Genomic DNA, 112,332 nt, shown 5'->3' on the forward strand with positions numbered 1-112,332 from the left:
TCACCACCCAGCTCAACCACGAACGCGTCATGCTCGGCCCCGCCGGTCGCGTGGGCGGACTCTACGATCGGTTGTCCGCCTGGGCCCGTTCCCGGGACCTGCTCGGCGAGCCCGACGTGCGGCGCGCGCTCGGCGAGATCCATGCGACGTTCCGGCTCAACGAACTGCTCAACTGGCAGGTCGCCGCGAGCCGATCCGAGGCAGTCGACATCGCGGACGCGTCGGCCACCAAAGTGTTCGCCACCGAACGTATCCAGCGCGCGGGCCGGCTCGCGGAGGAGATCGTCGGCCGATTCGGGGACCCGGGCGACCCGGCGACCGCGGATCTGCTGCGCTGGCTCGACATGCAGGTCAAGCGGAACCTGGTGATCACCTTCGGCGGCGGTGTCAACGAGGTGATGCGCGAGCTGATCGCGACGGCGGGCCTGGCCATGCCCAGGGTTCCGCGGTGAAGGAGGACGTGTCGATGAGCACCGGCGTGCCGGATCCCCACGACGAGATCCGCGCGGCCGCCGAACGCATCCGCGCGGACGGCCCCTCCAAACCCCGCGCGGGCCGGGACCCGGTGAACCTGCCGCTGATTCGCAACTGGCTCGAGGCGATCGGCGACGAGAACCCGATCTACACGGACGACGCCGCCGCGATCGCGGCCGGCCACGACGGCGCCGTCGCGCCACCGGCGATGGCACAGGTGTGGACCATGCGGGGCCTCGGCGCCAAGCGCGAGGAGGACGATCCGCTCCGCCGGATGACGGAGATGCTCGACGAGGCGGGCTACACGTCGGTCGTCGCCACGAACTGCGACCAGGTCTACCACCGCTATCTGCGCCACGGGGAGGAGGTGACGATCGAGTCCACCCTCGAGGATCTCGCCGGACCGAAGAAGACCGGCCTCGGCGAGGGCTGGTTCTTCACCACCCGCAGCGTGTGGAAGGTCGGCGACGAGGTGGTCGCCGAAATGCTCTTCCGCATCCTGAAATTCGCGCCCCCCTCCCGCGCTACCGACCGAATGTCACATTCCGTCGGTTCGATCGAACCGATGTCACATTCGGCCCCCACGGTTCCGGAGGATCTCGACCCCGGTCGCATGCTGCGGCCGTCCGCGTCGCAGGACACCCGGTTCTTCTGGGACGGTGTCGCCGCGCACGAACTACGGATCCAGCGGCGCCCCGACGGCACGCTGCAACACCCACCCGTGCCGGCCCTGTGGCTCGACAAGGACGAGACGACGGAATACGTCGTCGCGTCCGGCCGGGGCACCGTCTTCAGCTACGTGGTGCACCACGCGCCGAAGGTGCCGGGCCGGACGGTGCCGTTCGTCGTCGCCCTCGTCGAACTCGCCGAGGGCGTCCGGATGCTCGGCGAACTGCGTGGCGTGGACCCCGGCGACGTGCGCGTCGGGATGCCCGTCGAGGCGGTCTTTCTCGATTTCCCGGGCGACGACGACACCGGCGGTGCCCCCTGGACCCTGTACGCCTGGCAGCCGAGCGAGGAGCGCGAATGAACGTGGCAACGGTCGGACAAACCCTGCCGCCGTTGACGATCCGGGCCGACCCGACATTCGTCGTCTCGACTGCGTTGGCCACCAGGGACTTCCAAGATGTGCACCACGACCGCGACAAGGCACAGCAGCGCGGATCGAACGACATCTTCGTCAACATCCTCACCGATACCGGACTGGTGCAGCGGTACATCACCGACTGGGCGGGCCCGCGCGCGGTGCTGAAATCGATCTCGTTGCGGCTGGGGGTGCCCTGGTACGCGTACGACTCGCTCACGCTGACCGGAACCGTCGCCGCCGTCGAGGACGACGGGCGCCTCACCGTCGACGTCGTCGGAAAGAACGGTCTGGGCGATCACGTCACCGCGAAGGCCGTCCTCGTGATCGGAGCCTCCGCATGAGCGAACTGTCCCGTCGTGCTGCCGTCGTCGGCATCGGTGCCACCGACTTCTCCAAGGACTCCGGCCGCAGCGAACTGCGCCTGGCCGCGGAGGCGGTGCGGGCGGCGCTGGCCGACGCCGGACTGCGCCCTGCCGACGTCGACGGCCTGACCTCCTTCACGATGGACACCAACACCGAGATCGCCGTCGCCCGTGCGGTGGGCATCCCGAGCCTGAAATTCTTCTCCCGCGTCCACTACGGCGGCGGCGCGGCCTGTGCCACCGTGCAGCAGGCGGCCATGGCCGTCGCCACGGGGGTCGCGGAGGTCGTGGTGGTGTACCGGGCGTTCAACGAACGCTCCGGTGCGCGGTACGGCCAGGTCGACACCGCGCTGTCCAGACAGGTCAATTCCTCCGGCACCGACTACGCCTTCTCCTATCCGCACGGTCTGAGTACTCCGGCGTCGTTCGTGGCGATGGCGGCCCGGCGCTACATGCACGTCACCGGCACCACCAGTGCGGACTTCGGGCAGGTCGCCGTCGCCGCGCGCAGGCACGCCGCGACGAACCCGCAGGCCTTCTTCCACGGCAAGCCGATCACCCTCGAGGATCACCAGAATTCGCGGTGGATCGCGGAACCGCTGCACCTGCTCGACTGCTGTCAGGAGTCCGACGGTGGTGTCGCACTCGTCGTCACCACCACCGAACGGGCCCGGGACCTGCCGCAGCCGCCGGCCGTGGTGGCGGCCGCCGCGCAGGGCAGCGGACCGGACCAGTACATCATGGCCAGCTACTACCGGGACGGGCTGACGGGGCTGCCCGAGATGGGTGTCGTCGGCCGCCAGTTGTGGGAACAGTCCGGCTTGAGCCCGCAGGACGTACAGACGGCCGTGCTCTACGACCACTTCACCCCGTACGTGCTCATGCAGCTCGAGGAACTCGGCTTCTGCGCGCCCGGCGAGGCGAAGGACTTCGTCGCCGACGGCGCGATCGAGCTCGGCGGCCGGCTGCCGCTCAACACCCACGGCGGCCAGCTCGGTGAGGCGTACATCCACGGGATGAACGGCATCGCCGAGGGGGTGCGTCAGCTCCGCGGCACCTCCGTCAATCAGGTCCCCGACGTGGAGAACGTACTGGTCACCGCGGGCACCGGGGTGCCGACGTCGGGACTGGTGCTGACGCGGGGCTGAGGGCGGTGACTCCTGACCGGACCCGGAAGGATCCAGCGGGACATCACGGCCGGGAATCGAGCGGGACGGTATAAGTAGGACATGAATTCCGCCTCACACTCAGGCCGCGGCGACGCGGGCCGCGACGCCGACTGGGACGGCCCGGCACCGTCCATGGCGCCGGCGGACCTGCTGCACGACCCGCCGGTCACCCAGCGCGGGGCGCGCCGCCGTGCCGAGCTGATCGCAGCGGCGCGGGTCGTCTTCGAACGGTCCGGATTCCTCGACAGCAAGCTCACCGACATCACGCGTGAGGCCAAGTGCTCGACGGGGTCCTTCTACACCTACTTCAACAACAAGGAGGAGGTGTTCGCAGCCGTCCTCCAGGAGGCGCAGGAGGACATGCTGCACCCGGGGATGGGCCGGGTCGCCGGGACCGACGATCCCTACGCGGTGCTCGAGGCCAGCAACCGGGCGTACCTCGAGGCGTACCGGCGCAACGCCCGTCTGATGGTGCTGCTCGAGCAGGTTGCCAGCATCGATCCGCGGTTCCGGGAGTTGCGGCGCCGGCGCGGTGAGACCTTCATCCGCCGCAATGCGCGCAGCATCGCGGACCTGCAGAAGCGGGGCATCGCCGATCCGGAGATCGATCCGATGCTCGCCTCGCGTGCGCTGTCGGGCATGGTCAGCCGCCTGGCCTACTCGACGCTCGCACTGGGCGACGGCGACGGTGTGGATTTCGACGTGCTGGTGTCCACATTGACGCGACTGTGGGCGAACGCCCTGCGGATTCCGGAGCGAGCCGCCGCAACTACTTGAACTTGAAGTCTGATTCAACTAAACAGGGGGGACCATCCCGCGACGAGAGGAACGCCCCGTGCACGTCGAAGACAAGGTTGCCGTTGTCACCGGAGCCGGGAACGGAATCGGCGCGGCACTTGCTGCCCGGCTTGTAGCCGCGGGAGCACGGGTGCTCGTCGCCGACCTCGACGGCGACGCCGCGCGCCGGGTGGCCCGCGAACTCGATCCGGAGGATGCCGGTCTGGCCGTGGGCGTCGGTGCCGACGTCTCCGATCCCGACCGCATCCGCGAGATCGTCGATCGCGCCGAGACCGACCTCGGTCCCGTGGCGCTGTACTTCGCCAATGCCGGGATCGCGGGCGGAGCGGGACTCGAAGCCGACGAAGCCGCCTGGGATCGGGCGCTCGATGTGAATCTGCGCGCGCACGTGCGTGCCGCGCAGCTGATGGTGCCGCGGTGGCTCGAGCGTGGGGAGGGCTACTTCGTGAGCACCGCCTCCGCCGCGGGACTGCTCACCCAGATCGGGTCGGCGACCTACTCGGCCACCAAGCACGCCGCCGTCGGATTCGCCGAGTGGTTGTCGGTCACTTACGGCGGCAGGGGAATTGGTGTCAGTTGTGTGTGCCCCATGGGGGTGAACACCCAGTTGCTGCACGAGGGTGAGACCGCCGGCGACAGCCTGGGCGCGGCGGCCACACGGGCCGTCACCTCCGCGGGCGCGGTCCTCGAACCGGCCGACGTCGCGGAAGTGGTACTCGCGGGTGTCGAGGCCGAGCAGTTCCTGATCCTGCCGCACCCCGAGGTCCTCGACATGTACCGGATGAAGGGGGCCGACTACGACCGCTGGCTCGCCGGAATGCGGCGCTACCAGGAACGTTTGCTGGCCGGAATCTGACGGACCGGGAAAACCGCTCGAAACCTGTCGGAGGTCTGTAGCACACTGGGGCGCACATCCGACGACGGGGAGGACTCATGGCCGACGCCATAGTCGCCGAGGGGTTGATCAAGAGGTACGGACAGGTCACAGCCCTCGACGGAATCGATCTGCGAGTCCCGGAAGGGACGGTGACGGCGCTGCTCGGGCCCAACGGTGCCGGCAAGACGACCACGGTGCGGGTGCTCACCACCCTGCTCGTGCCGGACGAGGGCCGGGCCACCGTAGCGGGACTCGACGTCGTCGCCGATGCGCGCGCTCTGCGTTCGCGCATCGGCGCCTCGGGCCAGTATGCCGCGGTCGACGAATACCTGACCGGCTTCGAGAATCTCGAAATGGTCGGGCGCCTCTACCATCTGGGCATCAAACGCAGCCGTGAACGAGCCCGTGAACTGCTCGAGCAATTCGACCTGATCGAAGCCGGGGACCGTCCGGTCAAGGGTTACTCCGGCGGCATGCGCCGCCGCCTCGACCTCGCCGGTGCGCTCGTGGCACGACCACCGGTGCTGTTCCTGGACGAACCCACCACGGGTCTGGATCCGCGGGCCCGGCTCCAGCTGTGGGAGGTCATCGACCACCTCGTCGCCCAGGGAACGACGCTGCTGCTCACCACGCAGTACATGGAGGAGGCGGAGCGGCTCGCGGACCGGATCGCAGTCATCGACCGGGGCGTCGTGATCGCCCGCGGCACCGCCGACGAACTCAAGAGCCTCGTCGGTGGGGAACGCATCGAGCTGGGAATCGCCGACGCCGCGACGATCCCGGTGGTACGCCGCGAACTCGACGATCTCGCCGTCGGCGAGATCCAGGTCGACACGGGCTCCGGTCGCGTCACCGTGCCGGTCAGCGACACCGGCTCGACCGGCAGCGGCACCGAAGCGCTGGCCACGGCGCTCGGCCGGCTCTCCGTGGCCGGGGTCCGGGTCACCGATGTGGCACTGCGCAAACCGACGCTGGACGACGTGTTCCTCGCCCTGACCGGGCACGAGGCGGACGAGAAGATCGAGGAGGCGGTGGGATGAACGCGGCTCAGATGATGGTGTCGGACGGCGTCACCATCGCCAAGCGCAATGTCATCAAGATCAAGCGGGTGCCCGACCTGATCGTCTTCACGATGCTCTCGCCGATCATGTTCGTGTTGCTGTTCGCTTACGTGTTCGGCAGCGCGATCCAGGTTCCGGGGATGTCCTACCGCGAGTTCCTCATCGCCGGCATCTTCACCCAGACGGTGATCTTCGGCGCCACCTGGACCGGTCTCGGCATGGTCGAGGACCTGCAGAAGGGCATCATCGACCGGTTCCGCTCGCTGCCCATGGCACCGTCGGCGGTGCTGGTGGGCCGCACCTCCACCGACGTACTCATCAACGTGCTCAGCCTGGTGGTCATGTCGCTGACGGGCCTGCTCGTCGGGTGGCGGATCCACTCGTCGTTCGGGGAGGCCCTCGCCGGATACGCGTTGCTGTTGCTGTTCGCCTACGCGTTGTCCTGGGTGATGGCGGTGGTGGGGATGTGGATCCGCACCCCGGAGGTGTTCAACAACGCGAGTTTCATGGTGATCTTCCCGCTGTCGTTCGTCGCCAACACCTTCGTCGACATCTCCTCGCTGCCACCGGTGCTGCAGACGATCGCGGAATGGAACCCGGTGTCGGCGCTGACGCAGGCTGTGCGGGAGCTGTTCGGCAACACCAATCCGATGATGCCCGTCTCGGATGCGTGGCCGTTGCAGAACCCGATCCTCGCGTCGCTGCTGTGGACGGCCGCCATGCTGATCGTGTTCGTGCCCTTCGCGATCCGTCGCTACCAGAAGGCCGTCAGCCGCTGAGGGACCTTGGACCGGAGACTCAGGTCCCCGGTCGGCGCCGGATGTCCCAAGGAGCCGGAGCGAGGCCGGTCCGCGTGGGATAGTGGGCCTGCCGAGCCAGGACAGGGAAGCAGGCCGACATGGACGAAGCGACCGGGAGAGACCGATGAGCGGGCCGGTGATCGACCCGCGTCGCTACGATGCGGTGATCTTCGACCTCGACGGAGTGGTCACCGACACCGCAGCGGTACACGCCGCGGCCTGGGCGCAACTGTTCGACCGGTATCTCGCACAGCGTCCCGACCACGACGGTGAGAACCACCGTGAGTTCACCGACGAGGACTACCGCAAATTCGTCGACGGCAAGCCGCGTGTCGACGGCGTCGCGGACTTCCTGGCCTCGCGCGGGATCACGTTGCCGTGGGGGAATCCCGACGACGGCCCGGATGTGGAGACCGTGTGTGGCCTCGGTGCCCGCAAGGACGAGATGTTCCGGGAGCGCATCCATCGCGACGGTGTCCCGGTGTTCGAGTCCAGTGTCGAGCTCGTGCGCCGGGTGCAGGAGGCCGGACTCGACACCGCGGTCGTCACCTCGAGCCGCAACTGCGCCCTCGTGCTCGAATCCGCCGGGCTCGCCGATCTGTTCGGCGTCCGGGTCGACGGCGTGGTCTCCGACGAACTGGGGCTGCCCGGCAAGCCCGACCCGGCAGCCATGCTCGAGGCCGCACACCGGCTCGGAGTCCGGCCGGCCCGGTCCGTCGTCGTCGAGGACGCGGAGGCGGGCGTCGCCGCGGGCCGACGCGGGGGATTCGGGCTCGTCGTCGGCGTGGACCGCGTCCACCATCGCGAGGAACTGCAGCGCCGGGGCGCCGACGTGGTGGTCGAGGACCTTGCCGAGCTGGTGGTGCGCACCGGTGACCGCCGGATGTCCCAGATTCCGGATGGTCTGGCGTCGTTCCAGCAGCTGACTGCACTCCTCGGCAAACGTCGGCCGGCAGTCTTCCTCGACTTCGACGGCACGCTCTCCGAGATCGTGAACGATCCCGCGGCTGCCGCGCTGGTCGACGGCGTGTCGGCGGTGCTGTCTGCCCTCGCGAGCGAATGCACCGTGGCCGTCGTCTCCGGACGGGACCTCGCCGATGTGCAGACCCGGGTCGGACTGCCGGGTCTGTGGTACGCGGGAAGTCATGGCTTCGAACTGACCGGACCCGACGGGCAGCACCGGCAGCACGATGCGGCGATGGCCGCCGTGCCCAGCCTCGAACGGGCCGCCGTCGCGCTGCAGGAACGGCTCGACGACGTGCCGGGTGTCGTGATCGAGCACAAGCGGTTCACCGTGGCCGTGCACTACCGCAACGTCCCCCCGGACCGGGCCGACGGGCTCGTCGCCGCGGTGCGCGAGATCGCCGCCGAGGACCGTCTCCGTGTCACGACCGGCCGCAAGGTCGTCGAGCTCCGCCCCGATGTCGACTGGGACAAGGGCCGAGCCCTCGAATGGGTGCTCGAGCACGTGCGCGACGACGACAACCCGATCCCGGTCTACATCGGTGACGACATCTCGGACGAGGACGCGTTCGACGCGCTTGCCGGCACCGGACTCGGAATCGTGGTGCGCCACACCGAGGACGGTGACCGCCGGTCGGCAGCGCAGTTCTCGCTGGACGGTCCCGAACAGGTCCGCCGGCTGCTGCAGCAGCTCGCCGAACTCTGGGGCGAGAACCAGGAGGTCGGTCCGCGCCACGACGCCTGGACGCTGTACTTCGAGGGTTACGATCCGCCGGCCGAGAAGCTGCGCGAGGCCGTGTGCACCGTCGGCAACGGGTACTTCGCCACCCGTGGCTGCGCCCCCGAATCCCGGGCCGGTGCCGTGCACTATCCCGGCACGTACGCCGCCGGGATATTCAACCGCCTGACGGACGAGGTGGCGGGTCGCACCATCGACAACGAGAGCATGGTGAACCTGCCGAACTGGCTGCCGGTCACCTTCCGCATCGACGGCGGACAGTGGTTCGACATCGACGCCGTCGACGTGCGGGAGTACTGCCAGTACCTCGATCTGCGCCGGGCCGTGCTCACCCGACGGTTGCGTTTCCGCGACGCTGCGGGCCGCACCACGACGGTCGTGCAGCGACGGTTCGTCGCGATGCACCAGCCGCACGTGTGCGGCCTCGAGACGACGATCGTCCCGGAGGACTGGACGGGACGGCTCGAGATCCGGTCGGAAATCGACGGCGCGGTCCGCAACACCCTCGTCGAACGCTACCGCCACCTGGACGGCAACCACCTGCGGCTGCTGCACACCGCCCGGCTGTCCGAGGACTCGGTGTGTATGACGGTGCTGACCAACCAGTCCCGGATTCCCGTCGCCGTTGCTGCCCGCAGCACCCTGTGGCGTGACGGCGAACGCGTGCCTGCCGAGTACACCCTTCTCGATTCGGGCGGACGGGTCGGACACGTCATCGCGCTCGACGTGGCGGCTCGCCAGCCCGTGACCCTGGAGAAGATGGCGACCCTGTTCACCGGGCGTGACCTTGCGATGTCCGAGCCGTCGGAGGAGGCGGCACGCAGGCTGGCCCGCACGGGGCGCTTCGAGGAAACACTCGAGGGACATGTGCTCGCCTGGGTGCACCTGTGGGACCGGGTGGACATCTTCCTGGGTGGCGACGGCGAAGGCCTGCGCATCGTGCGGTTGCACCTGCTGCAGATGTTGCAGACACTGTCGCCGAACACCGCCGAGCTCGACGTCGGTGTTCCGGCGCGGGGCCTGCACGGTGAGGCGTATCGCGGGCACATCTTCTGGGACGAGCTGTTCGTGCTGCCGGTGCTGAACCTGCGGTTGCCGGGACTGACCCGCTCCCTTCTGCGCTACCGGTACCGCCGGCTGGACGAGGCCCGCCGCGCGGCGCGGGAGGCGGGGCACGTCGGTGCGATGTACCCGTGGCAGTCGGGCAGCGACGGGCGTGAGGAGAGCCAGCAGGTACACCTCAACCCGAAGTCGGGCCGGTGGAATCCCGACGCCAGCTGGCGCCAGCATCACATCGGGGTCGCGGTCGCACACAACGTGTGGCAGTACTACCAGGTGACAGGGGACCTCGGGTTCCTCGCGGACTACGGTGCCGAGATGCTGGTGGAGATCGCCCGGTTCTTCGTCGACATCGCCACCTACGACCACGCCCGCGATCGATACGTCATCCGGGGCGTCATCGGCCCCGACGAGTTCCATTCCGGTTACCCGGACGCGCCGTTCGACGGGATCGACAACAACGCCTACACCAACGTCATGGCGGTGTGGGTGATCCTGCGGGCTCTCGATGCGCTGGAGATCATCCCGCTGCGGATGCGCACCGAACTGGTCGACACCCTCGGCCTGACCGCTCGCGAGACGGCGCGCTGGGAGGATGTCAGCCGCCGCATGTTCGTGCCCTTCCACGATCAGGTCATCAGCCAGTTCGAAGGCTACGGGGACCTCGCCGAACTCGACTGGGAGGGATACCGGCGCCGGCACGGCGACATCCAGCGTCTGGACCGGCTCCTCGAGGCCGAGGGTGACGACGTCAACCGCTACCGCGCTTCCAAGCAGGCCGACGTGCTCATGCTGTTCTACCTGCTGTCGGCGGACGAACTGCGGGAGTTGTTCGAGCGGCTCGGCTACGAGCTGACGGGTGAGACCATCCCGCGGACGATCGACTACTACATGGCACGGACGTCACACGGATCGACGCTGAGCGCGGTCGTCCACTCGTGGGTGCTGGCGCGGGCCCACCGCGGTCAGGCCATGGAATTCTTCGACCGCGTGCTGGCCTCCGACATCGCCGACATCCAGGGTGGCACCACGTCGGAGGGGATCCATCTCGCGGCCATGGCCGGCAGCGTCGACCTGCTGCAGCGTTGCTTCTCCGGTCTCGAGGTGCGCGGTGACCGCCTGGTCTTCGGCCCGCAGTGGCCGGAGGAACTCGGAGTGCTCGCATTCCCGATCTTCTATCGGGGACACCACCTGCAGGTGCGGATCTCCGGCCGTCAGGTCGAGGTCAGTGCGGGGGCGGGCATCCAGCGGCCGATCGAGATCGAGTGCCGGGGCCGGGTCGAACGCCTGCATCCGGGCGACACGGTCCGGATGCTGTGACGGTCCGGCAACCGGTCAGAGCGGGCTCTCGAGCCACGAGTAGTCGACCCCCACCCAGCCGCCGGCCAGGCTGAGGGTGCCGAGCAGCCACAGGGTCATGATCACGATCGCGCCGGTCGTGAGCGCCCCCGCGCCCCGCACCACCAGCGACTGCTGCCCGAACCAGTGCATGAACCGGTCGTAGCGGCCCCGCGCGAAGTGCAGCAGACGGTGTGCCCAGGCGAACTCCGAGGCCAGGATCCCGAGGCCGGCGAAGACGATGAGCCAACCCGGGCCGGGGTAGGGGATGGCCACGATGCCGGCCAGGAACACCAGTGTTCCGAAAGTCCCGACGGTGATGCGGTATGTCAGGTTCAGCGAGGGACGCCTTTCGATGCGCCGACGCCAGCGGAGCCACCGCTGCTTCAGTCGGCGCAACGATGATGCCGGGGTCCGGGTCTCGGCCCGGCCGGGCGCAACCGCGTGCCCACTCCGTCCTTCACTCACGATCTACCGAGCCTGCTTCTCGTCATACCAGGGTTGCCGTGCACGGCAGGGTCGACCTTCAGTCTACCGGTGACCGGCGGTCACGGCGGGGCCCGGGAACGCGGACCTGCACGTCGCGGGCCGTTGCGCCGGCCGGTCAGGCTGCCGCGACGTCCGTCGGAACGCGCCCGCCGGCGGTGAGCCGGTCCAGGTAGGCGGTGAAGACGGCGCCGAGGGCCACCGCGGTGTCGATCGTGTCGAGTCCGTGTATCGCCCCGATGAAGCACTCGTAGACGAGGGCGGCCGCCTGCGACGGGAACAACCCGCCCTCGTCGGCGGTGAGCACCCGCACCGCGTCGTCCACGCTGCTCGCCACCGTGCCGGCCACCGACCCGTGCAGCGGCACGTCGGCCGCCGCAGCGACCAGGGCGTCCGCGAGCGCGGAGGAGGGGAACGCCACCGCGGTCGGCGCGATCACCCGACGGAACATCGTTACGTTCGCCATGTCGAACCTCCCGTGGAATCTCCCGAGCCGTTCGGTCGAGTGGTACCCGTACGGGCACGCTGTACACAGTGCCGGAGGGGTCCGACAAGTTCGGTTGCCGACGAGTCATGCCGCCAGGGCACGCCGGGCGGCGGCACGTCCGGCCCGCATGAACTCCGGCCAGTCCCGGGTGCCGAGGAACTGCCGGTAGAAGCCGACGCCCCGCACCTTCGCGTACGGAACCGGCTCGACCATCGTGACGTCGGAGGCCGCGCGCAGCCGCGCCAGGTTCTCCCGTGCCAGCTCGACCTGCTGGGACGTACGGACCTGAGAGGCGATGTAGAGGATGCTCGCGCGACGTTCGGCCCACCCGGTGGCGTCCTCGCCTTCGAAGCCGGGCGGATAGAAGCCGTTCACGCCGAGGGTTGCCTCGCACGGCTGTTCGAGGTCGAGCAGCGGGTGGACGGGGAAGATGTCGACGATCCCGCCGTCGCACCAGTGGAACCCTCCGAGCTCCACGGGGGCGACGAACAGGGGCAACGCGACCGCCATGTGCACGGCCCGCGCCACCGGCAGGTCGGGATACGTTCGCGGCCCGAGGTACTCGATGCGGTTCTGCTCGATGTTCCAGATCGGCGCGTAGGCGGGCACGGGCATCGCGGCGAGCGTCATGTCGCCGAGCAGACGCCGGTACGTGGCCTCGAGCGCATCGCCGCGCAGGATGCCGGCGAAGCCGCGGCCCACGGTCGGTGCGATGGTGAGGAGCCGTCGCCAGTCGACGTCGACATAGTCCGCGGGGTCGAGCGCGAGGGTGAATGCCGCGACCTCGTCGGCGGGGACGCCCGCTGCGATCGGGAAGCCGAACAGCGCGGAACCGGAGCACACCGAGACGACCGACGGCCGGATCCCGCCTTCCTCCAGGGCGCGGGCCACTCCGACCAGCGATGCGAGCGCTCCGCTGCCCCCGGTCGCGGCCAGCGCGATCCGATCGCCCTCCCGGATCCGGACCCGGAAGGGCTCGAACGGGGGAAACGGATGCAGTTCCCGGTCCAGCGTGCCCGACGGGCGCTGCAGGGCTGCCCGCGCGACGTCGACGAGGAATCCGGTGTCGGTGCGCACGCCTTCGACCACGTCCCGGCCGCGGGCGAGAACATCGAAGTACTGGCGCACCCGGAAGATGTCGAGAGCGGTGTCGAGCATGCCTCGACTGTGCGCGCGAGCCGCGGCGCGGACCAGGGTCCTCGGACCCGAATCCGAGCCGACGTGGGCGCGGTGCGGCGGATCACCGACGCGGCGGCAGCTACCGGCCGGGGACGTGGCCCGGCGAGGTCGCGGCACGGAGCTGATAGCGGCGCTCGGCGTAGTCCAGGTCGTCGCGCCACAGCCGGGTGGCCGTGCGCTGCATGAGGGGGCGGAGGGCGGCGGCGACGCGCCGGGTGGCGATGCCGAACCCGGGGCGCGGGGAATCTGCGACGACGGCCTCGACGATCGCGGTGCGGGGACGTCCGTCCGGGCCGGTGCCCCGCGGGGTCGCGTGGGTCTCGACCACGCTGCCGACGCCTTCGCCCGAGACGATGCGCATGACGACGGTGCGCGGTTCGGGGCTGGTGAACTCGGCACGGACCGGAACCCCGATCCGGCCGGCGACCCGGAAGGTGACGTCGACGAGGAATCGGTCCTCTCCGTCAGGGCTGCCGTGGGTGGAGGGTGCCTCGACCACCTCGAGTCGGGCGAACGAGTACGGATGGAACCAGGCGCCGTGCCACGGGTCGAGGCGGTTGGCGACGATGTCGTCGGGCTCGCACACCCCGACGAGGGTGGCGACGGCTGCGATGCGGGACTCGGCGGTCGGACGTTCGGGGACGACGGGAAGTTCGGTCGGTGTCTCGCCGCCGACGTGGTCGAGCCGGACCCATACGAGCACCCCGTCGTCGTGACTGGGGAAGGGTTTCCAGCCGTACGCGCCCGCAGCGTCGATGCGCAGACCGTGCCAACGGCAGATCAGCGCACCGCAGTCCACTGCCGCCAGCGACATCGGCGCGCCGAGGTGAGGGCACGCGCCGGGTCCGACGATCACCTGATCGCCGTCGCGCCAGGCGACGAGCTCGACATCGGCGACGGTGATGCCGAAGGGACGTTCCGTACCGATGTCCCGACTGGCGGCCACGACGTACCAGTTGCCGGAGGGCCGGCGCTGCGAGCGGTCGAGGATGGCGTTGATCAGTTCGGGCCGGGCGCCCCGGTAGGTGGGCGCCTGTGCGGCCCAGCGGTCCGGATCCATGGGCTGGACGGGCCACGTGGCGGGCCAGCGACGGTACAGCGGATCGAGCACGCTCATGCGGGACGCCTTTCCAGGGCGGCGAGACGGCGCAGGACCGTCGAGCGGCCCCGGGTGGGAACCGTGTACAGGTCGTGGCCGGCGATGTTCCATTGGGCGAGAAGGGAATTGGCGGCCTCCCACCCCGTGGTGGCCGCACGTTCCATGAGGGCGACCGGCAGGTCGATCCGGATGCCGTCGCCGGCGAGCATCAGCCGCTCGTGCGGGGTGCGGACGGTCGGCCGCTGCGCGAAATCGCCCACCCCGAACAGGGGGCAGTCCTGGCGCCACAGCGTGCGTTCCTCGACGACGCGGGCGGCGGCCGTCTCCGGATAGATCGCGTGCAGGCGCGCGAGCACCTGTGCCTGCACATCCTCGGGCGAACTCGATTGGCCGACTCCGTCGCCCGTGGCGGCGTACGCGTGCAGCTCCACGACCGAACCGCCCGTGCGTGCGGCCCAGGCGCGGGCCTCCTCCTCGTAGCGCTCGAGCACGCTGATGTTGTCGAGCGGGCGCAGGCCGCCGGTGCCGAGGAATGCCGGGCGGTCCGTGGCGACGGGACGGTCCAGCCAGAGCCGCTGCACCAGGAACGGGGGAGCGGACCGCAAGTGCTGCACCTGCGAGCGCCATCCGGAATCGCCGAGGTCGGGCGAGGCGTCGACGAGGGCGCGCAATCCGGCCACGTCGAGGGCGAGGACGATGCCGTCGGCGTCGGTGCTGCCGCCGGTGTCGTCGTGGATGCGGAAGGTGCGGGTGCCGCCGGGTTCGATGCCGGTCACCGCGGTGGCGGTCCGGATGCGCGCGCCGTGGCCCTCGAGGTACCGGCCCAGCGGTCCCCACAGGGCGGTGTCGAAATTGCCGGTGGCGACGTCGAACAGCAGGCCCTCCGCGGAGCCGAGGAAGTAGATGTGGAACATCGTGGCCAGCTCGGCCGCCGACATTCCGGCCGGGGGAGCGAAGAAGCTGCGCGAGAACACCTCGAACGCCAGGTGATTGGCTGCCTCCGGAAAGCGGATGCGCTGCAGGAACGTCTGGGCGTCGACGCCGTCGAGCCGGTCGTAGATCTCCGGCACGGACACGGTCGCGAGCGGAGCCGCGGCCCGCACGTCGATGCGCACCAGATCCTGCAGCCGGAACGTGGGGCTGCGCAGCGCGAACACCAGAGCGTTCCACGGTGGGGTGTTGGGAATTCCGCGAAAGGTGTCGCGCCGGCCCGCGCCGTCGACGAGCGGATAGTCGTCGACTGCCGTCAGCCGCTGCAGATGGGGGTCGGTCCGTCGCAACAACCGGCGCAGGTTGTAGTACTGCCGGAAGAAGGCGTGGAACCCGCGATTCATGGCGAGCCCGGTGCCGTCGTCGAGACGCTCACGCCACCCGCCGACCCGCCCGCCCAGGTACGCCTCGCGTTCGAGTACCTCGACTTCCACCCCGCGCTCGGCGAGCGCGGTGGCGGCTGTCAGTCCTGCGATGCCGGCGCCGACGACCACCACGCGGGGCCGCTGCGGCAGATGCCCGGTGTCGGGCGCACCCCTGACGGCGGGGTGGTGGGCGATCCGTGGGTCGCTGCCGACGGCACCGTTCATGTAATTGCCTCCTGCGGCGCCGGTGTGGGACCGGCCGTCGTGGTCGAACAGTGGCGAGCCCGAGCCTACCGCGACGATGTCCGTTGCGGCGGTCGACGAGGTCAGCCGCGGAGGCGTGCCGCGTGCGACGCGGCAGCTTCGAGGTGCTTGTCCGCCGTGCTCAAATCCAGGTGGGCGTCGCTGAGGCTGTCGATGACCTCCCGCAGGTTGGCTTCGCCGGTGTCGTCGTCCGGCGCCGGCTCCACCAGGTCGAACGCGTCGGCGAGGGAACGCACCCGCCGGTCCAGGGCCTGCAGATCCGTGCGCAGTTCGGCGACCTGCCGGAGGAGATCGTTCATCGTGCCCCCTCTCCGTGCGGCCGGTGATCGTCCGGGCGCGAACATGCCGCCGCACGCTCACGGTAAGCCGGACCCGGCGGCGTTCGCGGCGGAACGGGCACTCGGTTCACGGCGCGGGGACCGGGCCGGACCGGTCGGCATCCTGGGTACGGAAGGCTCAGGCGGGCAGGGGCGCGAGGGCATAGACTCGGCTGAGCGCATCCGGAGTCGAACCATACGACACCGGGGCCGCTGGATCGGCTGAAATCTCGGCAGGCGCGCACTTCTCCGGGAGCGCAGCCGGGTGGGAGAAGCGTGAACAGACACTCTGCTCTGGCCCTTCCGGTTTTGCTCTGTGTCGCCGGTTGCACGGACGGCGGCGGACCGCAGAGTCCCTCGTCGCCGCCCGCGACCGTCCCGGCGGCCGCCGCGTGCGACGTCGCCGAGAGCGCCGGACACCGCTACGTCTCCTCCGTCGGTCGCAACGGCCGCTACTTCGAGGATCAGCACGGTGACCCGATTTCGATCCGCGGGGACTCGCCGTGGTCCGGCATGGCGGACTGGTCGCCCGAGCAGGCCGAGCTGTACTTCGCGAATCGAGCGGCGCACGGGTTCGACGCCGCCATCATCTCCGCGATCGCCGTCCCCGACAACGGCGGGCCGAACGAGAACGGAGCCACCTTCGACGGCATCGCGCCGTTCGTCGACGGCGACATCACCGCATGGAACGAGCCGTACTGGGAACGCGTCGACGAGTACGCCCGAATCGCTTGCCGGTACGGAAACACGTTGTTCCTGTACCCGATCGACGGATGGAACCTCTCCAGCGTGTTCGCCTCGGCAACCCCCGAACAGGCGGAGGTCTACGGCCGGATGATCGCACAGCGATACGCGCGGTTCCCGAACATCGTGTGGCTGACCGGTGGTGACTATGCGCCCGACACGGACGATCCCGCCGCCGGTGCCGAATCCGACCGGGTCCTGCGCGCCGTGCTCGAAGGGATCAGGGCGGCCGGCTCCGACAGGCCGTTCTCGATACAACTCGGGCCCCAGAAATCGCTCTCCACGGACAACCCGTTCTGGGAACCACTGGTGGACTGGAACTTCGTCTACACCTACCTGCCGACCTACGAGGCGGTGCTGGACGGGTACGAGCGACCGGCAGGCATCCGGGATCCACGTCCTGCCGTGTTCGCCGAGGGCAACTACGAGGGCGAGAACAACCAGCCCGAGACCGCCCCGACGACCGACGAGACGCTTCGCCGCCAAGCCCTCTGGGCGTTGACATCCGGCTCCCCGGGGGAATTCCGTGGCTCCGACGACTGGGAGTTCCGGGACGGCTGGGAAGCGCGCCTCGATACCCCCGCCGTCACCCAGCTCCGAGCCATCCGGGACCTGTGGGCGTCGTGGGCGTGGTGGCAGTTGGTGCCGGACGTCGACGAGCCGTTCGTCCTCGACGGGCGCGGGACCCGCTCGACGGACGACGAGATGGTGGACGTCCTGGACAACGACTACGTCACCGCTGCACGTACGCCGGACGGCTCCCTCGCCGTCGTCTATGTGCCGACGGAGCGGACGATCCGGCTCGCGCTCCCCCTGATCCCGCAGGGAGCGCGCTACGCCTGGATCGATCCCGCCGATGCCGCGGCGCCCTCGTTGCCGGCGCAGGTGGACCGGGACGGAAACGTGTCCACGCCGGGATCGAACGCCGGGGGTGCCGGAGATTGGCTGCTGGTGATCACCGGCTGATGCGGGCACCGGGGTGGGTGCTTCCGGTGGGCTGCCGGGACTGCCCGAACCGTCGGTAATGCCGGATATGCGGCACGTTTGCCTCTTCCGGACCCGGGTAAGCGGGGGGCGTACGGCTGGTGGAGATCGACGACCATCGGCGACCGCCGGTGACACGGCGGGACGGCCCGGCACACCCAGGACCGCACAGAAGTGCCGGCCGTAATTCCCGATCCCCTCGGAAGGACAACACTGATGACGTACAGCGGATACCCGGACCCGGGTGGACGGAGCACCGACCCGCTCACCGAGCAACCCTTCACCTCCCCGGACGGGCCGATACCGGAGCCCCGGCACCGTCTCGACGAGTATCGGACGGCACCCGGCGAACCGGACGATGCCTCGTCGGCGCAGGTCGCACAGGAACAGGCCGGCCGGGTCGCCGGTCGAGCCGCGGACGCAGGCCGGGATGTGGCCGGAACGGCCGGCGATCAGGCCACCCGGGTGAAGAACGAAGCGACTGCGCAGGCCCAGGACGTGCTGCGGCGCACCCGGGACGAGCTGACCGACCAGGCCGCTCGACAGCAGAAGAAGGTCGCCGAGGGGTTGCGCACGCTCGGAGCACAGTTCGGCTCGATGGCGCGTGACTCGGAGCAACCCGGCATGGCCGGCGACCTCGTCCGCCAGGCGGCCGATCGAGCGGACACCGTCGCCTCCTGGCTCGAGCAGCGAGAGCCGGGTGGAGTCCTGCACGAGGTCAGCGGTTTCGCTCGGCGCCGGCCGGGGGCCTTCATCGCCCTCGCTGCGGGAGCGGGATTCGTCCTGGGCCGGCTCGGTCGCGGACTGAAGGACGCGGACTCCGGATCTGATTCCGCGACAAGGGATTCCTCCGCTTCGTACTCGCCGGCGCCCCATTCTGCGGTGCCACAGCCTCCAGGGGTCGCGCACCCCGGCTTCACCGCCGCCGATCCCGGCGCCGGCGGGCCCGCCGGATACGCGTACCCGGCACAGGGACCCGGCACGTCGGTGCCCGGAACGTATCCTGCGGGACCCGCGACGGGCGCGCCGATGCCCGGCGGCTACTCGGCGCCGGGGACAGGCACCCCGCCGCCCGGCGGATACGCACCGCCGCACCCCGGTGGTGAGGTGCGGCCGTGACTCTTCCTCCCACAGACCACAATCGAGCCGGCGACCAGCGCTCCCTGGGCGAGTTGCTGGCCGATGTCAGCGGTGACCTGTCCACTCTGATGCGGCAGGAGCTGGCACTGGCGAAGGCCGAGGCGACCCAGACCGCGACCCGTGCCCGCAAGGGCGCCGGCATGCTTGCCGGCGCCGCGGTGGCGGCGCACTTCGTGCTGCTGTTCCTGTCCATCGCCGCATGGTGGGCGCTGGGCAACGCGATCGGCCGCGGCTGGTCGGCGCTCGTCGTGACCGTCGTATGGGCGGTGGTCGCGACGCTGCTGGCCGTGCTGGGACGCTCGGAGATGGCTCGCGCCAAGGGACTTCCCCGCACCACCGAAACCCTTTCCCAGATGCCCGGAGCACTTGCCCCTCATCCTCAGGAGAAGCGATGACGAACACCGATGATCCGGATCGGATCCGCGCCGAAATAGACCGTACGCGACGCAGCCTCAGCGCCGACGTCGACACTCTCGCCGATCGGGCGCGGCCCTCGACGATCGCCCGGCGCAAGGTCGGCGGGATCGGCGGCTCTCTGTCCCGGATGCGGGACAGGGTCATGGGCACGGCGCAGGACGCGACGTCGCAGTTGTCGGACACCGGCCGTTCGGCCGTGTCGTCGGCGACCGACGCGGCACGCGGCGTGCCCGCCACCGCGCAGCAGCAGGCGCAGGGCAATCCCCTGGCAGTCGGGCTGATCGCGTTCGGCGCCGGTCTGGTGGCCGCCGCGCTGGTGCCCGCCAGCCGGTCCGAGCAGCAGGCCGCCGTCGCGCTGAAGGAGACCGCGGAGCCCGCATTGCAGGAAGCCGCCGGCGCCGCCCAGGAAACCGCTCAGCGGCTCACGCAGCCCGCCCAGGAGGCGGCGTACGCTGTCGCCGCCACGGCTCGGGATGCGGCGACGACTGTCGCCGAGGAAGGTGCCGACGCTGCGCGCGCGGTGCAGGGCGACGCACGCGACGCCGCACACACCGTCCGCGACCAGCGCTGAGCCGGCCTGGAAACGTCCCGCCCTCGCCGAGGGCGGGACGTTCTCGGTTCGGACCGACGTGTCGTCGTCGCGAGGAAGAACGCGATCCGGCTGTGCCGAGTCCTCGACGCCCCTGACGAGTCCGGTCCCCGTGAGGTCAGATCATGACGGCGGCGATGGCGACAGCCACCAGAACGGATACCGCGATCGCGAGTCCGAGCAGCGCCGAACCGGTGACGGCCACCGTCATGGCTGCCGCTACCGCGCAGGCGACGCCCGCCGTGCCGGACGTGTGCCGTAGACGCGAGCAGGACTCGCCGGCATCGTCGTTATTGGTCGGTAACCTGTGCCGACCTTCGAATGTATGGATCACTGATGTACCCCCTGCCGTACCACAATGTGATCGCTCTCACATTATGCACTGATTTGTATCGCATCACAAAACGATGTCGCCAGTCGAACGCGTATCGCGTTCGTTGCGCGTCTCCCGGGTTCGTGCACCCGGGGTGTGGATTCCGTCCGAGCGGGGTATCGGATACGGAGTCGGCAGGAAAGGAGACGGGCGTATGGAGACGGAACGGCAGGGCAACGACGAACCGCTGGTCGCGCATCCCATGATGGCTTTCGTGCTGGACGGCATGCTGATACTGGCGGTGGCAGTGGTGGGGATGTGGATGTTCGGTTCGCTGCTGTGGGCAGTACTCGGTGGGATCTTCTGTGCGGCCACACACCTGTTGTGCAGGGCGACCGGGCACTGCGGCGCGGCCCCGACCGTTACGCAGGCGGAATCGCGGACATCGATCCCGGTGGCGGCAAGTGCCCCGGCCGAGGTCGCCCAGGCGGCTTGACGCTCTCGGCGCCGCACCCCGGCGACTGCTCCGCCGGTTCTGTGCCGGCAGCCGAGGCCGGCAGCCGAGTCCGAGTTCCACGGTCTCCGGTACAGACGCCACATCCGTTCCTGTCGACCGTCACGGACGACACCGATATGAACGTCGCGACGCCTTCGCCTCCCGGCCGGTGACGCCGTACCGAGATCACGCCCTGTGACCGGCGGGTCTACCGGACGGCGGCACGCGCCGAGGCGAGACCGGCCGCGAATCCGGTGACGACGGCCGCGTCCGGCAGCAGCACCGCGGACGACCAGGGGATCTGCGTGAGCGCTGCCTCTGCGGACGGGAATCGGGCACCGAGCAGACCGCCCACGAGGGCGGCGACCGTGTCGGTGTCCCCGCCGAGCGCGACGGCGGCGAGCATGGCGTCGACCGGCGACCGCACCGTGACGATGCAGTGCAGCACGGCGGCGACGGTGTCGTACGGTTCGAGCGAGACACCCGACGGTGCGGCACTCCAGCGGTCCGCCGCGACCGCGGCGAGGAGGTCCTCGAGAAGACGGCTACCACCGAATTCCCCGGTCGCGATGCGCGCCTCGTCGCGAGCTGCCTCGAGCAACCGCTGCGCGTCCGCGCCTTCCAGCGACCACGAGGCGCACGCCGAGATCACCGCTGCCGCGCACTGCGCGTCCGGTGACGGATGCGTCACCCGGGACAGATTCAGGGTGAGTGCGCGCCGGCGATCCGGGTCGTCGACCGGAACCGCCCAACCGGCCGGAAGAGCCCGCATCGCAGCACCGTTCGTGTCGCCACCGGCCTCGGGACGCCGGCCCGATTCGCGGAAGGTCCGGATCGCGGCCAGTGTGGAGGGCCCCAGGCCCGGGACGGTCTCGGCGCGCTCGCTGAGCAGACGCAGGAACATCGAGCCCGGATCCTCGTTCGCGGCCGTTGTCAGCACCTCGGCCACGAGGAGGGTGAGCGCCGTGTCGTCCGACGTCGCACCCCGGGGCCAGCCGGGCCGGACGGGCAGGGTTGCCGCCGTCCCGAGGTCGATGTCCGCCGCGGCCGCGCCCTCCCAGGGGACGCCGAACGCGTCGCCGCAGGCGTACGTGGTCAGCGCGGCCGCGATCCGGTCGCGGTAGGAGGTTGCGCCGAGTTCGTCCGTCACCGGTGCCGGTCCCTCTCCCTGGGCCAGATGTTCCGCACGTTACCGGAGGGCGCCCGCAGCCGGCCGGACACGGAACCGCTTCCGTGCGACGTTGCCCCGGCTTATCGTGGGTGTGCGGATCTCGTATGGGAGGACCCATGACCGAACCGGCGTTCGAGGGGTTGCAGGGCGCGGATGGATCGCGCCGGTTCGAGGGACTGCGCGCGATGTTCGTCAACTGCACCCTCAAACGGTCGCCCGAGACCAGCAATACGCAGGGTCTGATCGATCGCAGTGTGGCGCTGATGGAACGGGAAGGCGTCACGGTGGACCAGATCCGGGCCGTCGACCACGACATCGCGACGGGCGTGTACCCCGACATGACGGAGCACGGGTGGCCGAGCGACGAATGGCCACAGTTGTTCGAGCGGATCCTCGCCGCGCACATCCTCGTCGTCGCCGGGCCCATCTGGCTGGGTGACAACTCGTCGGTCACCAAGAAGGTCGTCGAACGTCTCTACGGCTGTTCGTCGCTGCTCAACGAGCACGGCCAGTACGCGTACTACGGACGCGCGGGCGGTTGCCTGATCACCGGCAACGAGGACGGCGTCAAGCACTGCGCGATGAACATCCTCTACAGCCTCCAGCACCTCGGATACGTGATCCCGCCGCAGGCCGACGCCGGCTGGATCGGGGAGGCCGGTCCGGGCCCGTCGTACCTCGATCCGGGGTCGGGCGGTCCGGAGAACGACTTCACCAACCGCAACACCACGTTCATGACCTACAACCTCATGCACACCGCCGCGCTGCTCGTGCAGGCCGGTGGATTCCCCGTGGGTGGCAACCAACGCTCGCTGTGGGATGCCGGTTGCCATCCCTCCTTCGAGAATCCCGAGCACCGGTGAGATCGGCGCGGATCCGTGGCCGTGCGGACGTGCGGTGCGCGGTCCTCCTGCTCGCTGTGTTCGGCGCCGCGGCCTGCGGGACGTCGGACGAGGGTCCCTACGATGCCGAGCCGGCGTCGGAACCGGCGGTGACCACGACCGGAGAGTCGACGGTGGTCACCACGGCGAACGGTCCCCTCGGGGAGATGCTCTTCGACCGGACGGACCAGGCGATCTACATCTTCGACCGGGAGGTGGGCACGGTCCCCGACTGCTACGGCGACTGCGCCGTGGCGTGGCCGCCGGTGCTCACCGTCGGCGCCCCCGTCGCGGCCGGCGACGCCGACCAGGGGCTGCTGGGAACCACGGCGCGCACCGACGGGACCACCCAGGTCACGTACGCCGGGCATCCGCTGTACTTCTATGCCGACGAGGACCCCGGGCAGGTGCTGTGTCACCGGGTCGAGGAATTCGGCGGACTGTGGCTGGCGATCGACGAGGCCGGCGTGCCACTCCCGTGACCCGAGGCCTTCATCGGCTGCCGTGACGGTGCGGGGCCCGAGTCCGGGAGATCGGGCACCGCTACGTCAGCGGTGGAATCAGAATCTCGCCCGGTTCCCTGTCGGGCCGCAACCCCTTCCAGCTGGGGTGCCGGAGACTGTCGCCGGTGAACTCCCGGTACTCGACGTCACCGACCAGCACGGGTTCGGCCCACCGGGCGGCCCGGACGACGGGCGCCGGCGGCGTGACGTCGAACGGATAGGTGGGCCGCTCGAGTTCGTCGAGCCGCTCCCACAGCGCCCGTCGCCCGGCAGTGGTGAAGCCCGTGCCGAGGTTGCCGATGTGGACGAGACGACCGTCGTCGTCGTGGGCGCCGAGGACGAGGGATCCGAAGGTGACGCGGTGCGGCCCGGTGCCCGGCAGCCACCCGGCGACGACGACCTCCGTGTTCTTGCGCAGCGCCGTCTTGATCCATGCCGGGGACCGGCGCCCCGGCTGATAGGTCGAGTCGGTCCGCTTGCAGACGATGCCTTCGAGACCGTGGTCGCGGGCGAGGTCGAGCAGAATCTTCGTGTCGGTGCCGACCCAGTGCGGTGGGGTGCGGACCAGAGGACCGGACATCGACAGGTCGATCAGCCGACGGCGGCGTTCGAGGTACGGCAACCCGGTCGTCGGTGCGCCGTCGAGCGCGAGCAGGTCGAACGCGTAGAACTCCACGGGTGTGGTCCGGATCAGCGCGGCCGTCGGTTTCGCCACGTGGATGCGGCTCTGCAGCCGGGGGAACGACGGCGCCCCGGTCCGCGGGTCGGGCGCGACGATCTCCCCGTCGACGACCATCGGACGGCCGCGAGCCAGCGCCGACAGCGCGATCGTCAGTTCCGGGTAGATCCCGGAGACGTCCCTGCCGTTGCGGCTGAAGAGCCGGCACCGCTCGCCGTCGCACACCGTCACCGTGCGTGCACCGTCCCACTTCATCTCCACCGCCCATCCGGTGCCGATCGGCGGCCGGCCGGCGGCGGCGAGCATCGGGGCGGGGACCGCGGAGCGAGAGGCGGGCATGGAGGGAATTATCCGGTCTCCCGTGCCGGGCCGCATGGTAACGAATCGGAATAGCCCTGCGCCGGAAAGAATTACACCGTTGTATTCCGACGACCTTCGTCGCTGTGGTGCGGGCTGTCGTCGGCTCGGGCCGGGCTGCCGCTCCTCGCTCGTCTTGACGGCACTCCCGGCGAGTGGCTACCGTCACATGTATCCACTCAGCGGACATGCGTTCGCAATACGAACACACGGATAGAGGATCGGTTATGCACGACCGCCCCACCGGCACCGACGAGCGCCAGGCGCGGCGCGCCGCGTTCGGCAGTTTCGTCGGCGCAGTCATCGACTGGTACGACTTCATCCTTTACGGCCTGGTGGCCGCGCTCGTCTTCAACAAGGAGTTCTTCCCGAACGTCAGCCCGGCCATCGGCACCCTCGCCGCGTTCGCGACTTTCGGTGTCGGCTTCCTCTTCCGGCCACTCGGCGGAGTGGTCTTCGGTCACTTCGGTGACCGCCTCGGCCGCAAGCGGATGCTCGTTCTCACCATCGTGATCATGGGAAGCGCCACCGCCCTGATCGGTCTGCTGCCGACCTTCGCGTCGATCGGGTGGTGGGCGCCGGTCCTGCTCGTCGCGCTCCGGGCCGTGCAAGGATTCGCGGTCGGCGGCGAATGGGGTGGTGCCGCTCTGATGGCGGTGGAGAGTGCTCCGCCGAAGAAGAAGGCTCTTTACAGCAGCGGGGTTCAGGTCGGCTATTCGGTCGGCCTGATTCTGGCCACCGGATTCGTCATGCTGATGAGCAGCGTCACGACCGACGAGGCGTTCGCCCAATGGGGGTGGCGGGTCCCGTTCGTCGCCAGCATCGTGCTCGTCGCCTTCGGCCTGTGGGTCCGCTCGAGCGTGGAGGAGAGCCAGGAGTTCACCGAGACGGTCGAGGAGATCGAAGCGGAGCTCGGCGAACGCAGCCGCAAGCGCATCCCTCTCCTGGAAGCACTGACCAAGCATCCGAAGGCGTTTCTGCAGATCATCGGTTTGCGCTTCGTCGAGCTGTTCTCGATGTACATCGTCACGACGTTCGCACTGAGCTACTCCACCAACGAACTCGGCATGGAACGTAGCTTCATGCTCAACGTAGGGCTGCTCGTCGGCGCCCTCGGAATGGTGACGATCCCGGCGTTCGCATGGTTGTCCGACCGGTACGGACGTCGCCGGGTGTACATGCTCGGTTCCGCGCTCGGTGCCGTCTGTGCGTTCCCGTTCTTCGCGATGCTCGAGGACGGCTCGATGATCGGAACGGTCGTCTTCGCGGTGCTGTTGGTCAACATCGCCCACGACATGGTCGTCAGCGTGCAGCAACCGTTGTTCACCGAGATGTTCGGCGCGGAGTACCGCTACAGCGGCGCCGGGGTCGGCTACCAGGTCGCCAGCGCGGTCGGGGGTGGTTTCACCCCGTTCATTGCGGCTGCCCTGGTCACCGTCTCCGGCGGGTCGTGGCATCTGGTGGCGGTCTACCTCGCGGGCGGATGCGTGATCTCGGGGCTCATCGCGTGGCGGCTCGGACACGACCATCGCGACGCCGGCCGGACCGCTCCGGCGTCACGGACATCCGGTGCCGTGACGATGCACTGAAGCGCGGATCGGCCGGAGACGACGGCGAGCGAGGGCCACTGGCGGCGTCTCCGCGTGGAGCAGCCGGCAGTGGGTCGACGGACAGTTCTCTCCCTCTCCCCGCCGCTCGGGATCGGACGGTCGAGAATGTGGAATCGCCTGCTGCAAGGTAACTTTCGAACCACGGTGGCTGTGATCGGGTGCATCCGCCTCGTCGAGCGGGGTGCGGCCCGGCCGGGGAGGCGGCGCCGGTACCGCGCACGGCTCAAGGTCCGCTGATCGCGAGATCGGCGCCGATCAGCCGGGCCGCGTCCTGCAATCGGGGGACCACTCGTGACTCGACGTCGTCGCCGGGATGCGCAGTGTTCTGCAGGGAGGAGTTGAGCGCGGCGACGATCCGGCCGGTTCGGTCCCGGATGGGCACGGCGACGCCGCGAATCCCCACTTCCAGTTCGTCCTCGGACAGTGCCCATCCCCGCTCGGCCGTGGCCCGGATCTCGGCGCACAGCCGGTCCGGGTCCACCAGGGTCCGGTCGGTGAACGCCCGCAGTTCCGTCGTCTCGAGGTAGCGGTCGAGCTCCTCGTCGGTGAGTCCGGCCAGTAGGACCCGGCCGTGCGAGGTCGCGTACGCGGGGAAGCGCATGCCGACCGAGATCGCGATGCGCACGATCCGCGGCGAACGGACTCGCGCGACGTACAGTGCGTCCGCTCCGTCGAGCACGGTGACCGAGACGGTCTCCTCGAGCTCGGCGGCGAGTTTCGCCAGGTGCGGTTCGGCCAGCTGCGGAAGGGCCAGCCCGGACAGGTAGGAGAAGCCGAACCGTAGGACCCGCGGGGTCAACATGAAGCGACGGCCTTGCTGGCGGAGGAACCCGCGATCGACGAGGGTCAACAGGATTCGTCGCGCGGTCGATCGAGTGATCCCGACAGCTCGGGCCACTTCACTGAGAGTGCGCTCGCGGTGCTGTTCGTCGAAGCACTCGAGTACCGCGAGCCCCCGATCCAGAGACTCGAGAAAATACCGTTCACCCGCGGCCGCTCCCATGGGCCAATCCTAGGCACGAGCGGACTGTGCCCCTCGGGTGCCGCCGCCCACCTCGAGGCCCCGGAAGCGCGCCGACGCTCTGGCCCGGCCACCTCGCCCTGCCGCGTGAGAACCCCGAGCCTGGATTCAGGACAGCCAAACCTTATAGACTGCCGCGGTGTCACCACGTTCCACCGAGCTCGTCGACTGTCCGACGGTTCCGTTCGTCCGACACCTCGCCGAGCACGGCGAACGGACCGCACTCGTCTGCGACGGCGCCGAGATCACCTATTGCGACCTGGCCGAGCGGGTCGCCGACGTCGCCGACCGCCTCGGCACGACCCGGCGTCTCGTGCTCGTCGTCGGCGCCAACACCGTCGACGCGATTGTCGCCTACCTGGCGGCGCTGTCCGCCGGCCATCCCGTGCTGCTCGTGCCCGGCGACCGGCCCGATGCCCTCGCCGCGACGATCGAGGCGTACCGTCCCGACGTCGTCGTCGAGGACGGCCGCCTGAACGAACGCGCCGAGGACACCAGCCACGACCTGCACCCCGACCTGGCGCTGCTGCTCAGCACCTCCGGCTCGACCGGCTCGCCCAAGCTCGTCCGCCTGTCGCAGCACAATGTGCAGGCCAACGCCGAGGCCATTGCCGACTACCTCGACATCCGCGACACCGACCGCACGATCACCACGCTGCCGATGCACTACTGCTACGGCCTGTCGGTGCTGCACAGCTACCTGTTGCGGGGCGCCGGCATCGTGCTCACCGACCGGTCCGTCGCCGACCGCGGATTCTGGGACCTCGTGCACCGGCACCGGGTCAGCGCACTCGCCGGCGTGCCGTACACCTTCGATCTGCTCGACCGCGCTGGGTTCGCGGACATGGACCTGCCCCATCTGCGCTACGTCACCCAGGCCGGCGGTCGTCTCGATCCCGACCGCGTCAGCCGCTATGTCGGCCTCGGCCACCGCCGCGGGTGGCAATTCTTCGTGATGTACGGGCAGACCGAGGCCACCGCCCGCATGGCCTACCTGCCTCCGCACCTCGCCGCGGAGCACCCCGACACGATCGGCGTCCCCGTCCCCGGCGGCGCCTTCCGCATCGACCCCGTGCCCGAGGCCGGCGACGGTGCCGGCGAACTCGTCTACACCGGGCCCAACGTCATGCTCGGCTATGCCACCGACCCGGAGGATCTGGCCCTCGGGCGCACCGTCGACGAACTGCGCACCGGTGATCTCGCCGTCCGCACCGACGCCGGGTTGTACCGGATCGTCGGCCGCCGATCGCGCTTCGCGAAGCTGTTCGGTCTTCGCATCGATCTGCAACGCATCGAATCCGTCCTCGCGCGCCACGAACTCGTCGCGTGCTGCGCCGGCGGCGACGACGAACTGATCGTCGCCGCCGAGTCCGCCGACGCCGCGCACGTGCGGGCGGTCGCGGCGCGCGCGAGCGGGCTGCCCGAGTCCGCGGTGCGGGTGTGCGTCGTGGCCGAGATGCCCCGCACCCCGAACGGCAAACCGGACTACCGCGCTGTCGCCGCCCTCGGCGCCACCCCGGAACCGCCGCGGCCGGCGCCTGCATCGCGGACCGCCGACCTACGGCAGCTACGGGAGCTCTACGCGGACGTACTCTGCAGCGACGACGTCACCGACGACAGCACGTTCGTCGGCCTCGGGGGCGACTCGCTGTCGTACGTGCGCATGTCGGTGCGGCTCGAGCGGCTGCTCGGCCACCTGCCCGCGGACTGGCCGACGACGCCGCTGCGCGAGCTGAGCCCGTCGTCGCGCCGGACACCGCGAGGCTGGCGGACCGTCGAGACCAACGTGCTCATCCGTGCCGTGGCGATCGTGCTCATCGTCGGCTCGCACCTGCACCTGTTCGCCCTCGTCGGGGGAGCACACGTGCTGCTCGCAGCCGCGGGCTACAACTACGCGCGGTTCCAGCTGCCCAAGCCCCGTGTCGAACGGCTGCGCACCACCCTCCTCAGTGTCGCGCGGATCGCCGCGCCCGCCGTCGCGTGGATCGGGGCGGTGCACGTGATCACCGGCGAGTACCGCTGGTCGAGTGTGCTGCTGCTCAACGGGGTCTTCGGGCCGCCCGCCTGGACGAGGGAGTGGCGGTACTGGTTCGTCGAGGCACTGGTGTACGCGCTGGTCGCGGTGGCTCTGCTGCTCGCCGTGCCGTGGTTCGACCGACGCGAGCGACGATTCCCGTTCGCGTTCCCGCTCGGACTGGTGGGTCTGGGGCTGCTGACCCGGTACGAGGTGCTCGGGCCGGACATGCCGACCAGTCAGATCCTCGCCTCGTACGTGGTGTTCTGGCTCTTTCCGTTGGGCTGGGCGGCAGCCCGGGCCGACACGGTGTGGCAACGGCTGGTGGTGTCCGCGGTGGCGGTCGCGACCGTGCCGGGATTCTTCCACGCCGAACCCGAGCGCACCGCGCTCGTGATCGGTGGGCTGCTCCTGTTGATCTGGGTGCCACGAACGTGGTGGCCCGCGCTGCTGGTGCGGCCGGCCGAGGTGCTCGCCGCCTCGTCGCTCTACATCTACCTGACCCACTTCACGGTCTATCCGCAGCTGCGGGACATCGACCCGTGGCTCGCGTTCGCGGCGTCACTCGTCGTGGGTGTGGCGTACTGGCAGCTGTGGGTGCGGCTGGGACAGCTGTGGGGCCGCTTCGGCAGGAGATCCGTCGTCGCGATGCTCGCGCGGTCCGGTGCTACCCGCGCGCGTGAGGACGCGCGCGGGTAGCACCGGTGGGCGCGGATACCGGCCGGCTTCTCGTCAGGGCAGCAGCCGGTCGATGAAACTGTTGCTGAAGATCCGGTGCGGGTCGAGGCGGTTGTACACCGCTCGTGCGGAGTCCCAGTTCTCGTCCGCGGGCACGCCCTCGCGGTAGGTGTCGGGCAGGACCTGCTCGACGATCCGCTGGTCCGTGTAGGGCAGCTCGGGACCGAACGCCCAGCCCTTGGACCATTCGGGCCGGAACGTGGAGTCGTCGTTGTCGTAGTGTCCGCGCATCCACTGCTCCATCTCGCGGTAGAACGCGAACATCCCGGGTGTGCCGGGCACCCCGAGCACGTTGAGCCAGATCGCGGTGTCCCATTCGGGGTGGTCGGGTCGCGGGCGGGTCGCGGAGATGGTCGGCGGCCCGGCGGACGGGACCTGCACGTCGTCGGGCCGGTCGAGGCCGCAGCATCGGATCTCGACGGGGCCGTTGAGCGGGTACTGCCCCAGTGCCCGGTAGTGCTCGATGCGCTGATGGAACCACTGCGTGAAGTCGTGGATCACGTTCGCGATGTTGGCTCGATTGGTGAGGACCGCGCCGCCACCCTCCGTGAGCCGCAGGGTGGTGGCCTTGATGTAGAACTGAAGATCCTTCGACCAGCCCCAGATGTCGCTCGAGTTCGTGGCGGCGAGACCGGCGACGGTGGTGTTGTAGTAGACCTGGCCGAAGGCCGGCGCGACGGCCGGATTCCCGGCGGTCATCTGCCCGAGCACGTCGGTGACCGGCTCGGGGACGTTGTCCGAGAACGGGTAATTGTAGGGGCCGAACACCTCGCGGGACGTGGCCGGCCGTTCGGGTGCGAGGGACCACACCTTCATCCACGGCTTGTCGGTGAAGGGGTACCAGATCGCCTCCGCACGCCCGGAAGCACGGACGAAGCTCTCGAAGGTGCGTCCGGCGGCGCCGGCGGGGGCGAAGAGTTCGCGCCAGTCGATGTCGGTGTAGCTCTGGCACCGCATCCGCGTGTTCGGCCCGGCTTGCAGGGTGACCGAGGTGACGAACGTGCGGCCCAGGTGCGTGAGCAGTGCGGTGCTGTCGGCGTCCGCGCGCGTGACGGTGCGCAGCGCGTACTCGCTCCCGTTCCACGCCACCACGGTCAGTTCCGTGACGAGGTTGCTCAGCGAGCCGAAGGTGTTCCCCGGCACGCGCGCTTCACCGTCGGCGGGCAACGCGGCGCCGTGGGCGTTGACGGCCAGGGAGCCGGCGATGGACAGCACGCCGGGCGCGGGGAGATTGGCCCAGCCGAGGCCGTTCGCCTGCAGTGCCGTGGTGATCGCGTCGAGCGTCGCGCCCGCACCGGCCGTGACGGTGGCAGGTGCCGATCCGGGATTCACCGACACCCCGTTCAGGTGCACCATCGTGTCCGCCAGGATCACCTTCTCGATCGGTGCGCCGTTGACGATGGTCAGCGGCGTCCACCCGTGCATCGCACCGCGTGGCCGGATGGTGTAGCCGTGGGCGTGGGCCCAGTTCGCGAGGCGGACGACGTCCTCGGGCCTGCGCGGGGCGCAGGTCCAGATCGCGTCCAGCATGATCTCCTTGGACCAGTTCTGGTAGGCCTGCTGGTACAGGGCGATGCCGTCGGGGAAGGCGGCCGGGGTGGGCAGCGTGGCGCCGGACGAGCCGGCCGGCACGGCATGGACCGGGGTCCAGCCGCCGAGCGCGGTGGCCGCGAGGGCGCCCGCGCCGGCTGCGAGGAAACCGCGGCGGGACAGGCGCAGGGGTTCGGTGCGAATCGTCATGGATGCGCTGCTTTCTCACCGTCCCGTGCCGGAACGGTGCTGAGGGAGGACGGGGTCAGGCGATGGTGAGGACGACGTCGGTGAGGGCGGGCGCGAGGTCACGCTCGACCACCGCGGCTGCCGCGAGCACGCGGTCGCCGGTCCGCCAGGCGCGCACCCTCAGTGTCTCGCCGGGGAAGACGACGCCGGCGAATCGAGCCTTGAATCCCCGCACGGCCGCGGCATCCCCGGCGAGGGCCGTATCCGTGATCGTCTTGCAGACGATCCCGAAGGTGCACAGTCCGTGCAGGATCGGGGCGGGAAGTCCGGCGGCTGTCGCGAACTCCGGGTCCGAGTGCAGCGGGTTGCGGTCGCCGCACAGCCGGTACAGCAGGGCCTGCTGCGGCAGCGTCGCGACGTCCACCTCGAAATCGGGTGCCCGGTCCGGAAGTTCGACGGACTCGGACGGTCCGCGTTCACCGCCGAAACCGCCCTCGCCGCGGGCGAAGATGGACGAGCGGGCCGTCCACAGCGGAGTGCCGGCCGGATCCGTGGTCGTCGACTCCTGGACGATGACCGCGGCCTTGCCCTTGTCCCACACCTCGGCGATCCGGGTCACTGTGCGGCCCTTGCCTTCCGGCGGGATGGGAGCGTGCACCGTCACCTCCTGGCCGCCGTGCACCACCTTCGCCAGGTCGATCTCGACACCGGGGAACGACACCTTCGGTGGCTCGGTCGCGTGGAACGTCGCCGCGACGGTGGCGAAGGTGGGCAGGACCTGCGGGTCGTCGTCGCGCAGGTAGCGCAGCTCACCGAGGTCGGTGGGACGGGCTCCGGCCCCGAGACCGAGGTGATAGAGCTGGACGTCGCTGCTGCTCCAGGTGAATTCCTGGACGGGCAGTTCGGCGCCGAGCGCGACGGCGGGATCGATGGGCACGGGTGAGCCTTTCTGTTCGGCGGACGGAGAGCGGCGCGGCCGGGTGCGGTTCAGTGTTGTTCGACGGTCTCAGAGACCTCCGGCGCCGCCGACTGCTCCGGCCGGGCGAGCGCATCGAGGACCGCGAGGTAGGCGAAGGTCATGGCCGGGCCGATCGTGGCGCCGGGTCCGGCGTAGGTGTGGCCCATGACGGGGCCGCTGGCATTGCCGACCGCGTAGAGTCCCTCGATCACGGACCCGTCCTCGCGCAGGACCCGGGCGTCGGCGTCGGTGCGCAGGCCGCCTTTGGTGCCGAGATCACCGGGCACCACCTTGATCGCGTAGAAGGGGGCCTTGTCGATGGCGCCGAGACTCGGGTTGGGCTTGTTGCGCGGGTCGCCGTAGTAGTGGTCGTAGCCCGATTCCCCGCGTCCGAAGTCCTCGTCCCGGCCCGCCCGGGCGAAGCCGTTGAAGCGTTCCACCGTCGCGGTGAGGGCGTCTGCCGGCACCCCGATCTTCTCGGCGAGCTCGGTGATCGAGCCGGCGCGGACGACGACACCCGCCTTCAGCCACCGCTTGGGGAAGGGGCTGCGGGGCGTGATGCCGGCGAAGGTGTAGCGATTGCGGTAGCGCTGGTCGAGGATCATCCAGCACGGAATGTTCTCGCCCGGTCCGTCGCCCCGGCCGTGGCGACCGCCGTACATGGCGTGCACCGCCTCGACGTACGGGGCGGATTCGTTGACGAAGCGCCGGCCCGCCGCATTGACCATCATCGAGCCCGGCAGACTGCGCTCGGACAGGGCGAACCACGGGCCGCCGGTGAGCGGAAACGACGGGCCCCACCAGGCGTCGTCCATGAAATCGACGGCGGCGCCGAGAGACTGGCCTGCGCGGATGCCGTCTCCGGTGTTGGCCTTCGCGCCGACGGTCCATTCGGTGCCGATCGGGGCGCGTTGGTACTGCCTCCGCATCTGCTCGTTGTGCTCGAAGCCGCCGGAGGCGATCACCACGCCGCGACGCGCCCGGATGGTGCGCTGCTGTCCGTCCGACTCGACCCGCACACCGCTTACCACCCCGTCCTCGACGACGAGGTCCGTCAGGGCGGTGTTCAGCAGCAGCGGCACTCCGGCGTCGCGCAGACCCGTGCGGAGTCCGGCCATGAGCGCCTGGCCACGGACCAGCAGGTGCTTCCTGCGTGCCCGCGCCCACAGGTACCGCACGCCGACCTTCGCGGCGCGAACCGGTCCGCGGGGATTGCGCACGAGCAGGTTGAGCCACTTGTAGTCGGCCTGGGTGATGACGAAGTTGGGTGGGCCCTCGACGTAGTCGGGTTCGAGCAGGGCGAGATCGTCGCCGAGTCGCTTGCCGTCGAACGGTTTCGGCTCGACGGACCGCCCACCGAGCCTGCCGCCGGGGGCCTCGGGGTAGTAGTCGGAGTAGCCCGGCACCCATTGCAGTTCCAAGGCGCTGTGTTCCAGGACGAAGGACAGCATCTCGGGACCGCGGTCGATGTAGGTGTCGATCTTGTCGGCGGGCACGACGTCGCCGATGATGCTGTGCAGGTAGGTGCGGGCCGCATCCGGGGTGTCGGTGACGCCGGCCGCCTCGAGGACCTCGTTGTTCGGAATCCACACGCCGCCGCCCGAGCGGGCACTCGAACCGCCGTAGTGCGGTGCCTTCTCGACCAGGACGACGCTCGCGCCCTGGTGCGCGGCGGTCAGCGCGGCGGTCATTCCGCCGGCACCGCTGCCGACGACGACGATGTCGTATTCCTGCTTGATCATGTAGAACACGTTATAGAATGATGGCGCGGTGAGTCCATCCCTTCTGCCAGGAAGATCACCCGCACACCACGCGCCGAACGGAAACAGGTTGCAGAACATGCCGGTCGCCGGTGAACAGGAAGGAACCGCAATGCTGCCGACGCAACTGCGCACCCGGCTGGCGGACGAGCTCGAGGCCGCCGAGCGCGACCGTACCCCGATCGACCCGCTCGTGGCCCGGCACTCCGACATCGACGTCGTCGACGCCTACGAGATCCAGCTGATCAACATCCGTCGTCGCCTCGCGGCCGGTGCTCGCGTGGTCGGCCACAAGGTCGGGCTGTCGTCCCTGGCCATGCAGCAGATGATGGGTGTGGACGAGCCCGACTACGGTCATCTGCTCGACGACATGCAGGTCTTCGAGGACCGGCCCGTCGACACCGCGCGGTACTGCTTCCCGCGGGTGGAGGTCGAGGTGGCCTTCGTGCTCGGCAAGGACCTGCCCGGGGCGGACTGCACCGAGAACGACGTCCTCGATGCCACCGTCGCGTTCGCGCCGTCCGTCGAACTGATCGACAGCCGGATCAAGGACTGGAAGATCGGCCTCGCGGACACCATCGCCGACAACGCCTCGTCCGCCGGCTGGGTGCTCGGCACGCAGCGGGTCGCGCCGTCCGACATCGACATCAAAGGCATCGACGCGGTGCTCACCCGCAACGGCGAGCGGATCGCCGAGGGACGCAGCGACGCGGTGCTCGGCAATCCCGTCACCGCCGTCGCGTGGCTCGCTCGCAAGGTCGACAGTTTCGGAGTGCGGCTGAAGGCGGGCGACATCGTCCTGCCCGGTTCGTGCACGCGGGCCGTCGATGCGCGCCCCGGCGACGAGTTCCACGCCGAATTCGCGGGACTGGGCTCCGTCTCGCTCACGTTCTCGTGACCACCCGGTCCCGACTGCAAGGAGAAACCATGGCCAAGGCACGTGTCGCGATCGTCGGCTCGGGCAACATCAGCACCGACCTGCTCTACAAGCTGCAACGCTCGGAGGTGCTCGAGCCGCGCTGGATGATCGGTATCGACCCGGCGAGCGAGGGACTCGCCCGCGCCCGCACGCTCGGCCTGGAGACGTCCGCCGAAGGGATCGACTGGCTGCTCGCGCAGCCGGAGAAGCCGGACCTGGTGTTCGAGGCGACGTCGGCATACGTGCACCGCGAGGCCGCACCGAGGTACGAGGCGGCCGGCATCCGGGCGATCGATCTCACCCCCGCGGCCGTCGGACCGGCCGTCGTGCCGCCCGCGAACCTCGGTGCGCACCTGGACGTGCCCAACGTCAACATGATCACGTGCGGCGGCCAGGCAACCATCCCGATCGTGCACGCCGTCTCCCGCGTCGTGGACGTGCCCTACGCCGAGATCGTGGCGTCGGTGGCGTCGGTGTCCGCCGGGCCGGGCACCCGCGCCAACATCGACGAGTTCACCAAGACCACCAGCCGGGGCATCGAGACCATCGGCGGTGCGCGCAAAGGCAAGGCGATCATCATCCTCAACCCCGCGGACCCGCCGATGATCATGCGCGACACCATCTTCTGTGCCATCCCCGAGGACGCCGACCGGGACGCCATCGCCGAATCCATCCACCGCGTCGTCGCCGACGTGCAGCAGTACGTGCCCGGCTACCGGCTGCTCAACGAACCGCAGTTCGACGATCCGACCGTCGTGTCCGGCGGGCACGCCACTGTCACCACCTTCGTCGAGGTCGAGGGCGCCGGCGACTTCCTGCCGCCGTACGCCGGCAACCTCGACATCATGACCGCGGCCGCCACCAAGGTGGGCGAGGAGATCGCCCGCGCACTCCTCTCGGCGGACGCCCTCCCTTCCAACACCTCCGTGAAGGCGTGAATCCGATGACCGCTACCGACCGCCGCGACGACATCTTCTTCGAACCGTCGTGGGACATCCGCGTGACCGACACGTCGCTGCGCGACGGCTCCCACCACAAGCGTCACCAGTTCGACCGGGAGGAAGTGCGTGCCGTCGTCGCCGCCCTCGACCTCTCGGGCGTCCCCGTCATCGAGGTCACCCACGGCGACGGCCTCGGCGGCTCCTCGTTCAACTACGGGTTCTCGAAGGTGCCCGAGCAGGAACTGATCAAGATCGCCGTCGACACCGCGCAGCACGCGAAGATCGCATTTCTCATGCTCCCCGGCGTCGGTATCAAGGAGGACATCGTCGAGGCGCAGGACAACGGCGCGTCGATCTGCCGCATCGCCACGCACTGCACCGAGGCCGACGTGTCCGTACAGCACTTCGGGCTGGCCCGCGAGCGCGGACTCGAGACCGTGGGCTTCCTGATGATGGCGCACACCGTCACCCCGGAGAAGCTCGCCGAGCAGGCCCGGATCATGGCCGACGCCGGCTGCCAGTGCGTGTACGTCGTGGACTCCGCCGGCGCGCTCGTTCTCGAACAGGTCACCGAGCGGGTCGAGGCGCTCGTCGCCGAACTGGGGTCGGACGCGCAGGTCGGCTTCCACGGCCACGAGAATCTCGGCCTGGGCGTGGCGAACTCGATCGCGGCGGTCCGGGCCGGCGCCAAACAGATCGACGGATCGGCGCGCCGCTTCGGGGCCGGAGCCGGCAACACGCCCGTCGAAGCGTTCGTCGGGGTGTGCGACAAGGTGGGGATCAAGACCGGCATCGACTTCTTCGCGATCGCCGACGCCGCGGAGGACGTCGTGCGCCCGGTGATGCCCGCCGAATGCCTCCTCGACCGTCAGGCCCTGATGATGGGCTACGCGGGGGTGTACTCGAGCTTCCTGCGTCACGCCGAGCGCCAGGCCGAGCGGTACGGGGTCTCGGCTGCGGAACTGTTGGTGCGGGCCGGCAAGCGCAAGCTCATCGGCGGCCAGGAGGACCAGCTGATCGACATCGCCCTCGAACTCCAGCGCGAACAACAGTCCGCCTGACCGTTTGCCTGCCCGACTGACCGACTGACCGACCGAATGTCACATCGCGTCGATCCGATCGACGCGATGTGACATTCGGCCACGGGGGCGTGTGGGTGCCGCTACGGCCGACTGCGCCCGAACCGGGCCGTTCCGGACTCCACGTCGACGCTCAGCCATCCGGGCTCGCCGCCGGTGGCGTCCTCCCGGTCCATCAGTGAGGTCTGTCGCTGTTCGAATTCGAATCGCCGCGACCCATCGAACACCGCACCGACCTCCTCGAACCCCGTTGCCGCCACCGGCCGTGTGCGACCGTCCCCGCTGCGCCGGAGCAGGCGGCGACCCGTCAGACGGCTCCACAACACCTCCACCACGGCCGCGCCCACCAGCAGGCAGGCCAGTCCCGGAATCGTCATCGCGAACAGCGCGCCCATCGTTCCAGGGTATCGAGCCCCGGAATGCAGCAACGATTCCAGGAACGCTCAGCGACGAGGTGTTGTGGGACTTCTGCCGCTTGCAGAACAGGTCGATCCACATGAACACGGCAGAGGCGGCCCGCTTCCTCGCCGACGCTACCCGACCGGTTCGATGTCCGGGAGTTTCCAGGTCTTGTCGAACCACGGCTCCAACGGCCCGTAGAGGCGGAACGCCGCGAACCAACTCTTGCCGGGCAGGGTCTGGACCCAGTTGTGACCGTCGGTGGGCTGTTCGGGCCCGAAGTGGACGTCGACGGAGCCGTCCTCGTTGGTGGTCACGTCCGCGTCCTGGCTGGTCACCGACGGCCACTGCTGATCGGTCTGCAGCATCGACCGGGTCTGGGTGTCGTAGACCAGCACCGACCAGAAGTTGTTCACCGGAACCTTCGGGGGCACACGCAACCGGTAGCTCCGGCCACCGTCGAACGGCGCGCCGGTGGCATCGACGAACGCGAGGGCGTACTGCGACCCGGTCCCGACCGTCTTCTGCTCCCACGACGGGCTCGTGCTCCCGTACAAGAAGTAGAGCTGGGTGGCGGCGTCGAGCAGCAGGACCCCGTCCTCCGTGCACGAATAGCCGCCGAGGAAGCCGGAGCGCCAGGCGCTGCCGGGGTAGTAGTACGCCTCCGGTTGGCGGAACCGGTAGGTCAGTGCGCGGGCGGTCGCATCCCCGACCGTGGCGGCTTCGGTCAGGATGGCGCGCATCCGCTCGTCCGGGGCGAACGGCCTACCCCGGCGGATCCCGATCGAGGCGAACATTCCCAGGGTGAGCGGGTCGGCCGAGTCCGGCGGTTCGGACTGCACCACCTCGTCGAGCATCTCCCAGAACCGGAAGTCGGCCGGGGCGACGGCGCACATCGGCTCGGCCGAGACGTTCACGAACCGCGTCGACGGGGGATCGGCGGCCTGCGACAGCGGATGAATCCGGGTGTGCGCCTCGACCATCTCCACCGCCGGGCGCGGATCCCCGTGTTCGTCCCGGAAACCCCGCCAGCCCACCCACAACCCGACGGTGCGTGACCGCACCACCAGGTCACCGTCCGGCACCTGCCCGGCGTACCCGGGCGGCACGAACAGGTAGCGGCCGCCGCGGCCCTGATCCGGTCCGGTGATGCCCACGTCGACCACCCCCCGCCACCAGGAGTCGATTGCGGCGCCGTACACCTTCGGGGGTACCTCGACGACGACGGGCCCGTCGCGCAGGTCGAGCCAGGCGTAGTGGTACGAGGTGCTGGTGTTGTAGGCCAGGCCGATGAACCGCGGATGGGCCAGGTCCGCCCACATCACCAGCGTCGAGTTCGCCGGCCCCCACTGCAGCAGCGCCTGCCGCATCGCCGCGACGGCGACCGGGGCCAGTCCCAGCAGGTAGGCCTGGACCGCCCGCTGGAAGTCCAGGTTGTCGAACAGCGTCCGGGTCGTCGCGTCGTCGGGGAACCCGTCGAAGAACCGCAGGGTGCCCAACCGGGTCCGGACCTCGTCCGGCGTCGCGATCCCGGGTGGAATCGGTGTGGTGTTCGCATGCGAGGTCATCGATATTCTCCTGTGTAGATAGCGCTTTCGAGATTCTCCGTCGCCGGCCAGACCGCGCACGTCACCCAGTGGGGATGGGTCATTCCTGTCCTCACTGCCTGCCGGCTCGACGAGAAGACACGTGACGACGTCGTACCCCGTCACGGACTCGAGGTCGCCGGAGGTCCATCGGAAACTGCAACTCGACCTGCTCGGCCCGCGGGCTCCGCACGCACCGCCGCGATCGCCGCCGGAAGTCCGATTTTCGTCATCGATACCTCCAACAGTCGCTCGTTGTGCTTTCAGCGCCCGCCACTCGCCCGACTGGTCCAGGATTGTCCGTAGCAGAACCAGAACGAGCCCCGTGGTTGGGACGATATGTCCTGGGGGAGCTTGGTGACAGGGTCCAATGGCCCCCTCCGGATCTCTCCGCGTGCCTGGCGCAGCGGAGAAGATCCGGAGCAAGGGGCGACGGGCTGATCGCTTACGGCTTCACAAGTCCTGTTCGGTAGGCGACGACGACCAGTTGCGCGCGGTCGCGAGCCCCGAGTTTCACCATGGCGTGGCTGACGTGGGTTCGGGCGGTGGCCGGGCTGAGGCAGAGTTCGGCGCCGATTTCCTTGTTGCTCATACCCATACCTACGAGCGTCAGAACCTCGCGTTCCCGGTCGGTGAGAACCTCGAGCCGATGATCGGCGGCCTTGTCGGCGGTGCGCTGGGCGGTGAACTGGGCGATGAGGCGGCGCGTGATGCGCGGCGCGAGCAGAGCTTCTCCGGCGGCGATCACGCGGATACCGTGCAGGAGCTCGGCGGGGCCGGCGTCCTTGAGCAGGAAGCCGCTGGCGCCGGCCTGCAAGCCTTCGAAGACGTAGGCATCGGTGTCGTAGGTGGTCAGGATGAGGATGCGTACGTGCTGGAGCCCGGCGGTGGTGGCGATCTGCCGGGTGGCCTCGATCCCGTCCATCTTCGGCATCCGGATATCCATGAGGACGACATCCGGGCGCACGGCTCGGGCCTGCTCCACGGCCTCGGCGCCGGTTGCGGCTTCCCCGACTACCGTGATGCCGTCCTCGACCTCGAGCAGGATCCTGAAACCGGATCGCACGAGATGCTCGTCGTCGACGAGCAGCACCTTGATGGGAGCGTCGGGGCCGGATGCGCCCGTCACCGCATTCATACGTTCACCGTTCCGGTCGGGGCCAAGGGCAGCCGGGCGGTGACGGCGAAGCCACCGCCGGGGAGCGGACCGGCGTCGAAGTCTCCGCCCAGCAGGTGGCAACGCTCGCGCATCCCCACGATCCCGTGGCCGCGTGTGTCCGTGCCGGCCAACCTGTCGTCGGCACGGTCGGCTGCCCCCTCGGTGTCCCCACCCGTGCGCGGGCCGTCGTTCGTCACACGGACTTCCACCGCGTCGGGGCCGTAGTTCAGTACGACCGCGACCCGGGTCGGGCCCACATGGCGGATCACATTGGTGATCGACTCCTGCAGGATCCGGTACACGGCGCTGCCGACCGCGCCGGGTACGGGCGGAGGGGGCGAGATCGTTTCCAACTCGACGTCGAGCCCGGCTTCGCGCGCCCTGGCGGTGAGTTCGCCGACCTGCCCCAGACCCGGGGGTGGAAGGCGGTCGTCGTGGTCGTCGCGAAGGACTCCGAGGATGGCCCGCATCTCCTGCAGTGCCCGGGAACTGGTTTGCTCGATGATCTCGAGCGTTCGGCGCGCTTGTTCGGGTCGCTTGTCCAGCACGTGCGCGGTGACACCGGATTGGACGTTGATGACGGCGATGGCGTGCGCGACGGTGTCGTGGACCTCACGCGCGATCCTGAGCCGTTCCTCGTCGACCCGGGCGCGTGCTTCGTCCTCACGGGAGCGTTCTGCCAGTTCGGCGCGCTCGAGCGCTTCCTCCGCGATGACTCTCCTCGAGCGGACGCTCTCCCCGAGGGCGGCACTCATGCCCGCGGCGCCGATCCGGAAGTACACCCAGCCGACCGCGGCCGGGGGTTCGATGTCGGCCGCGGCGGTCAGCCACACCGCGGACAGTGCTGCAATGCCCACCCCGGCCGTCACCAGCGAGCGACGTCCGTCGCCGTAGGCGGTGAGGGTGTAGAGGGCCACGAACAAACCCAGCCATCCCGGGCCGTCCGGGAAATCGAGCGCGTAGTACACCATGCTGGCGAGCGCGGTCACGACGAACACTGCGACGGGCCGGCGGCGGCGCCAGAACAGGACTGCGCCACCGGCGATCAACAACAGATAGCCGAGATTTCCGAGGTCGGACAGCGGACGCAGCACTGCCTCGGGTTCCCCGCTGTTGCGGACGACGGTTCCCTGGACCTGCATCACCGCGATGAATACCGCCAGCAGCGCATCCTGCGCCCAGGCGGGCGGGCGGAACAACGTGACGCGCTCCTGCATGGCGTGATCATATGGCTCCGGGTCGGGGAGACAACTCCTCCGAACTGCGCAGTCGCCTACGTCGAGGAGCGTGATTACGCGCGAGCGACTTACGTCGAACTGCGTATCCGCCGCCGCCCGCCGCCCGAGGACACCGCGCTGCCGAGACGCGACGATCGAGTGTGTCCGCTCGACGCCGCAGGCCTCCCGGAGGGCGGCCGGAGCCGTCGCTCGACCGAAAGGAACCGCAATGACTGTCCTCGACTTGCTTGCCGCACCGGCGATGACACCGGTCCCCGTTCTCGCCGCCGGTTACGAAGTCGGCGTCGGACGAACCGTGCCCACAGCGGCAGCCGTACTGGGCTTGATCAGCGCCGTCGCCGGTGGGCTGGCTCTGGCCCGATACCGCCGGCCCGGCACCGGACGGGCCCGGGCGATCGTGGCCGTGGTGCTGGGGTCGCTCAGCGTGATCGCCGGTGGGTTGCACGGGGTCAACTCCGCCGGGGGTCTCGGCACCGGCAACGGGCTCGCCGGTGCCGTCGTCGCCGTGGCGCTGGGGCTGATCGGCACGATCCTCGGTGGGCTGGCTCTGGCCCGCTCTCGTCGCCGATCCGGCCATGACTCCGGTCCCGTGCCCGCGTCGTGAACTCGGCCCTTCCGTCCGCCGCCACGGGGTGCTGCGAGGCGACCGGCGCTGCCGACGGCCGGTAGCGCGGTGGTTACCCTCGATTGATGACTGCATTCCCGGAGTCCACGCCGAGCACGAACCCGGCGATCGCCGGATTCGAAAGCACGTTTGCCGACGAGCTGGGTGCTCTGGCGGTGCCGTGGCAGGGCGTTCATGCTCCCGACCCGCAGTTGCTGGTGCTCAACGAGCAGCTCGCCGCGTCGCTGCGATGGGACGTGGCGGTGCTGCGGAGCGAGGTCGGGGTCGGGGTGCTGTCCGGATCGACGACACCGGCCGGGGCCACACCGGTGGCGATGGCGTATGCGGGACATCAGTTCGGCGGGTATACACCATTGCTCGGGGACGGCCGGGCGTTGCTGCTCGGCGAAGTGGTGGGCAGTGACGGTCGGCGGATGGATCTGCACCTGAAGGGTTCGGGGCCCACGCCGTTCTCCCGAGGCGGTGACGGCTTCGCGGTCCTCGGCCCGATGCTGCGCGAATACCTGGTCAGCGAGGCCATGCATGCCCTCGGTATTCCCACGACGCGCGCGCTGTCGGTGGTCGCGACGGGGCGTCGTGTGCGCCGAGACGGCGCCGAGCCCGGTGCCGTGCTCGCCCGGGTCGCGGCCAGTCACCTGCGGGTCGGCACCTTCGAACTCGCGGCCCGACAGGAGGGAGTCCTGCAGCGGCTGGCCGACTACGCGATCGCCCGCCACTACCCGGAGACGGCCGAGCTGCCGGCGACAGGTGCGGGCAGTCGCTACCTGGCATTCTTCGAAGCGGTGGTCGAGGCACAGGCAGCACTGGTGGCGCAGTGGACGCTCATCGGTTTCGTGCACGGGGTGATGAACACCGACAACACGACCATTTCGGGACAGACCATCGACTACGGTCCGTGCGCCTTCCTCGATGCGTTCGACCCGACGGCGGTGTTCAGTTCGATCGATCACAGCGGCCGTTATGCGTTCGGCCACCAGCCCGCTGTCCTGAAGTGGAACCTGGCCCGCTTCGCGGAAACGCTGCTGCCGCTGATCGACTCCACACCGGAGAACGCGATTGCGGCGGTGTCGGCAGTCCTCGACACCTTCGAGGAGCGATACGAGGGCCACTACGCGGCCGGGATGGCGGCCAAGCTCGGGGCGTCCGGCATGCTCCTCGACCGTGCGCTCGTCGACGACCTGCTGAGGCTGATGGCCGAACACGGCGCCGACTGGACGGGCAGCTTCCGTGCGCTCGCGGACGAGCTGCGCGGACATTCGGCGCCGCTGCACGCCCTGGTCCCGCGCGAGCGCATCGGGCCCTGGGTGCAACGCTGGCGTGGCACGCTGACCACGCAGGGGCGCGGGGCGGCGGCGGCCGCGGAGGCGATGGACCGGGTGAACCCGCTGTACATCCCGCGCAATCATCAGGTCGATGCCGCCTTGCGTGCCGCGACCGACGGTGAGTTCGCCGCGTTCGAGAAGCTGCTCGAGGTCGTCACACATCCGTTCGACCGCCGCGACGAGTGGACCGACTACACCACACCCGCCCCGCCGTCGTTCAACGCGACGTTCCGAACCTTCTGCGGCACATGACGTCCCGAGTACACGCCGCTGGGCGCGGCCGTGTTCGGGTCGGGGGACTCCCTCGCCGGTGATGCGCCGACGGGAACGACGGCGGTGTCGTCGTTCCCGTCCGCTCAGTTCGTGGTGTCGCCGACCTGGCGGAGGCACCGCGGAGGACACGGACCCAGGGCGGCTTCAGCCGTCCCGCCCGACGCCGCGGTCGGGTGCGCTCATGTCCCCGGTACCGGGTATGCCCTCGGCGAGCGCGTAGCGCAGGTACACGGTGCCCGTCGGGCCGGCGACCGGCGGTGCGAGGAGGGTGAGGTTGGTCGGCACCGCGCCGGCCTCGAACACCTTCTTCCCGACGCCGAGCACGATCGGGTGCACCCACAGGTCGAGCCGGTCGAAGAGTTTCTCGCGCAGCAGGGTCTGGACCAGATCCAGACTCCCGACAACCTTGACGTGCTCGTGCCGGTCCCGGATCTCGCGCACCGCGGCGACCAGATCCGGGCCGAGCTGCGTGGATCCGGCCCAGGAGAGGTCGGGCCGGCCGCGGGAGGCCACGTACTTCGGGACGCGGTTGAAGAGCGTGGCAATCTCGTGGTCCTCTCCGCTGTCCTGGTGCGGCCAGTAGGCGGCGAAGATGTCGTAGGTCCGGCGGCCGAGCAGCAGGGCGTCGGTGCCTTCGTAGGCGGCCCCGATCTGCGCGCCGGTGACCTCGTCGAGCAGCGGTGCCTGCCAGCCGCCGAACGGGAACCCTTCCGGGTCTTCGTCGGGGCCGCCGGGTGCCTGTCCGACGAGGTCGAGGGTGGTGAACAGTTCGATGTCGATCAGGCCCATGGCTCAGCTCCCGGTGAGATGGTGTGTCTCGGTCGTAAAGGTAGACCCGCGGGCGTGGGCGGATTCATCGCTCGCCACGGCGCCCAGTGTGTCGACCGGCTGAGGCTGCCCCATGGGCCGGATACCTCGGCAATGGTTCGAGCGCCGCGGTGCGAATCGTCGGGAACTGCGTCGGAACGGTCGTCGACGGTAATGCCCACGCGGTCGGCCGGGGGACCGGTGGGGGCATCCGTCAGGGCGCGCCACGGACACTCGGGCGGAGTCGTCGCTGCACGTGCTGTGGCAGGTCGATGCCCGCAGCACACGCCCGACACGGGGCAGCTATCGGACGAGTCGGACCTCGGCCAGAGGAGCGTCCGGGAAGGTCTTGTCGGTTCCGCCGGGCATGAACCCGTGATCCGTTCTGGGGACGAAGTCGTGGGTCGGGGATAGGCGTCTGCCGACTCGGCGGAGGGGAGCGCCGTGGTGTGGCGGCTGCGGTGCTCGGTCGATCCGTTGCAGGACGGAGCGTCGAGTTCCCGGTTTGTGGGCAGCGGGACAGGGGGGCGTGCAACGGGCCGGTCCGAGGTGACGAATGGGCTGGCCCTGTGGAGGTATTCGCGTACGAACAGGTGTGCCCCGAATTTCACTGGAACGATGTTGTATCGAAAACGCAGACGTTCTAGAATCGGGGCATGTCCACGGTCGAGCACGACTCGACGGCCGGCGGCTCCGGAACCCGCCGGTACCGCTCTTCGCTGCGCCGGAGGCAGGCAGCCCAGACACGGGCGGTCGTCCTCGAGGCCGCCACCCGGTTGTTCGCCGAGCGCGGCTGGGTCGGCACCGGGATGAGGGATGTCGCGCGGGCCGCGGGGGTGTCCGTCGAAACCGTGTACGCGACGTTCGGATCCAAGGCGGATCTGCTGAAGTGGGCGCTGGAGGTAGCCGTCGTCGGTGACGATGCGCCGGTGCCGTTGGCCGCCCGGCCCGTCTACACGGCGATCGGTGCCGGGCGCACGACCGGCGAGCGCATCGAGATCACCGTACGCATGGTTGGCCTGATCAACGCGCGCCTCCATCGCCTGGCCGCGGCACTGCGCCAGGGGGCGACGGTCGATCCCACGCTCGCCGCGGTGGGCGCCGACCTGGAGGCGCAGCGCAGGCGCTCGATCACCGACGTTGCCGGCGTGATTCTGGGCCGCCGTCCTGATCCCGGTCAGGTCGACGAACTGTGGGTCCAGACCGGCGACCAGGTCTACGCCCTCTTCATCGAGGGATGCGGCTGGAGTCGGGTCCGCTACGAGGCGTGGCTCATCGACCGCATCGAAGAAATTCTCGACCGCCCGGGGTGAGACTCGGGCGCTGTTGTCTGGAGTAGGTCATGACAACCGACACTCTGCCCCCTGCCGACACGCGGATCATGCGTATCGTGCACAGCGCGCTGCGCCGCGATCTGGCGCGCGCCGCCCAGGTGCTGCGGACCGAGCCTGCGCCCGAACGGACCCAGCGGGTCGCCCTGGCCGATCATCTGGTGTGGATGATGCAGTTCCTGCACCTGCACCACAGCGGTGAGGATCAGGGACTGTGGCCCCTGGTCCGCGCCGTGAACCCGGCCGCCGAGGCCCTGCTCGACGCGATGGACGCCGACCATGCGCGGATCGGTCCAGAGATCGAACGGGTGACCGCCGCGGCGGCCGACTACCGTGCCGATCCCGCAGCCCGGGAAGATCTGCTGCGTGCCCTCACCGCACTCGAACAGGTGCTGCTGCCGCATCTCCAGCGCGAAGAGGACGAGATGATGCCGGTCGTCGCACGGACCCTGACCCGTGATCAATGGGACGAGGTGGAGCAGCGGGTGTTCATCGCCTCGAAGACGAAGCGGGAGTTGGGGATCGAAGCGCACTGGGTGGTCGACGGGGTCGATCGGGACGACTACGCCGTCGCCGTCGGCAAGGTCGGTCCCGCCACCCGGTTCCTGCTGCTGCATGCGTTCGCGCGACCGTATCGGCGGGCATGCGCCGCTCGGTGGGGCGCCGACGTCGATGTGGGCCCGCGGCTGCACCGGCCGCCCCGCACCGACGGGTCGGTGGAACTGTGGATCGACGCCCCGGCCCGGCAGCTGTGCGACGCGGTCGCCGACGTCACACGCATCGGCGAGCGCAGTCCCGAGTGCCGCAGCTGCGAGTGGCTGCCGGGGCGGCCGCCGGGGACAGTGGGGGCCCGCTTCCGCGGACGCAACCGCGCCCACCACATGCGCTGGTCCCGGGTCTGCGAGGTGATCGCCGCCGATCCCGGCGAGCGGTTCGAATTCCGAACCGTCTCGGATCGGCGCAACCCGCTGTACCACGACTCGACCACCTGGTCCTACGTGTTCCGGGCGGACGGCCACGGGACCCGTGTGACGCATTCGTACCGGATCGACGTACTGCCGTACCGTCCGCTGCTCGCGCTCTACTCCCGCCTGCACCCGCAGCACCAGGACATGCGGCCACAGATGCGACAGAACCTGGAGACGCTGCGGCGGCAGGCCCACGCCGGCATGCCTTCGGGGTCGGCTCGGCTGCGGACGCCCGTCGGGCAGCGGCTCGAGGGCGGGGACCGTCAGGAGTTCGCTGGATCCGGCTCCGACACAGGGGATTGATTGCTGTTCGGGATGATGTGCCCTGCGCCGGTGCCACCCGGATGATTCGCGATGGGCAGCAGTCCGCGTGAACGGAACCGACGAGTAGGTCGAGATCTCTGCCCAGCGGGACGTCCGAGACCGGGGGGTCACCTGCCGGGATGACAACCGAGATTCCCGACGTCGACGTGGCGACGTCCGGACCCGGGTCGGTCGACGGTCTCCCGGTGTTGTCGACGCCGTCGGCGTGAGCGCAGCCCTACCGGCTCACAGCCGGTTCCTCGGCGAGGTCCGGCACGCGAAGACGCGGTGGTGACGTGCGGAAAGTGGTGTGATGGTGTGCGGCGAGGGGTTGCCTCGACACCCTCGACGAGGGGGGCGGGAGGTCGGGGCGGGTCGACCGTGCCGGTCGGCACGACGTGGGACGTGAACCGAGCCGGCGCGATGGCGGACGGATCCCACGCGGGATGGAGGTGGCTATGACGGTGGCGGAGACGGTGGCGCCGTTGGTGCGTGCGGTGCTCGGCACGCAGGTGCCGGTGGGGATCAAAGGTTGGGACGGTAGCCGCAGCGGGCCGCCAGACGCCCCATGGCAGGTGCACCTGGTCAACCGGCGGGGGTTGCGGCGGTTGCTGTGGGCACCCGACGACCTCGGTTTCGCACGGGCCTACGTCTGCGGCGACATCGACATCGAGGGCGACCTGCTCGCCGGCCTGGAGGCGCTCGAGCAGGTGTCGGATCCGAGCCGTGGCCCCGGCGTCCGGATCGACGGGCACACGAAGAAGGCACTGTTGACGGCGGCGCTGCGGCTGGGGATCCTCGGTCTGCCACCGAAGCCGCCGGCGGAGGAGATGACCCCGGCGCGCGGGCGCCGGCACGACAAGGGGCGCGACGCCGCCGCGATCAGTCACCACTACGACGTCGGCAACGACTTCTACCGCCTCGTGCTCGGCGAGTCGATGACCTACTCGTGCGCGTACTGGGGGCAGCCGAGCGCGGATCTGGATGCGGCCCAGTACGCCAAATGCGATCTGGTGGCCCGCAAACTCGGTCTGACGCCTGGCATGCGGGTACTCGACGTCGGCTGCGGGTGGGGGACCTTCGCACTGCACGCGGCCCGTCACTACGGCGCGCGTGTCGTCGGTGTGACCCTGTCCCGGGAGCAGGCGGACTATGCCCGTGCGCGGATGGTCGGCGCGGGCGTGGACGAGTCGGTGCAGATCCGGGTCCAGGACTATCGCGACGTCACCGACGGCCCCTACGACGCGATCGCGAGCATCGGCATGGCCGAGCACGTCGGTGCCGCAATGCTGGCGACCTATGCCGCGGACCTGTTCGCGCTGCTGCGCCCGCAGGGGCGGCTGCTCAATCATGCGATCTCGCGGCGACCGGGCACCTCGGCCACATTCTCCAAAACCTCGTTCATCGACCGCTATGTGTTCCCGGACGGGGAGATCCTGCCGCTCGCGACGATGGTCGAGGCGCTCGAAGGGGCCGGTTTCGAAGTGCGCGACGTCGAGTCGCTGCGCGAGCACTACGCGGCGACGCTGCGCGCGTGGGTGGGGAACCTGGAGGCGAACTGGGACGAGGCGGTCGCACACAGCAGCGCCGGGCGGGCCCGGGTGTGGCGGCTGTACATGGCCGGTGCGGCGTTGAGTTTTGCGGCGAACCGGCTCGGGATCAATCAGGTCCTGGCAGTCAAGTGCACCGACCGAGGCCGCAGCGGCATGCCCGGCACCCGCACCGAACTACTGCAGCCAGCAGTGCCCGCACCGAAATCCTCTCCGCCGGAACACCTTCACTCCCAATGAGTGTTGTTCTCGACGTATCCGAGCGCATCGCAGCCTGCGGACGTGCAGTGATCATCGACGTGCACTCCTCCCCACTCCGTCCCTCCGGCTTGCCCGGCTACGGTGTGGGTGACGACCGTGTACCGAGCCGGCCGGACTGCCGCGACCGCGTCGGTGCGACCGGCACGTGGCCGCCCTTTGTCCCATGGATTTCAGGAGAAGTGCTCAATGTCGGTGCAGTTGAACCACACCATCGTCCACGTCCGTGACCGCGCAGCTTCGGCGCGGTTCTATGCAGACATTCTCGGGCTCCCGGCCCCGGAACCCTTCGGCCATTTCATGGTCCTGCCGCTGAGCAACGACGTCTCGTTGGACTTCCTCGACGTTCGTCGGGACATCTCGCCCCAGCACTACGCCTTCCTGGTCTCGGAGGACGAGTTCGACCGGATCTTCGAGCGAATCACGCAGCGGGGCTTGGACTACTGGGCTGATCCCGGGCATCAGCAGCCCGGCACGATCAATCACAACGACGGCGGCCGGGGCGTGTACTGGTCCGACCCGGACGGGCACAACCTGGAGATCATCACCCGCCCCTATGGCGGCTGACCGACGATCGGCAAACAGGGCGCATCTTTCGGTTGAGGGGAGCGGGGCTGACTACGACTGGCGCGGAGGTGAATCCGGCCTGCCGGAGTCGAGTTTCCGATCAAGTTGCGGATCCTGTCGAACGATGTGGCGCGGGCCCCTGGGAAGATCTGCGCCGGGGCGTCGGTCAGTGTGTCCGCGTGTGGGGTCCGGCAGGGGAGTGTGGGCAGTGGGTGTCCGCGCGGCCATGGGCACGCGGTCGGGTGAAGTCGTTCGGCGGCGGTGGTCAGCGATGGGCCGCCTCGAACTGGTCGATCACACGCTGGGGAATGCGGCCGCGGTCGGAGACTTGGTAGCCGTGGGTCTTGGCCCAGGCGCGGATGGCGGCGAGCTGCTCTTTCGTCCCGGCGACGGTCTTGTGGCGCTTCCGGGCGCCGGTGACGGGGGGCCGGCGGGTCGCGTCACGCTTCTGGCGTTGGGCGATGGTGATCCAGTGGGTGAGGTCTTTGCGGAAGGCGTCGGCGTTGGCCGGCCGCAGGTCGAGTTCGTATGTGACACCGTCGACGGTGAATTCGAAGGTTTGGGCCAAGCCGTCGTCGATCGGTTTGCCGTCGAGATCGTCGTAATAGGTGACAATGGTGCGTCGTGCCACAATCCCCGTCCTTTCCTGTCCATCGTATCCACTTGCCACCGTATCGATATCCGACGCTCCAGCTCGAACAGCCGGGGCCAGTGCACATCCTGGATCCTGGCGATGCGCGGAACGTGCGGGAAACGAGTCACCTGTCGACACGGGTGAGTGGACTGTCCACGGTATCGGTCCACGCCGGACCCGACGTGTGGTTTGTCCGATGTAGTGATGCCCGCACTGTGCGTTCCGGTCGGTTCGGTGTGCCACCGCGGCGAGGCTGGACGGGGGACCGGGTAGTGCGAAGTGTGCGGCGGCGCTGGTCGAGCATCGCGGCGCGGTGCTTGGCGCCGGCAATCGTCTGGTGTCTATGCCGGCGCGGGTGAGCACATCGCAGATCGTGCCGACGTGGTGGTGCGGGACCGGAGCCGGGCGGTGGCGACGAGGGTGGCGGCGGCGCGGCCGGCGGCCACGGCCACAACCCGGTCCACGCGGATGTGGTGCTCGCGTAACGCTTCTCGGCTGGCGGCGGTGGCGAGGGCGTGGTGCAGTCGATGGTGCCGGCTGGTGCGGCCGGACCAGATGGAGACGCGGGCGTGCTGACCGTCCGGCCGCGTGGCCGAACGGTCTTCCTCGGCGACTCCATCAGCTGGCGTCGCGCCGCTCCGACTGCTCCGCTGCGGGCCCGTCGTAGGGATTGGCGCTGCGCCGATCGGTTCCGAACTCGGCGTTGAAGCAGGCGTCGACATTCGAGGCGTGGTATCCCTCGGCCCAGGCCCGGCGCAACGCCTACCGCAGGGCTTCGACCTCGACGGTGCCGACACCGGGAGGGAGGACCTCCACATCCTGACGTCGACGTGGGCGACGCCGCGGTTGTCCGGTCATGGCCTCCCTCCGCAACTGCAGCGGCCGATCCTGTGGTCGAGAGGGCGTCGACCTCGACCGAGCTCACCTGGAGCAGGCGTCCGCTCTGTCGACGCCGAGCATCCTCAGCGGTAGTGGTGTGCGTGGCGTCGCCCGGTGACGGCCTTGACCACGAACAACAGCAGCGCCGCTCCGAGCAGGCAGGTCAGGAAGCTGAAGATCAGTCCGCCGCCCGCGACGTCGACCCCGAGCAGACTCAGTAGGAAGCCGCCGAGGAGGCCGCCGACGACGCCGACGACGATGTTGAGCAGAATTCCTTGTTGTTCGTCGGTGTGCATGATCTTGCTGGCGATCCAGCCGGCCAGTCCGCCGATGATGATCCAGCCGATGATTCCGAGTCCTAGCATTGCGGATGTCCTTTCCGGGGCACCGGCGAGATACCCTGCCGGTGCTGCTGGCACGTCGAACCGGATGTCAACGGCCTATGTTGCATCGAATACCCTCGACTGCGGTAACCCACACCTGCCCACAGGCACCCTGCCGGATCCCCCACCCGGTGTCACTGCCCCAGATTTCGTGGCGCGCCGGTGCCACTTTCGGAGGGTCGTCTCACGTGAGCTTTGAAGCGTGCCTCGACCCAAGCCTGTGGGGCCGGGTCCGCACCCACGCTGAGGTGCATTGCCTGATGCTGGGCCGCAGACCAGCGCGACTGGCGGCGGTGTGACGCACCGTTGGTTTCCCGCGTCGGTTCGCCTGGTCGGCGCGTTTGCCGGTGCTGCGTATTGCCTCGCTACGAGCCCGTTTCGAGCGGCAGGTGCCGATCGGCGCACCACTCGAGCAGTCCGCCCTCGTAGATGGCGACATGTGGGTGGCCCAGACGGACGAGGACGTGCGCAAGGCTCGACGCCGCGGCGCCGGCGCCGCAGTAGGTGATGACGCGTTCTGCCTCCAATGCCGAGCCGACCTTGCTGCGGAGTTCGGGGAGGGGCCGGTAGCACTGGGTGGTTCGATCGAGGATCTCCCAGGCGGTGACGTTGCGGGATCCTGGGATGTGCCCGCGTCGTCCGTACTCGTTCACGTCGCCGCGGTGTTGGCGTCGGCCCAAGGCGTTGATCAAGACCACGTCCGGGTCCTCGAGTGCCTCAAGGACCGCGTGCTTGTCGACGACCAGGTCTGGACGCGCCGTGGCGTGGAAGGTGGCGGGCGGGTACCCACAGCGTGTGGTACACACCGGATAGTCCTGCTTCTGCCAGGCTGTCCAGCCTCCGTCGAGGACAGCGGCATTGTCGAACCCGAACGTGCGCAGCATCCACCACAGCCGCGCGGCCCACATGTTCTCGCGCCGGTCGTATACGACCACCCGACTGTCGTCTGCGATGCCGAGCGCCCCTGCTCTTGCAGAGAACCACTCGGGAGTTGGCGTGGTCAGCGTCCTCTTCGGCCGGTCCGGGTCCGACAGGTCGAACAGGTTCGCGAAGGCACTTCCCGGGATGTGTCCCTGCCGCCACTCGCGTCTGCCACTGCGAATGGTGGGCACCCATAACCGCCGGGTCACCTGCACGGTGGCATCGAACACCCGCAGTCGCGGATCGTCCAGATGCTCCGCGAGCCACTGCACCGAAACCAACTCGTCCATCTTCGACCGTCCCTTCAGTCATCAGCGTGGGCCCGTCGACCTCCACCGGCAAGGGCTCAAAGGCCCCGGGTGGCCCGGAACGGCCCTTCTTCGAACCACGTTTCTTGCCGAAGACGCTCCACCACCGATTCTCGGAGCAGATCCGCCAGGCTGTGCGGTCCGACATCGGCTCGCCGGCATAGCGGGCCTCGTCAGTCAGGAGCCGGTAGCCGAATTCTTCGGTCTTCGCGGTGGGCGTCGAACAGGGCGTTCGCCCGGTACGCCTGCTCGAGTTCGGCGTCGGTGACTGGGTCGGCGCGCCACCGGTAATACGGTTGGCGTGCGCTCCCCAGGACCCGGCACGTCACCGCGACAGGGATCCCGCGGACGACCAGCTCGCGGACGAGCGGTGGGGGTACCTCCCGCTTGCGGGGGAAGATCATTTTCCCGGGAGATTTGCCTGCGACAAGTAGGCGGCGGCCCGGCGGAGCACCTCGTTCTCCTGCTCGAGCAGGCGGATGCGTCTGCGCGCTTCACGCAGTTCGGCGTTCTCACTGGCCGTGGAACCGAGCTTGATGCCGTCCTCGACGTCGGCCTTCCTCAGCCAGTTGGTCAGACAGGATTCGCTGATGCCGAAGTCTGCGGCGATCTGCCGCAGATGCTGGCCGGGTTCGCGACCTCGGGCCACCCGCACGACGTTGTCGCGGAACTCTCTCGGATAGGGCTTGGGCACGGGGTCCATCCTTCCAGCAGCGCCTGACGGCACCACAGATCAGATGTCACCTATCCGTGCAGCAGTCCCGTGGTGTACGTGTCGTCGTGCGGTTCTCCGTCGGTGACTCTGGTAGTCACGGCAGTGGCTCGTGTCCTTGCCCATGTGCTGGGGTCCCTTTCCGTCCTCGGTGCCTGTGCCTTGTCGGCGCGGTGGTGACCCCTACGAGGGTCCGCGCACCGGTACCGACGCCCGATACCGCGAAAAGGCACACCGTGCGTCCGTATCCGGGGTGCCTCGTCTCTAGGGGTGACGATGTCGAATCCCGGTGTCCCGGTTCGACGTACCGGTAGGCGCGCAGTCGAGGAGGTGAGAGCAATGCTGACCGCACACCTGCTGTCGGGCCTGACCGACGACGAGATCGAGCTGATCCTGGCGGAGGAACTGCAGCTGCTCGACGCCGTCACATGAGCGCCGTCGCCGCCCGCAGCGGGCGCACCCACTGACCTGACCGCTCTGCCGGCCCCTCGCCATTCTCCACCGGGTAGGGGCCGGCGGAGTGCCTGGCGCCGTACCGGGAACAGACCCACGAGAACCCGCCCCATCCTTTCCTGTGGAGAAAGAACGAGGCGGGTGTCTCGTGCGCGCTGCGCGGTGGGTTTTGCGTTCAGCGGGCGCGGGCCGACCGCACCAGCCGGGTGAGGACGGGGACGGCGGTCACCAGCGCCCACAATCCGAGCGCTGCGACCAGTGCGGTGACCGTGTCGGCGGCGGTGGCAGTACCGAGCACATGGCCGCGGAGGGCGTCGGTGGCGTGCGCGACCGGATTCGCCGCCGCCATCGCCTGCATCCAGCCGGGCATGGTCTCGATCGGCGCGAACGCACTCGAGACGAACATCAGCGGCATCATCACCATCATCCCGGCGAACTGGACCACGTCCGGGCGGCGCAGCCGGTCCCCGATCAGCCCGAACAACGCGCTCATCGCCCCGGCCAGCACCACCAGCACCACGACCGCGGCGACCGCATCGACGGCGGTGCCGTGGAACTGAAAACCCAGTGCGAGGGCGGCGAGTGCGAGCAGCGCGGCCCGGGCGAGGGTGAACACGCCTTCGTTGAGCGTGCGGGCCATCGCCGGCAGCGCCGTCCGCATCGGCAGGGCCGCGAAACGGTCGTGCAGACCGTTGGTGTGATCGATCGCGGCCGAAACCCCGGCGTTGGTGCCGGCCATCACGGTGGACACGGCGAGCATGGCCGGGGTGAGGAAGTCGATGTAGCTGACGCCCGGCGGGAAACCGGGTCCGGCGGTGACGCTGCGGAAGACCTGGCTGAACAACACCAGCATCGCCATCGGCATGGTCAGTGAGAACATCAGCAGCTGCGGGACGCGGGCGCTGGTGCGCAGGTTCCGGACGGTCAGAGCGGTGAGCTGGTCCCCGATCGTGGACCGCTTGATCGCGGGCATGGTGGTCATCGGTGGGCTCCGGTGGTGTGGGCGATGTGGGTGAAGACGTCGTCGAGGCTCGGGGAGGTCACGTCCAAGTCGGTGACCTCGAAGCCGCCGCGGTGCAGGTCGGCGACCAGCGCGGCCGCGGTGGGGGCGTCGTCGACGGTGACCGATACCCGAGCCCGGTCGCCGTCGACCCGCTCGGTGTCCGGGAGGAACGGCAGGACGGCGAGCCGACCTGTGGGGACGGTCGCGGTGAGGACCTTGCCGCCGACGATGCGTTTGAGTTCGGCAGGGGTGCCGCGGGCCGCGACCCGGCCGCGGCGCAGGACCACGATGTGGTCGGCGAGCCGGTCGGCTTCGTCGAGGTACTGGGTGGTGAGCACGACGGTGGTGCCCGCGCCGGTGAGCTCGTCGACGACCTCCCACAGGCCTGCGCGGGCGAGGGGGTCCAGGCCGGTGGTCGGCTCGTCCAGGAAGAGCACCGACGGGGACCCGACGAGGCTGGCGGCCAGATCGATCCGGCGGCGCGAGCCCCCGGACAGTTCCCCGACCCGGCGGGTGGCGTACTCGTGCAACCCGAGCCGATCGATCAGCGCGTCGGCCCGGGTGCGGGCGGTGCGGCGCAGCCCGGTCAGGCGGCCGATCAGTTCCAGGTTCTCGCGAGCGGTGAGAAAGTCGTCGAGACCGGCGTATTGGCCGGTCACCCCGATCCGGCGGCGGACCTCGGTGGCGTCGGCGAGCACGTCGAGGCCCTGGATCTGCACGCGGCCGATGGTGGGGCGCACCAGGGTGGTGAGGGTGCGGATCAGGGTGGTCTTGCCGGCCCCGTTGTGGCCGAGCACCCCGAGCGTGGTCCCGGCGGCGACGTCCAGGTCGATACCGTCGAGGGCCCAGGTTGTGCCGTAGGCGACGTGCAGGTCTTCGACCACCACGGCCGGGGCGCTCATCGCACACCCCCGGCAAGATCAGAGGCGAATCGGAGGGATAGGTGGGTGGTCATCGCCGGGTCCTTTCGAAGAACGGTCCGCCCCGTCCCGTTCCGGGCGAGGTCTGCTTCCTCAGACGAACCAACCGCGAGTTGGACGCACCAGTCGCCGCATCAGATCGGTCGAAACCGGCCACGCCAGTCGGCGCGGGTCGAAGGGCGGCGATAGTAGTCCCACCTGTCACACCGGAGCCTCGACTCGTTCGGCGTCCGGAGGCGGCAGCGCAGAGGGGCTGCCCCCGTGCGGCAAGTGCAACGATCTACGCCCGAATGCGCCGACGGAAAGAGACTTTCCCGCACCGAACCGGGTAGGGATGCCGCCCCGACGCACGATCGGGTGCGTGTCGTCCGTCTATCGGTGGATCGAGGTGCACATGTCAGTCCCACTCGGGACGCTCGCCTTGGTCGCCGAGGCGCTGACCGGCACCCACCCGCGGAGGTTTGCACGTTGCCGTACCTGGCGCGCGCGTTCGGCAACGACCACACCTACGCCGACAGAAAAGCCGCCGCGCCGAACACCTCCTCGCACGCACCGCAACGCGGAGTCCACGATCACCGGTAGTTCCCCGGGGCGTCGACGCCGCCGGCGACCTGCCTCCGCGCTCGGCCACCACCGGCGCAGGCAAAAGCGTTCAGCGACGGAAGATCTCGCGGGGGCGAGGCACACCTCGTCGGCGACGACGATGTCACCACCGTGACGAGTGTCGCGACATACGGAAGATTTTGTTGCATATCGATTTTCATGCGAGTGCAAGCAATGCCACTTCTTCGGAACTGCTCTGCTGCTCGGCCCGCTTCGTCGATTCCTGTATCAGATGAGCGGTCGACGTTCGCTCCGTTGGTGCCGCGTCACCGGAATGCGCTCAGATTCCGACGGCGGTGCCGCAGATGCCGCATTGCTCCAGCTGTCGGCGCTGCCATCGCGCGACCGGAACGAAGAACATCGTGAACTGCTTGAATTCCCGCATCCGTGCCCACTGTGTGGTGTTGTGGCAGCGCGGGCACGTTCGGGTCTGCCCTGAGCCGAGGTGTTGCCGCTTGGTGCCGTAGCCGAATACAAGGAACACCATGCCAGCATAGAGTGATCATCAGGAGAGGGTCACCGTTGGAACGGCCACCACGGTGGTGCGCGAACCGGACCCGATCCTGCGTTCGTAACCGGACGAGGACGGTCGTCGCGTGATTCGCGAGGAGTGAGATGAGATGAGCATCATCGACGCGGTCCGGGAGGCGGTTGTTGCCATCCCTCCGGGCTCGGTTGCCTCCTACGGCGATATCGGCAGGAGAATCGGGGCAGGTCCACGGCAGGTGGGCCGAGCGATGAGCCTGCTGGACGACGACGTTCCCTGGTGGCGCGTCGTCTACGCCGACGGAACAACCGCCTCGTGTCACGGCGGTCGTGCACCGGCACTCCTGCTCGAAGAGGGCACCGCCGTGACCGGGAAGCGGGTGGACATGCAACGCGCTCGGCATCGATGGAGGGACTGACCATCCCTGAGAATAGGTCGTTTCGAGGAGCAGTCGGTTCGAGGAGTACCGGGCGGGGCACATCCATGCGCCGTCAGTCCGGAATCGTGATCCGGCCGTCGAGTACCGCCTGCTCGATGCTGGCGCGCAGCTGCGGGCAGCCGTCGCGCAGGGCACCCGGGACTTCGGAGCCCCGGAAATTCGGGCACACCGCCGCGGGGTCCTCGCACCATTGCACGCTCGTGTGATCGAAGCTGTTCTTGCGCACCAGCACGCAGGTGCCGCACTCCCGGCACTGCACCTCGTGCAGTCCCGAATCGAGATAGTTGATCTTGTCGATGGCGGTCTGGGCGCGGACCGCCTCGACCCGCGCGGGCTGGCCGGCGAAGTCCGGGGCCTTCGCCCAGCTGCGCGCCCGGGTCGAGGGATCCATCGTCAGACCTCCGCTTCCTGCTTGCCCTGGTCGGCCTTCTGCCGCGCGAGGTTCTCGGCGACCTCCGCCTGCCATGCCTCATTGGCCTTGGTGGTGTCCACCTCGTACTCGAAGCGCTGCGTCATCTTCTCGGTGACGTCGGCGACGTCGACGTAGAACTGCTCGTACCAGCGTCGTAGCTGGTAGACCGGGCCGTCCTCCTCGCACAGCAGCGGATTGTCGATCTTGGTCTTGTTCTTCCAGATCTCGACGTCCTGCAGGAAGCCTTCGCCGATGCCTTCGGTCAGCTTCGCGGCCAGCTTGTTCGACGCCTCCTCGGGCATGCCGGTGGGCTTCTTGACGATGATGCCGTACTGCAGCACGAATGAGTCGTGGGTGACGGGATAGTGGCAGTTGATCAGCACCGACTCGACCTCGTAGCCGCCGTAGCTGTTGGTCATCGGATTGATCATGTAGGACGGACCGTAGTACGCGGCGAACGACTTCAGCAGCGACTCCATGCCGTACTGGGTGGACATGCCCTTGTCCGGCCGGCCCCGGGTGTTGAGGTACTGCGCGGCGACGTGTCCCTCGAAGACGTTCTTGAAGTACGTCGGGAAGGCGTAGTGGATGTAGTAGAAGTGCGCCATGTCCACGACGTTGTCGATGATCTCCCGGCAGTTGGCGCCCTCGATGAGGATCGAGTTCCACGTCCAGTCGGTCCACTCGTCCGACCCGTACTGCTCGATGTCGGGGATCGTGACCTCCGGCGGCGGGGTGTTGCCCTCGGGGTCGTTCCAGACGAACAGCTGACCGTTCTTCTCCATCGCGAGCCAGGCCCGGGTGCGGGCGAGCGGCGGGACACGGCGGGCGTAGGGGATGTCGGTGCACTTGCCGTTGCCTCCCCATCGCCAGTCGTGGAAGGGGCAGGCGACGGAATCGCCCTTGACCTCCCCCTGGGACAGATCGCCGCCCATGTGGCGGCAGTAGGCGTCGAGGACCTTCAGCTCACCTGCGCTGTCGGCCCAGACCACGAGCTTCGTCCCGAAGGCCTCGACGGCGTGCGGCTTGCCGTCCTTGAACGTCCGGGCCAGCCCGAGGCAGTGCCACCCCCGCGCGAACCGCGTGCGGACCTCTCCGACGTCGATCTCGCGAACCTGTGCCATCGTCCCCTCACTTTCCTTCGGATGCTTGGTAGAACACGTTATAGAATTTTGGCGCATACCGGAAGCATTCGAGGACTTTCGTCCCACGGAAAGGCCGTCGACCTGGGCTGCGACTCCGGTCTCGACACAAATGGGAACGTGTTCTAGTCTCGAATCAAGCGATCAATTCCGGAACAGACGGGAGCGTCCAGTGGGCGACCACGAGAGCCACGAGGTGCTGCAGCGGATCGACGCGCTGCTGCCCGCCCTGCGGGAACGTGCACAGGAGACCGAAGACCTTCGCCGTATCCCCGACGACTCGATCAAGGCGCTGCAGGAGACCGGCTTCTTCCGGCTGCTCCAACCGAGCCAGTGGGGCGGGTACGAAGCCGATCCGGTGACCTTCTACACGGCGGTCCGCAACATCGCCGCCGCGTGCGGCTCCACGGGCTGGGTCTCCGGCATCATCGGTGTCCACAACTGGCATCTCGCGCTGTTCGCTCAGCAGGCCCAGGAAGACGTGTGGGCCGAGGACACCGATGTTCGCATCTCCTCGTCCTACGCTCCCATGGGCGCCGGCGAGGTCGTCGACGGCGGATACAGGGTCAACGGCGCGTGGGCCTGGTCCTCCGGGTGTGACCACGCCACCTGGGTCGTCGTGGGTGGGCCGGTGATCAAGGACGGCCGTCCCGTCGACTTCGGCAGCTTCCTGATCCCGCGCGCGGACTACGCGATCGACGACGTCTGGAACGTCGTCGGGCTCCGGGGTACCGGATCGAACACCGTTGTGGTGCAGGATGTGTTCGTGCCGCGCCACCGCTTCCTCAGCTTCCGGGCCATGAGCGAGCTCACCGCGCCGGGTCTCGAGCGCAACATTGCACCGGTCTACAAGATGCCTTGGGGAACCATCCATCCCACGACGATCTCCACTCCGATCGTGGGCATGGCCTACGGTGCGTACCGGGCCCACGTCGAACACCAGGGCAAGCGGGTTCGCGCCGCCTATGCGGGGGAGAAGGCCAAGGACGACCCGTTCTCCAAGGTCCGGATCGCGGAGGCGTCCAGCGACATCGACGCCGCGTGGCGTCAACTGTCGGGCAACGTCGCCGAGGAGTACGCGCACCTCGTCGCCGGCGAGGAGGTCCCGATGGAACTGCGGCTGCGCGCTCGTCGCGACCAGGTCCGCGCGACGGGCCGCGCCATCGCGTCCATCGACCTGCTGTTCGAGAACTCCGGCGCGACCGCCCTCGCCAACGGCACGCCGATCCAGCGGTTCTGGCGCGACGCCCACGCCGGGCGGGTCCACGCCGCCAACGACGCCGAGCGTGCCTACGTGATGTTCGGCGCCGGCGAGTTCGGCCTGCCGATCACCGACACGATGGTGTAGGGGAGGCCGAATTGACTGCAACGGAAGAGATCACCTACGAGTCCACGTCCCGGTTCGCTCAGGTGCGGGACGACCTGCGGTTGCATTACCACGAGGCGGGGGTCGGCCACGACACCACGATCGTGCTGCTGCACGGCGGTGGACCGGGCGCCTCCGGCTGGTCCAACTTCGCCCGCAACATCCCCGTGCTGGCCGAGTATTTCCACGTCCTGTGTGTCGACCAGCCCGGCTACGGCAAGTCGGACAAGCCGACCGAGCACCCGCAGTACTTCGTGCACAGCGCCACCGCGCTGAACGACCTGCTCGACCACCTCGGGATCGAGGGGCGCGTGCACCTGCTCGGCAACTCGCTCGGCGGCGGTGCCGCAGTGCGATTCGCGCTGGACTTCCCGGACCGGGCCGGACGGCTCGTGCTCATGGGTCCGGGCGGACTGAGCGTCAACCTCTTCGCCCCCGACCCCACCGAGGGCGTGAAGAACCTCGGCCGGTTCGCGGCGCCGCCGGAGGGCCCGACGCGGGAGAAGCTCGAGGCGTTCCTGCGGGTGATGGTCTACGACCAGTCGCTGATCACCGACGAGCTGGTCGACGAACGGTTCGCCGCCGCGATCACCCCGGAATCCCTCGCTGCCGCACGCGCGATGGGGAAGTCGTTCTCCGGACCGGACTTCGAGCTCGGCATGCTCTGGCGCGACGCCTACAAGCTCCGGCAGCGCGTGCTGCTGATCTGGGGACGCGAGGACCGGGTCAACCCGCTCGACGGTGCGCTCGTCGCGCTCAAGATGATCCCGCGGGCGCAACTGCACGTCTTCGGTGGCTGCGGACACTGGGCTCAGCTCGAGAAGTTCGACGAGTTCAACCGCCTGACAACGGACTTCCTGACGGACGGGAGCAACTGACATGGGTATCCGATCCCTCGCCTACCTGCGCATCGGCGCCACCGATATGGACGCCTGGCGGGAATACGGTCTGAAGGTGCTCGGCATGGTCGAGGGCAAGGGCGTCGATCCCGGGGCGCTCTACCTCCGGATGGACGACTTCCCGGCCCGTCTGGTCATCGAGCCGCACGAGAGCGACCGGCTCCTCGTCTCCGGCTGGGAGACCGCGAACGCCGCCGAGTTGCAGGAGGTACGCGACAACCTCGCCGCCGCCGGAGTGCCGTTCAAGGAGGGCACGGCCGAGCAGCTCGCCGATCGGCGAGTCGACGAACTCGTCGTCTTCCAGGACCCGTCCGGCAACACCCTCGAGGCGTTCCACGGGGTCGCGCTCGAGCACCGCCGCGTCGTCAGTCCGTACGGGCACCGGTTCGTCACCGGCGAGCAGGGACTCGGGCACGTCGTCCTGTCCACCCGCGACGACGAGGAGGCGCTGCACTTCTATCGCGACGTCCTCGGCTTCCGGCTGCGGGACTCGATGCGCATGCCGCCGCAGATGGTGGGCCGTCCGGCCGACGGGAAACCGGCCTGGCTCCGCTTCTTCGGATGCAACCCCCGTCACCACAGCCTGGCGTTCCTGCCGATGCCCACGCCGAGCGGCATCGTGCACCTGATGATCGAGGTGGAGAATTCCGACGACGTCGGGCTGTGCCTGGACCGGGCCCTGCGCCGCAAGGTCAAGATGTCGGCGACGCTGGGCCGGCACGTCAACGATCTGATGCTCTCGTTCTACATGAAGACACCCGGCGGCTTCGACGTCGAGTTCGGCTGCGAGGGAAGGCAGGTCGAGGACCGGGAATGGATCGCGCGCGAGTCCACGGCCGTCAGCCTGTGGGGCCACGACTTCAGCGTAGGCTTGCAGCCATGACCGGACCCGGCGACGTCGCGATCGACCCCCGCACCTTCCGCACCGTGCTCGGCCAGTTCTGCACGGGGGTCACGATCATCACCACCGTGGACGCGGGCGAACCGGTGGGCTTCGCCTGCCAGTCGTTCGCGGCGCTGTCGCTGGATCCGCCGCTGGTGCTGTTCTGCCCGACGAAGACGTCGCGGTCGTGGACCGCTATCGAACGTTCCGGGCGCTTCTGCGTCAACGTGCTCGCGGAGGAACAGCGGGACACGTGCGCGCGGTTCGGGTCCCGCGAGCCGGACAAGTTCTCCGGTGTCGAGTGGCGTCCGTCGCCGCTCGGCTCGCCGATCCTCGCCGGCTCCCTCGCACACATCGACTGCACGGTGGAGACCGTGCACGACGGGGGCGACCACTGGGTGGTGTTCGGCCGGGTGTCGTCGCTGAGCGAGGTTCGGGACGAGAAGGAGCGGCCGCTGCTGTTCTACCGAGGCCAGTACACCGGGATCGAGCCGGACAAGACGGTGCCGGCCCCTTGGCGGGACGACCTCGAGGCGTTTCTCACGAGCACCTCCGAGGACACCTGGCTCTAGGGGCCGGCTCCGGTGAGCACCGGTCCGTCACTGTCCGGGTTGCGGCACCTCGATGCTGTCGGGCAGCTGGTCGCGCGCCCGATCGAGCTGCTGTTCGAGCTGCTCGACCATGCGGTCGTTGTTGAGCACCGTGACGACGCCCGCGACGTACGCGATGGACAGCACGAGCGAGACGACGCTCAGGACGATGCCCGCGATGGCCACGCCTCGTCCGGTCACCCCGAGGCGCCGGGCGGCGCGCACGCCGACGATACCGAGCACGATGCCGATGATGGACAGCACGAGACCCACCGGCGACAGGACGAGCGAGAGCACGCACACGAGTGCGGCCGTGCCGACGGCGAGTGCGAGTGCGGCGGCGACGCTCGTCTTGGCGGGCTTCGTCGTCACTCGCTCCTCGAAGGGGGCGGCGGTGGTGGTGACTGCGCGGTCGTCCGCTACCACGCGGTCGCGGTCGGAAATGCGGTCGCGGTCGGTGACGTGGTCGCGGTCGGTAACGCGGTCGCGGTCGGAAACCGGTTCTCTGCCGGCGGCACTGGCCCCGGCGGGTTCGCGTTCGATCATCGTCGGTCCTCCTGGTCGGGATGCTGGCCGGGGGCGCCCTCGTCGACGTAGTACTCGGTGGTCACGACCCGCTTGTGGAGCCGCAGACCGGGCGAGGGCGCGTCGTGCGTCGTGCCGTGCTGCTGCGCCGTGCCCTGCTGCGGCGTGCCGTGCTGCTGCGGTGTCCCGGTGTCGCCACCGTGCGACGGTGCCGACGGCGGGGCCGAGGTCGCGACACCCGGCGCACCGGCGGGCGGTGTCCGATCGGCGTCGCGCAGCCGATCGGTGTCGGGCGTCCGGACCGTGCCGTGCCCGGCGTCGGGTGTCCGGCCGGTGCCGTGACCGGTGTCAGGCATCCGGTCGGTATCCGGCGCGCGGCCGGTATCGGTATCGGCATCCGCCCTGTCGTAGTAGCGATAGAGCTGGGTCTCCTCCTCCGGAGTGAGACGGCCGTCCTCGTCGATGTTCGGAGCGCCGGTCACCGTGTCCTTGTCGAACGGCAGACGGACGTCCTTGCCGTCCAGCTCGGCGACGTCGATCGGCACGAAGTGCCGACGGGTGCCGAACAGGCCGGTGACGACGGTGATCCACGCAGGGTTGCCGGTCCGGTTGTCGAGATAGACCTCGCCGATCTTGCCGAGCTTGCCGCCGGGGCCGTGGACGGTCGCGCCGACGAGTGCATCGATGTCGCTGTTGTTGATCATGGTGACCTCACCGATCGATTGTGTCTTCGACTCGGTGGGTGCCCTCTGCGGCACGTCCCGAAACCCGGCGGCCGGGTCAGATCGGTTCGGCGTCTCCGAAGGTCATCTGCAGGCGAGAGATCGACGACGTGAGCAGTGCACGTCGGGGCAGTCCCAGGGTGCGCAGTTCCCCGGCGACGGGATGCGTGCCCAGACGCAGGTCCGCGCCGCCGATCCGGCTACGCACGCCGGAAGGATGCATCGCCCATCCGGTGCGCCGGGTGACCCCGTCCAGATGCGAGTAGGCCGTTACGGAGGCGGCAGCACTATGACCGGGAACTGCGAGACCCGGTCGTACCGACAGCTCCGCGATCAGCTGCCCGTCGCTGCGCACCGACGCGCGCTTGACGTCGCCGGTGTGGTCGGCGTCGAAGTCGGCGAGAGTCTTGGGAAAACCCCAGATGCTGCGCCCCGCCGCCAAGGTGAATTCGCCGTCCACCGGGAGCCGGTGAATGAGGGCACCCGCGCCGCCACGCGCGAGTTCCCGAAGATCTCGCAGGGCGGTGCCGCCGCGCCGGCGGTGGTCGCGAACGAGGAAGCACACGCCGAACTCGTTGTAGGGTCCGAGATCACCGTCGACGTAGTCCACGAATACCAGGACGCAGATTCCGCGACCCGGGCGGGGGTGCAGCAGTTCGAGTCCCGTGTGGTCGATCAGCGCCTGTGCCGGCGCGGCGGGCACCGAGTACATCGCGGTGAATGCCGTCGCGGCCCGGACCCGCACCGGCATCTCGATCGCGGTGCCCGAGATGATGTGTGTCGTCACGCCCTGCCCCTCTGCACGAACCGGATCGCGAACCCGGCCGGCCGGGTTGCGAATGAGAACGTGTTCTACTATTCGTGCTCCGGGCCGGGAGCGCAAGAGCTCGGCGAAGGCGTCCGAACAGGCAGCCGCGCCGGATGGGCGCGGCTGCAGGGTGCGTCCGTCAGCTCGGTGCGCCGAGGTTCATCTCGTCCGGGTGCATGCCGACCCGCGTGCCGTCGTCGAGGGTCGCGATCTCGCTCAGATCGAGGTCGTCGAGCTCGAAGTCGAACACGTCGATGTTCTGCGTGATCCGCTCGTCGTGGACGGACTTCGGGATCACGATCAGCCCGTTCTGCAGGTGCCAGCGAATCAGCACCTGGGCGGCCGACTTGCTGTGCCGGTCCGCGATGCGAGTGATGATCGGATCGACCAGGAGTGTGTTCGGCTTGGATTCGCGGCCCCAGCCCGCGTTGCTGGTTCCGCCCAGCGGACTCCACGATTCGACGGCGATCCCGTGGTCGGCCGCGAAGGCGCGGATCTCCTGCTGGGGAAGGTGCGGGTGCAGCTCCACCTGGTCGACGGCGGGCAGCATGCCGCCGCGATCGACGAGCAGCTGCAGGTGGTGCGGCTCGAAGTTGCACACACCGATCGCCTTGGCCCGTCCGGACTCGGCGATCTTCTCGAGCGCGTCCCACGTGCGCAGCAGCCGGTCGTTGTCCTGCAGCGGCCAGTGGATCAGGTACAGGTCGACGTAGTCGGTGCCGAGGCGGCGCAGGCTCTCGTCGAACGCCTTCGTCGCCCGGTCGTAGCCCTGGTCGGAGTTCCACAACTTCGTGGTGAGGAAGACCTCCTCCCGCGGGACGGACGCCGAAGCGATCCCGCGTCCGACGCCCTCCTCGTTCCCGTACGCGGCGGCGGTGTCGATGTGCCGGTAGCCGGCCTCGTCGAGGGCGTAACGCACGGCGTGTTCGGTCTGCTCGTCGGTGGCCTGCCAGACTCCCAGGCCGAGCTGCGGGATGGTAGTTCCGGAATTCAGCGTGATGACGGGAGTGCTCATCGTTCCAGGCTAACGAGTCCGGGATTGTCCTGCCGGGCTCGAGTCCGTCGCCCACTCGCCCAGCGGGGTACCGCGGAATCCTGGTTCGGTGTCCCGTCGGGAATGCCACCGGACGAGCACGCTCGAAGTCCGATCGGCGAAGGGTTGCGATCACACGAGCGGGCTTCCCGCGCCGAGACCGCCCTGCATCTCGGTCAACCGAGGGGTTCGATCTCACCCGGTCGCCAGGTCCGGTCGAACCATGCCTGGAGTGGTCCGTACAGGCGCAGGAGCACGAACCAGCCCTTGCCCGGGACAGTCCGGATCCAGTTCGACTCCCGGCCCGCCGGCGAGGCGGGTCCGAAGTAGACGTCCACCGAGCCGTCTTCGCCGGCTGCGACCGTCCCGGTGTTGCTGTTGAGCGACGGGTACGGGTCGTCGGTCTGCAGCAGAGAGCGGGACTGGCAGTCGTAGACGCACACCGACCAGAAGTCCTTGGCGGGAATGCCTGCAGGCAGGTGCATTCGGTAGGTGCGGCCCCCGTCCAGCCACTCTCCCTCGGCGTCCTCGGCGGTGTAGGCGTACTGCGAGCCCACTCCCACCATCGGGGTCGCCATCGCCGGCGTGACGACGGTGGCGGCGTAGTGGAACAGCGTACGGGCATCCAGGAGACGAACGCCGTCGCGCAGGAACTCGGAGCTTCCACCCACGAAGGCCGTCTTCCACGACGACACGTCCCGGCCGTAGAGGTAGGCCTGCGGGTCACGCGGCCGGTACACGATGGTGCGTGCAATCGCCGACCCGATCGGCGCAGCCTGAGACAGGATCGCGTGCATCCGCTCATCGGGAGCGAAGGGTCGGCCCTTGACGATCCCGATCGCCGCGAGCTGCCCGGCCAGCTCGGGATCGAGCGCGTCGACGGGTTCTTCCTGGACGATCTGGTCGACCTCTTCGTAGAACGAGAAGTCGTTCGAGTGAACGGTGTTGAACGGCACGCCGTCTGCCTCGACGAACCGCATCTCCGGCGGGTCGTCGGCCTGGGCGAGCGGATAGATACGGGTCTGCTCGATGACATCGAGCCCGCCCAGATTGCGCGCGAACAAGAAGTTGGTGAACGTCCGTGAGCGGTAGGTGAAGTAGCCCTCGGGGACCTCGCCCTCGTACCCCGGCGGCAGCAACAGGTACTTTCCGCCCCGCCCCTTGTCGGGCCCGGCATTGCCCAGGTCGGCCACGTACCGGAACCAGAAGTCGTCGACCACGTCGAGCGACATCGGTGGGCACTCGACAACCGTCGGCCCGTCGGCCCTCAGATCGAGCACCGCGATCCCGTAGGTCGTCTCGGTGTTGGCTGTCAGGAAGCAGGGCACCGAGTCCATGCGGGCGCACACGGCCATCTCCCGCGACGTACGGATCCCGATCGAGCGGAACCCGGTACGCATGGCCACGAGCGACGCACCGGGAACCGCGTTCAGGAACACGTCGACGCCGCGCAGCAGGTCGAGACGATCCCAGCTCAACGCGATCGTCTCCGGGTCCGGCATCCCGTCGTCGAATCGGAATGTCCCCAGGTCCGTCTCGACGACATCGGGGATCCCCACCGCGCGACGGACCTCGTCGGAGCTCCCGCCGGAAGACCGAGCCGGCATGACCCCTCCTTCCCCGGCTGCGCTCGGGACCGGGTCGCCGTGGTGCGCGACGTCTGTCGAGGGTCATCCGAGGAGCAGGCCGGGCAGTTGGCAGCTGCTGCGTCCTCTCTGCAAGATAAAGGCACCGCACTCGATCCGGCAAGGCTGCTTGCCCGGATCCGGGGTGGAGAGGCGTAGGCGCCGAACCGGGCGGACGATGTGCAGGTTCCGCCGATACGGACCAGGGCAGGCGGCGTACGGACGTTGCGCCGCCGGCAACGGGGCGAGGAGGCGGCACCCGGTCGCGGGTGCCGCCCGCGCTCAACGCACGATCGCGGTCAGGAACTCCCGCGGCTGCCCGAACAGCTGGGCCGTTCCGTGCGCCCGCTTGAAGTACAGCTGCGCGTCGTGCTCCCAGGTGATCGCGATGCCTCCGTGCAACTGGATCGCTTCCGCGGCCACCTGCTCGAACGCCTCCGAGCAGTACACCTTCGCCGCGTACGCATCCTGCGTATCCTGCGACAGCGCGGCCGCGTACGACATCGACCGTGCGGTCTCCACCAATGCGTACATGTCGGCCATGCGGTGCTTGAGCGCCTGGAACGATCCGATGACCCGGCCGAACTGCTTGCGGTTCTTCGAGTACTCCACTGTCAGCTCCAGAGCCGCCTGAGCCGCTCCGACCTGCTCGGCCGACACCGCGATCAGCGCGACCGTCCGCAGGCTCTCCTCGAGACCGGCGGAAGTGGTGAGCCGCCGGCCCACCACCCCCTCGAAGCGCACCTCGGCGAGAGAACGGGTCGGATCCATCGTCGGCACCCGGCGTCGCACGACACCGTCGGCGTCCGGATCCACCTCGACGAGCGCGACGTCGTCCCCGTCGGCCGCGAGCACCAGCAGGGTCGTAGCGACGTCCCCGCCGAGCACGTAGTGGGCGGTGCCGCCGAGCCGGTCGCCCTCGAGCACGACACCGGGTGTGGACCAACCGGCCTCGGAAGCCCAGCACAAGGCTGCGATCTCCCCGGCGGCGATGCCCGGCAGCAGGCGGGCGCACGCGTCGGTGTCACCGGAGAGCAGCAGAGCCTGTGCCGCGAGCACTGCCGAGCCGAGCATCGGCGACGGGGTGAGCGTGCGGCCGAGTTCCTCGAGCACGACGTGGGTCTCGGCGAGGGAGGCGCCGACACCGTCGTACTCCTCGGGCACGGCGAGGGCCGCGACGCCGATCTGTTCGACCATCTTCTGCCACAGGTCGGCGTCGTAGCCGTCCGGCAGGGTGATCGCCTTGCGCACCGCCGCGGAATCGGAGTGCCGGCCGAGCAGGCTGCGCACCGACTCGCGCAGCGCGGCGCGATCCTCGGTCTCGAAGGTCACGATGCGTCCTCCAGCGCGTCGACGACCCGCGCCCGGTGCACATCCGCGGTGCCCCATGCGGTGACGAGGGCCCGCACCCGAGTCAACGCCAGCGACAGATCGTGTTCGAGGGTGTAACCGATGGCGCCGTGCACCTGCAGTGCCGTCCGCGCCGCCCGGTAGGCCGCCTCACCGCAGGCCACCTTCGCCGCCGAGACGTCGCGGGAGGCGGTCGCGGCGCCGTCGCGCACCGCGAGCGCCGCACCGAGCAGCAGCGGGCGCGCCATCTCGAGGCCGACGGCGACCTCGGCGAGGTGGTGCTTGACGGCCTGGAACGATCCGATGGCGCGACCGAACTGCTTGCGCTGCTGCGCATACTCGACCGTGGTGTCGAGCAGGGTGCGTCCGAGGCCCTGCAGCTGCGCCGCGGTGGCCAGGGCTCCGTAGTCGAACGCGGCACCGAAGTCCGTGTCGCCCAGGGTGTCCGCTGCCGCGACGGCATGCAGGCGGCGGGCCGGGTCGACGGACTGCAGGGCGTCGCCGGCGGTGCCCGTCGAGACCGTGCCGCCGTCGACGTGCAGCACGAGGTCGGCGACGTCGGCATCGACCGCGTACGGCACGTGCGGTGCCGCGGCGACCGTCGCGAGCTCCCCGGCGGCGAGCGCGGACAGCCGGTCCGGAGCGACGGCGGCCAGCAGGATCGGCGCCACGGCCACGGTCTCGACGAGCGGGCCGGGCACCGCGTGGCGGCCGAGCTGTTCCATGGCGACGACGAGGTCGAGCGCGTCGGCCCCGAGACCGTCGTGGTCCTCGTCGACGAGCAGCGCGCCGACGCCGACCTCGGCGAGCCGTTGCCACACCTTCAGGCCGGGGCCGGTGTCACCGGCGGCCCACGACCGGACGACCGCAGGCAGATCGGACTTGGCGAGCAGCGCGTCGATGCTGGACGCGAAGTCCTCGTGGGAGGAGTCGAGCGCGAATCTCATCGGTCGCCCTTCGGAAGGCCGAGCAGCCGCTCGGCGATGACGTTCTTCTGAATTTCGTTGGTGCCCGCGTAGATCGGCCCCGACAGCGAGAACAGGTAACCGTCGGTCCAGTCGTCGGCGAGCTCCGCGGCCGGGCCCTGCAGGTCCAGCGCGGTCTCGTGGGCGGCGATGTCCCAGTCCGACCAGAACACCTTGTTGATGGACGACTCGGCGCCGAGCTGACCGCCGTCCTGCAGCCGGGTGACGGTGGCCCAGGTGGACAACTCGTACGCGCGCGCCCCGATCCACGCGTCGGCGACGCGGTTGCGCAGGGACGCGTCTCCGTGCCGGTCCGACGCCGCGTACAGCGCCAGCAGGCGGTCGGTGGTGGCGAGGAACCGTCCGGGGGAGCGCAGCGACAGTCCGCGTTCGTTCGAGGCGGTGCTCATCGCGACGCGCCATCCCTCGTTCACGCCGCCGATCACGCCGGACTCGCCGGGGTTGCCGGGGTCGTCCGGGACGAACACGTCTTCGAGGAAGATCTCCGCGAAGCCGGGTTCGCCGTCGAGCTGGTCGATGGGCCGGACGGTGACGCCCTCGGCACGCAGGTCGAACATGAAGTAGGTGATGCCCTTGTGTCGCTGCGCATCCGGGTCCGAGCGGAACAGTCCGAAGCCCATGTCCGCGAAGGACGCCCGCGAGCTCCACGTCTTCTGCCCATTGAGCAGCCACCCGCCGTCGACCCGCCGGGCGGTCGAGCGCAGCGACGCGAGGTCGCTGCCGGACTCCGGTTCGGACCAGGCCTGGGCCCAGATGTCGTCGGCACGGGCCATGCGCGGCATGATGCGTGCGAGCTGGTCGGGGTGGGCGTGCTCGAACAGCGTGGGAGCGAGCAGGAAGATGCCGTTCTGGCTGACCCGTCCGGGCGCGCCGGCGCGGTAGTACTCCTCCTCGAACACCACCCACTGCTGCAGCGTGGCGTTGCGGCCGCCGAGTTCTTCGGGCCACGAGACGACCGACAGGCGGGCGTCGGCCAGGGTGCGTTCCCACTCGCGATGTTCCTCGAAGCCCTCGGCCGTGTCCATCGACTTCAGCGGGTTCGACGGGACGTTCTCGGCGAGGAAGGCGCGGACCTCGTCGCGGAAGGCTAGGGTCGCGTCGTCGAGTTGCAGATCCACTACTTCGTTCCTTCCTGCGCGGCAGAGCCGCTCACCGGGCGTGCGCTCGCGGCCATCGATTTCGCGTTCATGCCGCCGAGGGAGTCGGTGCCGACCTCGGCGTTGTGGGCGTGCGCGAAGTGGTGCAGGCCGAACACCGAGTCCATGCCGTTGCGCATGCCCATCTGGTCCTCGCACTGGTTGACGGCACGTTTGGTCAGGGCCAGCCCGAACCGCGGCATCTCCGCGATCCGTCCGGCCAGGGCGAGGGTCTCCTCCTCGAGCTTCTCGCGTGGCACGACGCGGTTGACCATGCCGACCTCGTAGGCGCGCTGGGCGCCGAAGCGGTCACCGGTGTAGAGGATCTCCTTGGCGAAGCGCGTGCCCAGCACCCAGGGGTGGGCGAAGTACTCCACGCCGGGAATGCCCATCCGCACCACCGGATCCGAGAAGAACGCGTCCTCCGAGGCGACGATCAGGTCGCACACCCACGCGAGCATGAGGCCGCCGGCGATGCACGCGCCCTGCACCATCGCGACCGTCGGCTTGGGGATCTCCCGCCAGCGGCGGCACATGCCCAGGTACACCTCCATCTCGCGCGCGTACCGCTGGTCGCCGCCGGGCTTGTCGACGTGGTCCCACCACATGACGGCCTTGTTGTCGTAGTGGACGTGGTGATCACGACCGGGGGTGCCCAGGTCGTGCCCGGCGGAGAAATGCTTGCCGTTGCCCGCGAGCACGATCACCTTGACCTCGTCGTCCTCGACGGCGCGTTCGAAGGCGGCGTCGAGCGCGTAGGTCATCACGGAGTTCTGCGCGTTGCGGTAGTCCGGCCGGTTGAGGGTGACGATCGCGATGCCGTCGCGCACCTCGTAGGTGACGACATCGGGTTCGTAGGGGACGGTCATGACTTCTCCTCACGCAGAATGTTTTTCAGAACCTTGCCGGACGGGTTGCGAGGCAGGTGGCCGGTGAAGCGGACCGAGCGCGGCACCTTGAAGTTGGCCAGCTTCTCCTTGCAGAACGCGATCACCGACTCCTCGGTCAACTCGCTGCCCTCGAGGGCGACGACGTGCGCGCGGCCCACCTCGCCCATGCGCTCGTCGGGCACGCCGACGACCGCGACCTCGTGCACGCCGGGCAGGCGCATCAGCGCCGCCTCGATCTCGGCGGGATAGACGTTGAACCCGCCGCTGATGTACATGTCCTTGAGCCGGTCGGTGATGTCGAGGTAGCCGCGTTCGTCGAGGGTGCCGACGTCGCCGGTGTGCAGCCAGCCGTCGGCGTCGATCGTCTCGGCGGTGGCCTCCGGGTCGTCGAGGTAGCCGAGCATCACGTTGGGTCCGCGCAGCAGGATCTCGCCCTTGGCGCCGATGCGGACCTCGAAGCCGGCGGTGGCGCGGCCGGAGGAGGTGGAGACGGTGACGGGGTCGTCGTCGGTGCGGCACATCGTCGCGACCACGGCCTCGGTCTGGCCGTACGCGGTGAGCACGGCGTCGAAGCTCAGCTCGTTCTGCATGCGCTCGACGAGCACGACGGGCACGGGGGCGGCCCCAGTGACCGCGATCCGCAGGGACGACATGTCGAACTCGTCGCGGCGGGGGTGGTCGAGGATGCTCTGGTAGATCGTCGGCGCGCCCGGCAGCACGCTGATCCGCCGGTCGGCGACGGTGGCCATCACCTTCTCGACGTCGAACACCGCCATCGGCACGACGGTGGTGCCCGCGAGCAGCGCTGCGACGAACCCGGCCTTGTAGCCGAAGCTGTGGAAGAACGGGTTGATGATCAGGTAGTTGTCGTCCGGTGTGAGCTCGGCGCACTCGGCCCACGCCTGCGCGACCCCGATCAGCTGCCGGTGGGCGCTGAGTACGCCCTTGCTGCGCCCGGTCGTGCCGGAGGTGAACAGGATGTCGCAGACGTCGTCGGGGGAGACGGCCCGCGCCCGGGCGTCGGCCTCGGTGCGCGCGTCCACCGTCGCCGCGGCGAGGAAGTCGTCCCAGTCCACGACGCCGTCGGCCGGTGCGTCCGTCCCACCCAGCGGGACCCGCACCACGGTGGGCACGTGCAGACCGGGCGCGGCGGCGCGCAGAGCGGCGTACCGGTCCGTGCCGAGGAAGTCGCCGGCGACGACGAGGGCCTCGGCGCGGATGCGGTCGAGGATGTCGTGCGCCTCGGCCCCGGTGTAACGGGTGTTGACGGGGACGACGACGCCGCCGGCCCACTGGATCCCCAGCGCGGCGACCATCCAGTGGTGGGTGTTGGGCGACCAGATCGCGACGCGTGCACCGGGCCCGACGCCGTGGGCGACGAGCGCGGCGGCGAATTCGCGGACGCGATCGCGAAGTTGTGCGAACGTCGGTCGCACGTCGCCGTCGACGATCGCGATCCGGTCGGCGTACACCGATGCGGCGCGTTCGACGGCGGCCGGTGTGGTTCTCGGTTGTGCAGTCACGGAGCTCCCTACCTAGCAAGTGCTTGGTAGGTTATCGTACAGACGTGCATGAGAGCGAGAGACTGGACGACACGGGTTTGGCCGACACCGAATTCGCCGCGACCGTCCGCCGGTGGCTGGAGGAGAACCTGACCGGCGAGTTCGCCGACCTCAGAGGCAAGGGCGGACCGGGAAGCGAGCACGAGTTCTTCGAGGAGCGCCTGGCCTGGGACCGGCACCTTGCAGCCGCCGGATGGACCTGCATCGGCTGGCCCACCGAGCACGGCGGCCGCGGTGCCACCCTCGAGCAGCAGGTGATCTTCCACGAGGAGTACGCCAAGGCGAACGCGCCGGCGCGCGTGAACCACCTCGGCGAGGAACTCCTCGGCCCCACCCTGATCGCCTTCGGCACCGAGGAACAGAAGCGCCGCTTCCTGCCGGGGATCCGCAACGTCACCGAGCTGTGGGCGCAGGGCTACTCCGAGCCCGGTGCGGGTTCCGACCTGGCCAACGTCTCCACCACCGCCCGGCTCGAGGACGGGAAGTGGGTGATCAACGGCCAGAAGGTGTGGACGTCGCTCGCGCACGTCGCGCAGTGGGCGTTCGTGGTGTGCCGCACCGAACCCGGCTCGACCCGGCACCACGGCCTGAGTTTCCTGCTCGTGCCGCTCGATCAGCCGGGCGTGACGGTCCGGCCCATCCAGCAGCTCACCGGCACCTCCGAGTTCAACGAGGTCTTCTTCGACGACGCCGTCACCGACGCCGACCTCGTCGTCGGCGCGCCCGGCGACGGCTGGAAGGTCGCGATGGGCCTGCTCACCTTCGAGCGGGGTGTGTCGACCCTCGGCCAGCAGATCGGTTTCGCCCGGGAACTGCAGAGCATCGCGGATCTGGCGGTCTCGACCGGTGCGGCCGACGACCCGCACATCCGCGAACGGATCGCCCGCGCCCGCATCGGGCTGCGCGTCATGCGGGCCCACGCCGTGCGCACCCTCGGCGACGCCGACCCCGGCCAGGCGTCGGTGGCGAAGCTGCTGTGGGCCAACTGGCATCGCGACCTCGGTGCACTGGCGATGGACGTGCAGGGTCCCGCCTCGCTCACCGGACCGGACCACGACCACGCCGGCAACCCGTCGCTGCTGTCGGACCCCGAGCACCTCGAGCTCGCCGAATGGCAGCGGCTGTTCCTGTTCACCCGCGCCGACACCATCTATGGCGGATCCAACGAGATCCAGCGCAACATCATCGCCGAGCGCGTGCTCGGCCTTCCCCGAGAGGCCCGACCGTGAGCACTTCCCCCCTCGCCACCCCGCCCGTCGAAACGCCGGGCCACGGCCTGCTGAGCGGCAAGAAGGTCGTCGTCACCGCCGCCGCCGGCACAGGCATCGGGTTCGCGACCGCCCGTCGCGCCCTGCTCGAGGGCGGCGACGTGCTCGTCTCCGACTTCCACGAGCGCCGGCTCGGGGAGACGGTCGACAAGCTCGCCGCCGAGTTCCCGTCGCAGCAGGTGGAGTCCATCGTGTGCGACGTCTCCTCGACCGAGCAGGTCGATGCGCTGATCACCGGTGCCGCCGAGCGGCTCGGGCGCATCGACGTGCTGGTCAACAACGCTGGACTCGGCGGCGAGACCCCCGTCGTCGACATGACCGACGAGCAGTGGGACCGTGTCCTCGACATCACCCTCACGAGCACCTTCCGGGCGACGCGCGCGGCGCTGCGCTACTTCCGGTCGGCCGACCACGGCGGCGTCCTCGTCAACAACGCCTCCGTGCTCGGGTGGCGTGCGCAGCATTCGCAGGCGCACTACGCGGCCGCCAAGGCCGGCGTGATGGCGCTGACCCGCTGCTCGGCGATCGAGGCCGCCGAGTACGGGGTCCGGATCAACGCCGTCGCGCCGTCGATCGCGCGGCACGCCTTCCTCGCGAAGGTCACGAGCGAGGAACTGCTCGACCGGCTCGCCTCCGACGAGGCGTACGGGCGGGCCGCGGAGGTCTGGGAGATCGCTGCGACCATCGCCATGCTCGCCAGCGACTACACCACGTACCTGACCGGCGAGGTCGTCTCGATCTCGTCGCAGCGGGCCTGACCCGTGCGCGGTTCCGGTAGCTGCCGCTACCGGAACCGCGCACGGCAGCCCTGAAAGGATGCCTCCATGACTCCTCCCAGAGACGATGCCGCCAAGTCCGGGCGCCGGGCCGAGCTGCTCGACATCGCCGCGGAACTGTTCGCCTCGCGCGGGGTGCGTGCCACCACCGTGCGCGACATCGCCGACGCCGCAGGCATCCTGTCGGGCAGTCTCTACCACCACTTCGACTCCAAGGAGTCGATGGTCGACGAGATCCTGCGGGGATTTCTCGACGACCTGTTCGGTCGCTACCGCGAGATCGTCGCCTCGGGTTCGGACTCCCGCGCCACCCTCGAGGCGCTCATCACCGCGTCGTACGAGTCGATCGACAAATCGCACGCCGCGGTCGCGATCTACCAGGACGAGGCCAAGCGGCTCGTGGAGAACGAGCGGTTCTCCTACATCTCCGACCGCAACACCGAATTCCGCGACCTGTGGGTGGGGGTGATCGAGCGCGGCATCGCCGACGGCACGTTCCGGCCGGACGTCGACGTCGAACTCGTCTTCCGGTTCCTGCGCGACACCGTGTGGGTGGCCGTGCGCTGGTACCGGCCCGGCGGCACCCTCACCGCCGACAAGGTGGCCCAGCAGTACCTGTCCATCGTGCTCGACGGACTTGCCAATCCCTGAACCGACTTTCCCGGAACCGACTAGGAGTCCCTCATGACCGAGGTATACATCGTCGATGCGGTACGCACCCCGATCGGCAAGAAGAACGGCGGCCTGTCCGGCGTCCACCCCGCCGACCTGGGCGCGCACGTGATCAAGGCGGTCGTGGACCGCACCGGCATCGACCCGAGCGACGTCGACGACGTCGTCTTCGGCTGTGTCGACGCCATCGGCGGCCAGGCCGGCAACATTGCCCGCACCGCGTGGCTCGCTGCCGGCTACCCGCAGCACGTCCCCGGCGTCACCGTCGACCGGCAGTGCGGGTCGAGCCAGCAGGCCCTGCACTTCGGTGCGCAGGCCATCCTGTCCGGCACCGCCGACCTCATCGTCGCCGGCGGCGTGCAGAACATGTCGCAGATCCCGATCTCGGCGGCCATGATCGTGGGGCAGCAGTACGGCTTCGACACCCCGTTCGGGGGGTCGACCGGCTGGACCGAGCGTTACGGCGACCAGGAGGTCTCGCAGTTCCGCGGTGCCGAGATGATCGCCGACAAGTGGGATCTCAGTCGTGAGGACCTCGAACGCTGGGCGCTGCAGAGCCACGAGCGGGCCAAGGCGGCCATCGCCGGGGGCCGCTTCGAGGGCGAGATCGTCCCGCTCGGCGACGCCACCGTCGACGAGGGGCCCCGCGAGACGAGCCTCGAGAAGATGGCGTCCCTCGCGACGCTCGTCGAGGGCGGCAGGCTCACCGCCGCCGTCGCCAGCCAGATCTCCGACGGTGCGTCGGCGGTACTGCTCGCCTCCGACGAGGCCGTGCGCAAGTACGGACTGAAGCCTCGTGCACGGATCCATCACCTCAGCGCCCGCGGCGACGACCCGATCTTCATGCTCAGCGCGCCCATCCCGGCCACGCAGCACGCGCTGGCGAAGACCGGCCTGAGCATCGACGACATCGATCTGATCGAGATCAACGAGGCCTTCGCCCCCGTCGTGCTGGCCTGGATCAAGGAGATCGGCGCAGACCCGGCCAAGGTCAACGTCAACGGTGGCGCCATCGCGCTGGGTCACCCGCTCGGCGCCACCGGCACCAAGTTGATGGCGACGCTGCTCAACGAGCTCGAGCGCCGCGAGGGCCGGTACGGCCTGCTGACGATCTGCGAGGGCGGCGGCACCGCGAACGTGACGATCATCGAGCGCGTGTAGCCGGGCGGCTGCGCTGCCGGTGTGTCCTTCGGGCTGTCAGGGCAGCCCGAAGGACACACCGGCGCGTCAGCGCAGGGTCGGGTCGGTGACGCGGTCGCTGCTCCCGGCGGTGCGGAACACGTGGTCCGCGAGATCGGCGAGCGGATCGGCGGGCAGGACGTGGACGATCTGCTGGTGCACGACGCCGCCGTCCGGGCACCAGACGACCACCCGCCGGGGCCCGGGCGCCACCTGGTGGGCGACCATCGATCCGGACGGCTCGACGGGCAGACTGCGGGTGTCACCGTCCGCGTCGGGGTCCACGCGGCAGCTCTCCGGGTGGACGGGCACGCCGTGCACCGTCACCTTCACCCGCTCGCGGCCCGCGACGACGTCGGCGGTGGCGGTCGCCTGTGCCGTGGCCGGAACAACCACTGCCGCAACGATCGTGGACAACGCCGCCGCCGTCGCACCTGCATACCCGAATCGCATGGTTTCTCCCTCCCGCGCGGGCTCTCCCACCCGTCGGGCACAGCGTACAAGTGGGCGGCGGCTCAGGACCGGAAGGACACCCGGGCGTGCATGCCGTCCGGCATGAGGGTGAGTCGCTCGGCGACCTTCAGCCGGTAGCCGGGATCCATCGCCAGGTCGTAGCGGCGCAACAGGGTTCCCAGCACGAGGGTTGCCTCGTGCAGCGCGAATTGCCGTCCGATGCAGGCGCGTTCTCCGGTGCCGAACGGCTTGTACACGTGCGCGGGCCGGGCCCGGACCTGTTCGGGCAGGAAACGGTCGGGGTCGAACTCGTCGGCGTCGTCGCCCCACACCGCGCGGTCCCGGTGCACCGCGGGCAGCAGCACGAGCACCCAGTCGCCGGCGCGCATCCGGTACCGGCCGCCCAGAGTGGTGTCCACCTTCGCCTCCCGTGCGTACGCGGGCGCCGTCGGCCACAGCCGCAGCGCCTCGTCGAGCACCCGACGGACGTACCGCAGCTTGGCGATCTGTTCGAAGGCCGGCTCGCCGTCGCCCCAGACCTCCTCGACCTCCGCCCGCGCCCGCGTGTAGGCCTCCGGGTCGCGCATCAGGTAGTACAGGGCGAACGACAAAGCGCCCGAGGTGGTTTCGTGTCCGGCGACGAGGAAGGTGAGTACCTGGTTGCGGATGTTGACGGCGTCGAGCTTGTTCGGATCGCCCTCCCGGGACGCCCGCAGCATCAGCTCGAGCAGGTCGTCGGGGGCGGGGCCGGGCGCATCGCTCCTGCTACGGATCACCGCGTCGACGACGTCGTGCATGTGCGCCCGGTCGAGGTCGTACTGTCGCTTGGCGGCGGGGAAGAGGAAGCGCCCGACGACGGGAACGGTGCGCAGCATGCTGCGCTGCGAGAACGACAGTCCGCCGACCATCGCCTCGACGAACGGATGCCGCTCTTCGCGTTCGAACGGCTCGAACGAGTAGCTGAACCCGGTGCGGCCGATGGTTTCCAGCGTCAGTTTCGTCATGTCCGCGGCGACGGCGACGTCGCCGCCGCTGCGTGCCCGGCGGTCCCAGTGCGCGACGAGCTGGGCAGTGACGTCGAGCATCGTCGCGTGGTACCGGCGCATCGCCTGCTGCGTGAACGCCGGCATCAGCAACTCGTGGGCGCGACGCCAGTTCGGTTCCTCGTTGTAGGCGGTGAACAGCCCGTCGCCACCGATCGCCCGCAGGGCCTCCACGCCCGGCGCGAGGTGCTTGGCGAAGCGCTTCTCGTCGGACAGCTCGGCCGTGAGTTCGCCGGAGCAGACGAACACGAAGCGGCGGCCGAATGCGGTGCGTTCGAACACCGGGCCGAGGGCTTTGTGGGTGGCCATCGAGTTCTGCACCGGGGTCTTCAGCGACATGCCCAGGACGTCGCCGGCGAGGGGCAGGCGTTTCGGCGGGCGTGGAATCTCCGTGTCGAACACTCGCGACGTGGCCATGACCATGCTCCGACCCCCAGTTATTGAACCCGCGTACAGTAGTCACGCTACGCCGGGACGGATACCTGTCAAGAACTAGATTGGATCCGTGGCCCAACCCCGCCGACGTCTCGACCCCGAGCAGCGCCGCGCGCAACTGCTCGACATCGGCGCGCGCCTGTTCGCCGAGCGAGCCTACGAGGACGTGTGGATCGAGGAGGTCGCCGAACTCGCGGGGGTCTCACGCGGCCTGATGTACCACTACTTTCCGACCAAGCGGGACTTCATGGCGGCGGTCGTCCAACGCGAATCGGACCGGCTGCTCGCCGTCACCGAACCCGATCCGCGGCTCACCGTCGCCGAGCGGATCACCGCGGGCCTCGACGCCTACCTCGACTACGTCGCCTCGCACCGGCAGGGCGTCGCGGCGGTCAACCGGGCCGCGGACTCCGCCGATGCGGGTATCCGCGCGATCGTCGATACCGAACTCGGAGTGCAGCAGGAACGCATCCTCGACGCCCTCGCCCCGCCCGACGACGAACGCGAACTCGTCGCGGTCGCCGTGCAGGGCTGGATCGCGCTCGTGCGCAGCGTGTGCGTCGACTGGCACGATCACCCCACCGTCACCGAGGCGCAGCTGCGGGAGCTGTGCCTGAACGCTCTGCGCGGGATGCTCGGCGGTCGCCTCGGCTGATGTTCCGGCGTTACCCTCGGTTCATGTGCCGGAACATCACGGAGCTGCGCGGGCTCGAGCCGGCAGCGACCGACGAGGAGATCGAGGCCGCCGCCCGGCAGTACGTGCGCAAGGTCAGTGGCGTCCACAAGCTCTCCGACGCCACCCGCGAACCGTTCGAGGAGGCCGTCGCCGAGGTCACGGCCGTCACCATGCGGCTGCTCGACCGGCTCCCGCCGCGCCGGCAGCCACCGCCGACGGTGCCCCCGCTGCGCCGGCCGGAGGTGCAGGCGCGGATCGCAGCTCGCGGCTGACCGGGTCGCGGATGGATCTGCTCGCGCTTCGGGAATTCGCGCCGTCCGCGGAGGGGGCGAATCCCGAAGGCGCAAGCAGATTTCCGTACGTCTATGCGCGCGACTCCTGACCGCGCAGCGCGGCCATCGCGTCGATCCGCTCGACGGCCTCGGCGACGATGCGGTCGATCAGTTCCTGGCAGCTCGGCAGGTCGTCGAGCATGCCGACGACCTGCCCGGAGGCGAGCACACCGGCCTCGGTGTTGCCCTCGACGAGCCCGGCCTTGAGCAGCATGGGGGTGTTGGCCGCCATGATGATCTGCTGCCACGTGCGGTCGCTCGCCCGCTTCATCGCGATGCCGTCCTTGACGAGCGTCGACCACTTCATCCCGGTCATGGCCTTGAACTTGGCCGCGTTCCTGGCGGCGGCGACGAGGCCTTTCGCGTAGCTGCCACGTTCGAGGCTGTCCACGAGTTCGGTGTTGAGCACCCGGTGCGGCATGCCGTCGACCTTGACCGAGACCGTCGTGTCCTGCAGACCCCGGCTCAGATACTCCTGCTTCACCGAATCGGGCACGGCGCTGTCGCTGGTGAGCAGGAACCGGGTGCCCATGGCGACGCCGGCCGCCCCGTAGGCGAGCGCCGCTGCCAGGCCTCGGCCGTCGAAGAACCCGCCGGCCGCGACGACCGGGATGTCGACGGCGTCGAGCACGCTCGGCAGCAGCAGCGTGGTGGCCACCGGTCCGGTGTGCCCGCCGCCCTCGCCGCCCTGCACGATCACCGCGTCGGCTCCCCAGGAGGCCACCTTCACCGCGTGCTTCGCGGCGCCGATGGACGGGATGACCACGACGCCGTGGTCCTTGAGCTTGGCGATCAGTTCCTTCCTGGGCGCGAGCGCGAAGGAGGCGACCCGGACGTTCTCGCGGATGAGCAGGTCGATGCGCTGGGCGGCGTCGGACGCGTCGGCGCGGATGTTCACGCCGAAGGGCTTGTCCGTCGCCGCCTTGGTCTTCGCGACGGCGACCTCGAGTTCCTCGTACGTCATCGTCGCCGAGGCCAGGATGCCGAGGCCGCCCGCATTGGAGGTGGCGGCGGTCAGCCGGGGGCCGGACACCCAGCCCATGCCGGTCTGGACGATCGGATGCTCGATGCCGACGAGGTCGGTCAGTGCCGTCGTCAGGCGTGGACTCATACCGCCACCTCCCGGTCTCGCAGTCCACGCGGATCGAGGACCTCGCGGATCAGGCGCAGTTCCTCGGCGGTGGGCTCCCGGGTGACTGTGGCCTCGTCGAGGCCGGCCACCTCGAAGGAGGTGTTCTCGGCGACCTGCTCGGCGGTGACACCCGGGTGCAGGGTCAACGCCCGGAACGTGTGGCCGGGGCCGCCGAAGTCGAACGAGCCCAGATTGGTGACGACCCGGTGCAGGTGCAGGAACCGGAACGCCGGGTTGGCCGGATCGACCTGGTCGTAGCCGACACCGGAGACGATGTCGACCCGGTCGCAGAACACCCGCGAATTGTGCTTGCCGACCCAGTAGCTCGTCGCGTGGTTGATCGTGTTGCCGGGGGCGCCGCGCACGCCGAACATCTGCCGGGTCGGGTGCTGCAGCGGCCCGAACGCCGACAGGTTCTGGTTGCCGTGCCGGTCGATCTGGTTGGCGCCCATCACGACGTGGCGGCGGCCGGAGGCGACGACGTCGAACACCTTGCGGAACGGCATCCAGCCCTCGATCGGACCCTTCGCGCCGACGGCGGGGGTGTCGGCCAGGATCAGGGCCTCGCCGTCGGTGATGAGCAGGTCCGGTTCGGTGGTCAGCCGCGCGAGGCGCGCACCGATGAGCGGCAGTGTCGCCATGGGGCTGGCCATGATCTCGCCGGCGCCGGCGAAGATCTCGGCGCATGCGATGGCGCAGTACTCGGCGCGGGTCACCGTGCCGGAGGTCTGCGGGGTGGTCGTCTCGGTCATGCCTGCTCCTCGCTGAAGGCCTGCACTGCGGCCTGGTAGTCCTCTTCGCTGCCCGAGAGGAAGCGGTCGACGAATGCCTGCCACGCCTGCGGGTCCTTCGCCGATTCGGCGTAGTGGCGCTGGAACTTCTCGTCGCGACCGTAGCTGTCGCCGGCAAGGGTGAAGTGGGCGCCGTTCGGTGCCTCGACGACCCCGTCGACCATCATGCGGTTGAGGACGAGGGACTGCAGGGGGACGGACTTGACGAGTTCCTCGGTCTCGACGATGCGTTCGACCGAGACGTACCGCTTCTCGGCAGCCAGGCAGTACAGGTCGTCGAAGTAGGGGTCGACGCCGGTGTAGGCGGCGTTGCCGTGCGCATCGCCGAGGTTCAGATGCACCAGGGACGCATCGAGATTCAGCGCCGGCATCGCGATCAGCGTCTCGGCCTCGCCCGACTCGTGGGGGTACGGCGAGGTGACGGTCTGCAGCTCGCCCTCCCAGAAGTCGACGACGGCCGAGCCCAGGCCGGCGCGGATCGGCAGGAACGGCAGCCGGGCGGCGGCCGCCTCGAGGCCGCACTTGACCATGCCCTCGTCCATCTCCCGCGCGACGATCTCGCCGTTGGTGCGGGCCTTGGCGAACCACGGGTCGTAGAACGGGGCCGAGTCGAGGGAGACGAACCCGTAGTACGCCTTCTTCACCTTTCCGGCCGAGCACAGCAGTCCCAGGTCCGGGCCGCCGTAGGTCACGACCGTCAGGTCCTTCACATCCGAGCGCAGGATCGCGCGGACGAGCGCCATCGGCTTGCGCCGCGACCCCCAGCCGCCGATGCCGATCGTCATGCCGCTGCGCAGCTCGCCGACCACGTCGTCGAGCGACATCCTCTTGTCACGCATGGTGTTTCATGTCTCCTGATCAGTGGTTGGCGCGCGGTTTGCCGGTGGCGACGAACTCGTCCCGGTGCTCGTCCGCGATGCCGGCGAGGTTGAGTTCGAAGGTGAAACCCTGCTCGAATCGGTAGCTTTCCTTCACGTCCACCGGATCGATGCCGTTGATGGCTTCCTTGGCGCACCTGATGACGCGGGTGTCCTTCGCCGCGATCTTCCCGGCGATCTCGCGGGCGGTGGCGTCGAGGTCGGCGCGCGGGACCACCTTGTAGACGGAACCGAAGTGCTCGAGCTGCTGGGCGGTGACGTTCTGCGCCGTGTAGTAGAGGGTTCGCATCATGTGCTGCGGCACGAGCCGGGCGAGGTGGGTGGCGGCGCCGAGCGCGCCGCGGTCCACCTCGGGCAGGCCGAAGACGGCGTCGTCGGAGGCGACGATGACGTCGGCGTTGCCGACGAGGCCGACGCCGCCGCCGACGCAGAACCCGTTCACGGCGACCACGACGGGCACGGCGCAGTCGTAGACGGCGGCGAAGGCGGCGGCGCAGCCGCGGTTGGCGGCGATGAGGGCGTCGTGCCCGTCGGTGGCCTGCATCTCCTTGATGTCGACGCCGGCGTTGAAGCCGCGGCCCTCCGCACGCAGGATCACCACGTGCGTGGCCGGATCCTTGCCTGCGGCCAGGACCGCGTCGGCCAGTTCGAACCACCCCTGGGAGGGGATGGCGTTCACAGGCGGGTAGTCGACGGTGACCGTGGTGATGCCCGCGCCGTCGGTGGTCGAGGTGATGCCCATGGCAGGTTCCTAACGTCTGTACCGAACCAAGCGATTGCTTGGTAAGTTAGCACATGCGGGGCGAAGACCCCAGGGAGCGGAATCGTGGAGGCGGGGCGAGCGTGTCGCCCGGATTCCCCGGCAACGACATCTATTCGAGGAGAAGACATAGTGAGCGGACTGGTCAACGGGCGCGTCGTGATCGTCACCGGCGCGGGGCGCGGCATCGGGCGGGCCCACGCGCTGGCCTTCGCGGCCGAAGGCGCGAAGGTCGTGGTCAACGACATCGGGGCCGGCGCGGACGGTTCCGCGACGGGGGAGAGCCCCGCCGAGCAGGTCGTCGCGGAGATCCGCGCGGCCGGCGGCGAGGCCGTCGTCAACGGTGACGACGTCGCCGACTGGGTCGGCGCGCAGAACCTGGTGCAGACGGCCCTGGACGCCTTCGGGCGGCTCGACGTCCTGGTCAACAACGCCGGATTCCTGCGGGATCGCATGCTCGCCAACATGAGCGAGGAGGAGTGGGACGCGGTGATCCGGGTGCACCTCAAGGGCCACTTCGCCCCGATGCGGCACGCGATGGCGTACTGGCGCGGGGAGGCGAAGGCCGGCAACCCGGTCGACGCCCGCATCGTCAACACCAGCTCGGGCGCCGGCCTGATGGGCAGCATCGGCCAGGGCAACTACGCCGCCGCCAAGGCCGGGATCGCCGCTCTCACGATCCAGGCCGCCGCGGAGTTCGCGCGCTACGGCGTCACCGTCAACGCGATCGCGCCGGCCGCGCGGACCCGCATGACCGTGGGCGCGGGCGGCGCGATGGCCGAGTCGATGGCCGCCCCCGAGGAGGGCTTCGACGCGATGGCCCCGGAGAACGTCTCACCGCTGGTGGTGTGGCTCGGCAGCGCCGAGTCGAAGGAGGTCACCGGCCGGGTGTTCGAGGTCGAGGGCGGCAAGGTCTCCGTCGCCGACGGCTGGCGGCACGGCGAGGCGATCGACAAGGGCGAGCGCTGGGATCCGAAGGAACTCGGTCCGGTCGTGGAGAAGCTGATCGCGCGCAGCGAGCCCCCGACCCCGGTCTACGGGGCCTGATCAGTCGTGCGCGCTTTCGGTAGCGTCCGCTACCGAAAGCACGCACGGGTGGGGGCGACTATGCGGGCGAACGGACGATGATGGTGGTGCCGGGGAAGTACGCGGCCAGCTCGGTGCGGGCGTGCTTGAGGGTCGCGGTGCCGTAGCCCTGCTTGCGCAGCTCCGGGTGGACCCAGATCGCGACGTCGACCTCGTGGCCCTGGAGCTCACCGAACGCGAAACCGACCGGCTTGGGTTCGGTGCCGGACAGGTCCTCGGCGACCAGCCACACCGCGGACTCGTCGTCGATGCGCGACAGGCCGGCGGCGCGTTCCTGCTCGACCCGGTCCTCGCCGGCGTCGCCGAGCTGCTCTTCGCACCGCGCGCGGAACAGCTCGCGGTCTCGATCGCTGTTGCTGAACTGACGCAGCCGGAAGTGGGCACCGGTGGCGTACGGACGCTCGGCGGGCGTCCACTTCAGCACCGCGTCGAGGTCGTCGAGCTCCTCCCGGATCTTCTTCCGCTCCGCCTTGGTCAGCCGCCGGAACGGAAGGTTGAGCACCGCCTCGGCGCAGGACTCGTTCGTGTCGAGCAGCCGCGCGACGGTCGTGACGGCCTCGGCTCGGTCGTTGCTCTCGACGATGGCATCGAGGACCTCGTGCCGGCGTTCGAGCGCGCGCAGCAGTGCCGCGGCGATCTCCCGCTTGTCGAGTACCCGGTCGTGGTCGGCGGTTGTCATCGGGTGACATCCCTTCTCGAGAGCAGCTCGACCGGGCACCCCGCTGGTTCGTGCCCGGCCGTGCCGGCTCCCGCGAAGATCACTCGCACACCACCACCGGGATGACCCGATCCGTCCAGGACTGATAATTGTCGAAATCCGCGTACATCGCCACCAGCCGCGGCCAGTAGTGCGACCGTTCCTCGGGCGTCGCCACCCGCGCCGTCATCTGCCGCACCCGCGAGCGCACCTGCACGGTCACCCGCGGATCGGCGCGGATGTTGCGGAACCACAGCGGGTGCTGGGGCAGGCCGCCCTGGGAGGCGACGAGCACCACCCGCTCACCGTCCTCGAGGAACAGCAGGGGAACGGTCCGTGGCTGCCCCGTCTTCCGGCCCGTCGTCGTGAGCAGGCAGACGGGGATGCCCCACGGGAAGGCGCTGCCCACCCGCCACTTTCCACCGATCCGGCCTCCGGTGGCCTGGTAGGCCGCCACGTTGGCGCGCGACATCCACTTGATGATCGGCACGGTCCACTTCGAATCGAGGCCCTTCGGCGCGGCGGCTGGGCTCATGTCAGATCCGCTCGATGATCGTGCCGGTCGCCAGCGCGCCGCCGGCGCACATGGTGATCAGCGCGGTCGACCCGTCGCGGCGCTCGAGCTCGTGCAGGGCGGTGGTGATCAGCCGCGAGCCGGTGGAGCCGACGGGGTGACCCAGCGCGATCGCGCCACCGTTCACGTTGACCTTGTCCATGTCGGGCTCGTGCACCCGGGCCCACGACAGCAGCACCGACGCGAACGCCTCGTTGACCTCGAACAGGTCCAGGTCGCCGATCGTCATCCCGGACTTGTCGAGGACGCGGCTCGTCGCCTGCACCGGACCGTCGAGATGGAATTCGGGTTCGGCGCCGACGAGGGCCTGCGAGACGATCCGGGCCCGCGGCTTCAGGCCCAGCGCGGCGGCGCGGTCGGAATCCATGAGCAGCACCGCGGCTGCGCCGTCGGAGATCTGCGACGAGGTACCGGCGGTGTGGACGCCGCCGTCGAGGACCGGCTTCAGTTTCGCGAGCGACTCCGCGGTCGTCTCGCGCAGACCCTGGTCGCGGGCGACGGTCTGCTTCTCACCGGTGAGGGCGCCCGCCTTGTCGACGACGGGCGCGACGACGGGCAGGACCTCGCGGTCGAAGCGGCCCTCGTCCCAGGCCTGCTTGGCCAGCGTCTGCGACCGGACACCGAGAGCGTCGACGTCCTCGCGGGTGATGCCGCGCCGGCGGGCGATGCGCTCGGCCGCCTCGAACTGGTTGGGCATGTCGATGTTCCACGACTCGGGACGGCGCGGGCCGGCGAGCTCGCCGACGTTCGCGCCGAGCGGCACCTGGGACATGGCCTCGATACCGCAGGCGATGCCGACGTCGATGGCGCCGGTGGCGATGAGCCCCGCGATCAGATGGTTGGCCTGCTGAGCCGACCCGCACTGGCAGTCGACCGTGGTCGCGCCGACCTGCCACGGCAGTCCGGCGTGCAGCCACGCGGTGCGGGTGATGTTGTTGGACTGCGCGCCGGCCTGCGTGACGCACCCGCCGATCACCTGCTCGACAAGGGCGGGATCGAGGCCCGCGCGCTCGAGCAGCCCGCTCTGGGCGGCCCCGAGGAGCTCGGCGGCATGCAGGCCGGCGAGCCAGCCGCCGCGCTTGCCGATCGGGGTGCGTGCCGCCTCGACGATGACTGGTGTGCCCACGGTGGGCTCCTTTCTGATCCTTGTCCTCGCAAAGTAGAACAGGTTTTCGTGGCGGACAAGACTTGGTCCGAATGATCGGGACTTGGCGATTCCTTGGCCTCCGGGCCGCCCTGTGCTTGAATGCTTTTAGAACGTGTTCCACATCACGACCCGGTGCACTCGTCAGGGTAGGAGAGAATTCAGTGGCGCAGCCCAACATCCCCGAAGACATCGACTTCACCGATCCGGATCTCTACGCCGAGCGGATGCCGTTCGAGGAGTTCGCCGAGCTGCGTAGGACCGCCCCCGTCTGGTGGAACAAGAAATCCCCGGACGTCGGCGGGTTCCACGACGAGGGATTCTGGGTCGTGTCCCGGCACGAGGAGGTCCGTGAGGTCTCCCGCCGCAGCGACGTGTTCTCCAACTGGGAGAACACCGCGATCCCGCGATTCAACGACGACATCCCGCGCGAGGCCATCGAACTGCAGCGGCACGTCCTGCTCAACAAGGACGCCCCCGAGCACACCAAGCTGCGCAAACTCGTCGCCCGCGGCTTCACCCCCCGCGCCATCAACGGTCTCCGGGCCGAGCTGAACGCCCGCGCGAAGAAGATCGTCGAGGACGCGTGCCAGGCCGGCCGGGGCGACTTCGTCACCCAGGTCGCCGCGGAACTGCCCCTGCAGGCCATCGCCGAACTGATCGGCGTCCCGCAGGAGGACCGGGACAAGATCTTCGAGTGGTCGAATCAGATGACCGGCTACGACGACCCGGACAACACCGCCGACCCCGCGGCCGCGTCGATGGAGGTCCTCGGCTACGCGTACCAGATGGCTGCCGCGCGCAAGGAGTGTCCGGCCGACGACATCGTCACCACGCTGATCGAGGCGGACATCGACGGGGACGAGCTCTCACCCGAGGAGTTCGGCTTCTTCTTCATCGTGCTCGCCGTCGCCGGCAACGAGACCACCCGCAACGCGATCACGCACGGCATGGCGGCATTCCTCGACAATCCCGAGCAGTGGGAGATCTTCAAGCGGGACCGGCCGAAGACCGCGGCCGACGAGATCATCCGCTGGGCCACGCCGGTCATCTCGTTCCAGCGCACCGCCCTCGAGGACACCGAACTCGGCGGGCAGACGATCCACAAGGGTGACCGCGTCGTGATGCTGTACGCGTCGGCGAACAACGACGAGGAGGTGTTCGACAACCCCCGGACGTTCGACATCCTGCGAGATCCCAACCCGCACCTCGCCTTCGGCGGAACCGGTGCGCACTACTGCCTCGGCGCCAACCTGGCGCGGATGGAGATCGACCTCGTCTTCAACGCGATCGCCGACTACATGCCCGACATCGCCAAGGTCGCCGACCCGCGCCGGTTGCGGTCCGGCTGGCTCAACGGACTCAAGGAGTTCCGGGTGGACTACAGGACGGAGGGCGGCTGCCCCGTCGAGCACTGACCGGATGCGACGGCGCGGGAGATCGGAATCCTTCCGCGTCGCCGTGCCTTCCGCAGGCTCCGGTCGTCCTTCGAATCCCGGCGGTTCCCGGATCGGCGCGCGGAGGGACGGCGGACGGAAGGGGAGTACCGCAGAAACCGACGACATGGGTGCACCCCGCCGAAATTGGGGGTGAGGGCGGGGTGCCCGGCCACAGTATTCGGCCCGCCGGGGCCCGGTAACTTCCGGTCCTGCTGACCGGGACCGGGCGGGCCGAACCGCGGAGATCTCGCGTGCAGCAGGGCCCGTGTCTGGTGTTCCACCCAGTGAGACGCCTTCTCCCGTGCGCCGCGGTTGCGGAAATAGTGTCACGTGCTCCCCGGAACGGAATCGGCGAAAGGCTTCGAGCATGGTGGATTGGGCAGAGGAATGCGACGTCCTCGTCGTGGGATCCGGGGCGGGAGGCTGCTGCGGCGCCTACACCGCCGCCCGTGAGGGACTGTCGGTCGTCCTGGTCGAGGCCTCCGAGTACTTCGGCGGCACGACCGCCTACTCCGGCGGCGGTGGGGTCTGGTTCCCCACCAACGCCGTGCTGCGACGGGCCGGCGACGACGACACCATCGACGACGCCCTGACCTACTACCACGCGGTCGTCGGCGACCGCACCCCCCGCGACCTGCAGGACGCCTACGTCCGCGGCGGCGCACCCCTGATCGACTACCTCGAGGCCGACGAGGACATCGAGTTCACCGCCTACCCGTGGCCGGACTACTTCGGCAAGGCTCCCAAGGCCAGCGCGAAGGGTCGCCACATCGCACCGACCCCGCGGTCCGTCGTCGACGACCCGGAACTCAACGAATCCGTCCGCGGGCCGCTGGGTCGCGAGCGCAACGGGGATCCTTTGCCGGACAAGCTGATCGGCGGACGTGCCCTCATCGGCCGGTTCCTGCTCGCCATGCGCAAGTACCCGAACGTGCAGTTGCACCGGAACACCGCGCTCGAGGAACTCGTCGTCGAGGACGGCGCCGTGGTCGGCGCGATCGTCTCCCACGGCGACCAGCGTCGGGCGGTGCGGGCCCGCAAGGGCGTCGTGCTCGCCGCCGGCGGATTCGACCACAACGACGAGATGCGCGCGCAGTACGGCGTCCCCGGCGCGGCCCGCGATTCGATGGGGCCGTGGTCCAACCTCGGCAAGGCGCACCAGGCGGCCATCGCGATCGGCGCCGACGTCGACCTGATGAGCGAGGCGTGGTGGTCGCCGGGGCTGACCCACCCCGACGGGCGCTCGGCCTTCGCGCTGTGCTTCACCGGCGGCATCTTCGTCGACCAGGACGGCAACCGCTTCACCAACGAGTACGCGCCCTACGACCGGCTCGGCCGCGACATCATCGCCCGGATGGACAAGGGCGAGATGACGCTGCCGTTCTGGATGATCTACGACGACCGGGGCGGCGTCGTGCCGCCGATCGCGGCGACGAACGTCCCGCTCGTGGAGACCGAGAAGTACGAGGCGGCGGGACTGTGGAAGACCGCCGACACGCTCGCCGAACTCGCCGGGCAGATCGGAGTGCCGGCCGAGGCGCTCGAAGCGACCGTCGCGCGGTTCAACCGCCTCGCCGCCACCGGCGTCGACGAGGACTTCGGCCGCGGGGACGAGCCCTACGACGTGGCGTTCACCGGCGGCGGCTCGGCGCTGGTCCCGATCGAGAAGGGCCCGTTCCACGCCGCGCAGTTCGGCATCTCGGACCTCGGCACCAAGGGCGGCCTGCGCACCGACACCGTCGGCCGCGTGCTCGACGGCGCCGGGACGCCCATCGCCGGGCTGTACGCGGCGGGCAACACGATGGCCGCCCCGAGCGGCACCGTCTACCCCGGCGGCGGCAACCCGATCGGCACCAGCGCGCTGTTCGCCCATCTGGCGGTCCGGCACATGGCCGGAGCGTAGGAACGCCGCCACTCGTCCGGTCCCGCTCAGTGGGTCCTGCGTCACACTCGGAGCACTCCGTCCGTACGGTTCACATCGACGAACCGTAGGAGTTTTCATGAGTACATCGTTCGCACCCGAACGGACACCCTCGACCCGTGCCGAACGCCGCTACGAGCGGACCCGACCCGTGTGGGCGGTGGTGGCCATTCTCATCGCCGTCGAAGTCATCAGCGCATTCGAGACGTCGATGATGTACGCGGCGCTGCCGACGTTCGCCCGGGTCTTCGAGGCGGACGCCTCCGCGGTCGGGTGGACCGTGACGGCGTTCCTGCTGGTGGCGGCGGCCTCGGCGGCGGTGTGCGGCCGGCTCGGCGACATGTACGGCCGCGAACGGGTGCTGATGTTCGTGCTGGCCTGCGCCGCCACCGGCTCCGTCGTCAGCATGGCGTTCGGGACCCTCGAGGCCATCATCGCCGGCCGGGCGATCCAGGGGGTGGCGGGCGCGATCCTGCCGCTGTGCATCGGGCTCGCCCGTGAGCATCTGCCTGCGGAACGCGTCCCGATGGCCGTCGCACTGATCTCCGGGTCCGCCGTCGCGGCCGGGGCCGCCTCCCTGCTTGTCGCCGGCATTCTCATCGACCTCGGCGACTGGCGGTACATCTTCGTCGTCGCCGCGGCCTACGCCCTCGTCTGCCTGTTCCTGGTCGAGGCCGTACTGCCGTGGCGGCGTCGCAGCCACCATCGGCAGCCGATCGACGTCGTGGGCGCGACCGGCCTGGCGACGGCCGTGGCCGCCGTCCTGTTCGGGTTGACCCAGAGCCGCGCCTGGGGCTGGAGCGACGGCCGCGTCCTCGCACCGATCGTCGTCGGTGCGGCGATCTTCGCCTGGTGGGTGTGGTGGGAGCTCGGCCGGCCGTCCCCGATCGTGAACCTGCGCCTGCTCGCCGAACGCAACGTCGCGCTGACGATGCTCGCCGGGGTGGCCCTCGGTGTCGGGCCGATCGGGGTCGGGACGATGATCATCCCGATCATCATGCAGAGCCCCACCTCCGCGCCGTTCGGCCTGGGACTCTCACCCACCTACGCCGGAACGCTGTCGTTCGTCGGCGCGATGATCGGCATGGCGTTCACGCCCGTCGCCGGCCGGATCGCCGCCGCGGTGGGGGCACGGTCGTCGCTGCTGCTCGGCAGCGCGGTCTTCCTCGTGGCGTGCGCCGGATTCTTCTTCTTCCGGGCCTCGGTGATCGGGATGACGCTGCTGGTCGTGGCCGTCTCGGTGGCGACGGCGTTCGCGTACACCGCGCTGCCGAATCTGCTCGTCGAGTCCGTCCCGGAACACAACACGAGCGAGATGGCCGGCAGCCAGACCGTGCTGCGCACCGCCGCGTCGGCCGTGGGCACCTCGGTGGCGTCCCTCCTGCTCGCGTCCCTGGTGGTGCCGGGGACAGCCACGCCGACGGTCGCCGCACTCGGGGCCGTCTGCACGATGCTGGTGCTGTCCTGCGCCGTGACGATCGTGCTGGGCGCGGCGATCAGGTATCGCCGCGCGTGACGCCCTGCACCTCCAGCAGCGCCAGATCGCCGGGCACGTCGACGTCTCCCGGATCCGCCAGGCCCGTGCAGTCGAGCCGGCGCACCCGGTCGCGGTGGCCGGCGAGGAATCGCCGGGCGCCCTCGTCGCCGACGGCCTCCCGGGCCGCCACCTCGGCATCAGGCCGGTCGAACACCACGGGATGGCCGGGGCGGTCGCCGAACGTCGGCAGGGTGATCGTGCCGGGGCGGTGCGCGGCCAGCACGGTCCGGACGAGTTCGGCGGTGATGCCGGGAAAGTCGACGACGGTCAGGGCGATCACGTCGTGGCCCGTCGCGGCGTCCACGCCGCACCGCAGTGACGTCGACATCCCCTCGGCCCAGCGCGGATTGACGACGGTGCGGACGCCCGGCGGACACGCGGCGACGACGTCGTCGGCGTAGGCGCCGGCGACCACCGTGATCTCGTCGCAGCCCCCGGCGGTGAGCGCGGTCACCACGGTGTGCAGCAGGGGGCGGCCGCGGTGGGGGAGCAGCGCTTTCGCGCGTCCGCCCAGTCGCGTGCCGCCCCCCGCGGCGAGGACGATCCCGGCGACGGTCATGGCCGGACCCTAGCCGCGCGCCGCCTCGGCTGCGGGGCGAACCGTCTTCATGGCCCGTTCGACCTCCCAGAAGGCGCGCAGCGACGCGATCCGGCCGTCGTCGTCCACGCGGTAGACGAACACGCCCTCGGCGTCGATCACGTTGCCGCCGAGGGTGGTGCGGATGGTGCCGATGTTGACGCATTCGTCGCCGCACACCAGCACGTCGTCGACGAGGAATTCGAGCCGGTCGGTGTTCGCGATGGTCATGTCGTAGAAGCGCGAGATCGCCTCCCGGCCGTGGTGCCCCTTGCCCTCCGGGTCGAAGCCGGACGGACCGACCGGGTCCTCGACGACCCCGTTCTCGGCGAACAGTGCCAGCCACTCGTCCTTGCGCCTGCCGGCGGCCGCGGCCTGGGACGCCCGCGCGGCCACCCGCGCCGGGTGTTCGTCGCTCATGCCTGCTCCCTTCGATGGATGTACTTGTCGGCGAAGCTGCGCAGGGACTCCTGCTTCGCCTCGAGGGGACTGTCGAAGCCGTGCCCGTCGAAGATCCACGGCACCACGATGATGTCGGTGACCCCGGCGTCCTCTAGTTCGGCGTACCCCGCGCCGCCGAACCGGTCGACGCACACGGCCTGGATCTCGAACGGCTCGTCGGCGCGGCCGTAGCCGGCGCGCAGGTCGCGCAGGCGCGCGATCACGTCGACGAGGTCGTCGAAGCGGATCATCGCCGAGGTCCAGCCGTCGCCGATCCGGGCCGCGCGGCGCAGCGCGACGTCGGTGTGGCCGCCGATGTAGAACGGCACCGGTGCGCTGGGGGCGGGGCTCATCTGCAGGCGGTCGAAGTCGAAGAACTCGCCGTGGTGTTCGACCATGCCGCCGCCGAGGATGAGCCTGATGACCTCGATCATCTCGTCGACCCGCTTGCCGCGCCGCGCGTACGGGACGCCGCACCACTCGAATTCCTCCGGGGCCCAGCCGATTCCCACGCCGAAGCCGAAACGGTTCCCGGTCAGATTGGCCACCGAGCCGACCTGGCGGGCCAGCAGCACCGGGTTGCGGGAGCCGAGCTTGAGGACCTGGGTGTAGAACCGGAGGGTCGACGTGACCGCCCCCATCGCGGCCGCGGCGATCAACGGATCCACCCACGGCGTGTCCTCGGTCCACATCCGTGACCCGTCGGGTGTGTACGGGTAGTCGACGCTCTGCTTCTCCATGTAGAACAGGGAGTCGGGCAGCGCGATCGAGGCGAACCCGCACTCCTCGGCGGTGCGGGCCAGGCCCGCGAGCTGGTCGAGCGGCGTCATCGCGACGCCGACGGTGAAGTCCACCACGGTCCGTGCCTATCGTTCCGGTCGGTCCGAGCCGACGACCCACATCGAGAAGTACTGCGAGCCGCCTCCGTACGCGTGCCCGAGCGCCTTGCGCGCACCGTCGACCTGATGTTCGCCGGCACGGTGCATCACCTGCATCGCCGCCTCGGCGAACCGGATCATGCCGGACGCCCCGATCGGGTTGGACGACAGCACACCGCCGGACATGTTGACCGGCAGCTGACCACCGAGGGCCGTTTCCCCGGACTCGGTGAGCTTCCAGCCGGAACGTTCGGGGGCGAAGCCGAGGTTCTCGAGCCACATCGGTTCGAACCAAGAGAAGGGGACGTAGATCTCGGCGCAGTCGATCTCGGTGAGCGGATCGGTGATGCCCGCGGCCCGCCACAGCGCCGCCGCGGCGATCCGGCCCGCCTCGGGGTTGACCTGGTCGCGTCCGGCGTACGTGGTCGGCTCGGTTCGCATCGCGGTGGCGTGGATCCACGCGACGCCCCGGCCCTGCGCCTCGACCGTCGCGGCCGAGTCCTCGTCGCCGATCACCACGGCGCACGCACCGTCCGACGAGGGGCAGGTCTCGTCGTAGCGGATGGGATCCCACAGCATCTGCGACGCCTGCACCGACTCGAGCGTGATGTCCGGCTGCTTGAGGTGCGCGTAGGGGTTCTTGGCCCCGTTCAGCCGGTCCTTGACGGCTACCATCGCGCCGATGTGTTCGGGGGCGCCGGAGCGCCGGATGTAGGAGCGCACGTGCGGGGCGAAGTAGCCGCCGGCGCCCGCACCGACCGGCATGGTGAACGGCACCGGGGTGGACAGCGCCCACATGGCGTTCGATTCGGACTGTTTCTCCCACGCCACGGCCAGCACCCGTCGGTGCACGCCGGCCTGGACGAGGCTGGCGGCGACGTTGGCGGTGGACCCGCCGACGGACCCGGCGGTGTGGACCCGGAGCATGGGCTTGCCGGTGGCGCCGATCGCGTCGACCATGCCCAGCTCGGGCATCATCACGCCCTCGAACAGGTCCGGGGCCTTGCCGATGACGACGGCGTCGATGTCGTCCCAGCCCACGTCCGCGTCCGCGAGCGCCCGGTCGATCGCCTCGCGGACGAGGCCGGACATGGACACGTCGTGCCGTTTGGCGACGTAGTGGGTCTGTCCCGTGCCGAGGACAGCGGCGAGTTGCTTGCCCATCAGTTGCGTCCCTCCAGAACGGCTACCAGATTCTGTTGCAGCACAGCCCCGCTCGTCGCGTGTGCGAGCGCACGTCCGGCGCGGCCGTCCATGATCGCCTGCGCGGCACAGCCGATGCGTTCGAGTCCGCCGGAGAACATGGGGTTGCCGGTGAGCGGACCGCCGGTCGGGTTGACCGCCGTCGCGGCCGAGAGGCCGAACGCCTCGCGCAGGATCAGCTCCTGATGCGTGAACGGGGCGTGCAGCTCGGCGACGTCGAAGGCGGTGTCCCCGCCGGTCACCGCCGCGGCGGCCGCGGCGGCGGACGGCGCCTGCGTCAGGTCCCGCGAGCCGAAGTTCGGGGTGTCGATGCGGTGCTCGATGCCGGTGATCCACGCCGGGTTCTCGCACAACTCGCGGGCCCGGTCACCGGCAGCGAGCACGACGGCTGCGGCGCCGTCGGTGACCGGGGCGCAGTCGTGTCTCCGCAACGGGTCGGCGACGTAGGGCCGGCCGAGCAGGTCCTCGACCGTGACGTCGCCGCTGATCTGGGCGTTCGGATTGTCCTTGGCGGCGGCCCGTGCGCGTACGGCGACCTCCGCCATGGCTTCTTCCGTCCACTTGCCGGCGTCGAGTCCGAACCGGGCCTGCAGCCCGGCGAGCGAGACGGAGTCGAGGCCGAGCGGTGCGACGAGGTACGGGTCGAGCTGCACGCCGAGGACCTGGCGCAGCGTGCCCGCCGAGGACTTGCCGAAGCCGTACACGAGCGCGGTGTCGACCTCCCCGGTGATCAGCTTGACCCACGCCTCGTACAGGGCCCAGGCAGCGTCCATCTCGACGTGGGACTCGTTGATCGGCGGCACCGCGCCGATCGCGTCCACCGCCGAGATGAACGAGAACGCCCGGCCGGCCAGGTAGTCCGACGACCCCGAGCACCAGAAACCGATGTCGGACTTGGTGATCCCCAGCTTGTCGTAGAGCTCCCGGAAGCACGGGACGAGCATCTCGACGCCGTTGGTGGTGCCGGTGGTCTCGCGCACGTGAGGTGCCTGCGCGAAGCCGACGACTGCGATGTCTGTCATGGTGGGCGCGGCTCCCTTACAGGTGGTGTTCGAAGGTCTCGTAGTCGGCGTCCGGTTCGCCGGTCGGCCGGAAGTACTCGATGTTGCGCAGCGTGTAGCCCCACTCCTCGCGCGGCCGCCACTTCGCCTCCACCCGCATGCCCATGCGCACCTCGGATGCGTCGCACTCGAGGATCAGGTGCAGGAACGGGATGTCGGCACCGTCGAGCAGCACGTAGGCCGCGACGTAGGGCGGCGCGATCTGCTGCCCGAGGAACGGCACGTTGACGATGCAGAACGTGGTCACGATGCCCTTGTCGGACACCTCGACCTGCTCGCGGGTGGGGATGCCGTCGGTGGGGTTCGCGCCGCGCGGCGGGATGTAGACCTTGCCGCCGGGGCCGGTGCGCCCGCCGATCAGTCTGCCCTCGGCCAGCCCTCGCAGGTAGTAGGACTCCTCGGACGAGGCGCTGTGCGTGTAGTGCAGGTCCAGCGGGGTGATCATCATCGTCACCGGTTCACCGGAGTCCTCCGTCCGCACCGTCACGGTGCCGGCCTCGCCGGGTTCGAATCCGGCGATGTCGCGGATGTGACCGACGCGGTCGTCGGCCCAGCGCACCCGCACCCGCATGCCGGTGTGCATGGCGGCCGAGTCGGGGACGTCGACGGCGTGCAGCAGTGTCGTGTCGGCCCCGTCCAGCTGGATCAGCGCCCATGCGAAGGGACGGTCGAACGGCTGGCCCGGCAACGGATCCGGATTCCAGGTCCAGCTGCGTACCGTGCCGCTCTGCCCGACCTCGACGAAGTCGGTGAGCGGTTCGTGGGTGACCGCGTCGAACTCCGGGGGCGGCACGAGGACTCGTCCGTCCGAACCGCGGGCGCCGAGGATTCGTCCGTCACGCAGACCGGTGACGAACGCGCCGACGGTCGGACCCGTGGATCGGGTGTAGTCGAACTTCAGGTTCAGTGGTGCGCTCAGCGGTTTCTCCGCGGTCGCGCTCTTTCCCAGGCTCACAACTTCGAGTAGAACAGGTTCTAGAGACGGTGGCAAGGGTACTGTCCGAGCAGCGGTGCCTTCGGTCCAACCCGAAAGGAATGGTGTGCAATGAAACTGGGTCTGCAGCTCGGCTACTGGGGGGCGCAGCCGCCCGCGAACGCCGGAGAACTCGTCGCGGCCGCCGAGGCGGAGGGCTTCGATGCGGTCTTCGCCGCCGAGTCGTGGGGCTCGGACGCGTTCACCCCGCTCGCCTGGTGGGGCTCGGGCACGCAGCGGGTGCGGCTCGGCACGTCCGTCGTGCAGATCTCCGCTCGTACCCCCACCAGCTGCGCCATGCACGCCCTCACCCTCGACCATCTCAGCGGTGGCCGGCACATCCTGGGCCTCGGCGTGTCGGGCCCCCAGGTCGTCGAGGGATGGTACGGCGAGCCGTTCGCCAAGCCGCTCGCCCGCACCCGCGAGTACGTCTCGGTGGTGCGCAAGGTGCTGGCCCGCCGCGAGCCGGTGACCAACCCGGGCCCGCACTACCCGCTGCCGTACGACGGTCCCGGTACCACCGGACTCGGCAAGCCGCTCAAGCCGATCACGCACCCGCTGCGTGACGACATCCCCATCTGGATCGGCGCCGAGGGACCGAAGAACGTCGCACTGAGCGCCGAGATCGCCGACGGCTGGCTGGCCATCTACTACTCGCCGCGCCTGGCCCCGATGTACGACGAGTGGCTCGACGAGGGCTTCTCCCGTCCCGGCGCCCGGCGCACCCGCGCGGACTTCGAGATCGCCGCGACCTGTCAGGTCGTCGTCACCGACGACCGGGCGGGGACCGTCGCGGGCCTCAAACCCGTCACCGCCCTGTACGTCGGAGGCATGGGCACCCCCGAACTGAACTTCCACGCCCAGGTGTACCGGCGGATGGGCTACGGCGACGTCGTCGACGAGGTGACCAGGTTGTTCCGCGCCGGCCGCAAGGACGAGGCCGCCGCCGCGATCCCCGACGAGATGGTCACCGAGACGATGATCGTCGGCGACCGCGACGAGGTCCGCGCCGGGGTGAAACGCTGGTCCGACGCGGGCGTGACGATGCTGCTGGTGAGCTGCCACGACGCCGAGCACGTGCGTTCCCTGGCGGACGTCGTCCTGCGGTGATCTCCGGCGCCCCTCCCGCTGTTGCTGCGTGACCGAATGTCACACCGGTTCGATGTGATCGACCCGATGTGACATTCGGTCGGCGGGGGGGGTGGGTGGGTGAGGGGGTGTCAGGCGCCGGTGAACTTCGGGGCCCGCTTCTCGGTGAAGGCGCGCGGGCCCTCCTTGGCGTCGGCGCTCTTGAAGACCTCGGCGCCGAGTTTCGCGTCGATCCTGAACGCCTCTTCCTCGTGCATGCCCTCGGTGTCGCGGATGGTCTTCAGGATGGCCTGGACGGCGAGGGGGCCGTTGGCGGCGATGGTGCCGGCGATCTCGAGGGCCTTGTCGAGTGCCCGACCGTCCGGGACGACGTGGCCGATCAGGCCGATCTCCTTCGCCTCGGGGGCCGTGACGTGCCGGCCGGTGAGCAGGATGTCGGCGGCGATCGTGTAGGGGATCTGACGGACGAGCCGCACCGCCGAGCCGCCGAGCGGGAACAAGCCCCATTTGGCTTCGGAGACACCGAATTTCGCGCTCTCTCCGGCGACCCTGATGTCGGTGCCCTGGAGGATCTCGGTGCCGCCGGCGATGGCCGGTCCCTCCACCGCGGCGATCAGCGGTTTGGTGAGGCGGCGGCCCTTGAGCAGGGCGGGCAGCCTGGACAGGTCCCATCCTCCGCCGCCCCGCTCATCCTGCTCGAACTTGTCGCCCGGGGCGGACCGGTTCATCGCCTTGAGGTCGGCGCCCGCGCAGAACGCGCCGCCGGCGCCGGTCAGGACGGCCACCCGGATCTCCGGATCGTTGTCGACGCGGTCCCACGCCTCGGCCATGATGGCCATCATCTCGCCGGAGAGCGCGTTGCGCGCTTTGGGGCGGTTCATAGTGACGATCAGGACCGGTCCGCGCTGTTCGACGAGGCAGTGCGGAGCGTCTGCCGAAATGCCGGAAACTTCCGATGCGGTGGTGGACACTGAGGACTCCTGCGGGGTTGTGAACTGGATCTCATTCGGGTCTTGTCAGAAACGGTAACACGTTCTACTTTTGTGTCGTGGCCCTTAACATCGCAGACCTCGTAGAGCACGCAATCGACCTCGTCCCCGACCGCGTCGCGCTCGCGTCGGACGGACGTGAGGTCACCTACGCGCAGCTGGAGGAGCGCGCCAACCGGCTCGCCCACTATCTGCAGGAACAGGGCGTGCAGCCCGGTGACAAGGTGGGTATCTACTCCCGCAACACCATCGAAGCCATCGAGGCGATGGTCGCGGTGTTCAAGATCCGTGCCGTGATGGTGAACGTCAACTACCGGTACGTCGAGAACGAGTTGCAGTACATCTTCGACAACTCGGACATGGTCGCGCTCGTCCACGAGCGTCGCTACTCGGACAAGGTCGCCGCCGTCCTGCCGCACTGTCCGCAGATCCGTACCGTCGTCGTGGTCGACGACGGCACCGATCTCGACTACTCGGGCTACGGTGGCGTCGACTACGAGTCCGCCCTGGCGCAGGGTTCACCCGAGCGTGACTTCGGCGAACGCAGCGCCGACGACCTCTACATCCTCTACACCGGCGGCACCACCGGCAGCCCCAAGGGCGTGATGTGGCGCCAGGAGGACGTGTGGCGCGTGCTCGGCGGCGGAATCAACTTCATGACGGGCGAATACGTCGCCGACGAATGGGAACTCGCCAAGACCGGTGCCGCGGGTGCGCCGCTGGTCCGCTTCCCGATTCCCCCGCTCATCCACGGCGGTGCCCAGTGGGCGGTGCTGCAGTCGCTGTTCAGCGGCGGCAAGGTGATCATGCATCCCGAATTCGACGGCCACGAGGTGTGGCGGGTCATCGAGGAACACAAGGTCAACGTCATCTTCATCACCGGTGACGCGATGGGCCGCCCGATGCTCGACGCCCTCGAGAGCGGCCGTCCGGGAACCGGTGAGAAGTACGACCTGTCGTCGCTTTTCGCGATGGCGTCCAGCGCCGCCCTGTTCTCCCCTGCGCTGAAGGAGCGCTTCCTGGACCTGATGCCCAATACTGTCGTCACCGACTCGATCGGTTCGTCCGAGACCGGCTTCGGCGGACTCGGCATCGTCGCCAAGGGCCAGGCCCACACGGGTGGCCCCACCGTCAAGATCGACGCCTCCACGGCCGTGATCGACGACGACGGGAATCCGGTCGAGCCGGGATCCGGTCAGGTGGGTGTGCTCGCCCGCAAGGGCCACATCCCGATCGGCTACTACAAGGACGAGGTCAAGACCAAGGCGACCTTCCGCGAGTACCACGGCATCCGCTACTCCATCCCGGGCGACCACGCGCGGGTCGAGGCCGACGGCACCGTCACCATGCTCGGCCGCGGCTCGGTCTGCATCAACACCGGCGGCGAGAAGGTGTTCCCCGAAGAGGTCGAGGGCGCTCTGAAGGCTCACCCCGATGTGTTCGACGTCCTCGTCGTCGGCGTGCCGGACGAGCGCTGGGGGCAGCGCGTGTCCGCCGTGATCGCTCCCCGGCCCGGCGCCCGGCCGGCGCTGGCCGACCTCGTCGAGGTGACCCGGACCCAGATCGCCAGCTACAAGATCCCGCGCAGTGTCTGGTACGTCGATGCCATCAAGCGCTCCCCGGCCGGCAAGCCCGACTACCGGTGGGCCAAGGAACAGACCGAGCAGCGCACAGCGGACGACCACTACACCAACGGCTCCGCTGCGGCGAGCTAGAAGGGACCGGGATGCACACCGATCTCAGCAGGAAATTCGGAATCCAGTACCCGATCTTCGGGTTCACCCCGTCCGAGCACGTCGCCGCCGCGATCAGCCGGGCCGGTGGTCTCGGCGTCCTCGGCTGCGTCCGGTTCAACGACCCGGCCGAACTCGACGACGTCCTCACATGGATGGACGAGAACACCGACGGCAAGCCCTACGGGGTCGACATCGTGATGCCCGCGAAGGTCCCCACCGAGGGTTCCGCCGTCGACCTCGACAAGCTCATCCCCGCCGAGCACCGTGCCTTCGTCGAGCGCACCCTCGCCGAACTCGGCGTGCCGCCGCTCGACGAGTCCGCCGAACACGCAGCCGGTGTCCTCGGATGGCTGCATTCGGTTGCCCGCTCGCACGTCGACGTCGCGCTCGGGCACCGGCCGGCCCTCATCGCCAACGCGCTCGGCTCCCCGCCGAAGGACGTGATCGACCTCGCCCACGAGAAGGGGGTGCCCGTCGCGGCGCTCGCCGGGGCGGTCGAACATGCCCGGCGGCACGTCGAGAACGGCGTGGACATCGTCATCGCCCAGGGCTACGAGGCGGGCGGTCACACCGGCGAGGTGGCGTCGATGGTGCTCTGGCCCGAAATCGTCGACGCCCTAGGTGATTCCGCGACGGTCCTTGCCGCCGGCGGAGTCGGGTCCGGCCGGCAGATCGCCGCCGCGCTCGCGCTCGGGGCATCCGGGGTGTGGATGGGCTCGTACTGGCTGACCACCTCCGAATACAAGCTCGGCGCCGCCGCGGCCGGTCCGTCGTCGGTCCAGCGAGCGCTGCTCGGCGCGTCGTCGTCCGACACGGTGCGCTCGCGGATCTACTCGGGCAAGCCCGCCCGCCTGCTCAAGACCAAGTGGACCGAGGCGTGGTCGAAGCCCGACGCGCCGTCGCCACTGCCGATGCCGTTGCAGAACCTGCTCGTGAGCGAAGCCCACCAGCGGATCGCCGCCGCGGACGACCCCGAGGTCGTCGCGATGCCCGTGGGGCAGATCGTCGGCCGGATGAACGAGATCCGGCCGGTGGCGGAGATCATGGCCGAGCTCGTCGAGGGGTACGAGCAGGCCGTCGACCGGCTGAACGCGGCCCGGTGACGGACCGGTGGTGACCGCCTACGATCCCTTCGATCCGCAGTTCCTGGCCGACCCCTACCCGGCCTACCGGACGCTGCGGGACGAGGATCCGGTGCACCACCACGTCGGCGCCCGGAACGGCATCCCGCCGTTCTGGGCGCTGTCCCGTTTCGAGGACGTCTGGAACGCGGTGCGCGACACCGACCCCTACTCGTCCGCGCAGGGATTGACCTTCGTGCCCGACGAGATCGGGAAGCTGGGTCTCGCCCCGACGATCGTCATGCTCGACCCGCCGCGGCACGGACAGCTGCGTGGACTCGTCGCGAAGGGCTTCACGCCCCGACGCGTCGCGGCGCTCGAGGACTCGGTGCGCGGATTCGTCCGGGCGCTGCTGGATTCGTTCGCGGACCGGCGCGAGGTGGATCTGCATCGTGAGTTCTCCTCGCCCGTACCGACGTTCGTGCTGGCCGAGTTGCTCGGGGTGCCGGCAGCCGACCGGACGCGATTCGATCCGTGGGTCGCCGCCCTCACGGCGCTGCAGGACTCCGGGTTCGACCTGAACGCCATGAGCGCCCCCGATGCCGTCGCCGAGATGTTCGAGTACTTCGCCGGGTTGATCACCGAGCGCCGTCGCGCACCCGGCGACGACCTGATCAGCGCGTTGACCGAAGTCGAGTCCGACGGCGAACTGCTCACCGACTGGGAGATCCTCGGCTTCTGCTTCGTCCTGGTCGCCGGAGGCAACGACACCACCGGCAATCTGATCTCGCACGCGGTGATGCTGCTCGACACTGACCACCGTCAGCGCGCCCTCGTCGTCGACGAGCCCGCCCGGATCCCGGGGGCAGTCGTCGAGACGCTTCGCCTCGAGGGATCGGTGCAGGGACTGGCGCGGACCACCACGCGCGACGTCGAACTGCACGGCGTCACGATTCCAGCAGGGGAGAAGGTGATGATGCTCTACGGCGCGGCGAATCGGGACGAACGCGAATTCGGGGACACCGCAGAGCAGTTCGACATCACCCGCTCGATTCCGCGGCACCTCGGTTTCTCCAGCGGCCCCCACTTCTGCATCGGCTCACACCTGGCGAAGTTGCAGTCCCGGGTCGCCCTCGAGGAGTTGCTGGCCCGTTGTCCGCACGTGTCGGTCGATCCGGCATCGGGGGTGCGCCTGCAGTCGTCGTTCACGCGCGGATGGGTGAGCCTGCCCGCGCTGCTCGGGTAGGACCCGGCTGTTCACGGGTGCACCTCGACGACCCCGCGCGCACCACGTTCGGCATCGACCATCGCGTGCGAGACGAACGGGTATCGGCCCGCCTCGGGGAACTCGAGTTCGACGAACCCGCCCTGAGCCGGCGCGAGTCCCAATGTCTGCGCCCCTCCGGCACCCGGACGCAGACGGTAATCGCCCTCGGTCCAGACGGTGTCGAACTGCCCGCCCACGACATGGAACGCCGTGCCTCGGTTGGGTCCGGCCGCCATCACCCAGATCCGTACCCGCTCGCCGACGCGGGCGGGCAGCGGCACGTGGTCGTACTGGTTCGCGTAGCCGTTGAACACCACCAGATCCGGTGCCTCGGCGCCGATCTTGGCCGCGTCCGCCTCACCCGCCCCCGGACCGAGATACATCTCCGACTGCACCAGTACGTATTCGCGGTCCACCGGCGGGAGGTCCGGGGGATCGATGACGACGGCGCCGAACATCCCGTTCGCGATGTGCACGGACATCGGCATCGTGGCGCAGTGGTACAGCCAGATGCCGGCCCGCGTCGCGGTGAACCGGTAGACCAGCGACTGACCGGGATCGATGGTGCGCATCGGCCCGTCGGGGGCGAGCGCCCCGGCGTGGAAGTCGATCGAGTGCCCGATCGACCCGTCGTTGACCAGCGTGATCTCGAAGACGTCGCCGACCTTGCCGTGCAGGGTCGGGCCCGGCGCGGTACCGCCGAACGTCCACAGTCGCTGGGTGATTCCGGGGGCGACGGGACGCTCCGATTCGGTCACCGCCAGGGTGATGCGGTGCTCCGGTGTCGGCGCGGGTAGCGCCGGGTCGTGCGGGACGAAGTCCGGTTCCGGTTCCGCACCGAGACTGCGAGTGACGTCGGCGGCGGCGAGCGACGTACCGGCCGTCGCCGCAGCATGATCGGCGTGCGCGTCCGGTGCGTGCGCGCCGGTCGCGCGGATCCGGAGCGTCATGCCCATCTGCCGGTGGCCGGCGACCGAGCACCACCCGTCGACGTCGCTGCCGATCACACCGGCGTCGAGGGTGGCGGAATCGCCGGGAGCGAGGCGCTCGGTTCGGCTTCCGTCAGCCAGAACGAGGTCGTGCCGATCCGAACCGGAATTGGTGAGGGTGACGACGAGGCGGTTTCCGGCGGGAACGTCGATCACATCCGGGACGAACCGCATCCCTTCGATGCGGACCTGCGCTTGCGTGGTGACGCCCGTGACCTCGACCGCCTCCGCACGCACGGTGGAGATGCCTGCCGCCGCCGGGTCCGCCGCGACGCCCGCGGCTGCGGCCACCACGACGACACCGAGGCCCGCGGCGGCCACACCGAGACGGCGCCGGGCGGGGATCGGCTCGGGCCTGCCGAGCCGCGACGGCGTGCCCTTGGCCCGGCGTCCGGCCACCACCGCGCGCCCCGCGAGCGGAAGAAACGCGGCAAGGGCGACGAGAACCAGCATCGACGCCAGGACGCGCACCAGGCTCGGCACCGGGAGCACACACAGCACCAGGCCCCCGTTGGCCACCGCGACGCGCCACGCCGCGCCGCGTTCGAGTTCCATCGTTGCGGCCTGCACAGCCGCCCGCCCCCCGATGACCACCGGGAGCAGGTACGTCAGCGCCCCGAGCAGCACCTGGACGAGGAAGCCGGCGAGCAGGGTTCCGGTGGCCGTGCCGATGCGCCCAGCGGCGGCCGTCCAGCCGGGTGCGGTGGCCAGCGCGACCGCCACGTAGGCGGCGCTCACCAGGAACCAGGTCACCCCGGCGAGGACGGACATCGTCGCGAAGTCGGTGGGTGTGCGGCGACGGATCTCGGCGAGGTGCGGTTCGAGCACGTACACCGCGGCGGCGAGGTAGGTGAGTGCGCCCGCCGCCGCGAGTACGGTGCTGCCCATGATCGTCCCGGCCACCCCGGCGGCGAGCCCGGCGGCGAGAACGGGCAGACCGTGCCGCGCCGCCGTCTCCACCCGCGGCGCCACCCGGGTGCGCAGCATCGTCGGCCACAGGGTGACGAGGGTGCCGAGCACGGTCAGTCCCATCCACCCGAACAGATTGATTCCGGCATGCGCGACGACGAACCGCTCGTGCAGCGTCCCCGGCAGTGCGTCGTTCGCCATCGCGGCGCCGAGACCTGCCCCCAGCGGCAGCAGGGCGGATGCCACGATGTAGAAGCGGACGGTCTCTCCGAAGCGTGACGGGAGCGCGGTCCGTAGGTGCCGGACCAGGATCACGGCGTGTATCACGGCGATCGCCGCCACCGTGACGCTGCCGGCGAGCACCAGCGGCCACCAGCGGCCGAGCATGCCCGCGACGACCGCAATCGCGCCGGCGTTGAACACGACCAGCCGCAGTGCTTCGGGGCGACGGCTCGTCGCCGGTGGGCGGCGCAGCAGGGCGTCCGCGAAGTGCCGGCTCCAGACGAGGACGGCGTTGCTCGCCGCACCGAGTCCGAGCAGATGTACCAGCAGCCACCCGGACATCGGCACGAACCGATGGCCGAGCGCGACGACGACGAGCGCGACGAACCACGCGAACACGACCGTCCCCGCACGCAGATGCCAGCCGCCGCGGCTCATGCCGGCACCTCCGTCCGCACCGGTCGCAGTGCCGAGCACGCGGCCACCGCGAGGAAGGCGAGCACCGCGACGATGTTCAGCACTCCGCCGACGGTGACGGCCCATCCGACACCGCGGACGTCCCCGACCGCCACGCGGAGCAGCAGCGAGGCGTGCAGCAGCACCGCGGGACCGTACATGGCGGGCCGGTACGGCAGGGGCCGTCGCACCACGGCCGGGAGAACGATCGGGGCGTGGGCGAAGATCATCGACAGCACGAAGCCGAGCGTCACCGCATGCACGACCGCGTCGTACCCGCCGCCCGCCCGCACCGGGCCGACGAGCAACCACGTCAGTCCCGCCGCAGCCAGCCACCAGTACCCGGCGAGCAGGCACACCGCCGTGAACCGGATCTGTCCGGCCGCGCGGACCGTGCGGCGGGCCACGTCGAACCGGGCCAGCCAGGCGACGAGGGCCAGCAGCGCGGCGCCGAACAGGGGATACCCCACGGACGGCCACAACAGGGAGGTGAGCGTACCGGCTACGACAGCCCCTGCGCTCGCCACCAGGAGCTGCTCCGCGTGCGTGCCGATCATTGCGACCCGCGCGAGTTCGAGGCGTTCCCCCGCGATCGTGAGCACGAGGAAGCCGGCGAACCACGGCAGCAGGTCGGGGACGGACACGCCGCCGAGCCACAGCAGCGCGCCGCCCGTCGCGAGGACCGCGCCGGCGGCTTGTGCCACCACCGCGACGTCCTCGGTGCGTCGCCACAGCGGCACGTACACCGCGACGAGCAGGGCGCTGCCGGCCACGAGGAGGCCGTCGGCGAGCCCTCGGGGGGCCGGGGTGACGAGCAACAGACCGCCGGCGCCCAGGCAGGTCGGTGCGGAGTACCCCCAGCGGCATCCCAGTGCGACAGCGCGTTCGAGGGCGACCACTGTGCCGACGAAGCCGAGCACCAGCACGACGCCGTGGACCTCGGGGAGTCGGTCGCTGTCGAGGGGAGCGGGCACACCGAGCAGCAGCAGTGCGGCGTCGAGGCCGGCGAGAAGGGCCACTCCGCCCGGAAGGAGCAGCAGCGCGCGTTTCGGAACGGGACGTTCGTTCACGGCTGTCGCCCGGAGGATCGTGCCGGGGCGGCGGGCGCGGGCAGGAAGAGCCGGCACGCGCCGGGTTCGGCAAAGGGCATCAGATCCAGCCCCGGCCCGGTGGGAGCGCCGAGTTCGGCGAGGACGCCCTCGACGATGCCGAGGTGGACCTGGCACACGACCCCGGGGAAACGGCGGGCGGCGGCGAGCAGCGGGCACCGGCGGAGCGCGACGCCGCGGAGCGGTCCGTCGTCGACCGGGTCGAAGCCGAGGTCGGTGAGCACGGTCAGCACCGTCCGGTCCGGGTCGTCGGAGCCGCGGTGTTCGCGCACGAGCTCGCGGCCCCAGTCGGTGCCGGCCGCGCGGGCGTCGGACTCGGGAGTGGCACTGGTGCGGGCGAGATGTCCGGCGAGGGCGGTGGCGAGCCCGGCGTAGTCGCGCGCGGAGGGGTCGGCGGCGGGTGCGGGCCGGTACCACCGCGCCGGCCGGCCGCGTCCCCGCGCGGGCTGCGGGCCGACGCTGTCGTGGACGAGCAGACCGAGTTCTACGAGGGCTTCGAGATGCTCGCGCACCGTGTTGGTGTGCAGGGCGAGACGCCCGGCGACATCGCCGACGCGCACGGGTGCGTGGGCGCGTACGTCGCCGAGGACGGTCGCGCGCTGGGCCGACAGCGGCGTCGGCGGAACCGTCGTTGCCGCAGGTGCGGGCCCGAGAATCGGATCACTATTTTCCACGGAAATAACTGTAGTAAATTGGGGGAAGAACAGCCAGGTTCGCCGGCCGCTCCGCTGCCGGAGGAAGGACGAGACGTCATGTCGATCGAGGAAGTCGTGATGGCGACCACCGAAACCGATTCCGCCGCCGTCGCCGCGATCCGCACCCATCACGCGCAACTCGCAGCACGCGTCGCAGAGCTGACGGATGCACTGGTCGCCGCCGTCGCCGAGAATTCCGACACTGCGGCGGCCCGCGCGGACGCGGCCCGATTCCTTCGGGACGAGCTGCTGCCGCACGCGAGGGCCGAGGAAGCCACGCTGTACCCCGCGGCGGCCCGGGACGACGCGGCCCGGCTCCTCGTCGAATCGATGCTGGCCGAGCATCACGTCATCGGTGACCTGGTCGACCGTATCGAGAACGATCCCTCGCCGTTCGCTGCGGCCGCGGCCGGGTACGCCCTGCGGGTGATGTTCGACGCGCATCTGGCCAACGAGAACGACCGGATTCTGCCGGTGGTTGCGGCGGACCCGACCGTCTCACTTGCCGCCGTCACCGAGGGCATGCACGAACTGCTCGGCGACCACGACCTTCGGTCCGCCCAGCCGGGCGGATGCAGCGGTCACCGATGCGCGTGCGGCGAGGCCTGACCGCCGCGGGCCGGTGTGCCCTTTGGGCGGTCAGGACCGCCCAAAGGACACACCGCTGACGAGGTCGGGTGTCAGCAGTGAGAATTCGCGCTCACCGCGCGACCGAACCCACACCGGGTCGGCGCAGTTCCACCGTTCGGCGCTGAGCGTGCGGGTGAGCACCTTGAAGGTGGCCGTGCGCGGGAAGTCGGAGCACACCCGGATCAGCGTGGGCAGCTGTTTGGGGCCGAGATCGGGCTGCGCGTCGAGGAAGTCCGCGAACGCGACCGGATCGAACTCGTCGGTCGCGGTGGGGATGACGGCGACCATCACCCGATCGCCCACGTCCGCATCCGGGACCGCGTAGACCGAGACCTGCGCGAAGCCCGGGTAGCGGAGCAGCGCCCGCTCGATCGGAGCGGCGGCGATGTTCTCGCCGTCGACGCGCATCCATCCGGAACTGCGACCGGCGAAGTAGACGAAGCCCTCGGCGTCGACGTAACCGAGATCGCCACTGTAATACCGGCCGTCGCGCATCCGCTCGGCATCGGCTTCAGGGTTCTTGTAATAGCCTGCGAACAGCCCGGACCCGGTGACGTTGACGAGTTCGCCGGTCGCGACGTCGGCGTTGAGGACGCGGCCGGCCGCGTCGAACTCGGCCACCGGGCAGGGGGATCCGGTGTCCGGGTCGAGAATCTGCACGCCCTCGGGCAGTCGGCCCAGCGCTCCGGGCGGGGCGTCGGGCGCCGCGGAGATCGAGATGCCGCCCTCGGTGGAGCCGAACCCGTCGACGACCGTCGCGCCGAACCGTCGCCGGAACGCGGCGATCGCGGGGGCCGTGCCCTCGTTGCCGTACATGATGCGCAGCGGGTTGTCCGCCTCGCCGGGTTCCTCCGGAGTGGCGACGATGTAGGACAACGGCTTTCCCACGTAGTTGGCGTAGGTGACCCCGAAGCGGCGTACGTCCGGCAGGAAACCGGAGGCGGAGAACCTGCGCCGCAGGGCGATCCCGGACCCGGCCGCCAGCGCCACCGCCCAGCCGGCCATCATCGCGTTGGAGTGGAACATCGGCATCGACACGTACACGACGTCGTCGGCGCCGAGACCGAACCGCTCGGCGAGCATCACGCCCGGCCCGGTGATCTTCTCGTGGGTGCAGCACACGGCCTTCGGGTCGCCGCTGGTGCCGGAGGTGAAGATCAGCATGAACAGGTCGGTCGGATCGACCGGCGGTGGTTCGACGGTGGCACCGGTGTGCGGGGCGAGCAGCGCGGACCACTCGGCGGAGTCGACGTCGATGACCCGCACCCCGCCGAGGTCGAGTCCGTCGAGCAGTCGCGCGTTCGCGGTCTCGGTGAACACCACCTGGCAGTCCGCGAGCGCGATGTCGCGGGCCAGGGCCTGCCCGCGGCGGGTGGTGTTCAGCCCGACCACCACCGACCCGGACAGTGCCGCGGCGCCGAGCAGCAGCGAGAACTCCGGCACGTTGTCCATGAGGATCCCGAAGTGCCGGGGTCGGCGCGGGTCGAGCAGTTGGTGCAGCAGCGCGGCCCGGTCCCGGCCGGCCTGCACGTGCCGGCGCCACGTCAGCGACGTGTTCTCGAACTGCAGGCCCCGGTCGTCGACGGTGGCGAGCCGCTCGAGGAGGGCGGTCACCGTGAGTGCGTCGGTCATGGGGGCATCCTGGCGTCTCGGCGTGCCGGCCGAGGTGCCGGTTCCGCTGGTCGGGACTGTCACGCGGGCGTTTCCGCGAGGGACGCGCCCAGGGCCCGCAACTGTGCGGTGGCCGAGCCGAGGTGGAATTCGTGGTGCTTGGCGGCCAGGAAGTAGCGGTGCACGGGATGGTCCTCGTCCAGGCCCACGCCGCCGTGGACGTGGACGAGCGTGTGCGCGACGCGGTGCCCGGCTTCGGCGGCCCAGAACGCGGCGGTGCGCAGTTCCCCGGTGTCGGGCAGCCCGGCGTCGGCGCGGAAGGCTGCCTGCCACAGGGTGAGCCGGGCCCCCTTGACGTCGATGTACGCGTCGGCGAGTCGCTGGGCCACCGCCTGGAAGCTGCCGATCGGCCGATCGAACTGCACCCGCTCGCGCGCGTACTGCGCGGTGAGCTCGAGCGCCCGGTCGAGCACCCCGTACTGGTATGCGGCCGAACCGAGAAGTCCGCGATCGCGCAGCCACGCCGTGATCGCGCGGCCGTCGGTGCCGAGCACGCGGTCGCCGGGGACGACGGCCGCGGCCAGGGTCAGCGTCCCGAGACAACCCCGGCCCGTGTCGTACTGACGGGTCACGCTCACCCCGGGATCGTCGGGGCGCACGAGGAGCACGGTGACGCCGTCCGAGGTCGCCACCGGCACGAGGAAGAGGTCCGCCGCAGGGGCCGCATCGACGAGGATCTTGGTGCCGTCGACGGTCCAGCCCCCGCCGGTGCGACGTGCCGTCGTGGTCGGCGACGTGGGGTCGTCGTTCAGTTCCTCCTCGAGGGCGGCGGTGAGGATCCGCTCGCCCGTGGCGGCGGGTTCGCCCCAGTCGTGACGCTGTGCGTCGCTGCCGAACTCGGCGAGGGCGGCGGCGGACACGACGATCGAGGACAGGTAGGGGACGGCGGCGACACCGCGTCCGAGTTCGGCGAGGATGCTCGTCTGCTCGAGCGGACCGAAGCCGTCGCCGCCGACGGATTCGGGCAGTGCCGCGCCGAGGATGCCCGACGAGGCGAGCGCGTCCCACAGGGTGTGGTCGATGCGGTCCTCGGCGGCGTCGAGTCGGCGCAGATGGTCGTTGGTGGCGATGTCGGTGACGATGCGGCGGGTGAGCCCGGCGAGGTCCTGCTGCGCCTCGGTGAGGGTGAAATCCACGGCCTTGGTCCTTCCGGGGGAGTGTCAGCGTTTGGCGGGCGGCAGGCCGAGGGCGGTCATCGCGATGATGTCGCGCTGGACCTCGTTGGTGCCGCCGCCGAAGGTGAGGATGAGGGAACTGCGATGCATCCGCTCGAGCCGGCCCCGCAACAGCACGCCCGGCGAGTTCTGCCGCAGCGTGGCCGACGGTCCGAGGATCTCCATCAGCAGCCGGTACGCCTCGGTTGCGAACTCGGTGCCGAACACCTTGTTCGCCGACGCCGGGGCGGGCCCGAGCGGCGCGGCGCCGGAGGCGATCTCCCAGTTCATCAGTTTCAGGTACTCGGCCTGGGCGTGGACGCGGGCCAGGTTGATCCGTACCCATTCCTGATCGAGGACGCGGCGGCCGTCGGGCAGACGGGTGTGCTGCGCCCACTCGCGCACTTCCTGCAGCGCGGTGAGGATCGGGCCCGCGGACGTGAGTGCGACGCGTTCGTGGTTGAGCTGGTTGGTGATCAGCGCCCAGCCGCCGTTCGCCTCGCCGACGAGCGCGGAGGCCGGGACGCGCACGTCCTGGTAGTAGGTGGCGCTGGTGTCGGGGCCGGCCATGGTGTGCACGGGGGTGTAGGAGAACCCCTCGGCAGTGGTGGGCACGATGAGGACGCTGATGCCCTTGTGCTTGCGCGCGGCCGGATCGGTGCGGCACGCGAGCCACACGTAGTCGGCGTAGGCGATCAGGCTCGTCCACATCTTCTGGCCGTTGATCACCCACTCGTCGCCGTCGCGGACGGCGGTGGTGCGCAGCGACGCGAGATCCGTGCCCGCCTCGGGTTCGGAGTAGCCGATGGAGAAGTGCAGCTCGCCGGCGGAGATCTTCGGCAGGAAGTACTCCTTCTGCTCGGGTGTGCCGAAGTGCATGATCGTCGGCGCGACCGAGTTGATGGTGAGGAACGGGACGGGAGCGCCGGCGATGGCGGCCTCGTCGGTGAAGATGAGCTGGTCCATCGCCGAACGGTTCTGGCCGCCGTACTCCTCCGGCCAGCCGAGGGTGAGCCAGCCGTCCTTGCCCATTTGCTGGACGACCTCCCGGTACACGTTGCCGGCACCGTACTCGCCCGTCGTCGCGGCGAGCGCCTCCCGCCGTTCGGGTGTCATCAGGTCGGCGAAGTAGGCGCGCAACTGCGCGCGGAGTTCCTCTTGCTGCGGGGTGTACGCGATGTCCACGAACCGCTCCGTTCTTCGGGTAGGCAGCTGGTCGACGGCCGAGGACCGCGACCGGCTCGGCGATGTTCCCGAATCATTGCACAGAACTGAAACGCGTTCTAGCCTGGATTTCGAGCCGTCGCGTCAGCCCGCGCGACCGGCGCCGGATCGAGTGGGCGAGCGAGAAGCGAGGTCTGTTCATGGAGGTCAAGGTCGACTTCGATCGTTGCGAGGCGAACGGCGTGTGCGTAGGGATTGCGC

The 112,332-nt window shown here is 69.6% G+C and carries 107 protein-coding genes (2 of these 107 running past the window's edge); 48 read left to right on the forward strand and 59 right to left on the reverse strand.

All coding sequences use genetic code 11. The features are described 5' to 3' along the window. From ACM26Y_RS03225 to otsB, 9 genes are all read left to right on the forward strand, one after another. A protein-coding gene (locus ACM26Y_RS03225) for an acyl-CoA dehydrogenase family protein (RefSeq protein ID WP_003935938.1) crosses the window boundary here: on the forward strand, positions 1 to 452 show its final stretch. It extends 700 nt beyond the left edge of the window; only the last 452 of its 1,152 coding nucleotides appear in the window; the start codon falls outside the window, past its left edge; its stop codon occupies positions 450 to 452. Between the two features lie 14 nt (positions 453 to 466). Beyond that, on the forward strand, positions 467 to 1,504 hold the full coding sequence (locus ACM26Y_RS03230) for a bifunctional MaoC family dehydratase N-terminal/OB-fold nucleic acid binding domain-containing protein (RefSeq protein ID WP_416062621.1): 1,038 nt from the start codon (positions 467 to 469) through the stop codon (positions 1,502 to 1,504). After that, positions 1,501 to 1,902 (forward strand): MaoC family dehydratase, encoded by a 402-nt coding sequence (locus ACM26Y_RS03235; RefSeq protein ID WP_416062622.1) that lies wholly within the window; start codon positions 1,501 to 1,503, stop codon positions 1,900 to 1,902. Before ACM26Y_RS03230 ends, ACM26Y_RS03235 begins: the two co-directional genes overlap by 4 nt. Beyond that, positions 1,899 to 3,071, forward strand: a complete 1,173-nt coding sequence (locus ACM26Y_RS03240; protein ID WP_416062623.1) for a lipid-transfer protein — start codon at positions 1,899 to 1,901, stop codon at positions 3,069 to 3,071. The genes ACM26Y_RS03235 and ACM26Y_RS03240 overlap by 4 nt, the downstream gene beginning before the upstream one ends. A gap of 81 nt (positions 3,072 to 3,152) precedes the next feature. After that, positions 3,153 to 3,869 carry a TetR/AcrR family transcriptional regulator gene (locus ACM26Y_RS03245; RefSeq protein ID WP_003935934.1) on the forward strand — a complete coding sequence of 239 codons (717 nt, stop codon included), beginning with the start codon at positions 3,153 to 3,155 and terminating at the stop codon, positions 3,867 to 3,869. Between the two features lie 58 nt (positions 3,870 to 3,927). Further along, entirely contained in the window at positions 3,928 to 4,746 is an 819-nt protein-coding gene (locus tag ACM26Y_RS03250; RefSeq protein WP_003935933.1) for an SDR family oxidoreductase, read from the forward strand. Positions 4,747 to 4,823: 77 nt separating this feature from the next. Next, positions 4,824 to 5,807 carry an ATP-binding cassette domain-containing protein gene (locus tag ACM26Y_RS03255; protein ID WP_289377142.1) on the forward strand — a complete coding sequence of 328 codons (984 nt, stop codon included), beginning with the start codon at positions 4,824 to 4,826 and terminating at the stop codon, positions 5,805 to 5,807. Continuing rightward, positions 5,804 to 6,607 (forward strand): ABC transporter permease, encoded by an 804-nt coding sequence (locus ACM26Y_RS03260; RefSeq protein WP_416062624.1) that lies wholly within the window; start codon positions 5,804 to 5,806, stop codon positions 6,605 to 6,607. Before ACM26Y_RS03255 ends, ACM26Y_RS03260 begins: the two co-directional genes overlap by 4 nt. A 145-nt stretch (positions 6,608 to 6,752) precedes the next feature. After that, positions 6,753 to 10,709, forward strand: a complete 3,957-nt coding sequence (gene otsB, locus ACM26Y_RS03265; RefSeq protein WP_416062625.1) for a trehalose-phosphatase — start codon at positions 6,753 to 6,755, stop codon at positions 10,707 to 10,709. A gap of 15 nt (positions 10,710 to 10,724) precedes the next feature. On the opposite strand, the gene ACM26Y_RS03270 is transcribed toward otsB, so the two are convergent. From ACM26Y_RS03270 to ACM26Y_RS03295, 6 genes are all read right to left on the reverse strand, one after another. Further along, positions 10,725 to 11,126 (reverse strand): TIGR02611 family protein, encoded by a 402-nt coding sequence (locus tag ACM26Y_RS03270; protein ID WP_003935927.1) that lies wholly within the window; start codon positions 11,124 to 11,126, stop codon positions 10,725 to 10,727. Between the two features lie 205 nt (positions 11,127 to 11,331). Next, positions 11,332 to 11,679 carry a hypothetical protein gene (locus ACM26Y_RS03275; RefSeq protein ID WP_371384103.1) on the reverse strand — a complete coding sequence of 116 codons (348 nt, stop codon included), beginning with the start codon at positions 11,677 to 11,679 and terminating at the stop codon, positions 11,332 to 11,334. A 105-nt stretch (positions 11,680 to 11,784) separates the two neighbouring features. Beyond that, the gene (locus tag ACM26Y_RS03280) at positions 11,785 to 12,858 is read right to left on the reverse strand and encodes a patatin-like phospholipase family protein (RefSeq protein ID WP_416062626.1); all 1,074 of its coding nucleotides are present in this window, start codon (positions 12,856 to 12,858) and stop codon (positions 11,785 to 11,787) included. Positions 12,859 to 12,958: 100 nt separating this feature from the next. Beyond that, positions 12,959 to 13,996, reverse strand: a complete 1,038-nt coding sequence (locus ACM26Y_RS03285) for a DUF5914 domain-containing protein (RefSeq protein ID WP_371384101.1) — start codon at positions 13,994 to 13,996, stop codon at positions 12,959 to 12,961. Continuing rightward, positions 13,993 to 15,558: an FAD-dependent oxidoreductase gene (locus ACM26Y_RS03290; RefSeq protein ID WP_416062627.1), complete on the reverse strand. Its 1,566-nt coding sequence runs from the start codon at positions 15,556 to 15,558 to the stop codon at positions 13,993 to 13,995. The genes ACM26Y_RS03285 and ACM26Y_RS03290 overlap by 4 nt, the downstream gene beginning before the upstream one ends. Positions 15,559 to 15,659: 101 nt before the next feature. Beyond that, positions 15,660 to 15,896: a hypothetical protein gene (locus tag ACM26Y_RS03295; protein WP_003935918.1), complete on the reverse strand. Its 237-nt coding sequence runs from the start codon at positions 15,894 to 15,896 to the stop codon at positions 15,660 to 15,662. 294 nt (positions 15,897 to 16,190) lie between these two features. Here ACM26Y_RS03295 and ACM26Y_RS03300 point away from each other — a divergent pair, with 294 nt between their 5' ends. The 5 genes from ACM26Y_RS03300 (at position 16,191) to ACM26Y_RS03320 (ending at position 20,597) form a co-directional block, all read left to right on the forward strand. After that, entirely contained in the window at positions 16,191 to 17,624 is a 1,434-nt protein-coding gene (locus tag ACM26Y_RS03300) for a DUF4038 domain-containing protein (RefSeq protein WP_416062628.1), read from the forward strand. Positions 17,625 to 17,858: 234 nt separating this feature from the next. Further along, positions 17,859 to 18,761 (forward strand): hypothetical protein, encoded by a 903-nt coding sequence (locus ACM26Y_RS03305; RefSeq protein WP_416062629.1) that lies wholly within the window; start codon positions 17,859 to 17,861, stop codon positions 18,759 to 18,761. Beyond that, the gene (locus ACM26Y_RS03310) at positions 18,758 to 19,177 is read left to right on the forward strand and encodes a phage holin family protein (RefSeq protein ID WP_416062630.1); all 420 of its coding nucleotides are present in this window, start codon (positions 18,758 to 18,760) and stop codon (positions 19,175 to 19,177) included. Before ACM26Y_RS03305 ends, ACM26Y_RS03310 begins: the two co-directional genes overlap by 4 nt. After that, entirely contained in the window at positions 19,174 to 19,770 is a 597-nt protein-coding gene (locus ACM26Y_RS03315) for a DUF3618 domain-containing protein (protein WP_416062631.1), read from the forward strand. Before ACM26Y_RS03310 ends, ACM26Y_RS03315 begins: the two co-directional genes overlap by 4 nt. Before the next feature lie 545 nt (positions 19,771 to 20,315). Next, complete coding sequence (locus tag ACM26Y_RS03320; protein ID WP_289377155.1) at positions 20,316 to 20,597, forward strand: hypothetical protein; 282 nt, start codon at positions 20,316 to 20,318, stop codon at positions 20,595 to 20,597. Between the two features lie 208 nt (positions 20,598 to 20,805). On the opposite strand, the gene ACM26Y_RS03325 is transcribed toward ACM26Y_RS03320, so the two are convergent. Continuing rightward, a complete protein-coding gene (locus ACM26Y_RS03325; protein ID WP_416062632.1) occupies positions 20,806 to 21,747 on the reverse strand; it encodes an ADP-ribosylglycohydrolase family protein in 942 nt (313 codons plus the stop codon). Positions 21,748 to 21,884: 137 nt separating this feature from the next. Between ACM26Y_RS03325 and ACM26Y_RS03330 the strand changes: the two genes are divergently transcribed. Together ACM26Y_RS03330 and ACM26Y_RS03335 are read left to right on the forward strand one after the other, a co-directional pair. Then, a complete protein-coding gene (locus ACM26Y_RS03330) occupies positions 21,885 to 22,631 on the forward strand; it encodes a flavodoxin family protein (protein ID WP_289377160.1) in 747 nt (248 codons plus the stop codon). A 128-nt stretch (positions 22,632 to 22,759) separates the two neighbouring features. Next, entirely contained in the window at positions 22,760 to 23,131 is a 372-nt protein-coding gene (locus tag ACM26Y_RS03335) for a hypothetical protein (RefSeq protein ID WP_235157221.1), read from the forward strand. A 61-nt stretch (positions 23,132 to 23,192) separates the two neighbouring features. Here ACM26Y_RS03335 and ligD read toward each other — a convergent pair whose 3' ends face one another. Beyond that, positions 23,193 to 24,170, reverse strand: a complete 978-nt coding sequence (ligD, locus tag ACM26Y_RS03340; protein WP_416062633.1) for a non-homologous end-joining DNA ligase — start codon at positions 24,168 to 24,170, stop codon at positions 23,193 to 23,195. Between the two features lie 245 nt (positions 24,171 to 24,415). Between ligD and shiA the strand changes: the two genes are divergently transcribed. Continuing rightward, positions 24,416 to 25,777 carry a shikimate transporter gene (shiA, locus tag ACM26Y_RS03345; RefSeq protein ID WP_416062634.1) on the forward strand — a complete coding sequence of 454 codons (1,362 nt, stop codon included), beginning with the start codon at positions 24,416 to 24,418 and terminating at the stop codon, positions 25,775 to 25,777. A 244-nt stretch (positions 25,778 to 26,021) separates the two neighbouring features. Here the strand turns inward: shiA and ACM26Y_RS03350 are convergent, their stop codons facing one another. After that, positions 26,022 to 26,801: an IclR family transcriptional regulator C-terminal domain-containing protein gene (locus ACM26Y_RS03350; RefSeq protein WP_416062635.1), complete on the reverse strand. Its 780-nt coding sequence runs from the start codon at positions 26,799 to 26,801 to the stop codon at positions 26,022 to 26,024. Positions 26,802 to 26,958: 157 nt separating this feature from the next. Between ACM26Y_RS03350 and ACM26Y_RS03355 the strand changes: the two genes are divergently transcribed. Next, positions 26,959 to 29,532, forward strand: a complete 2,574-nt coding sequence (locus ACM26Y_RS03355; protein ID WP_416062636.1) for a non-ribosomal peptide synthetase — start codon at positions 26,959 to 26,961, stop codon at positions 29,530 to 29,532. 33 nt (positions 29,533 to 29,565) lie between these two features. On the opposite strand, the gene ACM26Y_RS03360 is transcribed toward ACM26Y_RS03355, so the two are convergent. From ACM26Y_RS03360 to kstD, 3 genes are read right to left on the reverse strand one after another with little or no spacing between them, the layout of a single operon-like run. After that, positions 29,566 to 31,311, reverse strand: coding sequence for a cholesterol oxidase substrate-binding domain-containing protein (locus tag ACM26Y_RS03360; RefSeq protein ID WP_416062637.1), 1,746 nt, complete (start codon positions 31,309 to 31,311; stop codon positions 29,566 to 29,568). A 55-nt stretch (positions 31,312 to 31,366) separates the two neighbouring features. Continuing rightward, positions 31,367 to 32,227, reverse strand: a complete 861-nt coding sequence (locus tag ACM26Y_RS03365; protein WP_416062638.1) for a MaoC/PaaZ C-terminal domain-containing protein — start codon at positions 32,225 to 32,227, stop codon at positions 31,367 to 31,369. 50 nt (positions 32,228 to 32,277) lie between these two features. After that, a complete protein-coding gene (gene kstD, locus ACM26Y_RS03370) occupies positions 32,278 to 33,990 on the reverse strand; it encodes a 3-oxosteroid 1-dehydrogenase (protein ID WP_416062639.1) in 1,713 nt (570 codons plus the stop codon). 130 nt (positions 33,991 to 34,120) lie between these two features. Between kstD and ACM26Y_RS03375 the strand changes: the two genes are divergently transcribed. From ACM26Y_RS03375 to dmpG, 3 genes are read left to right on the forward strand one after another with little or no spacing between them, the layout of a single operon-like run. After that, a complete protein-coding gene (locus ACM26Y_RS03375) occupies positions 34,121 to 34,906 on the forward strand; it encodes a 2-keto-4-pentenoate hydratase (protein ID WP_416062640.1) in 786 nt (261 codons plus the stop codon). A 29-nt stretch (positions 34,907 to 34,935) separates the two neighbouring features. After that, positions 34,936 to 35,865: an acetaldehyde dehydrogenase (acetylating) gene (locus ACM26Y_RS03380; protein WP_416062641.1), complete on the forward strand. Its 930-nt coding sequence runs from the start codon at positions 34,936 to 34,938 to the stop codon at positions 35,863 to 35,865. 5 nt (positions 35,866 to 35,870) lie between these two features. Further along, positions 35,871 to 36,929: a 4-hydroxy-2-oxovalerate aldolase gene (dmpG, locus tag ACM26Y_RS03385; protein WP_003935900.1), complete on the forward strand. Its 1,059-nt coding sequence runs from the start codon at positions 35,871 to 35,873 to the stop codon at positions 36,927 to 36,929. A gap of 101 nt (positions 36,930 to 37,030) precedes the next feature. Here dmpG and ACM26Y_RS03390 read toward each other — a convergent pair whose 3' ends face one another. From ACM26Y_RS03390 to ACM26Y_RS03405, 4 genes are all read right to left on the reverse strand, one after another. Next, on the reverse strand, positions 37,031 to 37,342 hold the full coding sequence (locus tag ACM26Y_RS03390; protein WP_289377177.1) for a DUF6191 domain-containing protein: 312 nt from the start codon (positions 37,340 to 37,342) through the stop codon (positions 37,031 to 37,033). Between the two features lie 138 nt (positions 37,343 to 37,480). Then, positions 37,481 to 38,914, reverse strand: a complete 1,434-nt coding sequence (locus ACM26Y_RS03395) for a DUF1254 domain-containing protein (protein ID WP_416062642.1) — start codon at positions 38,912 to 38,914, stop codon at positions 37,481 to 37,483. A 463-nt stretch (positions 38,915 to 39,377) separates the two neighbouring features. Further along, on the reverse strand, positions 39,378 to 40,070 hold the full coding sequence (locus ACM26Y_RS03400; protein ID WP_003935897.1) for a response regulator transcription factor: 693 nt from the start codon (positions 40,068 to 40,070) through the stop codon (positions 39,378 to 39,380). After that, a complete protein-coding gene (locus ACM26Y_RS03405) occupies positions 40,067 to 41,308 on the reverse strand; it encodes a sensor histidine kinase (RefSeq protein ID WP_003935896.1) in 1,242 nt (413 codons plus the stop codon). The genes ACM26Y_RS03400 and ACM26Y_RS03405 overlap by 4 nt, the downstream gene beginning before the upstream one ends. 229 nt (positions 41,309 to 41,537) lie before the next feature. Between ACM26Y_RS03405 and ACM26Y_RS03410 the strand changes: the two genes are divergently transcribed. Together ACM26Y_RS03410 and ACM26Y_RS03415 are read left to right on the forward strand one after the other, a co-directional pair. Then, the gene (locus ACM26Y_RS03410; RefSeq protein ID WP_416062643.1) at positions 41,538 to 41,933 is read left to right on the forward strand and encodes a DUF6223 family protein; all 396 of its coding nucleotides are present in this window, start codon (positions 41,538 to 41,540) and stop codon (positions 41,931 to 41,933) included. Positions 41,934 to 42,019: 86 nt separating this feature from the next. Then, positions 42,020 to 43,528, forward strand: coding sequence for a protein adenylyltransferase SelO (locus tag ACM26Y_RS03415; RefSeq protein ID WP_416062644.1), 1,509 nt, complete (start codon positions 42,020 to 42,022; stop codon positions 43,526 to 43,528). 165 nt (positions 43,529 to 43,693) lie between these two features. Here the strand turns inward: ACM26Y_RS03415 and ACM26Y_RS03420 are convergent, their stop codons facing one another. Beyond that, complete coding sequence (locus tag ACM26Y_RS03420; protein WP_416062645.1) at positions 43,694 to 44,338, reverse strand: dihydrofolate reductase family protein; 645 nt, start codon at positions 44,336 to 44,338, stop codon at positions 43,694 to 43,696. Between the two features lie 674 nt (positions 44,339 to 45,012). On the opposite strand from ACM26Y_RS03420, the gene ACM26Y_RS03425 reads away from it, so the two are divergent. The 4 genes from ACM26Y_RS03425 (at position 45,013) to ACM26Y_RS03440 (ending at position 49,333) form a co-directional block, all read left to right on the forward strand. Further along, positions 45,013 to 45,669: a TetR/AcrR family transcriptional regulator gene (locus tag ACM26Y_RS03425; protein WP_416062646.1), complete on the forward strand. Its 657-nt coding sequence runs from the start codon at positions 45,013 to 45,015 to the stop codon at positions 45,667 to 45,669. A 29-nt stretch (positions 45,670 to 45,698) separates the two neighbouring features. Then, positions 45,699 to 46,958, forward strand: a complete 1,260-nt coding sequence (locus ACM26Y_RS03430; RefSeq protein ID WP_416062647.1) for a hemerythrin domain-containing protein — start codon at positions 45,699 to 45,701, stop codon at positions 46,956 to 46,958. Between the two features lie 458 nt (positions 46,959 to 47,416). Beyond that, positions 47,417 to 48,748 (forward strand): class I SAM-dependent methyltransferase, encoded by a 1,332-nt coding sequence (locus ACM26Y_RS03435; RefSeq protein WP_416062648.1) that lies wholly within the window; start codon positions 47,417 to 47,419, stop codon positions 48,746 to 48,748. Positions 48,749 to 48,955: 207 nt separating this feature from the next. Then, positions 48,956 to 49,333: a VOC family protein gene (locus ACM26Y_RS03440; RefSeq protein WP_289377196.1), complete on the forward strand. Its 378-nt coding sequence runs from the start codon at positions 48,956 to 48,958 to the stop codon at positions 49,331 to 49,333. A gap of 265 nt (positions 49,334 to 49,598) precedes the next feature. Here ACM26Y_RS03440 and ACM26Y_RS03445 read toward each other — a convergent pair whose 3' ends face one another. From ACM26Y_RS03445 to ACM26Y_RS03480, 8 genes are all read right to left on the reverse strand, one after another. Beyond that, complete coding sequence (locus ACM26Y_RS03445; protein ID WP_289377199.1) at positions 49,599 to 49,964, reverse strand: histone-like nucleoid-structuring protein Lsr2; 366 nt, start codon at positions 49,962 to 49,964, stop codon at positions 49,599 to 49,601. Positions 49,965 to 50,308: 344 nt separating this feature from the next. Next, positions 50,309 to 50,431, reverse strand: coding sequence for a hypothetical protein (locus ACM26Y_RS03450; RefSeq protein ID WP_416062649.1), 123 nt, complete (start codon positions 50,429 to 50,431; stop codon positions 50,309 to 50,311). A gap of 498 nt (positions 50,432 to 50,929) precedes the next feature. Then, positions 50,930 to 51,211: a GlsB/YeaQ/YmgE family stress response membrane protein gene (locus ACM26Y_RS03455; RefSeq protein WP_003935883.1), complete on the reverse strand. Its 282-nt coding sequence runs from the start codon at positions 51,209 to 51,211 to the stop codon at positions 50,930 to 50,932. Positions 51,212 to 51,594: 383 nt separating this feature from the next. Beyond that, the gene (locus ACM26Y_RS03460) at positions 51,595 to 52,440 is read right to left on the reverse strand and encodes a sulfurtransferase (protein WP_289377204.1); all 846 of its coding nucleotides are present in this window, start codon (positions 52,438 to 52,440) and stop codon (positions 51,595 to 51,597) included. A 418-nt stretch (positions 52,441 to 52,858) separates the two neighbouring features. Then, positions 52,859 to 53,152 carry a transposase gene (locus tag ACM26Y_RS03465; protein ID WP_289377206.1) on the reverse strand — a complete coding sequence of 98 codons (294 nt, stop codon included), beginning with the start codon at positions 53,150 to 53,152 and terminating at the stop codon, positions 52,859 to 52,861. A gap of 646 nt (positions 53,153 to 53,798) precedes the next feature. Then, entirely contained in the window at positions 53,799 to 54,605 is an 807-nt protein-coding gene (locus ACM26Y_RS03470; RefSeq protein ID WP_371384555.1) for an ABC transporter permease, read from the reverse strand. After that, the gene (locus tag ACM26Y_RS03475; protein ID WP_289377210.1) at positions 54,602 to 55,528 is read right to left on the reverse strand and encodes an ATP-binding cassette domain-containing protein; all 927 of its coding nucleotides are present in this window, start codon (positions 55,526 to 55,528) and stop codon (positions 54,602 to 54,604) included. The genes ACM26Y_RS03470 and ACM26Y_RS03475 overlap by 4 nt, the downstream gene beginning before the upstream one ends. A gap of 901 nt (positions 55,529 to 56,429) precedes the next feature. Next, entirely contained in the window at positions 56,430 to 56,636 is a 207-nt protein-coding gene (locus tag ACM26Y_RS03480; RefSeq protein ID WP_003935877.1) for a zinc-ribbon domain-containing protein, read from the reverse strand. 133 nt (positions 56,637 to 56,769) lie between these two features. Here ACM26Y_RS03480 and ACM26Y_RS03485 point away from each other — a divergent pair, with 133 nt between their 5' ends. Next, positions 56,770 to 57,054: an MGMT family protein gene (locus ACM26Y_RS03485; RefSeq protein ID WP_003935876.1), complete on the forward strand. Its 285-nt coding sequence runs from the start codon at positions 56,770 to 56,772 to the stop codon at positions 57,052 to 57,054. Positions 57,055 to 57,127: 73 nt separating this feature from the next. Here ACM26Y_RS03485 and ACM26Y_RS03490 read toward each other — a convergent pair whose 3' ends face one another. After that, positions 57,128 to 57,466: a hypothetical protein gene (locus ACM26Y_RS03490; protein WP_003935875.1), complete on the reverse strand. Its 339-nt coding sequence runs from the start codon at positions 57,464 to 57,466 to the stop codon at positions 57,128 to 57,130. A 2-nt stretch (positions 57,467 to 57,468) separates the two neighbouring features. Continuing rightward, on the reverse strand, positions 57,469 to 58,611 hold the full coding sequence (locus ACM26Y_RS03495; protein ID WP_054371647.1) for a Rieske 2Fe-2S domain-containing protein: 1,143 nt from the start codon (positions 58,609 to 58,611) through the stop codon (positions 57,469 to 57,471). 190 nt (positions 58,612 to 58,801) lie between these two features. Between ACM26Y_RS03495 and hsaA the strand changes: the two genes are divergently transcribed. Genes hsaA through hsaB form a run of 4 tightly spaced genes read left to right on the forward strand, consistent with a single transcriptional unit; the run spans position 58,802 to position 62,349 of the window. Then, positions 58,802 to 59,977 carry a 3-hydroxy-9,10-secoandrosta-1,3,5(10)-triene-9,17-dione monooxygenase oxygenase subunit gene (hsaA, locus tag ACM26Y_RS03500; protein WP_416062650.1) on the forward strand — a complete coding sequence of 392 codons (1,176 nt, stop codon included), beginning with the start codon at positions 58,802 to 58,804 and terminating at the stop codon, positions 59,975 to 59,977. A gap of 11 nt (positions 59,978 to 59,988) precedes the next feature. After that, the gene (hsaD, locus tag ACM26Y_RS03505) at positions 59,989 to 60,873 is read left to right on the forward strand and encodes a 4,5:9,10-diseco-3-hydroxy-5,9,17-trioxoandrosta-1(10),2-diene-4-oate hydrolase (RefSeq protein ID WP_416062651.1); all 885 of its coding nucleotides are present in this window, start codon (positions 59,989 to 59,991) and stop codon (positions 60,871 to 60,873) included. 1 nt (position 60,874) lies between these two features. Beyond that, entirely contained in the window at positions 60,875 to 61,777 is a 903-nt protein-coding gene (hsaC, locus tag ACM26Y_RS03510) for an iron-dependent extradiol dioxygenase HsaC (protein ID WP_003935871.1), read from the forward strand. Beyond that, entirely contained in the window at positions 61,774 to 62,349 is a 576-nt protein-coding gene (gene hsaB, locus ACM26Y_RS03515) for a 3-hydroxy-9,10-secoandrosta-1,3,5(10)-triene-9,17-dione monooxygenase reductase subunit (protein WP_003935870.1), read from the forward strand. The genes hsaC and hsaB overlap by 4 nt, the downstream gene beginning before the upstream one ends. 27 nt (positions 62,350 to 62,376) lie before the next feature. On the opposite strand, the gene ACM26Y_RS03520 is transcribed toward hsaB, so the two are convergent. The 10 genes from ACM26Y_RS03520 to ACM26Y_RS03565 form a co-directional block, all read right to left on the reverse strand. Continuing rightward, on the reverse strand, positions 62,377 to 62,913 hold the full coding sequence (locus tag ACM26Y_RS03520; protein ID WP_289377217.1) for a DUF4190 domain-containing protein: 537 nt from the start codon (positions 62,911 to 62,913) through the stop codon (positions 62,377 to 62,379). Then, positions 62,910 to 63,596 (reverse strand): PRC-barrel domain-containing protein, encoded by a 687-nt coding sequence (locus ACM26Y_RS03525; RefSeq protein WP_371384552.1) that lies wholly within the window; start codon positions 63,594 to 63,596, stop codon positions 62,910 to 62,912. The genes ACM26Y_RS03520 and ACM26Y_RS03525 overlap by 4 nt, the downstream gene beginning before the upstream one ends. A gap of 76 nt (positions 63,597 to 63,672) precedes the next feature. Further along, entirely contained in the window at positions 63,673 to 64,365 is a 693-nt protein-coding gene (locus ACM26Y_RS03530) for an acetoacetate decarboxylase family protein (protein WP_416063607.1), read from the reverse strand. A 196-nt stretch (positions 64,366 to 64,561) separates the two neighbouring features. Next, positions 64,562 to 65,437 carry an aldo/keto reductase gene (locus ACM26Y_RS03535; RefSeq protein WP_289377223.1) on the reverse strand — a complete coding sequence of 292 codons (876 nt, stop codon included), beginning with the start codon at positions 65,435 to 65,437 and terminating at the stop codon, positions 64,562 to 64,564. 194 nt (positions 65,438 to 65,631) lie between these two features. Then, positions 65,632 to 67,062 (reverse strand): DUF1254 domain-containing protein, encoded by a 1,431-nt coding sequence (locus ACM26Y_RS03540; protein ID WP_289377225.1) that lies wholly within the window; start codon positions 67,060 to 67,062, stop codon positions 65,632 to 65,634. A 300-nt stretch (positions 67,063 to 67,362) separates the two neighbouring features. Then, positions 67,363 to 68,412, reverse strand: a complete 1,050-nt coding sequence (locus ACM26Y_RS03545) for an acyl-CoA dehydrogenase family protein (RefSeq protein ID WP_289377227.1) — start codon at positions 68,410 to 68,412, stop codon at positions 67,363 to 67,365. Further along, positions 68,409 to 69,377 (reverse strand): acyl-CoA dehydrogenase family protein, encoded by a 969-nt coding sequence (locus ACM26Y_RS03550; protein ID WP_371384551.1) that lies wholly within the window; start codon positions 69,375 to 69,377, stop codon positions 68,409 to 68,411. Before ACM26Y_RS03550 ends, ACM26Y_RS03545 begins: the two co-directional genes overlap by 4 nt. After that, positions 69,374 to 70,534: an acyl-CoA dehydrogenase family protein gene (locus tag ACM26Y_RS03555; protein WP_003935862.1), complete on the reverse strand. Its 1,161-nt coding sequence runs from the start codon at positions 70,532 to 70,534 to the stop codon at positions 69,374 to 69,376. The genes ACM26Y_RS03550 and ACM26Y_RS03555 overlap by 4 nt, the downstream gene beginning before the upstream one ends. Next, positions 70,534 to 71,421 carry an enoyl-CoA hydratase gene (locus ACM26Y_RS03560; RefSeq protein WP_010594488.1) on the reverse strand — a complete coding sequence of 296 codons (888 nt, stop codon included), beginning with the start codon at positions 71,419 to 71,421 and terminating at the stop codon, positions 70,534 to 70,536. The genes ACM26Y_RS03555 and ACM26Y_RS03560 overlap by 1 nt, the downstream gene beginning before the upstream one ends. Continuing rightward, complete coding sequence (locus ACM26Y_RS03565; RefSeq protein WP_416062652.1) at positions 71,418 to 72,965, reverse strand: FadD3 family acyl-CoA ligase; 1,548 nt, start codon at positions 72,963 to 72,965, stop codon at positions 71,418 to 71,420. Before ACM26Y_RS03565 ends, ACM26Y_RS03560 begins: the two co-directional genes overlap by 4 nt. 44 nt (positions 72,966 to 73,009) lie before the next feature. Between ACM26Y_RS03565 and ACM26Y_RS03570 the strand changes: the two genes are divergently transcribed. From ACM26Y_RS03570 to ACM26Y_RS03585, 4 genes are all read left to right on the forward strand, one after another. Next, positions 73,010 to 74,233 (forward strand): acyl-CoA dehydrogenase family protein, encoded by a 1,224-nt coding sequence (locus ACM26Y_RS03570; protein WP_054371638.1) that lies wholly within the window; start codon positions 73,010 to 73,012, stop codon positions 74,231 to 74,233. After that, positions 74,230 to 75,030 (forward strand): SDR family oxidoreductase, encoded by an 801-nt coding sequence (locus ACM26Y_RS03575; RefSeq protein ID WP_289377235.1) that lies wholly within the window; start codon positions 74,230 to 74,232, stop codon positions 75,028 to 75,030. The genes ACM26Y_RS03570 and ACM26Y_RS03575 overlap by 4 nt, the downstream gene beginning before the upstream one ends. A gap of 66 nt (positions 75,031 to 75,096) precedes the next feature. Next, positions 75,097 to 75,699, forward strand: coding sequence for a TetR/AcrR family transcriptional regulator (locus ACM26Y_RS03580; RefSeq protein WP_003935857.1), 603 nt, complete (start codon positions 75,097 to 75,099; stop codon positions 75,697 to 75,699). 33 nt (positions 75,700 to 75,732) lie between these two features. Continuing rightward, complete coding sequence (locus ACM26Y_RS03585) at positions 75,733 to 76,881, forward strand: acetyl-CoA C-acetyltransferase (protein WP_289377238.1); 1,149 nt, start codon at positions 75,733 to 75,735, stop codon at positions 76,879 to 76,881. A gap of 66 nt (positions 76,882 to 76,947) precedes the next feature. On the opposite strand, the gene ACM26Y_RS03590 is transcribed toward ACM26Y_RS03585, so the two are convergent. Together ACM26Y_RS03590 and ACM26Y_RS03595 are read right to left on the reverse strand one after the other, a co-directional pair. Next, entirely contained in the window at positions 76,948 to 77,352 is a 405-nt protein-coding gene (locus ACM26Y_RS03590; protein WP_289377240.1) for a hypothetical protein, read from the reverse strand. Positions 77,353 to 77,414: 62 nt separating this feature from the next. After that, positions 77,415 to 78,812: a cytochrome P450 gene (locus tag ACM26Y_RS03595; protein WP_371384547.1), complete on the reverse strand. Its 1,398-nt coding sequence runs from the start codon at positions 78,810 to 78,812 to the stop codon at positions 77,415 to 77,417. 88 nt (positions 78,813 to 78,900) lie between these two features. Between ACM26Y_RS03595 and ACM26Y_RS03600 the strand changes: the two genes are divergently transcribed. Together ACM26Y_RS03600 and ACM26Y_RS03605 are read left to right on the forward strand one after the other, a co-directional pair. Further along, positions 78,901 to 79,485, forward strand: a complete 585-nt coding sequence (locus ACM26Y_RS03600; protein ID WP_003935853.1) for a TetR/AcrR family transcriptional regulator — start codon at positions 78,901 to 78,903, stop codon at positions 79,483 to 79,485. A gap of 23 nt (positions 79,486 to 79,508) precedes the next feature. After that, positions 79,509 to 79,778 (forward strand): DUF2277 domain-containing protein, encoded by a 270-nt coding sequence (locus ACM26Y_RS03605; protein ID WP_003935852.1) that lies wholly within the window; start codon positions 79,509 to 79,511, stop codon positions 79,776 to 79,778. A gap of 91 nt (positions 79,779 to 79,869) precedes the next feature. On the opposite strand, the gene ACM26Y_RS03610 is transcribed toward ACM26Y_RS03605, so the two are convergent. From ACM26Y_RS03610 to echA20, 4 genes are read right to left on the reverse strand one after another with little or no spacing between them, the layout of a single operon-like run. Then, positions 79,870 to 80,949: an NAD(P)H-dependent flavin oxidoreductase gene (locus ACM26Y_RS03610; RefSeq protein WP_371384546.1), complete on the reverse strand. Its 1,080-nt coding sequence runs from the start codon at positions 80,947 to 80,949 to the stop codon at positions 79,870 to 79,872. Further along, on the reverse strand, positions 80,946 to 81,722 hold the full coding sequence (ipdB, locus tag ACM26Y_RS03615) for a cholesterol ring-cleaving hydrolase subunit IpdB (RefSeq protein WP_054371630.1): 777 nt from the start codon (positions 81,720 to 81,722) through the stop codon (positions 80,946 to 80,948). Before ipdB ends, ACM26Y_RS03610 begins: the two co-directional genes overlap by 4 nt. After that, positions 81,719 to 82,600 (reverse strand): cholesterol ring-cleaving hydrolase subunit IpdA, encoded by an 882-nt coding sequence (gene ipdA / locus ACM26Y_RS03620; RefSeq protein ID WP_371384545.1) that lies wholly within the window; start codon positions 82,598 to 82,600, stop codon positions 81,719 to 81,721. Before ipdA ends, ipdB begins: the two co-directional genes overlap by 4 nt. 19 nt (positions 82,601 to 82,619) lie before the next feature. Continuing rightward, entirely contained in the window at positions 82,620 to 83,381 is a 762-nt protein-coding gene (gene echA20, locus ACM26Y_RS03625) for a (7aS)-7a-methyl-1,5-dioxo-2,3,5,6,7,7a-hexahydro-1H-indene-carboxyl-CoA hydrolase (protein WP_416062653.1), read from the reverse strand. Between the two features lie 150 nt (positions 83,382 to 83,531). On the opposite strand from echA20, the gene ACM26Y_RS03630 reads away from it, so the two are divergent. Beyond that, complete coding sequence (locus ACM26Y_RS03630; protein WP_416062654.1) at positions 83,532 to 84,446, forward strand: SDR family oxidoreductase; 915 nt, start codon at positions 83,532 to 83,534, stop codon at positions 84,444 to 84,446. Positions 84,447 to 84,504: 58 nt separating this feature from the next. On the opposite strand, the gene ACM26Y_RS03635 is transcribed toward ACM26Y_RS03630, so the two are convergent. The 3 genes from ACM26Y_RS03635 to ACM26Y_RS03645 form a co-directional block, all read right to left on the reverse strand. Further along, positions 84,505 to 85,164, reverse strand: a complete 660-nt coding sequence (locus ACM26Y_RS03635; RefSeq protein ID WP_416062655.1) for a GNAT family N-acetyltransferase — start codon at positions 85,162 to 85,164, stop codon at positions 84,505 to 84,507. Positions 85,165 to 85,243: 79 nt separating this feature from the next. Beyond that, positions 85,244 to 85,717: a nitroreductase family deazaflavin-dependent oxidoreductase gene (locus tag ACM26Y_RS03640; protein WP_416062656.1), complete on the reverse strand. Its 474-nt coding sequence runs from the start codon at positions 85,715 to 85,717 to the stop codon at positions 85,244 to 85,246. Position 85,718: 1 nt separating this feature from the next. Next, a complete protein-coding gene (locus ACM26Y_RS03645; RefSeq protein WP_416062657.1) occupies positions 85,719 to 86,882 on the reverse strand; it encodes a steroid 3-ketoacyl-CoA thiolase in 1,164 nt (387 codons plus the stop codon). Positions 86,883 to 87,064: 182 nt separating this feature from the next. On the opposite strand from ACM26Y_RS03645, the gene ACM26Y_RS03650 reads away from it, so the two are divergent. From ACM26Y_RS03650 to ACM26Y_RS03660, 3 genes are all read left to right on the forward strand, one after another. Continuing rightward, on the forward strand, positions 87,065 to 88,318 hold the full coding sequence (locus tag ACM26Y_RS03650; protein WP_416062658.1) for a cytochrome P450: 1,254 nt from the start codon (positions 87,065 to 87,067) through the stop codon (positions 88,316 to 88,318). A gap of 322 nt (positions 88,319 to 88,640) precedes the next feature. After that, positions 88,641 to 90,242: an FAD-binding protein gene (locus ACM26Y_RS03655; RefSeq protein ID WP_416063608.1), complete on the forward strand. Its 1,602-nt coding sequence runs from the start codon at positions 88,641 to 88,643 to the stop codon at positions 90,240 to 90,242. A 97-nt stretch (positions 90,243 to 90,339) separates the two neighbouring features. Further along, complete coding sequence (locus ACM26Y_RS03660; protein ID WP_081005103.1) at positions 90,340 to 91,776, forward strand: MFS transporter; 1,437 nt, start codon at positions 90,340 to 90,342, stop codon at positions 91,774 to 91,776. Here ACM26Y_RS03660 and ACM26Y_RS03665 read toward each other — a convergent pair. From ACM26Y_RS03665 to ACM26Y_RS03690, 6 genes are read right to left on the reverse strand one after another with little or no spacing between them, the layout of a single operon-like run. Continuing rightward, positions 91,757 to 92,356, reverse strand: a complete 600-nt coding sequence (locus ACM26Y_RS03665; RefSeq protein ID WP_416062659.1) for a nucleotidyltransferase family protein — start codon at positions 92,354 to 92,356, stop codon at positions 91,757 to 91,759. The two genes, ACM26Y_RS03660 and ACM26Y_RS03665, sit on opposite strands and share 20 nt — an antisense overlap. Positions 92,357 to 92,365: 9 nt before the next feature. Further along, the gene (locus tag ACM26Y_RS03670; RefSeq protein ID WP_140188283.1) at positions 92,366 to 92,794 is read right to left on the reverse strand and encodes a nuclear transport factor 2 family protein; all 429 of its coding nucleotides are present in this window, start codon (positions 92,792 to 92,794) and stop codon (positions 92,366 to 92,368) included. Further along, positions 92,791 to 93,669 carry a TIGR03619 family F420-dependent LLM class oxidoreductase gene (locus tag ACM26Y_RS03675; protein WP_416063609.1) on the reverse strand — a complete coding sequence of 293 codons (879 nt, stop codon included), beginning with the start codon at positions 93,667 to 93,669 and terminating at the stop codon, positions 92,791 to 92,793. The genes ACM26Y_RS03670 and ACM26Y_RS03675 overlap by 4 nt, the downstream gene beginning before the upstream one ends. Before the next feature lie 12 nt (positions 93,670 to 93,681). Beyond that, positions 93,682 to 94,857 (reverse strand): thiolase domain-containing protein, encoded by a 1,176-nt coding sequence (locus ACM26Y_RS03680; RefSeq protein WP_301914491.1) that lies wholly within the window; start codon positions 94,855 to 94,857, stop codon positions 93,682 to 93,684. After that, a complete protein-coding gene (locus ACM26Y_RS03685; protein ID WP_416062660.1) occupies positions 94,857 to 95,918 on the reverse strand; it encodes a thiolase domain-containing protein in 1,062 nt (353 codons plus the stop codon). Before ACM26Y_RS03685 ends, ACM26Y_RS03680 begins: the two co-directional genes overlap by 1 nt. A 16-nt stretch (positions 95,919 to 95,934) precedes the next feature. Beyond that, the gene (locus ACM26Y_RS03690) at positions 95,935 to 96,912 is read right to left on the reverse strand and encodes a Zn-ribbon domain-containing OB-fold protein (RefSeq protein ID WP_416062661.1); all 978 of its coding nucleotides are present in this window, start codon (positions 96,910 to 96,912) and stop codon (positions 95,935 to 95,937) included. 90 nt (positions 96,913 to 97,002) lie between these two features. Between ACM26Y_RS03690 and ACM26Y_RS03695 the strand changes: the two genes are divergently transcribed. After that, positions 97,003 to 98,040 carry an LLM class F420-dependent oxidoreductase gene (locus tag ACM26Y_RS03695; RefSeq protein ID WP_289377270.1) on the forward strand — a complete coding sequence of 346 codons (1,038 nt, stop codon included), beginning with the start codon at positions 97,003 to 97,005 and terminating at the stop codon, positions 98,038 to 98,040. Positions 98,041 to 98,150: 110 nt separating this feature from the next. Here ACM26Y_RS03695 and ACM26Y_RS03700 read toward each other — a convergent pair whose 3' ends face one another. After that, positions 98,151 to 98,990: a crotonase/enoyl-CoA hydratase family protein gene (locus ACM26Y_RS03700; protein WP_289380712.1), complete on the reverse strand. Its 840-nt coding sequence runs from the start codon at positions 98,988 to 98,990 to the stop codon at positions 98,151 to 98,153. A gap of 77 nt (positions 98,991 to 99,067) precedes the next feature. Here ACM26Y_RS03700 and ACM26Y_RS03705 point away from each other — a divergent pair, with 77 nt between their 5' ends. From ACM26Y_RS03705 to ACM26Y_RS03715, 3 genes are read left to right on the forward strand one after another with little or no spacing between them, the layout of a single operon-like run. Next, positions 99,068 to 100,723 (forward strand): acyl-CoA synthetase, encoded by a 1,656-nt coding sequence (locus tag ACM26Y_RS03705; RefSeq protein WP_416062662.1) that lies wholly within the window; start codon positions 99,068 to 99,070, stop codon positions 100,721 to 100,723. An 11-nt stretch (positions 100,724 to 100,734) separates the two neighbouring features. Beyond that, a complete protein-coding gene (locus ACM26Y_RS03710; protein WP_416062663.1) occupies positions 100,735 to 101,847 on the forward strand; it encodes an NAD(P)H-dependent flavin oxidoreductase in 1,113 nt (370 codons plus the stop codon). Positions 101,848 to 101,857: 10 nt separating this feature from the next. Beyond that, positions 101,858 to 103,051 carry a cytochrome P450 gene (locus ACM26Y_RS03715; RefSeq protein ID WP_416062664.1) on the forward strand — a complete coding sequence of 398 codons (1,194 nt, stop codon included), beginning with the start codon at positions 101,858 to 101,860 and terminating at the stop codon, positions 103,049 to 103,051. Between the two features lie 11 nt (positions 103,052 to 103,062). Here the strand turns inward: ACM26Y_RS03715 and ACM26Y_RS03720 are convergent, their stop codons facing one another. The 3 genes from ACM26Y_RS03720 to ACM26Y_RS03730 are packed head-to-tail and all read right to left on the reverse strand — an operon-like array spanning position 103,063 to position 107,431. After that, positions 103,063 to 105,630: a multicopper oxidase domain-containing protein gene (locus ACM26Y_RS03720; RefSeq protein ID WP_416062665.1), complete on the reverse strand. Its 2,568-nt coding sequence runs from the start codon at positions 105,628 to 105,630 to the stop codon at positions 103,063 to 103,065. Next, positions 105,627 to 106,718 (reverse strand): hypothetical protein, encoded by a 1,092-nt coding sequence (locus ACM26Y_RS03725; RefSeq protein WP_416062666.1) that lies wholly within the window; start codon positions 106,716 to 106,718, stop codon positions 105,627 to 105,629. Before ACM26Y_RS03725 ends, ACM26Y_RS03720 begins: the two co-directional genes overlap by 4 nt. After that, positions 106,715 to 107,431: a helix-turn-helix transcriptional regulator gene (locus ACM26Y_RS03730; RefSeq protein ID WP_416062667.1), complete on the reverse strand. Its 717-nt coding sequence runs from the start codon at positions 107,429 to 107,431 to the stop codon at positions 106,715 to 106,717. The genes ACM26Y_RS03725 and ACM26Y_RS03730 overlap by 4 nt, the downstream gene beginning before the upstream one ends. A gap of 78 nt (positions 107,432 to 107,509) precedes the next feature. On the opposite strand from ACM26Y_RS03730, the gene ACM26Y_RS03735 reads away from it, so the two are divergent. Then, on the forward strand, positions 107,510 to 108,061 hold the full coding sequence (locus ACM26Y_RS03735) for a hemerythrin domain-containing protein (RefSeq protein WP_416062668.1): 552 nt from the start codon (positions 107,510 to 107,512) through the stop codon (positions 108,059 to 108,061). 30 nt (positions 108,062 to 108,091) lie between these two features. Here the strand turns inward: ACM26Y_RS03735 and ACM26Y_RS03740 are convergent, their stop codons facing one another. The 3 genes from ACM26Y_RS03740 to ACM26Y_RS03750 are packed head-to-tail and all read right to left on the reverse strand — an operon-like array spanning position 108,092 to position 112,092. Continuing rightward, positions 108,092 to 109,714, reverse strand: a complete 1,623-nt coding sequence (locus ACM26Y_RS03740; protein WP_416062669.1) for a long-chain-fatty-acid--CoA ligase — start codon at positions 109,712 to 109,714, stop codon at positions 108,092 to 108,094. A 59-nt stretch (positions 109,715 to 109,773) separates the two neighbouring features. Next, positions 109,774 to 110,889, reverse strand: coding sequence for an acyl-CoA dehydrogenase family protein (locus ACM26Y_RS03745; RefSeq protein WP_416062670.1), 1,116 nt, complete (start codon positions 110,887 to 110,889; stop codon positions 109,774 to 109,776). Between the two features lie 24 nt (positions 110,890 to 110,913). Beyond that, on the reverse strand, positions 110,914 to 112,092 hold the full coding sequence (locus ACM26Y_RS03750) for an acyl-CoA dehydrogenase family protein (protein WP_416062671.1): 1,179 nt from the start codon (positions 112,090 to 112,092) through the stop codon (positions 110,914 to 110,916). A gap of 179 nt (positions 112,093 to 112,271) precedes the next feature. Here ACM26Y_RS03750 and ACM26Y_RS03755 point away from each other — a divergent pair, with 179 nt between their 5' ends. Further along, positions 112,272 to 112,332, forward strand: partial view of a ferredoxin gene (locus tag ACM26Y_RS03755; protein ID WP_054371605.1) — the beginning only. The gene runs 125 nt beyond the window's last position; 61 of the gene's 186 nt are visible here — the first part of the coding sequence; it begins with the start codon at positions 112,272 to 112,274; the stop codon falls past the right edge of the window.

This window comes from Rhodococcus indonesiensis (genome assembly GCF_047782815.1).
Taxonomy (GTDB): Bacteria; Actinomycetota; Actinomycetes; order Mycobacteriales; family Mycobacteriaceae; genus Rhodococcus; species Rhodococcus indonesiensis.

Coding starts and splice junctions, on each gene's coding strand:
- ACM26Y_RS03305 (WP_416062629.1), top strand. CDS start 17,859: ATGACGTACAGCGGATACCCGGACCCGGGTGGACGGAGCACCGACCCG.
- ACM26Y_RS03260 (WP_416062624.1), top strand. CDS start 5,804: ATGAACGCGGCTCAGATGATGGTGTCGGACGGCGTCACCATCGCCAAG.
- kstD (WP_416062639.1), bottom strand. CDS start 33,990: ATGATCAAGCAGGAATACGACATCGTCGTCGTCGGCAGCGGTGCCGGC.
- ACM26Y_RS03440 (WP_289377196.1), top strand. CDS start 48,956: ATGTCGGTGCAGTTGAACCACACCATCGTCCACGTCCGTGACCGCGCA.
- ACM26Y_RS03435 (WP_416062648.1), top strand. CDS start 47,417: ATGACGGTGGCGGAGACGGTGGCGCCGTTGGTGCGTGCGGTGCTCGGC.
- echA20 (WP_416062653.1), bottom strand. CDS start 83,381: ATGGGCATCACCTCGACCACCGACGGCGCGGGCATCACCACGGTCACC.
- ACM26Y_RS03420 (WP_416062645.1), bottom strand. CDS start 44,338: ATGGGCCTGATCGACATCGAACTGTTCACCACCCTCGACCTCGTCGGA.
- ACM26Y_RS03740 (WP_416062669.1), bottom strand. CDS start 109,714: ATGACCGACGCACTCACGGTGACCGCCCTCCTCGAGCGGCTCGCCACC.
- ACM26Y_RS03540 (WP_289377225.1), bottom strand. CDS start 67,062: ATGCCGGCTCGGTCTTCCGGCGGGAGCTCCGACGAGGTCCGTCGCGCG.
- ACM26Y_RS03390 (WP_289377177.1), bottom strand. CDS start 37,342: ATGGGCGCGCTGTTCGCGATGACGATTCCGGGACTGGCCTGCCTGCTG.
- ACM26Y_RS03460 (WP_289377204.1), bottom strand. CDS start 52,440: ATGGACGAGTTGGTTTCGGTGCAGTGGCTCGCGGAGCATCTGGACGAT.
- ACM26Y_RS03315 (WP_416062631.1), top strand. CDS start 19,174: ATGACGAACACCGATGATCCGGATCGGATCCGCGCCGAAATAGACCGT.
- ACM26Y_RS03680 (WP_301914491.1), bottom strand. CDS start 94,857: ATGGGCAAGCAACTCGCCGCTGTCCTCGGCACGGGACAGACCCACTAC.
- ACM26Y_RS03360 (WP_416062637.1), bottom strand. CDS start 31,311: ATGACGATTCGCACCGAACCCCTGCGCCTGTCCCGCCGCGGTTTCCTC.
- ACM26Y_RS03275 (WP_371384103.1), bottom strand. CDS start 11,679: ATGGCGAACGTAACGATGTTCCGTCGGGTGATCGCGCCGACCGCGGTG.
- ACM26Y_RS03720 (WP_416062665.1), bottom strand. CDS start 105,630: ATGAGCCGCGGCGGCTGGCATCTGCGTGCGGGGACGGTCGTGTTCGCG.
- ACM26Y_RS03405 (WP_003935896.1), bottom strand. CDS start 41,308: ATGCAGGAGCGCGTCACGTTGTTCCGCCCGCCCGCCTGGGCGCAGGAT.
- ACM26Y_RS03380 (WP_416062641.1), top strand. CDS start 34,936: ATGGCCAAGGCACGTGTCGCGATCGTCGGCTCGGGCAACATCAGCACC.
- ACM26Y_RS03285 (WP_371384101.1), bottom strand. CDS start 13,996: ATGAGCGTGCTCGATCCGCTGTACCGTCGCTGGCCCGCCACGTGGCCC.
- ACM26Y_RS03685 (WP_416062660.1), bottom strand. CDS start 95,918: ATGACAGACATCGCAGTCGTCGGCTTCGCGCAGGCACCTCACGTGCGC.
- ACM26Y_RS03595 (WP_371384547.1), bottom strand. CDS start 78,812: ATGGCCACGTCGCGAGTGTTCGACACGGAGATTCCACGCCCGCCGAAA.
- ACM26Y_RS03455 (WP_003935883.1), bottom strand. CDS start 51,211: ATGCTAGGACTCGGAATCATCGGCTGGATCATCATCGGCGGACTGGCC.
- ACM26Y_RS03400 (WP_003935897.1), bottom strand. CDS start 40,070: ATGAATGCGGTGACGGGCGCATCCGGCCCCGACGCTCCCATCAAGGTG.
- ACM26Y_RS03520 (WP_289377217.1), bottom strand. CDS start 62,913: ATGATCGAACGCGAACCCGCCGGGGCCAGTGCCGCCGGCAGAGAACCG.
- ACM26Y_RS03240 (WP_416062623.1), top strand. CDS start 1,899: ATGAGCGAACTGTCCCGTCGTGCTGCCGTCGTCGGCATCGGTGCCACC.
- ACM26Y_RS03245 (WP_003935934.1), top strand. CDS start 3,153: ATGAATTCCGCCTCACACTCAGGCCGCGGCGACGCGGGCCGCGACGCC.
- ACM26Y_RS03490 (WP_003935875.1), bottom strand. CDS start 57,466: ATGGATCCCTCGACCCGGGCGCGCAGCTGGGCGAAGGCCCCGGACTTC.
- ACM26Y_RS03605 (WP_003935852.1), top strand. CDS start 79,509: ATGTGCCGGAACATCACGGAGCTGCGCGGGCTCGAGCCGGCAGCGACC.
- ACM26Y_RS03480 (WP_003935877.1), bottom strand. CDS start 56,636: ATGGTGTTCCTTGTATTCGGCTACGGCACCAAGCGGCAACACCTCGGC.
- ACM26Y_RS03430 (WP_416062647.1), top strand. CDS start 45,699: ATGACAACCGACACTCTGCCCCCTGCCGACACGCGGATCATGCGTATC.
- ACM26Y_RS03330 (WP_289377160.1), top strand. CDS start 21,885: ATGACCGAACCGGCGTTCGAGGGGTTGCAGGGCGCGGATGGATCGCGC.
- ACM26Y_RS03230 (WP_416062621.1), top strand. CDS start 467: ATGAGCACCGGCGTGCCGGATCCCCACGACGAGATCCGCGCGGCCGCC.
- ACM26Y_RS03585 (WP_289377238.1), top strand. CDS start 75,733: ATGACCGAGGTATACATCGTCGATGCGGTACGCACCCCGATCGGCAAG.
- otsB (WP_416062625.1), top strand. CDS start 6,753: ATGAGCGGGCCGGTGATCGACCCGCGTCGCTACGATGCGGTGATCTTC.
- ACM26Y_RS03495 (WP_054371647.1), bottom strand. CDS start 58,611: ATGGCACAGGTTCGCGAGATCGACGTCGGAGAGGTCCGCACGCGGTTC.
- ACM26Y_RS03695 (WP_289377270.1), top strand. CDS start 97,003: ATGAAACTGGGTCTGCAGCTCGGCTACTGGGGGGCGCAGCCGCCCGCG.
- ACM26Y_RS03735 (WP_416062668.1), top strand. CDS start 107,510: ATGTCGATCGAGGAAGTCGTGATGGCGACCACCGAAACCGATTCCGCC.
- ACM26Y_RS03290 (WP_416062627.1), bottom strand. CDS start 15,558: ATGAACGGTGCCGTCGGCAGCGACCCACGGATCGCCCACCACCCCGCC.
- ACM26Y_RS03375 (WP_416062640.1), top strand. CDS start 34,121: ATGCTGCCGACGCAACTGCGCACCCGGCTGGCGGACGAGCTCGAGGCC.
- ACM26Y_RS03530 (WP_416063607.1), bottom strand. CDS start 64,365: ATGCCGGTGCGGGTCCGGGCCGCGACGGCATTCACCGCGATGTACTCG.
- ACM26Y_RS03670 (WP_140188283.1), bottom strand. CDS start 92,794: ATGAGCGACGAACACCCGGCGCGGGTGGCCGCGCGGGCGTCCCAGGCC.
- hsaB (WP_003935870.1), top strand. CDS start 61,774: ATGACCGGACCCGGCGACGTCGCGATCGACCCCCGCACCTTCCGCACC.
- ACM26Y_RS03610 (WP_371384546.1), bottom strand. CDS start 80,949: ATGAGTCCACGCCTGACGACGGCACTGACCGACCTCGTCGGCATCGAG.
- ACM26Y_RS03470 (WP_371384555.1), bottom strand. CDS start 54,605: ATGACCACCATGCCCGCGATCAAGCGGTCCACGATCGGGGACCAGCTC.
- dmpG (WP_003935900.1), top strand. CDS start 35,871: ATGACCGCTACCGACCGCCGCGACGACATCTTCTTCGAACCGTCGTGG.
- ACM26Y_RS03255 (WP_289377142.1), top strand. CDS start 4,824: ATGGCCGACGCCATAGTCGCCGAGGGGTTGATCAAGAGGTACGGACAG.
- ACM26Y_RS03535 (WP_289377223.1), bottom strand. CDS start 65,437: ATGAGCACTCCCGTCATCACGCTGAATTCCGGAACTACCATCCCGCAG.
- ACM26Y_RS03640 (WP_416062656.1), bottom strand. CDS start 85,717: ATGAGCCCAGCCGCCGCGCCGAAGGGCCTCGATTCGAAGTGGACCGTG.
- ACM26Y_RS03660 (WP_081005103.1), top strand. CDS start 90,340: ATGAGTACATCGTTCGCACCCGAACGGACACCCTCGACCCGTGCCGAA.
- ACM26Y_RS03710 (WP_416062663.1), top strand. CDS start 100,735: ATGCACACCGATCTCAGCAGGAAATTCGGAATCCAGTACCCGATCTTC.
- ACM26Y_RS03590 (WP_289377240.1), bottom strand. CDS start 77,352: ATGCGATTCGGGTATGCAGGTGCGACGGCGGCGGCGTTGTCCACGATC.
- ACM26Y_RS03485 (WP_003935876.1), top strand. CDS start 56,770: ATGAGCATCATCGACGCGGTCCGGGAGGCGGTTGTTGCCATCCCTCCG.
- ipdB (WP_054371630.1), bottom strand. CDS start 81,722: ATGACCGAGACGACCACCCCGCAGACCTCCGGCACGGTGACCCGCGCC.
- shiA (WP_416062634.1), top strand. CDS start 24,416: ATGCACGACCGCCCCACCGGCACCGACGAGCGCCAGGCGCGGCGCGCC.
- ACM26Y_RS03665 (WP_416062659.1), bottom strand. CDS start 92,356: ATGACCGTCGCCGGGATCGTCCTCGCCGCGGGGGGCGGCACGCGACTG.
- ACM26Y_RS03410 (WP_416062643.1), top strand. CDS start 41,538: ATGACTGTCCTCGACTTGCTTGCCGCACCGGCGATGACACCGGTCCCC.
- ACM26Y_RS03350 (WP_416062635.1), bottom strand. CDS start 26,801: ATGGGAGCGGCCGCGGGTGAACGGTATTTTCTCGAGTCTCTGGATCGG.
- ACM26Y_RS03235 (WP_416062622.1), top strand. CDS start 1,501: ATGAACGTGGCAACGGTCGGACAAACCCTGCCGCCGTTGACGATCCGG.
- ACM26Y_RS03525 (WP_371384552.1), bottom strand. CDS start 63,596: ATGATCAACAACAGCGACATCGATGCACTCGTCGGCGCGACCGTCCAC.
- ACM26Y_RS03295 (WP_003935918.1), bottom strand. CDS start 15,896: ATGAACGATCTCCTCCGGCAGGTCGCCGAACTGCGCACGGATCTGCAG.
- hsaC (WP_003935871.1), top strand. CDS start 60,875: ATGGGTATCCGATCCCTCGCCTACCTGCGCATCGGCGCCACCGATATG.
- ACM26Y_RS03475 (WP_289377210.1), bottom strand. CDS start 55,528: ATGAGCGCCCCGGCCGTGGTGGTCGAAGACCTGCACGTCGCCTACGGC.
- ACM26Y_RS03320 (WP_289377155.1), top strand. CDS start 20,316: ATGGAGACGGAACGGCAGGGCAACGACGAACCGCTGGTCGCGCATCCC.
- ipdA (WP_371384545.1), bottom strand. CDS start 82,600: ATGCGTGACAAGAGGATGTCGCTCGACGACGTGGTCGGCGAGCTGCGC.
- ACM26Y_RS03635 (WP_416062655.1), bottom strand. CDS start 85,164: ATGACAACCGCCGACCACGACCGGGTACTCGACAAGCGGGAGATCGCC.
- ACM26Y_RS03425 (WP_416062646.1), top strand. CDS start 45,013: ATGTCCACGGTCGAGCACGACTCGACGGCCGGCGGCTCCGGAACCCGC.
- ACM26Y_RS03580 (WP_003935857.1), top strand. CDS start 75,097: ATGACTCCTCCCAGAGACGATGCCGCCAAGTCCGGGCGCCGGGCCGAG.
- ACM26Y_RS03560 (WP_010594488.1), bottom strand. CDS start 71,421: ATGACCGTCCCCTACGAACCCGATGTCGTCACCTACGAGGTGCGCGAC.
- ACM26Y_RS03550 (WP_371384551.1), bottom strand. CDS start 69,377: ATGAGATTCGCGCTCGACTCCTCCCACGAGGACTTCGCGTCCAGCATC.
- ACM26Y_RS03280 (WP_416062626.1), bottom strand. CDS start 12,858: ATGCTCGACACCGCTCTCGACATCTTCCGGGTGCGCCAGTACTTCGAT.
- ACM26Y_RS03415 (WP_416062644.1), top strand. CDS start 42,020: ATGACTGCATTCCCGGAGTCCACGCCGAGCACGAACCCGGCGATCGCC.
- ACM26Y_RS03395 (WP_416062642.1), bottom strand. CDS start 38,914: ATGACCTCGCATGCGAACACCACACCGATTCCACCCGGGATCGCGACG.
- ligD (WP_416062633.1), bottom strand. CDS start 24,170: ATGCCCGCCTCTCGCTCCGCGGTCCCCGCCCCGATGCTCGCCGCCGCC.